The 113,971-nt window shown below is 51.7% G+C and carries 118 protein-coding genes, 1 tRNA gene and 1 riboswitch; of the genes, 47 read left to right on the top strand and 72 right to left on the bottom strand.

What is annotated here, in order from left to right:
• Positions 1-157: 157 nt before the first annotated feature.
• Complete coding sequence (locus BM231_RS23050; protein ID WP_063297843.1) at positions 158-427, bottom strand: hypothetical protein; 270 nt, start codon at positions 425-427, stop codon at positions 158-160.
• Between the two features lie 357 nt (positions 428-784).
• Between BM231_RS23050 and BM231_RS23055 the strand changes: the two genes are divergently transcribed.
• From BM231_RS23055 to BM231_RS23065, 3 genes are all read left to right on the top strand, one after another.
• The gene (locus BM231_RS23055) at positions 785-1,195 is read left to right on the top strand and encodes a DUF2147 domain-containing protein (protein ID WP_093523276.1); all 411 of its coding nucleotides are present in this window, start codon (positions 785-787) and stop codon (positions 1,193-1,195) included.
• A 100-nt stretch (positions 1,196-1,295) separates the two neighbouring features.
• Positions 1,296-1,727: a DUF2147 domain-containing protein gene (locus tag BM231_RS23060; RefSeq protein ID WP_093523278.1), complete on the top strand. Its 432-nt coding sequence runs from the start codon at positions 1,296-1,298 to the stop codon at positions 1,725-1,727.
• A 265-nt stretch (positions 1,728-1,992) separates the two neighbouring features.
• Positions 1,993-2,628, top strand: a complete 636-nt coding sequence (locus BM231_RS23065; RefSeq protein WP_208860597.1) for a TetR/AcrR family transcriptional regulator — start codon at positions 1,993-1,995, stop codon at positions 2,626-2,628.
• Between the two features lie 89 nt (positions 2,629-2,717).
• Here the strand turns inward: BM231_RS23065 and BM231_RS23070 are convergent, their stop codons facing one another.
• The 7 genes from BM231_RS23070 to BM231_RS23100 all read right to left on the bottom strand — a co-directional run bounded on the left by BM231_RS23070 (position 2,718) and on the right by BM231_RS23100 (position 10,040).
• On the bottom strand, positions 2,718-3,260 hold the full coding sequence (locus tag BM231_RS23070) for a TlpA family protein disulfide reductase (protein WP_208860598.1): 543 nt from the start codon (positions 3,258-3,260) through the stop codon (positions 2,718-2,720).
• 213 nt (positions 3,261-3,473) lie between these two features.
• Entirely contained in the window at positions 3,474-4,187 is a 714-nt protein-coding gene (locus BM231_RS23075; RefSeq protein ID WP_093523282.1) for a glutathione S-transferase N-terminal domain-containing protein, read from the bottom strand.
• 126 nt (positions 4,188-4,313) lie between these two features.
• Positions 4,314-4,766 carry a GNAT family N-acetyltransferase gene (locus BM231_RS23080; RefSeq protein ID WP_093523488.1) on the bottom strand — a complete coding sequence of 151 codons (453 nt, stop codon included), beginning with the start codon at positions 4,764-4,766 and terminating at the stop codon, positions 4,314-4,316.
• An 18-nt stretch (positions 4,767-4,784) separates the two neighbouring features.
• Positions 4,785-6,344 (bottom strand): ArnT family glycosyltransferase, encoded by a 1,560-nt coding sequence (locus BM231_RS23085; RefSeq protein ID WP_093523284.1) that lies wholly within the window; start codon positions 6,342-6,344, stop codon positions 4,785-4,787.
• A gap of 124 nt (positions 6,345-6,468) precedes the next feature.
• Positions 6,469-8,220, bottom strand: coding sequence for a glucans biosynthesis glucosyltransferase MdoH (gene mdoH / locus BM231_RS23090; protein ID WP_093523306.1), 1,752 nt, complete (start codon positions 8,218-8,220; stop codon positions 6,469-6,471).
• A 3-nt stretch (positions 8,221-8,223) separates the two neighbouring features.
• Positions 8,224-8,427, bottom strand: coding sequence for a hypothetical protein (locus BM231_RS23095; protein ID WP_093523307.1), 204 nt, complete (start codon positions 8,425-8,427; stop codon positions 8,224-8,226).
• Positions 8,428-8,432: 5 nt separating this feature from the next.
• Positions 8,433-10,040: an OpgD/OpgG family glucan biosynthesis protein gene (locus BM231_RS23100; protein WP_093523308.1), complete on the bottom strand. Its 1,608-nt coding sequence runs from the start codon at positions 10,038-10,040 to the stop codon at positions 8,433-8,435.
• A 533-nt stretch (positions 10,041-10,573) separates the two neighbouring features.
• Between BM231_RS23100 and BM231_RS23105 the strand changes: the two genes are divergently transcribed.
• Positions 10,574-11,689, top strand: coding sequence for a Gfo/Idh/MocA family protein (locus BM231_RS23105; protein WP_093523309.1), 1,116 nt, complete (start codon positions 10,574-10,576; stop codon positions 11,687-11,689).
• Between the two features lie 66 nt (positions 11,690-11,755).
• On the opposite strand, the gene gatB is transcribed toward BM231_RS23105, so the two are convergent.
• A complete protein-coding gene (gatB, locus tag BM231_RS23110) occupies positions 11,756-13,243 on the bottom strand; it encodes an Asp-tRNA(Asn)/Glu-tRNA(Gln) amidotransferase subunit GatB (RefSeq protein WP_093523324.1) in 1,488 nt (495 codons plus the stop codon).
• A 233-nt stretch (positions 13,244-13,476) separates the two neighbouring features.
• Complete coding sequence (locus tag BM231_RS23115) at positions 13,477-13,773, bottom strand: phosphatidylglycerophosphatase (protein WP_093523326.1); 297 nt, start codon at positions 13,771-13,773, stop codon at positions 13,477-13,479.
• Positions 13,774-14,158: 385 nt separating this feature from the next.
• Here BM231_RS23115 and BM231_RS23120 point away from each other — a divergent pair, with 385 nt between their 5' ends.
• The gene (locus BM231_RS23120) at positions 14,159-14,416 is read left to right on the top strand and encodes a YjhX family toxin (protein WP_093523328.1); all 258 of its coding nucleotides are present in this window, start codon (positions 14,159-14,161) and stop codon (positions 14,414-14,416) included.
• Between the two features lie 61 nt (positions 14,417-14,477).
• Here BM231_RS23120 and BM231_RS23125 read toward each other — a convergent pair whose 3' ends face one another.
• Entirely contained in the window at positions 14,478-15,296 is an 819-nt protein-coding gene (locus BM231_RS23125) for an alpha/beta fold hydrolase (RefSeq protein ID WP_093523330.1), read from the bottom strand.
• A 48-nt stretch (positions 15,297-15,344) separates the two neighbouring features.
• On the opposite strand from BM231_RS23125, the gene BM231_RS23130 reads away from it, so the two are divergent.
• On the top strand, positions 15,345-15,665 hold the full coding sequence (locus BM231_RS23130; protein WP_208860599.1) for an ArsR/SmtB family transcription factor: 321 nt from the start codon (positions 15,345-15,347) through the stop codon (positions 15,663-15,665).
• A 94-nt stretch (positions 15,666-15,759) separates the two neighbouring features.
• Here the strand turns inward: BM231_RS23130 and BM231_RS23135 are convergent, their stop codons facing one another.
• The 5 genes from BM231_RS23135 to BM231_RS23155 all read right to left on the bottom strand — a co-directional run bounded on the left by BM231_RS23135 (position 15,760) and on the right by BM231_RS23155 (position 20,580).
• Entirely contained in the window at positions 15,760-16,155 is a 396-nt protein-coding gene (locus BM231_RS23135; protein ID WP_093523334.1) for a hypothetical protein, read from the bottom strand.
• Positions 16,156-16,275: 120 nt separating this feature from the next.
• Entirely contained in the window at positions 16,276-17,796 is a 1,521-nt protein-coding gene (locus BM231_RS23140) for a multicopper oxidase family protein (RefSeq protein ID WP_093523336.1), read from the bottom strand.
• A gap of 92 nt (positions 17,797-17,888) precedes the next feature.
• Complete coding sequence (locus BM231_RS23145) at positions 17,889-19,103, bottom strand: NAD(P)/FAD-dependent oxidoreductase (RefSeq protein WP_093523338.1); 1,215 nt, start codon at positions 19,101-19,103, stop codon at positions 17,889-17,891.
• 327 nt (positions 19,104-19,430) lie between these two features.
• Positions 19,431-20,108 (bottom strand): cysteine hydrolase family protein, encoded by a 678-nt coding sequence (locus BM231_RS23150; protein WP_093523340.1) that lies wholly within the window; start codon positions 20,106-20,108, stop codon positions 19,431-19,433.
• A gap of 13 nt (positions 20,109-20,121) precedes the next feature.
• Positions 20,122-20,580: a MarR family winged helix-turn-helix transcriptional regulator gene (locus tag BM231_RS23155; protein ID WP_159437993.1), complete on the bottom strand. Its 459-nt coding sequence runs from the start codon at positions 20,578-20,580 to the stop codon at positions 20,122-20,124.
• A 143-nt stretch (positions 20,581-20,723) separates the two neighbouring features.
• Between BM231_RS23155 and BM231_RS23160 the strand changes: the two genes are divergently transcribed.
• Both BM231_RS23160 and BM231_RS23165 read left to right on the top strand, forming a co-directional pair.
• Positions 20,724-22,028, top strand: coding sequence for an SDR family oxidoreductase (locus BM231_RS23160; protein WP_093523344.1), 1,305 nt, complete (start codon positions 20,724-20,726; stop codon positions 22,026-22,028).
• A complete protein-coding gene (locus BM231_RS23165; protein ID WP_093523346.1) occupies positions 22,025-22,498 on the top strand; it encodes a DUF2269 family protein in 474 nt (157 codons plus the stop codon). The genes BM231_RS23160 and BM231_RS23165 overlap by 4 nt, the downstream gene beginning before the upstream one ends.
• 33 nt (positions 22,499-22,531) lie before the next feature.
• Here the strand turns inward: BM231_RS23165 and BM231_RS23170 are convergent, their stop codons facing one another.
• From BM231_RS23170 to BM231_RS23185, 4 genes are all read right to left on the bottom strand, one after another.
• Complete coding sequence (locus tag BM231_RS23170; RefSeq protein ID WP_093523348.1) at positions 22,532-23,377, bottom strand: DUF6492 family protein; 846 nt, start codon at positions 23,375-23,377, stop codon at positions 22,532-22,534.
• A gap of 155 nt (positions 23,378-23,532) precedes the next feature.
• Positions 23,533-25,014, bottom strand: a complete 1,482-nt coding sequence (gene gatA / locus BM231_RS23175) for an Asp-tRNA(Asn)/Glu-tRNA(Gln) amidotransferase subunit GatA (protein ID WP_093523490.1) — start codon at positions 25,012-25,014, stop codon at positions 23,533-23,535.
• A 27-nt stretch (positions 25,015-25,041) separates the two neighbouring features.
• On the bottom strand, positions 25,042-25,329 hold the full coding sequence (gatC, locus tag BM231_RS23180) for an Asp-tRNA(Asn)/Glu-tRNA(Gln) amidotransferase subunit GatC (RefSeq protein ID WP_063300663.1): 288 nt from the start codon (positions 25,327-25,329) through the stop codon (positions 25,042-25,044).
• 144 nt (positions 25,330-25,473) lie between these two features.
• Complete coding sequence (locus BM231_RS23185) at positions 25,474-26,694, bottom strand: MFS transporter (protein ID WP_093523350.1); 1,221 nt, start codon at positions 26,692-26,694, stop codon at positions 25,474-25,476.
• A gap of 81 nt (positions 26,695-26,775) precedes the next feature.
• Here BM231_RS23185 and BM231_RS23190 point away from each other — a divergent pair, with 81 nt between their 5' ends.
• The 4 genes from BM231_RS23190 to BM231_RS23205 all read left to right on the top strand — a co-directional run bounded on the left by BM231_RS23190 (position 26,776) and on the right by BM231_RS23205 (position 29,822).
• Complete coding sequence (locus BM231_RS23190; RefSeq protein WP_093523352.1) at positions 26,776-27,741, top strand: GlxA family transcriptional regulator; 966 nt, start codon at positions 26,776-26,778, stop codon at positions 27,739-27,741.
• On the top strand, positions 27,741-28,292 hold the full coding sequence (locus BM231_RS23195; RefSeq protein WP_093523354.1) for a TetR/AcrR family transcriptional regulator: 552 nt from the start codon (positions 27,741-27,743) through the stop codon (positions 28,290-28,292). The genes BM231_RS23190 and BM231_RS23195 overlap by 1 nt, the downstream gene beginning before the upstream one ends.
• 189 nt (positions 28,293-28,481) lie before the next feature.
• Positions 28,482-28,955: a YHS domain-containing (seleno)protein gene (locus BM231_RS23200; protein ID WP_093523356.1), complete on the top strand. Its 474-nt coding sequence runs from the start codon at positions 28,482-28,484 to the stop codon at positions 28,953-28,955.
• Between the two features lie 393 nt (positions 28,956-29,348).
• Positions 29,349-29,822, top strand: coding sequence for a YHS domain-containing (seleno)protein (locus BM231_RS23205; RefSeq protein ID WP_063291709.1), 474 nt, complete (start codon positions 29,349-29,351; stop codon positions 29,820-29,822).
• 171 nt (positions 29,823-29,993) lie between these two features.
• Here BM231_RS23205 and BM231_RS23210 read toward each other — a convergent pair whose 3' ends face one another.
• Both BM231_RS23210 and ung read right to left on the bottom strand, forming a co-directional pair.
• Complete coding sequence (locus BM231_RS23210) at positions 29,994-30,731, bottom strand: metal-dependent hydrolase (RefSeq protein WP_093523357.1); 738 nt, start codon at positions 30,729-30,731, stop codon at positions 29,994-29,996.
• Between the two features lie 132 nt (positions 30,732-30,863).
• On the bottom strand, positions 30,864-31,547 hold the full coding sequence (gene ung / locus BM231_RS23215) for a uracil-DNA glycosylase (protein WP_208860605.1): 684 nt from the start codon (positions 31,545-31,547) through the stop codon (positions 30,864-30,866).
• Between the two features lie 137 nt (positions 31,548-31,684).
• On the opposite strand from ung, the gene ruvX reads away from it, so the two are divergent.
• Together ruvX and BM231_RS23225 are read left to right on the top strand one after the other, a co-directional pair.
• Positions 31,685-32,182 (top strand): Holliday junction resolvase RuvX, encoded by a 498-nt coding sequence (gene ruvX, locus BM231_RS23220; RefSeq protein WP_093523359.1) that lies wholly within the window; start codon positions 31,685-31,687, stop codon positions 32,180-32,182.
• Positions 32,183-32,350: 168 nt separating this feature from the next.
• A complete protein-coding gene (locus BM231_RS23225; protein ID WP_093523360.1) occupies positions 32,351-33,289 on the top strand; it encodes an AEC family transporter in 939 nt (312 codons plus the stop codon).
• Here the strand turns inward: BM231_RS23225 and BM231_RS23230 are convergent.
• A complete protein-coding gene (locus tag BM231_RS23230; protein ID WP_093523361.1) occupies positions 33,274-34,929 on the bottom strand; it encodes an acyl-CoA dehydrogenase family protein in 1,656 nt (551 codons plus the stop codon). The two genes, BM231_RS23225 and BM231_RS23230, sit on opposite strands and share 16 nt — an antisense overlap.
• Before the next feature lie 134 nt (positions 34,930-35,063).
• Here BM231_RS23230 and BM231_RS23235 point away from each other — a divergent pair, with 134 nt between their 5' ends.
• From BM231_RS23235 to dprA, 4 genes are all read left to right on the top strand, one after another.
• Complete coding sequence (locus tag BM231_RS23235; RefSeq protein WP_082827010.1) at positions 35,064-36,023, top strand: aspartate carbamoyltransferase catalytic subunit; 960 nt, start codon at positions 35,064-35,066, stop codon at positions 36,021-36,023.
• A gap of 11 nt (positions 36,024-36,034) precedes the next feature.
• On the top strand, positions 36,035-37,339 hold the full coding sequence (locus tag BM231_RS23240; protein WP_093523362.1) for a dihydroorotase: 1,305 nt from the start codon (positions 36,035-36,037) through the stop codon (positions 37,337-37,339).
• Between the two features lie 126 nt (positions 37,340-37,465).
• Entirely contained in the window at positions 37,466-38,083 is a 618-nt protein-coding gene (gene plsY, locus BM231_RS23245; RefSeq protein WP_093523363.1) for a glycerol-3-phosphate 1-O-acyltransferase PlsY, read from the top strand.
• 5 nt (positions 38,084-38,088) lie between these two features.
• Positions 38,089-39,282: a DNA-processing protein DprA gene (dprA, locus tag BM231_RS23250; protein WP_093523365.1), complete on the top strand. Its 1,194-nt coding sequence runs from the start codon at positions 38,089-38,091 to the stop codon at positions 39,280-39,282.
• Positions 39,283-39,294: 12 nt separating this feature from the next.
• Here the strand turns inward: dprA and BM231_RS26995 are convergent, their stop codons facing one another.
• Complete coding sequence (locus BM231_RS26995) at positions 39,295-39,525, bottom strand: hypothetical protein (protein ID WP_159437994.1); 231 nt, start codon at positions 39,523-39,525, stop codon at positions 39,295-39,297.
• A gap of 292 nt (positions 39,526-39,817) precedes the next feature.
• Between BM231_RS26995 and topA the strand changes: the two genes are divergently transcribed.
• The 6 genes from topA to rpmG all read left to right on the top strand — a co-directional run bounded on the left by topA (position 39,818) and on the right by rpmG (position 47,990).
• Positions 39,818-42,613, top strand: coding sequence for a type I DNA topoisomerase (topA, locus tag BM231_RS23255; RefSeq protein ID WP_093523366.1), 2,796 nt, complete (start codon positions 39,818-39,820; stop codon positions 42,611-42,613).
• 141 nt (positions 42,614-42,754) lie between these two features.
• The gene (gene rnr, locus BM231_RS23260) at positions 42,755-45,022 is read left to right on the top strand and encodes a ribonuclease R (protein WP_093523367.1); all 2,268 of its coding nucleotides are present in this window, start codon (positions 42,755-42,757) and stop codon (positions 45,020-45,022) included.
• Positions 45,023-45,070: 48 nt separating this feature from the next.
• Positions 45,071-45,487, top strand: coding sequence for a DUF983 domain-containing protein (locus BM231_RS23265; protein ID WP_093523368.1), 417 nt, complete (start codon positions 45,071-45,073; stop codon positions 45,485-45,487).
• 3 nt (positions 45,488-45,490) lie between these two features.
• A complete protein-coding gene (locus BM231_RS23270; RefSeq protein WP_093523369.1) occupies positions 45,491-46,252 on the top strand; it encodes an NUDIX hydrolase in 762 nt (253 codons plus the stop codon).
• A 225-nt stretch (positions 46,253-46,477) separates the two neighbouring features.
• Positions 46,478-47,659 carry an MFS transporter gene (locus BM231_RS23275; protein ID WP_093523370.1) on the top strand — a complete coding sequence of 394 codons (1,182 nt, stop codon included), beginning with the start codon at positions 46,478-46,480 and terminating at the stop codon, positions 47,657-47,659.
• A 163-nt stretch (positions 47,660-47,822) separates the two neighbouring features.
• Positions 47,823-47,990, top strand: coding sequence for a 50S ribosomal protein L33 (gene rpmG / locus BM231_RS23280; RefSeq protein WP_008552972.1), 168 nt, complete (start codon positions 47,823-47,825; stop codon positions 47,988-47,990).
• Between the two features lie 986 nt (positions 47,991-48,976).
• Here the strand turns inward: rpmG and BM231_RS23285 are convergent.
• Positions 48,977-49,348, bottom strand: a complete 372-nt coding sequence (locus BM231_RS23285) for a response regulator (RefSeq protein WP_093523371.1) — start codon at positions 49,346-49,348, stop codon at positions 48,977-48,979.
• Between the two features lie 153 nt (positions 49,349-49,501).
• Between BM231_RS23285 and BM231_RS23290 the strand changes: the two genes are divergently transcribed.
• Genes BM231_RS23290 through BM231_RS23305 form a run of 4 tightly spaced genes read left to right on the top strand, consistent with a single transcriptional unit; the run spans position 49,502 to position 52,294 of the window.
• Entirely contained in the window at positions 49,502-49,807 is a 306-nt protein-coding gene (locus tag BM231_RS23290) for a DUF3572 domain-containing protein (protein WP_057463369.1), read from the top strand.
• Positions 49,794-50,474: an HAD family hydrolase gene (locus tag BM231_RS23295; protein ID WP_093523372.1), complete on the top strand. Its 681-nt coding sequence runs from the start codon at positions 49,794-49,796 to the stop codon at positions 50,472-50,474. Before BM231_RS23290 ends, BM231_RS23295 begins: the two co-directional genes overlap by 14 nt.
• 46 nt (positions 50,475-50,520) lie before the next feature.
• A complete protein-coding gene (locus tag BM231_RS23300) occupies positions 50,521-50,940 on the top strand; it encodes a hypothetical protein (protein WP_208860601.1) in 420 nt (139 codons plus the stop codon).
• A gap of 55 nt (positions 50,941-50,995) precedes the next feature.
• Complete coding sequence (locus BM231_RS23305; RefSeq protein ID WP_093523374.1) at positions 50,996-52,294, top strand: DNA polymerase IV; 1,299 nt, start codon at positions 50,996-50,998, stop codon at positions 52,292-52,294.
• 1 nt (position 52,295) lies between these two features.
• Here BM231_RS23305 and BM231_RS23310 read toward each other — a convergent pair whose 3' ends face one another.
• Complete coding sequence (locus tag BM231_RS23310; RefSeq protein ID WP_093523492.1) at positions 52,296-53,225, bottom strand: EipB family protein; 930 nt, start codon at positions 53,223-53,225, stop codon at positions 52,296-52,298.
• A gap of 306 nt (positions 53,226-53,531) precedes the next feature.
• On the opposite strand from BM231_RS23310, the gene BM231_RS23315 reads away from it, so the two are divergent.
• The 4 genes from BM231_RS23315 to BM231_RS23330 all read left to right on the top strand — a co-directional run bounded on the left by BM231_RS23315 (position 53,532) and on the right by BM231_RS23330 (position 56,728).
• Entirely contained in the window at positions 53,532-53,999 is a 468-nt protein-coding gene (locus BM231_RS23315) for a RidA family protein (protein WP_093523386.1), read from the top strand.
• 58 nt (positions 54,000-54,057) lie between these two features.
• Positions 54,058-54,825 (top strand): glycerophosphodiester phosphodiesterase family protein, encoded by a 768-nt coding sequence (locus BM231_RS23320; protein WP_093523388.1) that lies wholly within the window; start codon positions 54,058-54,060, stop codon positions 54,823-54,825.
• 11 nt (positions 54,826-54,836) lie between these two features.
• Positions 54,837-56,099, top strand: coding sequence for a GNAT family N-acetyltransferase (locus tag BM231_RS23325; protein WP_342029954.1), 1,263 nt, complete (start codon positions 54,837-54,839; stop codon positions 56,097-56,099).
• A 191-nt stretch (positions 56,100-56,290) separates the two neighbouring features.
• Positions 56,291-56,728 carry an HIT family protein gene (locus BM231_RS23330; protein ID WP_093523496.1) on the top strand — a complete coding sequence of 146 codons (438 nt, stop codon included), beginning with the start codon at positions 56,291-56,293 and terminating at the stop codon, positions 56,726-56,728.
• A gap of 173 nt (positions 56,729-56,901) precedes the next feature.
• Here the strand turns inward: BM231_RS23330 and BM231_RS23335 are convergent, their stop codons facing one another.
• The 6 genes from BM231_RS23335 to BM231_RS23360 all read right to left on the bottom strand — a co-directional run bounded on the left by BM231_RS23335 (position 56,902) and on the right by BM231_RS23360 (position 62,841).
• A complete protein-coding gene (locus BM231_RS23335; RefSeq protein WP_093523390.1) occupies positions 56,902-57,696 on the bottom strand; it encodes a GNAT family N-acetyltransferase in 795 nt (264 codons plus the stop codon).
• Between the two features lie 81 nt (positions 57,697-57,777).
• On the bottom strand, positions 57,778-58,125 hold the full coding sequence (locus BM231_RS23340) for an AzlD domain-containing protein (RefSeq protein ID WP_063300649.1): 348 nt from the start codon (positions 58,123-58,125) through the stop codon (positions 57,778-57,780).
• Positions 58,122-58,886: an AzlC family ABC transporter permease gene (locus BM231_RS23345; protein WP_093523392.1), complete on the bottom strand. Its 765-nt coding sequence runs from the start codon at positions 58,884-58,886 to the stop codon at positions 58,122-58,124. The genes BM231_RS23340 and BM231_RS23345 overlap by 4 nt, the downstream gene beginning before the upstream one ends.
• Positions 58,887-59,041: 155 nt before the next feature.
• Positions 59,042-61,492 carry an ATP-dependent Clp protease ATP-binding subunit ClpA gene (gene clpA / locus BM231_RS23350; RefSeq protein ID WP_063300647.1) on the bottom strand — a complete coding sequence of 817 codons (2,451 nt, stop codon included), beginning with the start codon at positions 61,490-61,492 and terminating at the stop codon, positions 59,042-59,044.
• Positions 61,493-61,504: 12 nt separating this feature from the next.
• Positions 61,505-61,834 carry an ATP-dependent Clp protease adapter ClpS gene (clpS, locus tag BM231_RS23355; RefSeq protein WP_057463448.1) on the bottom strand — a complete coding sequence of 110 codons (330 nt, stop codon included), beginning with the start codon at positions 61,832-61,834 and terminating at the stop codon, positions 61,505-61,507.
• Between the two features lie 674 nt (positions 61,835-62,508).
• Entirely contained in the window at positions 62,509-62,841 is a 333-nt protein-coding gene (locus tag BM231_RS23360) for a phasin family protein (RefSeq protein WP_093523394.1), read from the bottom strand.
• 393 nt (positions 62,842-63,234) lie between these two features.
• On the opposite strand from BM231_RS23360, the gene BM231_RS23365 reads away from it, so the two are divergent.
• Entirely contained in the window at positions 63,235-64,692 is a 1,458-nt protein-coding gene (locus tag BM231_RS23365; protein WP_093523396.1) for a D-alanyl-D-alanine carboxypeptidase, read from the top strand.
• Positions 64,693-64,713: 21 nt separating this feature from the next.
• On the opposite strand, the gene BM231_RS23370 is transcribed toward BM231_RS23365, so the two are convergent.
• Together BM231_RS23370 and BM231_RS23375 are read right to left on the bottom strand one after the other, a co-directional pair.
• A complete protein-coding gene (locus BM231_RS23370) occupies positions 64,714-65,445 on the bottom strand; it encodes a J domain-containing protein (RefSeq protein ID WP_093523398.1) in 732 nt (243 codons plus the stop codon).
• Positions 65,446-65,564: 119 nt separating this feature from the next.
• On the bottom strand, positions 65,565-66,287 hold the full coding sequence (locus BM231_RS23375; protein ID WP_093523400.1) for a vWA domain-containing protein: 723 nt from the start codon (positions 66,285-66,287) through the stop codon (positions 65,565-65,567).
• Positions 66,288-66,559: 272 nt separating this feature from the next.
• Here BM231_RS23375 and panC point away from each other — a divergent pair, with 272 nt between their 5' ends.
• Positions 66,560-67,402 carry a pantoate--beta-alanine ligase gene (gene panC / locus BM231_RS23380; protein ID WP_093523498.1) on the top strand — a complete coding sequence of 281 codons (843 nt, stop codon included), beginning with the start codon at positions 66,560-66,562 and terminating at the stop codon, positions 67,400-67,402.
• An 80-nt stretch (positions 67,403-67,482) separates the two neighbouring features.
• Here panC and BM231_RS23385 read toward each other — a convergent pair whose 3' ends face one another.
• Positions 67,483-67,854 carry a hypothetical protein gene (locus BM231_RS23385; protein ID WP_139226396.1) on the bottom strand — a complete coding sequence of 124 codons (372 nt, stop codon included), beginning with the start codon at positions 67,852-67,854 and terminating at the stop codon, positions 67,483-67,485.
• An 84-nt stretch (positions 67,855-67,938) separates the two neighbouring features.
• Positions 67,939-68,385, bottom strand: a complete 447-nt coding sequence (locus tag BM231_RS23390) for a DUF1489 family protein (protein ID WP_057463384.1) — start codon at positions 68,383-68,385, stop codon at positions 67,939-67,941.
• Between the two features lie 146 nt (positions 68,386-68,531).
• Between BM231_RS23390 and BM231_RS23395 the strand changes: the two genes are divergently transcribed.
• The 3 genes from BM231_RS23395 (at position 68,532) to BM231_RS23405 (ending at position 71,596) form a co-directional block, all read left to right on the top strand.
• A complete protein-coding gene (locus BM231_RS23395; RefSeq protein ID WP_093523404.1) occupies positions 68,532-69,056 on the top strand; it encodes a TetR/AcrR family transcriptional regulator in 525 nt (174 codons plus the stop codon).
• Entirely contained in the window at positions 69,056-70,144 is a 1,089-nt protein-coding gene (locus BM231_RS23400; RefSeq protein WP_093523500.1) for an alcohol dehydrogenase family protein, read from the top strand. The genes BM231_RS23395 and BM231_RS23400 overlap by 1 nt, the downstream gene beginning before the upstream one ends.
• Before the next feature lie 735 nt (positions 70,145-70,879).
• Positions 70,880-71,596 carry a DUF599 domain-containing protein gene (locus BM231_RS23405; RefSeq protein WP_093523406.1) on the top strand — a complete coding sequence of 239 codons (717 nt, stop codon included), beginning with the start codon at positions 70,880-70,882 and terminating at the stop codon, positions 71,594-71,596.
• Here BM231_RS23405 and BM231_RS23410 read toward each other — a convergent pair.
• A complete protein-coding gene (locus tag BM231_RS23410; RefSeq protein ID WP_093523408.1) occupies positions 71,521-72,762 on the bottom strand; it encodes an adenylate/guanylate cyclase domain-containing protein in 1,242 nt (413 codons plus the stop codon). The two genes, BM231_RS23405 and BM231_RS23410, sit on opposite strands and share 76 nt — an antisense overlap.
• A 316-nt stretch (positions 72,763-73,078) precedes the next feature.
• Here BM231_RS23410 and BM231_RS23415 point away from each other — a divergent pair, with 316 nt between their 5' ends.
• Positions 73,079-73,681 carry a thiamine phosphate synthase gene (locus BM231_RS23415; protein ID WP_093523410.1) on the top strand — a complete coding sequence of 201 codons (603 nt, stop codon included), beginning with the start codon at positions 73,079-73,081 and terminating at the stop codon, positions 73,679-73,681.
• 61 nt (positions 73,682-73,742) lie between these two features.
• Here the strand turns inward: BM231_RS23415 and BM231_RS23420 are convergent, their stop codons facing one another.
• Both BM231_RS23420 and BM231_RS23425 read right to left on the bottom strand, forming a co-directional pair.
• Entirely contained in the window at positions 73,743-74,747 is a 1,005-nt protein-coding gene (locus BM231_RS23420; RefSeq protein WP_093523412.1) for a hypothetical protein, read from the bottom strand.
• A gap of 196 nt (positions 74,748-74,943) precedes the next feature.
• Positions 74,944-75,558 (bottom strand): ATP-dependent Clp protease proteolytic subunit, encoded by a 615-nt coding sequence (locus tag BM231_RS23425; protein WP_167550327.1) that lies wholly within the window; start codon positions 75,556-75,558, stop codon positions 74,944-74,946.
• Positions 75,559-75,924: 366 nt separating this feature from the next.
• Here BM231_RS23425 and BM231_RS23430 point away from each other — a divergent pair, with 366 nt between their 5' ends.
• Complete coding sequence (locus BM231_RS23430; RefSeq protein WP_208860602.1) at positions 75,925-78,006, top strand: putative bifunctional diguanylate cyclase/phosphodiesterase; 2,082 nt, start codon at positions 75,925-75,927, stop codon at positions 78,004-78,006.
• Here BM231_RS23430 and BM231_RS23435 read toward each other — a convergent pair.
• The 6 genes from BM231_RS23435 to BM231_RS23460 all read right to left on the bottom strand — a co-directional run bounded on the left by BM231_RS23435 (position 77,998) and on the right by BM231_RS23460 (position 82,265).
• On the bottom strand, positions 77,998-78,423 hold the full coding sequence (locus BM231_RS23435; protein ID WP_093523416.1) for an ACT domain-containing protein: 426 nt from the start codon (positions 78,421-78,423) through the stop codon (positions 77,998-78,000). The genes BM231_RS23430 and BM231_RS23435 overlap by 9 nt on opposite strands.
• 207 nt (positions 78,424-78,630) lie before the next feature.
• Positions 78,631-79,128, bottom strand: a complete 498-nt coding sequence (locus BM231_RS23440; protein ID WP_208860603.1) for a hypothetical protein — start codon at positions 79,126-79,128, stop codon at positions 78,631-78,633.
• A gap of 336 nt (positions 79,129-79,464) precedes the next feature.
• Positions 79,465-79,890 (bottom strand): VOC family protein, encoded by a 426-nt coding sequence (locus BM231_RS23445; RefSeq protein ID WP_093523418.1) that lies wholly within the window; start codon positions 79,888-79,890, stop codon positions 79,465-79,467.
• An 18-nt stretch (positions 79,891-79,908) separates the two neighbouring features.
• Positions 79,909-81,324, bottom strand: a complete 1,416-nt coding sequence (mgtE, locus tag BM231_RS23450) for a magnesium transporter (protein ID WP_093523420.1) — start codon at positions 81,322-81,324, stop codon at positions 79,909-79,911.
• Positions 81,325-81,731: 407 nt separating this feature from the next.
• Positions 81,732-81,818: transfer RNA gene (locus BM231_RS23455), tRNA-Leu, on the bottom strand.
• Positions 81,819-81,998: 180 nt separating this feature from the next.
• Positions 81,999-82,265, bottom strand: a complete 267-nt coding sequence (locus BM231_RS23460; RefSeq protein WP_063289457.1) for a FliM/FliN family flagellar motor switch protein — start codon at positions 82,263-82,265, stop codon at positions 81,999-82,001.
• Positions 82,266-82,408: 143 nt separating this feature from the next.
• On the opposite strand from BM231_RS23460, the gene lipB reads away from it, so the two are divergent.
• A complete protein-coding gene (lipB, locus tag BM231_RS23465) occupies positions 82,409-83,146 on the top strand; it encodes a lipoyl(octanoyl) transferase LipB (protein ID WP_093523422.1) in 738 nt (245 codons plus the stop codon).
• Here lipB and BM231_RS23470 read toward each other — a convergent pair whose 3' ends face one another.
• Complete coding sequence (locus BM231_RS23470; RefSeq protein ID WP_063311844.1) at positions 83,147-83,416, bottom strand: acylphosphatase; 270 nt, start codon at positions 83,414-83,416, stop codon at positions 83,147-83,149.
• Positions 83,417-83,577: 161 nt separating this feature from the next.
• Between BM231_RS23470 and BM231_RS23475 the strand changes: the two genes are divergently transcribed.
• Positions 83,578-84,843, top strand: coding sequence for a hypothetical protein (locus tag BM231_RS23475; protein ID WP_093523424.1), 1,266 nt, complete (start codon positions 83,578-83,580; stop codon positions 84,841-84,843).
• Positions 84,844-84,889: 46 nt separating this feature from the next.
• On the opposite strand, the gene BM231_RS23480 is transcribed toward BM231_RS23475, so the two are convergent.
• The 4 genes from BM231_RS23480 to BM231_RS23495 form a co-directional block, all read right to left on the bottom strand.
• Positions 84,890-85,789, bottom strand: coding sequence for a DMT family transporter (locus BM231_RS23480; protein ID WP_063311846.1), 900 nt, complete (start codon positions 85,787-85,789; stop codon positions 84,890-84,892).
• 133 nt (positions 85,790-85,922) lie between these two features.
• A riboswitch (FMN riboswitch) is annotated at positions 85,923-86,072 on the bottom strand.
• Positions 86,073-86,205: 133 nt separating this feature from the next.
• Entirely contained in the window at positions 86,206-86,628 is a 423-nt protein-coding gene (locus tag BM231_RS23485; protein WP_093523426.1) for a gamma-glutamylcyclotransferase family protein, read from the bottom strand.
• A 24-nt stretch (positions 86,629-86,652) separates the two neighbouring features.
• A complete protein-coding gene (locus tag BM231_RS23490) occupies positions 86,653-87,309 on the bottom strand; it encodes an HAD hydrolase-like protein (RefSeq protein ID WP_063311848.1) in 657 nt (218 codons plus the stop codon).
• 41 nt (positions 87,310-87,350) lie between these two features.
• Positions 87,351-89,363 (bottom strand): acetyl-CoA carboxylase biotin carboxylase subunit, encoded by a 2,013-nt coding sequence (locus BM231_RS23495; protein WP_093523504.1) that lies wholly within the window; start codon positions 89,361-89,363, stop codon positions 87,351-87,353.
• Positions 89,364-89,611: 248 nt separating this feature from the next.
• On the opposite strand from BM231_RS23495, the gene folB reads away from it, so the two are divergent.
• From folB to BM231_RS23525, 6 genes are all read left to right on the top strand, one after another.
• Complete coding sequence (folB, locus tag BM231_RS23500; protein ID WP_093523428.1) at positions 89,612-89,992, top strand: dihydroneopterin aldolase; 381 nt, start codon at positions 89,612-89,614, stop codon at positions 89,990-89,992.
• Positions 89,993-90,129: 137 nt separating this feature from the next.
• On the top strand, positions 90,130-90,432 hold the full coding sequence (locus BM231_RS23505) for a hypothetical protein (protein ID WP_093523506.1): 303 nt from the start codon (positions 90,130-90,132) through the stop codon (positions 90,430-90,432).
• A gap of 14 nt (positions 90,433-90,446) precedes the next feature.
• The gene (locus tag BM231_RS23510) at positions 90,447-90,767 is read left to right on the top strand and encodes a hypothetical protein (RefSeq protein ID WP_093523430.1); all 321 of its coding nucleotides are present in this window, start codon (positions 90,447-90,449) and stop codon (positions 90,765-90,767) included.
• Positions 90,768-91,318: 551 nt separating this feature from the next.
• A complete protein-coding gene (locus BM231_RS23515; protein WP_093523432.1) occupies positions 91,319-91,609 on the top strand; it encodes a hypothetical protein in 291 nt (96 codons plus the stop codon).
• Positions 91,610-91,725: 116 nt separating this feature from the next.
• Positions 91,726-92,016, top strand: coding sequence for a hypothetical protein (locus BM231_RS23520; protein ID WP_063311850.1), 291 nt, complete (start codon positions 91,726-91,728; stop codon positions 92,014-92,016).
• Positions 92,017-92,134: 118 nt separating this feature from the next.
• Positions 92,135-92,434 (top strand): hypothetical protein, encoded by a 300-nt coding sequence (locus BM231_RS23525; RefSeq protein WP_063311851.1) that lies wholly within the window; start codon positions 92,135-92,137, stop codon positions 92,432-92,434.
• Positions 92,435-92,536: 102 nt separating this feature from the next.
• Here BM231_RS23525 and BM231_RS23530 read toward each other — a convergent pair whose 3' ends face one another.
• From BM231_RS23530 to rplF, 22 genes are all read right to left on the bottom strand, one after another.
• Positions 92,537-94,069, bottom strand: a complete 1,533-nt coding sequence (locus tag BM231_RS23530; protein ID WP_093523434.1) for an acyl-CoA carboxylase subunit beta — start codon at positions 94,067-94,069, stop codon at positions 92,537-92,539.
• A gap of 174 nt (positions 94,070-94,243) precedes the next feature.
• Positions 94,244-94,729, bottom strand: a complete 486-nt coding sequence (bfr, locus tag BM231_RS23535; protein ID WP_093523436.1) for a bacterioferritin — start codon at positions 94,727-94,729, stop codon at positions 94,244-94,246.
• 235 nt (positions 94,730-94,964) lie between these two features.
• Complete coding sequence (gene bfr / locus BM231_RS23540; protein ID WP_093523438.1) at positions 94,965-95,450, bottom strand: bacterioferritin; 486 nt, start codon at positions 95,448-95,450, stop codon at positions 94,965-94,967.
• 253 nt (positions 95,451-95,703) lie between these two features.
• Positions 95,704-96,498, bottom strand: coding sequence for an ATP12 family chaperone protein (locus tag BM231_RS23545; protein ID WP_093523440.1), 795 nt, complete (start codon positions 96,496-96,498; stop codon positions 95,704-95,706).
• Positions 96,498-97,178 (bottom strand): HAD-IA family hydrolase, encoded by a 681-nt coding sequence (locus BM231_RS23550; RefSeq protein WP_093523442.1) that lies wholly within the window; start codon positions 97,176-97,178, stop codon positions 96,498-96,500. The genes BM231_RS23545 and BM231_RS23550 overlap by 1 nt, the downstream gene beginning before the upstream one ends.
• Before the next feature lie 28 nt (positions 97,179-97,206).
• The gene (locus BM231_RS23555) at positions 97,207-98,256 is read right to left on the bottom strand and encodes an RluA family pseudouridine synthase (protein WP_093523444.1); all 1,050 of its coding nucleotides are present in this window, start codon (positions 98,254-98,256) and stop codon (positions 97,207-97,209) included.
• A gap of 180 nt (positions 98,257-98,436) precedes the next feature.
• The gene (gene crcB, locus BM231_RS23560) at positions 98,437-98,817 is read right to left on the bottom strand and encodes a fluoride efflux transporter CrcB (RefSeq protein WP_057463413.1); all 381 of its coding nucleotides are present in this window, start codon (positions 98,815-98,817) and stop codon (positions 98,437-98,439) included.
• Positions 98,818-98,870: 53 nt separating this feature from the next.
• Positions 98,871-101,267 carry a patatin-like protein gene (locus BM231_RS23565; RefSeq protein WP_093523446.1) on the bottom strand — a complete coding sequence of 799 codons (2,397 nt, stop codon included), beginning with the start codon at positions 101,265-101,267 and terminating at the stop codon, positions 98,871-98,873.
• A gap of 233 nt (positions 101,268-101,500) precedes the next feature.
• Positions 101,501-102,811, bottom strand: coding sequence for a replication-associated recombination protein A (locus BM231_RS23570; RefSeq protein WP_063311857.1), 1,311 nt, complete (start codon positions 102,809-102,811; stop codon positions 101,501-101,503).
• A gap of 54 nt (positions 102,812-102,865) precedes the next feature.
• A complete protein-coding gene (locus tag BM231_RS23575; RefSeq protein WP_063311858.1) occupies positions 102,866-104,311 on the bottom strand; it encodes a DegQ family serine endoprotease in 1,446 nt (481 codons plus the stop codon).
• Positions 104,312-104,575: 264 nt separating this feature from the next.
• Positions 104,576-106,774 carry a methyl-accepting chemotaxis protein gene (locus BM231_RS23580; protein WP_093523448.1) on the bottom strand — a complete coding sequence of 733 codons (2,199 nt, stop codon included), beginning with the start codon at positions 106,772-106,774 and terminating at the stop codon, positions 104,576-104,578.
• Between the two features lie 336 nt (positions 106,775-107,110).
• Entirely contained in the window at positions 107,111-107,545 is a 435-nt protein-coding gene (rplQ, locus tag BM231_RS23585) for a 50S ribosomal protein L17 (RefSeq protein WP_057463418.1), read from the bottom strand.
• An 82-nt stretch (positions 107,546-107,627) separates the two neighbouring features.
• On the bottom strand, positions 107,628-108,656 hold the full coding sequence (locus BM231_RS23590) for a DNA-directed RNA polymerase subunit alpha (protein ID WP_057463419.1): 1,029 nt from the start codon (positions 108,654-108,656) through the stop codon (positions 107,628-107,630).
• A 74-nt stretch (positions 108,657-108,730) separates the two neighbouring features.
• Positions 108,731-109,120 carry a 30S ribosomal protein S11 gene (gene rpsK / locus BM231_RS23595; RefSeq protein WP_054664941.1) on the bottom strand — a complete coding sequence of 130 codons (390 nt, stop codon included), beginning with the start codon at positions 109,118-109,120 and terminating at the stop codon, positions 108,731-108,733.
• 65 nt (positions 109,121-109,185) lie between these two features.
• Positions 109,186-109,554 (bottom strand): 30S ribosomal protein S13, encoded by a 369-nt coding sequence (gene rpsM / locus BM231_RS23600; RefSeq protein WP_093523508.1) that lies wholly within the window; start codon positions 109,552-109,554, stop codon positions 109,186-109,188.
• 221 nt (positions 109,555-109,775) lie between these two features.
• Positions 109,776-110,348 carry an adenylate kinase gene (locus BM231_RS23605; protein WP_093523450.1) on the bottom strand — a complete coding sequence of 191 codons (573 nt, stop codon included), beginning with the start codon at positions 110,346-110,348 and terminating at the stop codon, positions 109,776-109,778.
• A complete protein-coding gene (gene secY, locus BM231_RS23610) occupies positions 110,345-111,685 on the bottom strand; it encodes a preprotein translocase subunit SecY (protein WP_063292673.1) in 1,341 nt (446 codons plus the stop codon). Before secY ends, BM231_RS23605 begins: the two co-directional genes overlap by 4 nt.
• A gap of 48 nt (positions 111,686-111,733) precedes the next feature.
• Positions 111,734-112,201 carry a 50S ribosomal protein L15 gene (gene rplO / locus BM231_RS23615; RefSeq protein WP_093523452.1) on the bottom strand — a complete coding sequence of 156 codons (468 nt, stop codon included), beginning with the start codon at positions 112,199-112,201 and terminating at the stop codon, positions 111,734-111,736.
• A 19-nt stretch (positions 112,202-112,220) separates the two neighbouring features.
• Entirely contained in the window at positions 112,221-112,415 is a 195-nt protein-coding gene (gene rpmD / locus BM231_RS23620; RefSeq protein ID WP_057463423.1) for a 50S ribosomal protein L30, read from the bottom strand.
• Positions 112,416-112,452: 37 nt separating this feature from the next.
• Positions 112,453-113,016, bottom strand: coding sequence for a 30S ribosomal protein S5 (gene rpsE / locus BM231_RS23625; protein WP_008548041.1), 564 nt, complete (start codon positions 113,014-113,016; stop codon positions 112,453-112,455).
• Between the two features lie 41 nt (positions 113,017-113,057).
• Positions 113,058-113,411: a 50S ribosomal protein L18 gene (gene rplR / locus BM231_RS23630; protein WP_057463424.1), complete on the bottom strand. Its 354-nt coding sequence runs from the start codon at positions 113,409-113,411 to the stop codon at positions 113,058-113,060.
• 11 nt (positions 113,412-113,422) lie between these two features.
• Positions 113,423-113,956, bottom strand: coding sequence for a 50S ribosomal protein L6 (gene rplF / locus BM231_RS23635; RefSeq protein ID WP_093523454.1), 534 nt, complete (start codon positions 113,954-113,956; stop codon positions 113,423-113,425).
• Positions 113,957-113,971: the final 15 nt, after the last annotated feature.

Here is a 113,971-nt window from a genome sequence, read left to right on the forward strand (position 1 = left end):
CAGGCTCTTACCTGAGCTAGCGGAAGAGGCAGCACGCTGTCTTGAGAAACAGCGTTCCATCAAACGGGGAGCCCCGGCCCGATCTTGGGAGAGGTTTCCCAAAACCGCAGGTCATAAGCTTGTCGCATGTCGACCGCGACAAGCTGTAGAATTCGTATCAATGTACAGAAAGCCAATCTCTGGCTGCGCGTTGCGCCTCAGCAATCTCCATATTGGACATTTCCTGAGATACCTCACGTCTATATCGCACTGCCTGCGTACTGCCTCGCATAGCAGCAAGGTTAAACCACTTATGTGCTTCGATCAGATCGCAAGCGCCGGCCTTTCCCGATGCTGCATCCAGACCACGCCGTAACAGAGACTCTACTTCGCATATGTTTTGCTTCACATGCCGATGAATTACGCCATCAAACTGCAACACAGTCATTAAATCTCTCTCCTAAAACACAGTGAACTCGTGTGGATTTACTCGTAATTTTTCATGAGTTAAGAGGAAGCCAACGCCTCCCCGAAATCTAATTGACGTCGCGGACTATTAGATTTTGACACTCTAAAAAGGCGGTTAAAAACCATGATTGAAACGAAAAAAGCAGCTTTAAAATCAAAAATTACGCAGTTCTGACACACTGTAAACCAAGGGATATCGCACTGATTGAATTGATGGGTTGTGCGAATCGAAATCAGAGAGAGCTTGTCTAGTCCTCTGATTGATTGCCTTGCACATTCCCAACTTTACGATAAGGTAAAGACATTATTAGCAAGCTTCAGTGTTTTGGGAGGAACCATGAAAGCACCCTTTTTGAAGTCATCTCTGGCAGCGATACTTTCAATTGGCATGGCCACATCAGCGCTTGCAGCTGATGCAACCGGCACCTGGCTGCGGGCAAACGGAACCGCCAAGATTAAAATCTCCAAGTGCGGGGGCAATCTGTGTGGCAACATTGTTTGGTTAAAAAAACCACGTAAGGACACAGAGAACCCGGATCCAAAGCTGCGTGATCGCTCCCTAATTGGCTCAAGAACTATTCTTGGCATGAAGCCTAGCGGAACAAACAGTTGGAAGGGCAAGGTCTACAATGCAGAAGATGGCAAAACATACTCCGGCAAAATGGAGCTGGTCTCCAGCAACAAGTTGAAACTTGAAGGTTGCGTGCTGATCTTTTGTAAAGGCGACACTTGGACCCGTACAAAGTAAATTTACCTTAAACCCAGAGGTAACAAGCCCAAACTGGCCTGTTATGATAGCTAGTCACCTGCTCCTGAGATTGAGCAGGTGACCAAGCAAGCAGGTTGGAATGATCCGTTCTGGTTTCATCTTTGGCTTTATTTTTCTCTCAACTTCATTGGTAACAGTAGCCAAGGCCTCTGACCTGCAAGGTTTGTGGCAAACAACCAAAGGTGCAATTATCAGCATCTCCCAATGCGGTTCGACCATGTGTGGGCAGCTCCAATCCTTCAAGCCTCCCGACGGGAAGCGGCAACAAGATATTCTGGATACCCGTAATCTCGACAGGGCAAAGCGGGGTCGCCAAGTCCTCGGTTTAAGGGTTCTCTGGAATATAAAGGCAGCTGGAGAGAACAAATGGCACGCAGAAGGCTATGATCCCCGCCGTGGATACGAAATCACTATCAATATTGACCTCCTGCCCAGTGGTCTTCTGAAAATGACAGGCTGCAAAAAGATCGTCCTGAACTTTTGTGAAAACGTGATCTGGCAACGCCCTTAAAACTGCAATGATAAAATCACCCCTTCAGCTTGCTCCGTGACTGTCAAAATTTCCCGTGAGCTGCTCATAGAACAAACGCAATAAATTGAGACATATCTCATTGTTTCCTTTCCAGTTCCTTTTCCGCTTTATGTTAGAGACAACAATTCAGGCACTCTGGATATGCACTTCCAAGGCCGAACTAAACTCGAAGACACTCAGGAAGCCGCACAACAATCACTGCAATTTGCTAAGGTTGAAGTGCTAAGAATGAGTCTGCGGTTTTATGACCAGCAACAAAAATCCCGACGATTTGATTCCACCACACAAGTTGGAAGAAGTGTTCAAAATAGCTTTCCAGCTTCTTTTGGAAAAAGGTCGGCAAGCTGCGAGCATCAATGCAGTTGCGAAAGCAGCAAAGATACATCCTGATTTATTGCATCAAAGATTTGAGGGGGAACGGGATCTCATCGCACCGGCCATGCGTTGGTATTTCATGCGTTTTAGCCAGCAGGTTAGCTCAAGCTCTGCAATGTACGCTGATATTTACTCCTGCATGTACCTTATGCTGACTGATTTTGCAGAGCTATGCGAGGAACAGAACCGTACTGAAGGCAGCCTTTATTGGTCCACCATTGGAGAGATTGGTAGGCTTGATCCAGAGCTGGGCCAAGAATACCTCGCGTTGCGCCTCCAATGGGCAGCAGAAATCCGGAGACGATTGGTGAAGTTTGAAAATGACCTGCAAGCGCCAGAGGATATAGACCATCTGGTAGACTACTTCATGATGGCTTTTGAAGGGATCATCCAAATGGTCAAGTTCGAAACTCCACTGGACCAGATTTTCCCAGCAATCGACATCACCATGGAAGCTCTTTCAACTCGCATGAAAAAGAGCCCAAACCTGCCCGGACTTAAGTAATCCAGCAAGAGGGCTCTCATTTTCAAAGGATCAACTGCCGGCTTTCTCTGAGTTTTAGATTCTAAAGTGTAAAAATCCAGAACACAGGCTCAGTTGCCAGAGGCAATCGTACCTTTGCCTTGGAGGTGACCAATAAAGGTCTCCTGGATCTGCGGGGCATCCCATTCAAGAGATCCCGGAATTCCCCCAAGCACATCACCATTTTCATCGATAAAGAGCGTGTAAGGCATGGCTGCGACCTGAAACGCGGTTCCAACGGCTTGCATATCAACCGCTTGATAACTGGTGAAACGCTCCAACTCCAAACGATCCTGAAGGAAACTCTGGATACGGCCATAAGGAGCATCTTCAAGAGCGACGACAACAAATTGGCCATCTAGGCCTTGAGCCTTCAACTCATCCTCAAACCGCTCCATTGCAGGCAGTTCAACGCGGCAGTTTGGACACCACGTTGCCCAGAAATGCAAAATAGCAGGGCCTTTAGTAAAAGCATCACGCAGTGTTTTAGTACCTGCTTCGTCTTTCACTTCAAGGCTGTATTTAGGATCTTCAAAAGAAGCTGCTGAGACAGGCGAGACAAACACCCAAACAGCCAGAATAAGAGACGTCAGGAAGAATTTATGAGCCCGCATAGTTCCAAGATCCATTCGCAAGTGATTTCTATTTATCATTCTGCGTGAGCCTAGGTTTGCAAGGCCTCCGGTTCAAATCAACTTAAAGTGCCGCAGGCGTGATGAGTACTTAGCACGACAACAAACAGATATCGAAGGATATAATCACCGCCACATGCATCTGTCAGGACAAACATATGGAAGGCTGCCGGAAGTATCGACTATGTCGCTAAGTTATGACCCACGTTGATTAAACAGAACGGATTGCGCCTGCTTGTCCTCTGCAATGTTTGAGGTTTCAGCTTCTGCCGTACCCACTTTAAGCCCTCGCACAACTGCGGAGCGAGCCAACAATCGTTCTCGCCAGGCCTTTACATGCGGAAACTCTTCCAAATCTATTCCTTGCCGTTCCCAACGATGCGACCAGCCAAATATAGCCATATCCGCAATTGTGTACTCCCCAGCAGCAACGTAAGCCCGATCAGCAAGTCGTTTATTAAGCACCCCATACAACCGATGCGTTTCATTGAAGTAACGGGTCATGGCATATTCAATTTTTTCCGGCGCATAGACACGAAAATGGTGGTTCTGACCAAGCATGGGGCCAAACCCACCCATTTGCCACATCAACCATTCTTCCGTTTCAACACGAGCGCGTTCTTCTGATGGATAAAACTGCTCAAACTTCCGCCCCAGATACTGCATGATAGCACCTGACTCAAAAATAGAGATCGGCTCACTTCCCGGTCCTTCAGGATCGACGATTGCAGGCATCCGGTTGTTTGGCGCTATCTTGAGAAAGTCTGGCTCAAACTGCTCACCGCGTCCTATATTCACCAGCTTCAAGTCATAGGGAACGCCAAGTTCCTCCAACATGATGGAAATTTTCCAACCATTCGGTGTTGGCCAATAATAAAGTTCAATCGGCTTGGTCTGCGATACGGCCATTTGATCACCTGTGAGAAAACAATTGGATTGAGAGGATGGAGGAGCGTTTCATCCGCCCTGTTCGAGGGTACAAGTTATTCGAGAACCCTGCAGCGAGAAACTTCCGGCTTTTATGCCAGTTAACACTTAGAAAATCAGCTTGAAGCCTTCGTGCGTCGGCACAAATCCATTACTGGCATAGAAGCGATGTGCACCATCGCGTTCTTTGTTTGAGGTCAATTGCACCATACAGCAGCCTTCATCGCGTGCCAACTTGACCGCGTGTGCAAGCATCTCCTGCCCAAGCCCTTGGCCACGCATGTCAGCGCGAGTGTGCATGCTTTCAATTTGACCGCGTGGTTTGCCGTTGAAGGCAAGGCCCTTCACGTAGGTCAGCTGAAAAGTTGCAACCGCCTCGCCGGCTTCTGTCTCGCCCACATAAATATCAGTATTAGGGCATTTCTGGATTGCACAAAACGCTGGTTTGTATGTGTCAGTCGCACCGTCTTCCAAATGAATCCGCTGCGAGGATGCACCCCCATTCATCATCTGAACCACTGCTTCAAGGTCTTCGTCTCTGGCAACGCGTATCTTCAGCATCAAAACACCCAACATGAGTTAGCGGCAAATTTCAGAATCGCGGTCAATCTTCGCGACGCCGAATGTGGTTTTACGAAAGTTATCCTTCTTCCACAAATGAGGCCAACTCACATCTATCTGATTTGAACGTAAAGTATCTTCGCGAACAGGTGCTTTGCCGGGTCCAAAACCACCGCTGGTCAACGCTGCCTTCAGACCACGTTGCGCGCCGTTGTCTCCCATGTCCCAGACAACAAAGCAGTTTTGCCGTTGCTGAGTGCTGGGTTGGAAGCTTTGGATGATGTGTCGGGCATTGGGCAGAGTAACCCGCAGGTTTCCGCCAGTGTATTCATCCAGCGAAACGATCGTCGCTTGTTCTGCCTCAGGGAACTGAGCCTTGAGCTGCTTGCCCAGGTCCTCATAGGGCTTCATGTGCCGGCAATACCCACCGCACATCCTTTTGTCCGGGGCGAGAAAGCCGGAGATGCGGATACCCAGCACCACGAGAACCAGCAGGGCCAGCACACTGCTGTAGATCTTCACCGATCTCGGTGAATAGCGCCGCTGGGAAATGAGAGTGAACATCACGATAGGCAGCAAGAGCAGCACCGGATGCATATGCCGTTCCTTGATGTATTGTGCCCCGCTGGCCAACACGCCCACAAACGCCAGCATCAGAGAAATTAGCAAGGCCCGCTGCAACAAGTTCCCCACGTGCTGGACTTCAGGATCTGGTTCCTCCGCTTTTTTCCCGCGAAACAGCGCCGGAAAAAACAGCAGCGACACCAGCGGCAAGAACGGCACGGAGAACCCGAGCACACTCACCAGCAACCGCAACTCACCCGTCACAACGCGGGCAAGCCCGTTCCCCTGCTCTCCCTCGCGCATCACGGTCAGCGCGGAACCAACCAGCGCCTGCTCACCGTTCACAACCCAGTAAAGATAGGGCGCATACACCACAGCTGCGATCACTCCCGCCACAATCAGCAAGGACAACCGCACTTGCCTGCGCCAATGTCCATCGCTGAGCGTTGCCAGAAATACAGCAACCGGCACCAGCACATAAGAGTGTTTGGAAAGCATCCCGAACCCAACTGCGAGCCCCAAACACACTGCCGCAGTCACCGTTTTCTCCCTCAAAAGCCAGAGGAAGCAATAAACCGTTGCTGCAGACGCCGCCATCAGCACAGCAGTATGGGTCACGCCCTCATGCAGGTTGAAGCCAATCTGGTAGAGCGCCACGTACGAAAACACGGCAAGCGCCGCCAGCTTTGCATTGGGAATGGCCTGCCGCGCAACGCCATAAAGAAACAGCGCAAAACACAACACCAGCGCATACTTGAGAACCAGAAAACTCCAGATCGTCGGCCCAAAGACCTTCTGAACCCCATAAAGCATCCACTCATAAAGCGGAGGCTGACGCACTTGATAACCAAGCTTCAGCTCTTGCACAAACACGTTCTCAAACATGTCATCCGTGCCGAGTGTGGGGGAGAAATAGCCACGCAGAACCAGATGCAGCAGCAAATACCCTGCAATCAGAACAAAGACGCCAGCGGGACGCCACCAAAATCGGGTTGAAACTGTCTCTTCCGGCATCCGCACATCCCCATCAGAGGCTTGGAGCGAAAGTTTAAATCGGAGAGACCCCAGCAGATATAAGAAGGACCACATCCCAGCAGTTCAGCTGGTGGATGTGGCCCTCAAAGCACAAATTCGGCAGTTATACCCTAAGATCTGCGGAGTATTTTTCCACATGAGCGAGCAATTGCGCGGCTCCCTCCTGATCAGAAGAAAGGACAAAACCCAATCGTTCCGCGGCCCGGCTGCCTACATTGTAAGAGCTTGCCCAGATGATGAACGGCGCCAGCAACATCGGCAAAGCAACCGGCATCACCCAAAGCCAGAGAGAGGCTTCGCCAATCCAACTCAGTCCCATGGCCATCGCACCAATCACGCTCACCCACCAGACAGATTTAAGGCAGTCCAGCAAAGGCAAGCGACCCGCATCGCGGTGCGCATTGGTCCAGCCACTGTCTCGGCCCATCAAAACCTCAAAAACGGAGCGGCATTGGAACACCATCAGAACCGGCGCGAACACCGCAGAACTGATCAACTCCACAAGCCCGCCCAGTATGCCTTTGCGGGAGGTGTTCTCGACACCCAGAAATACTTCTTTCAAAACAACGAGTGTTTTCGGCAGCACCAGCAAGGCAACCACGCCAAAGAGCAAAGCTGCCCCCTCATAAGCCGCACTCATTGGAATGTGACCAAGAACCGGAAGGTGGTTCTGGAAGGTGTAGGCCTGCAGCACAGGAAGGTCCAAAGGCGCAAACAAACTTGCCAGAAGAAATGCAGCCCAAACCGGAGAGCTCAGATAAGACATTATGCCAAGTATCAGAGAGAACCGACCCCAAGGCTTCAGAGCACGAGCCCCAACCACGCGGGAATGCTGCAAGTTGCCCTGACACCAACGTCGGTCACGCGCGGCATACCCTAAAATATTCTCAGGCGCAGCCTCATAGGACCCGGTGATCCGTGGGTCACACTCAACCTGCCAGCCAGCACGCGCCAACAGCACAGATTCAACACTGTCATGGCTCAAAATGTGCCCGCCAAATGCTGCGGTGTCATCCAGTTCCGGCAAGCCACAGCTGGAGGCAAATGCACGTGTACGAATAATCGCATTGTGCCCCCAAAATGGCCCGCATTCACCCTGCATCGCTGCAAGGCCAAAAGCAAAGGACCGGCCAAACATGCCAGAGGCGAACATGATGCTGCGGCCAAAATAGCTTTTCAAACCAACAAGCATCGGCACGGTCTGCAACAGCCCAAGGTTGGGCTCGGCTTCCATACGTCCAACCATGTGCACCAGAGTATCGGCACGCATTAGACTGTCGGCATCCAGCACCACCATATAACGATAGGCACCACCACACCGCTGTACAAACTCGGCAACATTGCCCGCTTTGCGGCCATGGTTGTCGGTTCGGCGACGATAAAAGATCTTCTGTTCCGGATAGCGGGCAACCAACTGGCGCACCACTTGCTCTTCCACTGCCGCGATCTCTTCATCACGGCTGTCAGAAAGCACATGCCAGTGAAACAAGTGTGTTGCATTGTTGGCACGCAGATCATCCATCATCGCTGCAAGACGAGCAGCCACTTCCGGTGCATCTTCGTGGTAGATCGGCATGAGGATTGCGGTGCCAGCAGCAGGCAAAGATCGTGGATCAGTCTCAAGAGGTTGAACAGAGCGACCAAAAAGCAAACCCAGCAGAACAGTTGCTCCGCCCCAGGAAAGCCAGAGGGTGCTGACAAACAGCAGCACAATCCGAACAACCTCATAGATATTAAGATAGTCAGCACTCAAAGCTGCATAAAACAGCCCCGTAAAGCTGAGGGACAACGCCAGACAGAAGACAAAAGCCGCGGCCCGGCGGTGCCCTACCCCGTCGCGAAACGGCTTATCCATGGATTACCGCTCCGAAAAGGTAGAGATGGCTTTTTGCAAGCGCGTCCGTTTGGAAGGAAGCGCAGAGGTGCTGCGCCCAAACCGCAAGCGACGCCAGATCAGAACAAGCCAGCTATCATCTGCAGAAAGGTCCTGCACAGGCATGGCAAGCGGTGCAACTGGACCGCTGCTCAAGTCAACATTTGTCGAAAATAAATTAGATGTCATAGGCCTCATGAGCTCCACCCCCACTGGTAAAGCCATTCTTCGGAAACTGCTTTTTCGCCATCAGTCAGCTGAAGGCGCAACTCAACCGGGATTTCAAGGTCATCGCGCGAAACGTCAAGAAACACGCGATAAACACCCAGCTCTTCAATGTAGCGAACATCTGCAAAGTTAACTGTGCCGTTTAAAGCAGCGTTTTCAATAAATGGTTTTGCGCGTACAAGCTGCTCCCCATCCAATCCGCTCTCAGCAAACAACTCAGCATCAAAGTCCACGACAAACTTACGGGTTAGCGAGTTCTCTTCAGAAGCGGAATGCCCAGCCTTACCAGAACGCGTCTGGACAACAGGCATCAACATCTGCTCAGAACGACCAACTTCATCACCCCAATACATCTTGTAGTGGAATGAGAGTTCATCACCCGCTTTCACCGCTTCATTCGGAGACCAGAAGGCAACAACATTGTCGTTGATTTCTTGATCTGTTGGAATTTCTGCAAGCATGACAGCACCAGAACCCCAATCACCTAGAGGCTCAATCCAAAGGCTTGGACGCTTGTCATAGCGCGCTTCAAGGTCCTGATAATTCTCAAGATCTTTGTCACGCTGCATCAGACCAAACCCAGCCGGACTTCTGGCACCAATAAAGGAAAGCTGCAGATTATCCGGGTTGGAAAGTGGCCGCCACGCGGTCTTGCCATTAGCAAAGCGCAGCTTCAACCCATCACTGTCATGCACTTCTGGTCTGAAATCATCAAACCCGACACGGTCATTTTCACCGTAAAGATACATAGACGTCAGAGGTGCAATGCCAAGCCGCTCCACATCACTGCGGAAGAACAGATGTGCAGTCACATCAACTTCTGTTTGCTGGCCTGGCTTAAAGACAAACTGATACGCACCAGTCACACTCGGGCTATCAAGTTCAGCCCAAACCGTTACTTTATCAGAGCCATCTACTGGCTTGCCAAGATAAAACGCAGTGAAGTTCGGAAACTCCTCCGGCTTACCACTGGCCGTATCAATAGCAAGCGCACGTGCGGACAAGCCATAAACATTGCCTGCACCCAAAGCACGGAAATAGCTGGCACCCAAGAAGGCCACCAGTTCATCCATCCGCCCTTCCACATTGAGTGGATTTAGCAAACGGAACCCAGCCACACCGGGAAATGAAACATCGTTCAGCGACGCGGTCAGTTCCGCGTCCTGATAGTCAAAGTCAGCAGCCTCAAACACGAATGGTTGAGCTGCGCCCTCGCTTACCTCATGAATCTTCAGAGGATTTTTAAACAACCAGCCAGGATGGAACGCATGAACTCGAAAGTTCTCCGTGTCCTTCCACTTGCTACGGTCGCGCTTATAGCCAATTTTCCGATAGCCATCGTACTTCAAGTTAGCCAGCGCTTCCGGCAGTTCACCAGTTGGCTCAAGATAGGCGTCTTGCGCCTGTGCCTTCATCTTTGCCACGAGTGCACCAAAGGTGAATGGCATCTGAGATTGAGAGCTTTCGCCTGCAACAGCGACTGAAGAAGAAGCGACTGCCCCAAATCCAACACTGGAGCAAATGACGCCTAATACAGCGATATTGGAAAGAAAACTACTTCGTTGATTAAGCAACGAGACGCCCCCAAGGTTTCAAATACAACAAATTGCAGTGTTCGCATACACTGCGCAACTATAAGTTCTAGCAGAGCTTAGACCCCAGACCAGACAAGTCTCCATAACGCCCGATCACCTGAAGTTTATCGTAGCGTAATAAGGCGGAGATATGGTCGTGGCTAGGCAGAGCGGTGATGATTCACAGCGAAAATTAACCCTGTGAAACATCTCTAAGCTATTAGGATTACTGAGATATTAGGGGTAGCTCATTCAAGAGACACGTTTTCACCACGCTCTAACCCCAAACCCACCAAAAGCAATCACCTCTATTCGTCAACTTCTTTACACGCACCCTCAGGACTAATCTGAACCCCGCCGGTGGCGTGCACTCAAAATGAGATGATATCCAGTCAACTTTTCTTGGGGTCAGCGCCTCTCCCTAGTCCCTTTGAAGGGATCAAGCAACAGAACATTTCCAATTCTTATCGGTTTCCCTGATTAGTTTTTAAGTCCCCCGGACATACCCTCCCTCAACTATAGAAGGACACCCTATGGAAATTGGCATTGGCCTGATCGGCGCAGGGTGTATGGGAAAACTCCACGCCGTCGCGCTCAACGCGGCAGCCGCAGTGTTCAACACCAAACTCCGCGCCCGACTAGAGATGATCTGCACCACCACGGAAGACGGTGCTCAGGAGAAAGCCGAGCAGTTTGGCTTTGCCAGATCCACCAGTGACTGGAGCCTATTGGTCAATGACCCACGGGTTGAAGCCATAGTCATTGCCAGCCCACAAGCCACCCATCGAAAGATTGCCCTGGAAGCTTTCAAACTGAGAAAACCCGTGCTCTGCGAAAAACCGTTGGGCGCAAGCCTTTCAGATGCAAACGAAATGGCCCATGCTGCCGAAGCGTCCGGGCAAGTCAATCTGGTGGGATTCAACTACATCCGCACACCGGCAACACAACTGGCTCATCACCTCATCAAAGAAGGCGTCATCGGAGACATCACGTTCTTTCGCGGAGAACATACCGAGGACTTTTTCGCCACCCCCGAAACGCCTGCCACATGGCGCTCCAGTGGAGATGCCAACGGTACCATGGGAGACCTCGCCCCTCACATGATCAACTGCGCCCATGTTCTGGTTGGCCCAATCAGGAAAGTCAGTGCACAGATTGAGACCGTTTTCAAAACACGCCCGTCAGAATGCGCACCAAACATCGTCGAGCAAGTCACCAATGATGATGTGGCTCAGTTTATGTGCACTTTTGAAAACGGAGCGACAGGTCACCTCCTCTTCAGCCGGGTCGCACTGGGCAAGAAGATGGGCATTATCTACGAGATCACCGGCACCAAAGGCGCACTGCGGTTTGATCAGGAAGACCAGAACGCCCTCTGGCTTTACAAAATAGAGGATGGCCCGGAACAATCAGGCTTTAGAAAGATCCTCACCAATCCAACCCATCCTGATTATGCAGCCTTCTGCCACGGCCCCGGTCACGGAACCGGCTATCAGGACCAACTGATCATCGAAGCTCGTGACTTTCTGGAGGCCATCGCAACAGGAGCCACAAACTGGCCAACCTTCAAAGACGGTCTCGAAGTCGCAAAAGTCGTCGATGCCGCTCGCCGCTCTCACAAATCAGGAAGCTGGGTTGAGGTGAACTAACCTCTCCAACAAAAAAGGCCCACCAAACTGGCGGGCCTTCGAATTCTATAAAGCTGTAAGAACGCCTTATTCCAGACCGATCTTCGCTTTCAGCATGTCAGAAACTGCCTGCGGGTTTGCTTTACCCTTAGAAGCTTTCATCACCTGACCAACGAACCAGCCAAGCATGCCTGGCTTTTCTTTCGCCTGCTCTGCTTTGTCGGTGTTGTTTGCAAGGATCTCGTCCACGATGCCTTCAATCGCACCAAGGTCAGTCACCTGCTTCATGCCGCGATCTTCTACGATCTGAGCCGGATCACCACCTTCGCTCCAGACGATCTCGAAGAGGTCTTTCGCGATCTTACCGGAAATGGTGCCTGCTTTGATCAGGTCAATGATCTTGCCCAGCTGCTCAGAAGAAATCGGGCTGGAGGTCACATCCAGACCTTCTTTGTTCAAGCGGCCAAAGGTGTCGTTGATCACCCAGTTCGCAGCCAGCTTCGCATCACGGCCCTTGGCAACTTCCTCAAAGAAGTCACAGGAGACACGCTCAGCAACAAGAATGTCAGCGTCATATGGGGTCAGACCGAAGTCTTTAATGTAACGCGCCTTCTTCTCATCCGGCAGTTCCGGAAGGTCCGCAGCCATCTCATCAACCAGCGCCTGAGTGAACTCAAGCGGCAGCAGATCTGGATCCGGGAAGTAACGGTAATCATGCGCTTCTTCTTTGGAACGCATGGAACGGGTCTCACCCTTCACGCTGTCAAACAGGCGAGTTTCCTGATCGATCTCGCCGCCGTCTTCCAAGATACCGATCTGACGACGGGCTTCATATTCAATCGCCTGACCAACAAAACGGATGGAGTTCACGTTCTTGATCTCACAACGCGTACCAAACTCACCACCCGGCTTGCGAACAGAAACGTTCACGTCAGCACGCATGGAACCCTGGTCCATGTTGCCATCACAGGTGCCCAGGTAACGCAGGATAGTGCGCAGCTTGGTCAGGTAGGCTTTGGCTTCATCAGCACAGCGAATGTCTGGCTTGGAAACAATTTCCATCAGCGCCACGCCGGAACGGTTCAGGTCAACGAAAGACATGGTTGGGTGCTGGTCATGCAGGGATTTACCCGCGTCCTGCTCCAGATGCAGACGCTCAACGCCCACTTCAACCTGCTCGCCGCTCTTCATATCAAGGTGAATGATACCTTCACCAACAATCGGCTGCTTGAACTGCGAGATCTGATAGCCCTGCGGCAGATCAGGGTAGAAGTAGTTTTTGCGGTCAAAAACGGACTTCAGGTTGATTTCCGCTTTCAGGCCAAGACCCGTACGGATCGCCTGACGAACACATTCTTCGTTGATCACTGGCAGCATGCCCGGCATCGCCGCATCAACCAAGCTCACATTATTATTCGGATCGCTGCCAAAGCTGGTAGAAGCGCCCGAGAATAGCTTGGCTTCAGAGGTCACCTGAGCGTGAACCTCCATGCCGATTACGATTTCCCAGTCGCCAGTTGCGCCCTTGATGAATTTCTTCGGATCCGGAGTGCGCGTATCGACAAGCAGCGTCATGCGATCAATATCCTGTGTTCGTATAAGTCTTCACGGAAGTCCGGCCACGCGATGCATAGCCACGAAGACCACCTAATTTCTCAATGGTGTTGGGTAGGCCATCAACCCCACAATGGCAAGTGAATCTTCGGGAGTTTTTGAGCCAGAGTGCCTAAATTTCGGGGAGAAGCTTGTAGAAAGTCGCGCAGAAGCATCTGGAGCTTGACCCGCGCTGAACAACAATCCCTCAACACTCACTTTGCACGGCGGCGACTTGCCCCGATTTTCATAGCAATAGCACTTACAATCAGCCCCGTCGCAAAGCGGAACGGAAACAACGCCAACGGCCCAACTTCAGGGTTCCACGGCATAGGTATCCCAACAAGCTTGATAAGCCCTTCAAGAAACAGGCTAAGCGCAGCTGCAGCAAATCCTGCAATGAAGATCTTCCCCCGCTGATTGGCGTAGTAGCCCATATAGGCGGCGATCAATATGGCAAACGGATTCAAAAGCCCCGGCCACAGCAGGATTACAGAGATATCGTCGGTCATTAAAGTCTCATTCAGATCAATTAGGAAAGCACCTGCACAGCGCTACGTAGTTCCCCTAGCACATTATTGGAGTGACTGCGAAACAGACTTGGAGCACATCCCCGAAAAGTACGTTGCATAGAACAATAGGGAGAGACGCCCAACACTTCCAGCAAATCTGCAACACCTGCTTGTTTTCGCAATCCAGCAAGAAATCGCACGCTTGCAACACCCAGCTGCGTTGCCTATAAGGCAGCCATCAATCAATGGAGTTTTGATGCGAGCTCGACAAGAGTCCCGGTAAAGCCCTGTCGAAGATAGACAGGGCATGCACAAACCAAACAATCTCACTGACCGCATGAGCGGGCAGACGAGATACGTGCATCTTTAAAACTCAAAGACATCCATGGATATTTCGAAAGCTGAACAGCGCATTTTGCATGTGCTGGCACAAGGCGGCTGCATTGAATTGCGCCGTGACGACGACGGCACTCTGGAAGAAATGAACTGCGTCACCCGAGACGGTTGGTATTATGCCGGCCTGTCCGAATACATCTTCAGAAAACTGAAGTACCGACGCCTGATCTCTTCAAAAGGAGGCCGCCCATATCGCATCACCAAACTGGGCCTGACCCGCGTCCGTAGCCAGCTCGACAACCGCTGACCAACACCACCCTGCAGCACCATGCTGCGGGGTGGTTTTCAATCAAGCGAAGCTAAGGCAGTCACCTGCCCGCAATTTGCTTCAAAACCGCAGCCACAATGGCCTCCGGCCGGTCCTCTTGAACCAAATGACCTGCTAGAGGAATTGGAACGCAATCTTCCCCGGAAATCAAACCCGCCAACGCCTCCCCTCTTTCATAGGGGATCCACTCATCACACATGCCCCATAGCACTGAGACCGGGCAATCCATCGCCCCATAAAACCGCTGAACCTCATCAGTATATTTCTGATGCATCTGTGCGATCTGACGATAGAACGCAGGCTGCCCAACAGGCCCGATCCACGGAGCAGAATAAATCTCCAAAGCATCCTCTGAAAGCTCATGATGCGCAGCAGTCTGCAGATAAGCCCGCAACATCGCTTTATGCATATACTCCGGCATTCCGGCAAATGCCTCCGGGTGCTCTCGCACATGCTGCACCAACGGCGATCCCCATGGAGCCAAAGCGACCGCATCAAAAATCGTCAAAGACCCATAACGCAACCCATTCAGATAGTAAGCCCGCAGCGCTGTCGCCCCACCAAAGTCATGAGCCAGAACATCAGGGCGGTCCAACTCCCACTCCTGAAACAGCGCAGCCAGCACTTTGTTTTGAACCCCGAGGGAAACATCCTGCCCTTCTCGTTTCTCCGATTGGCCATAACCCACCAGATCAAAGTAATAGACCCTCCTGTGATCGAAGAGATGCGGCACAATCCTGCGCCAAACCTGCGAAGAAAAGGGGGTACCGTGAATGGCAACCAGTGGCGGTCCGTCTCCCATCACCCCCCAGCGAACTGCGTTTCCGTTAATGATCGAGGTGTTTGAAAGTTCAAGCATGGCACGACTCACATTGACATTTAGCTAAATGACTATATGAATATTTACATGGATAGAGCAATACAAATTAAAGCCATCTCCAGCGAGCCTCGCCTAAAGGTCCTTCGCCTTCTGAGAGAACCGAAAAAACACTTCAGCCATCAGCAATCGGCTGATCCGGTTGAGTTCGGTGTTTGTATGACATTGATTGCCGAAGCTTTAGGCGTTGCCCAACCTACCGCCAGCAGGCATCTGGATATATTGAAACAGGCTGGCTTCATCTCAGCACAGAAGCATTTGAAATGGTCCTACTGCAAACGCAATGAACCAGAGATCGAGAAGTTTCTGCACTGGCTCGGCACAGAAATCTCGCCAAATCAGATCACCTGATGCTCAAATCTCGCATTTACTCAATACTGGGAAACAGCTGCATAGCAATACGAGACCTCGCAGCAGCATTCTGCGAGGCCAATTAGCACGAGCATCAGTTACAGGTCGTATAAAAGAACCTTTGATCACGGTCCTCGCGATATGAATAGACATGACAGGTCGTTTGATATCGCCCTCGATCCCATAACTCGACAGTCACATGGGTAGCCGGAGGGCGCCCGCCACGATGCCAAACGCCACTCTCATCACGCAAAAGCAAGTACAGACCATCAGTCCCTGCCGGATTCCGGTAAGCCCGCTGGACATCGCGATCATATGATTCACTCAGTACCTGCCGAACAGTTGGCCCTGTAAAACTTGAACGCGTGTCCAAAGTTCGATCACCTACAAGAGTATCAGGCTCATCTGCCCAATAAACGTCAGCCTGAGCACTCGGCAGACCAACACTCAACGCCAGCAAACAGACACCCATAAACTTTCTGATTTTCATTTTTTTTCCTTTCCCCGAAACTTCGGGCAAAAGGAAGACGCAGCAGGCCTCTCTTTACGCAGCTAAATCAGGTAACAACGTAAACACATCAAAAGCAGCCTCCCAATAAAAATCGCGGAGCTACCGCAACATCTCACGCTCATTGACGACATAACGCACCGGCTGCATCATACCGACGGCAAGGTGCCAGATGTTGTGGCAGTGATAGGCCCACATGCCGGGATTATTGGCCAGAAACTCGATAGTCACCGTCTGCTTCTTAGGCACCCACACCGTATCCATTACCGGTGCATAATCATCATCAGGCCCACCGAGAACGCGAAATGTATGTCCGTGAAGATGCATGGGGTGAGACATGGGAGACCGATTGATCATCCGCAGCTGGACCACCTCCCCCTGCTTCACATCCAGATATGTTTTTTGCGGGTCAGGCCCTGCGTACGGCTCCGGCCAGTAGTGGTTGTTCATCATCCACTCATAGGCCTTCATATCTCCAGAGAGCAACACATCATAAACACGGTCAACTTTGCGGCCAAACCCTGATGCCTCAAGCGACTTCAAACTTCTAAAATCAACAGTCACCCCGTCAAAAGAAGGCCGTTTATCATTCACATTGGCCTTCGCATCATCGGTATGAATAACACCAAGACACTGCTTATTATCGCCAAGTGCTGCTGCATGGATCGTGTAGCTGCCACTGTCCGGCACATCCACCAGCACATCATAACGCGCAGATGTCGGGACAATGACATTCTGCCCCTCAACAGGCTGCATGCGGTTGCCATCAACTTCAATGACAGAGAACTTCAACCCATCAATGGAAATTCGGAAGAAAGTGCTGCCAGATGAATTAATCAGACGCAGTCGTAGACGCGCACCTTTTTTGACGGTCAGAGTCCATGGTTTAGAATTAGGCTGACCATTCAGGGTGTAACCCGCATTCACAACATCAATATCAAAATCTTTGGTGTTGGGAGGTTCATAGGCATCTTTGATCTCTGGCCGATGCCGACCACTTCGCAAGCCTTTGATAATCTCCCCACCTTCGGCTGGCGGGATATCGCTGAACATCAACACTTCATCATGATCGTAAGAATAAGGATTGTCCTTGGGATCAATAATGAGAGAGCCCAGAAGGCCATATTGCTCCTGCAAACCAAGGTGAGAGTGGTAGTAGTAACTGCCCTGCTGAACCAGCGGAAACTCGTAATATTGCGAGGTTCCCGCTTCAATCGGTAACTGTGCAATTTCAGGCACACCATCCTGCAGGGATGGCAACAACAGCCCGTGCCAGTGAATGCAGGTGGGATGCGTCATCCGGTTGTTGATGAGAACCCGGAACATATCCCCTTCCGTATATCGGATGGGAGTACCCGGCCATGTGCCACCAACAAGCATGCCTTTGAGATCTACACCATATTGGGAGTAGTTTTTTTCATCCACGTCCAACGTGAAATCCGGCTTAGCAACACCCGCACCAAGGAGCGACTGTGCGCAAGCTGTTTCCGGCGCCACAGAAGCAGGAGGCAAAACAGGCTGAGATTGCTGCGCGCCAGCACTGCCGGAAATGAATGTAGCTGCACCTGCTGCAAGCCCGCCGCTTGCGCTGGTTTTCACAAAGTCTCGACGGCTCAACTTCATAAGCGCACCTGCTCTTCCAGACGAAAAAGAGCAGTTTAGGCAGGGAAACGCTACATTTCCCTAGCATTATCGAGAGGATTATAAGGATTGAGTTACGCGCCGATCAAACGATCAGCGCCCATGGAGCCCAGCGCAAGTGAGCTGGTCAGGCCTGGGCTTTCAATACCCATGTAAGTCAACAGCCCCGGAATGCCGTGAGTTTCCTCACCCCAAATTGCAAAGTCGGCTGCTTCAGCGCCCGCAGGAACCAGCTTAGGACGAATACCAGAATAGTCGGCCTGCAAGCTTCCATCAGCCAGATCGGGATAGTATTTACGGATCTGCGAATAAAACCGTTCGCCGTGCGCTTCATTCACTTCGTAGTCGATCTCGTCGATCCACTCCACATCAGGACCAAAGCGTGCCTGATTGCCCATATCCAGCGTGAGGTGAACACCAAGCCCACCCGGCTCTGGCACAGGATAGATCAGATGTGAGAACGGCGCATCTCCGGCAAGGCTGAAATAGTTGCCCTTAGCGTAGTAAAGCTTCGGCACTTTACAAGACATATGCCCGGCCAGCTTGGAGAGCATCTTGTTGGAGTGAAGACCTGCAGCGATCACAAGCTCATGACAGGTAATCGCATAGCCATCCTTCATGACAACGGTAAAGCCGTCGCCTTTGAAGTTCTTGGCAGCAAACTCTTCATGCTCATCATTATCAAGATGATGGTCAGCCGCTTCCAGATCCTCTTCCACCAGAATGTCAGCACCCATCAACTCGCTTGGGCGCATACCGGTTTCAATCTCAGTGACTTCTGTCCCAACAACAACAAGCCCGCCATGCGCTTCCAGCCCACCTTGCAGCGCCATCATATACGCATGACTATCCACAATGCCTGTGGAAGGAGAAAACAGGGCGCCCTTACACGCCAGATGCGGTTCAAAGCCCCGCGCCTGCGCTTCATTGAGCATCAAAAGATCATCAACACCATTGGCTGCAGCACGTGCGCGGATGCCATCCAGCATGGAAACCTGGCTTTCATCGGTCGCAACAATCAGCTTACCAACGCGCTTGTACGGCACGCCAAATTCCTCGCAAAAGGAATACAGCATCTCCTTACCTTGCACGCAAGCCTTTGATTTCAATGAATCTTTTGCGTAGTAAATTCCGGCATGGACAACTTCGGAGTTACGAGCACTGATTTCAGAACCGATGATCTCGTGCTGTTCAAGCACAATAACTTCACGTCCCCTGCGCGCCAGTTCATAAGCCGCGCTCAAGCCCACAACTCCTGCACCGATTACGATGCACTCAACGTCTGCCATGCTATTCCTGTTTGCTCTTTTATTGTTGGGAGACAGACCCATAGCACATTACGCAGCAATCTAAACAATATACCCACAGCCTTTCCCGCATTAATCCCCAAGGCAAATGTGTAGATTTTGAGGCAGTATGTCTTGAAACGGCAAAACACCCAACATCTAGTAGGCAGCTTAATATACTAGGGTTCAACTCATTCAATTTGATCCACAGACAGATGCATCACACAGATACACAAGCAAAAAGCCTGCGCCAGACGCAGACTTTTCCCATGCCCATGTAAGGTGCATGTTGATAATGTGCAACCAGCACAACGCACGTGAGAACAGAACCTACTGAGCTTCAGCCAACTCTGCTGAATTCACCAGCTCCACGCCCTTGCTTATCAACTCTGTCCGGCACTCTGCCCAACCCTTCGGATCAATGGAAAGCACAGCATCCCCTGCCAGTTCCACTGCATATCCGCGCCCCAGCGCCCCAAGCGCCGTACTCTTCACGCAGTAACATCCATCAAGTCCGGCAATCCTGAGCCGACCAACACCGTGCGTCTTCAGGAAAGTCTCCAGCTCCTCACTGGCAAACGCATCCCCCACACTCTTCACAATATCCGCATCCGGCTGAAACCTGAGCCGCCTATCCAACTCAAGCCCATCAGAACCTTTCGTCCCAAGCCCCTCGCCAAGCAAACCAATCAGGAAGTTGGTGTACCCGCCTTCGTAAATCAGCCGTGTCGTAATCACAGGCTCTCCGCGCATCTGCGCCTTTGCTGCCAACGCATTAATCCGCGCAATCCGCTCTTCCACAAAGCCTGTTGGCCACTGCCGTCCTTTGGTATCCTTGGTAAAGTCCTCCTGCACATCCAGCACCAACAACGCAGTTTGCCCCCGGTTCGCCGTATCAATCACGGTTCCCTGCGTTGGCCCCTGCAACCGCATCAAACGCTGCGCCGTGTATCCAACGCCAATCAAAAGCACCAGAACCACAAAAACAACAACACTCCACATATTCATCAATGCCTCCAAGTTACGACTGTGCCAGTGAGGAAAAACAACCAAGCAACGCCCGCTGCACTTTCAGATGCGCCCGCACCTCATCCGCACTCAGGTTCTGCAAAAGCTCTTCAAGAATAGAAAGTTCCGCCTGCCGGACCGCGGTAATCGCATCCCGCCCTTTTGAGCTCAGCACATAATAATGCGAGCGCATATGAGCAGGGTTGTCCTTTATCTCCACAAACCCTGCAGCCTTGCACGCCGTTAGGACACGCGCCACAAACTGCCGTTTAAGGTCCAACCGCTCTGTCAGTGCTGGCGGCGTCATCGGAACACGACTGTTCAGCAAAGCCTCAAGAATGGCCCGCTCCCCAACACTCACCCCATGTTTTTGCGAGGCCACGTCCACCGCATTGGTAATGTGCCGCAACAAGGGCCGCGTGATCTGTATCCCCTCATAAAGCAAATCCGCCAGTTCAGAGTCTCTCTGCATTTCTCGCTCTTCCATACACCCACCAGACCACCCCACATCGATTCTGTCAACTAAGTTGACAAATAAGATACACTCAACGTAATGGCCCCATGCTAGGTTGAGGCATTAATGTGAGTCTGGTCTTCGTTTTAAAAGTTCATTTTATGAGTACCCGCAAATCAGCAATTGTCCTCGGCGCTTATGGCTTCATCGGAGCAGCTTGCGTCAAACATCTTCAACAAGCAGGATTTCATGTCACAGGCGTCGGACGCTCCCAGTCAGCTGCCCGACAATGTTTCCCTGATCTTCAATGGAACTTTCTGGATATTGCCGCCGCAACCACAACGGATTGGCGCAAGATCTTCGAAACGGCAGACATTATCATCAACGCCTCGGGCGCCTTGCAAGACACAGCCAAAGACAATCTCGATGCCATCCACGTACAGGCCATCGAACGCATGTGCGAGGCTTTGCAAAACACAGATAAGCTGTTCATCCAGATCTCAGCTGCTGGCGTAAAGCCTGATGCAGCCACGCACTTCCTCCGCACCAAGGCAAAAGGTGATGCAATCCTCCAGAAGCAGCTGGAGCATGCAATTATTCTGCGCCCTGCGCTCGTGATTGGCCCACAAGCCTATGGTGGAACAGCGCTCCTGCGAGCGGCCAGCGCCATGCCGTTCATCGGTTTCAAGGTGTTTCCCGAAAGCCAAATACAATCTATCGCACTTGATGATGTAGCCAAGGTGGTCACACATTGCGCACTGGGCAAAGTCCCCAAAGGAACAACGGCAGACCTTGCGGAAGCAACATCGCAAACACTCTGGCAACTCACAAATGCAGTGAGAGCATGGCAAGGCTTCCCGCAATGGCGCCATGCCATCACAACACCAAACTGGCTCCTGACGGCGACAAGTAAACTGGCAGATGCTCTTGGAACGCTTGGTTGGCGTTCCCCCCTGCGCTCCACATCCATCGAAACCCTGCAAAACGGTATCACCGCTGATACGACCACATGGCAAAAGGCGGGCGGATTTCCTTGCAAGTCACTTAATGAGACACTAAGCAGCCTGCCAGGTTCCACTCAGGAACGCTGGTTTGCAAGGCTGTATCTTTTATTGCCCCTCACGATTGCCTGCCTTTCTCTCTTCTGGCTCGCTTCCGGCACTATTGGAGCAATTCAGTTTAGTGAGGCACAGAACGTTCTGACCGAACGCGGCATGGATCAAACACTCAGCTTACTCTTTGTATTTGCAGGCAGTATCACCGATATCACGCTTGGTAGCCTCATCCTCTTTAGAAGAAGCACCCGCCTAGCCTGCCTTGGCATGATCGCGGTGACACTTGGCTACTTAGGTGCCGGCACGTTGTGGGCGACGGATCTCTGGGCAGATCCCCTTGGCCCATATGTCAAAACAATCCCGGCCGTGATCCTTGCCCTCTTTCCCATTCTGCTGCTGGAGGAGAGATGACCTACGAGTTTCTCAAGTTCCTGCACATCATCGGTGCCTGCGTTCTCATCGGCACAGGCGCAGGCATAGCTTTCTTCATGGTGATCGCTTCCAGAACTCTGGATGCAGCTGCAATCGCCCACACTGCTGGAACGGTTGTCATTGCAGACACCCTCTTCACTGCCACCGCAGTGATCATTCAACCCATCACCGGATATCTGCTGGCAAGAGAAGTAGGCTGGTCTTTGACCGAGGGTTGGATCCTACTCTCACTCGCACTTTACGTGCTTATTGGCGCATTCTGGCTCCCAGTGGTCTGGATACAAATCCAACTCAGAAACCTTGCCACAACAGCAGCCACGGCAGGCACGCCATTACCACCCCGCTATCACACCCTCTACCGCATCTGGTTCGCCTGCGGCTTCCCCGCTTTCATTGCGATACTAGGGATTGTTTGGCTGATGATTGTGAGGCCACCTCTCCAACTCTAAGTAAAAGACAGAACGAAAGCTAAGTAAACTCATTCACTTTGCATGCGACGAAATAAAGTTGAACCGCTTAAAATTTGAAGGTGCCGCTTGCTCCGACATAAACACGTCCAAATCAGCTTTACGATTATACCAGTATTTCAGAAGAATTTTATCACTATGAAACTGATGCATGAAATTCCCATAGAGCTCAAACTCAGAAAAACCCGTCAAGCAATCGTCATGAACACAATTCAGAATCCCTTTATGCCAAGGCAATCCTGTTCTCTTTTCAATTATTCTATGCAACTCCAGCATCCTCTCTCGTTCAAATCCCATACAATGGGATACAAACGAGTATGGATGCGTCTCATTTCCCCCTATGAGGGTCGGCACAGGCTTTAAAAAATTCGCATTGCGCTCATCAGAGGAATAGAAAATCGACCTTTCCTGGGCATCCCAAAACGTCACGGCTCGCACAGGACGGGTATCACTATCAAATGTGATTACACGCTCATCCTGAATGAAGTAAGGGAAACTTAGCTTAATAAACTGTTGGCGATACCAACCATTTAAACGCTTACGAGCAGCCTGAAACTTCAACACATCTTCCGATAAAATATCAGTTTCAACAATGTGCACAGCTCCAATTTTATGGCAGAACTGTGCAATATCTTCGCTTGGCGGAGTCACAACGTAAACTTGCTCAATCTCATGATTAACTAGTGCCATGGCAGAAGGGATTGCCCGTGCAGCGCGATCAAGATCTTTGGGTGCCAGCGGGAAGAGAAGGGATACAGGCTTACTGCTCGGAGCCACCGGCTCTCGGGGCAGCCAAGCGAGAATGTATCTGAATAAGTGACTTCTTAGTCTTCTGTTAATTTTATTGAAATCTAAAACCATTTTGAATTTACCATTTCAAAGAAATTCTCTTAATGGACATATAAAAAGAATAATTACAAAGGGGCAACGCAAACTGCACTGAATATTTTTAGAACAGTTCCAAAGGCCCCGGATCTCTCCGAGGCCTTCGTCATTTTTAGCAGCAGCGCTGAGGCTTACTTGCTCCACCAGTTGGCGGAAGGTTCAAAGCGGCCGGCAGCCTGTTCGATGACTTCACCAACCTGGAACAGAGTGCCTTCATCGAATGGTTTACCGATCAGCTGCAGGCCCAGTGGCAGGCCGTCTTTGTTGAGACCAGCTGGGATGGACATGCCCGGAACACCAGCCATGTTGGCTGTCACGGTGAACACGTCATTCATGTACATGGTCACTGGATCAGTGATCTCACCCGGAGCAAACGCAGCATCTGGAGTAGTTGGTGTCAGGATTGCATCCACACCGTCCGCCCATGCATTGTCAAAGTCCTGCTTGATCAGGGTACGAACCTTCTGCGCTTTCAGGTAGTACGCGTCGTAGTAACCTGCAGACAGAACGTAAGTGCCGATCATCACGCGGCGCTTCACTTCATCACCGAAGCCAGCTGCGCGGGTGTTCTCATACATCTCTACAATGTCGTTGCCCGGCACACGCAGACCATAGCGAACACCATCATAACGAGCCAGGTTGGAAGACGCTTCCGCTGGAGCCACGATGTAATAAGCAGGCAAAGCGTATTTGGTGTTTGGCAGAGAAATCTCGACGATCTCAGCGCCAGCTTCCTTCAGCCATGCAATGCCCTGCTGCCAGAGCGCTTCAATCTCCTCTGGAATACCATCCATGTGGTACTCTTTAGGAATACCGATCTTCATGCCCTTGATGGACTTGCCGATGAAATCTTCATAGTTCGGCACAGGCGCATCAACAGAAGTGGTGTCTTTCGCATCAACGGAAGCCATGGACTTCAGCAGGATCGCGTTATCACGCACGGTACGGCCAATTGGACCAGCCTGATCAAGAGAAGATGCAAACGCAACCATACCCCAGCGAGAACAACGGCCATAAGTTGGCTTGATGCCAACAGTACCGGTCAACGCTGCAGGCTGACGAATGGAACCACCGGTATCAGAAGCTGTTGCCGCAGCACAAAGATGTGCAGCAACAGCAGAAGCGGAACCACCAGAAGACCCGCCAGGAACCAGTGCAGTCTCAGTGCCATTGCGGCGCCAAGGGTTCACAACATTGCCGTAAAAGGAAGTCTCGTTGGAAGAGCCCATCGCGAACTCGTCCATGTTCAGCTTACCCAGCATCACAGCACCGTCGTCAAACAGGTTCTGCGTAACAGTGGACTCATACTCTGGCTTAAAGCCATCGAGGATGTGAGAACACGCCTGAGTGTGAACACCTTTGGTCGCGTAAAGGTCTTTAATGCCGAGAGGAATACCTTCCAGCGGACGCGCCTCGCCAGCAGCGATTTTTGCGTCAGACGCTTTGGCCTGCTCACGGGCAATATCACCAGTCACAGCAATATACGCATTAAGCGCTTCGTTGCCGGACTCGATAGCACCGAGGTAGCTCTCAGTCAGTTCAGTTGCGGTAAAGTCACGGGCAGCAAGCTTGTCGCGCGCCTCAGCGATCGTCAGTTTGGTAAGATCAGTCACAGTCATTATCCTTGTGAAATCGGGCGCTTATTCAACAACTTTAGGCACGGTGAAGAAGTTGTCTTCATGCACCGGCGCGTTGGAAACAACCTTGTCCGCATAACCGCCGTCTGTCTGGCCATCACTGCGCTTCTTCATGGTGGTTTCAACCACAGAGGTCATTGGCTCAACGCCGTCAACATTCACTTCGTTCAGCTGCTCAACAAAACCAAGGATCGTGTTCAGCTCACCAGTCATTTTCTCCGCCTGCGCGTCATCAACCTTGATGCGCGCCAGTCCGGCAACACGTTTTACGGTGTTCAGATCAACCGACATGTTTCACTCCGAAATTACGGGGGCAAAGAACTGCCCGCCTCGAATTCATCGCAAAGAGCTATAAACACAAAAAAACAGCAGAACAATCACTGCCCTGCTGTTCATCCCTCATATTCTCAATATTACGGAACTGATTAGTACCGATTATTGAGAAGCATATGCAGGTGATCTCCCGCGAATGCCCGATACCACCAGCCACAACGCCAGACCTAGCAACAGCGGAAGCGCAGAAAGTGAAAGCCCTGCCCAGCCAACAGTGCTGAACAAAACACCCGTTGAAAGCGCACAGATCGCAGACACCAAGGCCACGACTGAATCGTTGGCCCCCTGGGCAAGCGGCGCATCTTCAGGCGCAACAACCTCAACCAATCGAGACGTCGCGCCGATGAACCCAAAATTCCAGCCAACTCCCAGCAGGATCAAAGCCACGTAGAAGGCCCAGATCTCAACACTGAGCGCCCCAATCAGCCCTGCAGCCGCAAGTATCAACAAACCCAGCACCATGACTGAGGTCGTACCAATCCGGCGAATTATGTAACCGGTGACAAAGCTCGGGCCAAACATGGCAACCAGATGCCAACGGATCACATCACTGGATTGTCCAACTGAGAACCCACAATACTCCATGGCGAGCGGCGTAGGTGACATCTGCATGGTCATGAAACCAAAGGAGAGCCCGGCACAGGCCGTTGCACTCCAAACAGCTGGTCGGCGCAGCACTTTCAAGGAGGCAATAAGTCCTTTCACTTGTTGATCTTTCTTCAAGGCAGGCGGCAGGTCTAAACCCAGCACAGGCAGCGCACCCACAACAGCAACACCCGCCAAGGCAAGATAACTGCCCACAAAAGGAATAACACCGCCAAAATCCTTCACCACACCAACAAGACTTGGGCCGAGAAGAGCCGAGAGCAGCCCCATAGACATACTCAGCGATATGGCCATGGGCTTCCATCTTTCACTGGCGCTGTCAGACGCTGCAAACCGCATGAAGGCATAGGCCGCCGTGGCAATGCCCAAAAGAACATGCCCAATGAGCAACACGACAAACTGATTGGAATAAAGCGCATAAACGCAGAACAACGAACCAATGATACTCAGAACCACCCCCAGCAAGATGCCTTTCTGCCGACCATAGCGCCCCATAAACAGCGAGATAGGTGTAGCAAACAGAAAGTTGCCAAACATCTGCAGTGCCAGCGGCACAGTCGCCATAGTGGGATGGGGCGCAAGATACGACCCTGCCAAAGCGCTGATCGCAATCAGGATTGGCATCTGCATGGAAAGGATTGCTGTTGCAACTAAAATGAGCGGAAAGTTGCGTGCCCTGTAGGCTGCTCCCGGCTCCGCCACCTCTGAAAGTCCCATAGTAATTCCTCGAAGAAACTTTGACCTCCTTCAAATTACCGCTTACAACATTTGGCAGTTAGGACATTAGAGCTTCAAATCATGCCAAATACGCAAATTGAGCAATATCGTCATATCGATGCACTTGTGTATCACGGGATCAATCTTCTGGATCTGGCAGGCCCTATGCAGGCGTTCTGGACGGCTGACAGCTATCATCCCAAGTATAAACTCAGGATTCTCTCTGTTGATGGTCAACCCATAGAAACCCAGCCCGGGATCAAAATCGCCGTTGATGGGAAGATATCCGACTGGAACCCCAAAGCAGATCTTCTGATCCCCGGAGGGCGCGTCGATAAAGAGCTGCGCAGCAGTGCTCTTCACTCGCTTCTTCAAAAGGCCGCAGCAAGAACAAACGGCGAGCGTATCATCTCCATCTGCTCTGGTGCACTTATTCTCGCAGACGCTGGCATTTTAGATGGCAAACAAGCCAGCACCCATTGGAGCCGCGCTTCCACCGCTCAAACAGACTTCCCCGATGTGAACTGGCAGCTCAACCAGCTCTTCGTCAATTCAGGCAATATCTACACGTCCGCAGGTGTCACAGCAGGCATCGATCTGACGTTGCACCTCATAGAGCAAGACCTGGGCTCAGCCATCTCACTAAAGACGGCACAAGAGCTGGTGGTCTACTTACGCCGCAACGGCGGGCAAGCGCAGTTCTCATCTGCCCTTTCCCTGCAAGCAGCAGGTCAATCCAACATTGCAAAACTCTCCGAAATCATCCTGTCAGAGCCAGAAGCTGATTGGACCATCGAGAACATGGCAAAGTCCGCAGGCGTCTCCACTCGCACCCTGCACCGCCGCCTGAAAGAAGACATTGGCGCGACTCCAGCCCAGTTCGTAGAACGCTTGCGGCTGGATCTAGCCAGAACAGCTCTCCTCAAACGCAGTTCTATCAAGCAGGCAGCCAATCTCTCCGGCTTTGGCCATATCCAAAACCTGCGCCGCGCCTTCCAACGCAACTTCGGCATCACACCCTCTGAATATGTAGAGAGGTTTTCCTGATGCCCGAGACAACCACACCACGAGGCCGACCACAAAACAGTGAGCTTACCCGCCAGATCCTGACCACAACGCTCAATGCACTTGCTGCGGGCGGATATCATGGAACCTCAACGCAGCAAATTGCAGATGCGACAGGCACGTCCAAACAAGCGCTGTATCGCCGCTGGAAGAATAAAGCCGCCTTGGCACTCGAAGCCCTCCGCTACGGGTTCCGACAAGTGCCACCCACCTATCCCGGTATGTCCTCTTTTCACAATGATCTGCTGGAAGCCACCTCAGGCACCCTCAACGCCCTACACGAAACCCCGCTAGGCGCCGCATGGCTCGCCTTGCTCTCAGAGCCTTCGTTAGCGGAGGAACTTTCCCTCATTGAAGGCGAACAGCGCACGCACTTCAGACAGATTTTCGTTTACTGGAATACCACTGCAACCATGGAGACAAGCATCGACCAACTGCTCGGTTTTGTGTTTTTCACCAGCCTCGTTCGCAGGAGAAAATCGACACTAAGGGAAATTACCGAGTTAATTCAGAGCATTACAAGCCGATCATAAAAAATCAAAGCCGCTCTCCTCTTGGTGAAGACACTTGATTGGCACTTGTACACCCTCCTGGGGCAAGAAGATTGGGCCTCGCAAGAACGGGCAATTTCCGCAAGCCGAGGTTGTCGAACAAACAAAGCATTCTTCCTGACCTGGTTTTGTTTGTCCGGCGAAATTCATTGTTTCATTGAGGGTAATATAATGAAAATCAAATCTATCGCTGTTGCAGCGGCTATTGCAGGTGCTGCCCTGTCCGCAAGCACATTCGGCGCATTCGCTGATGAGATCTCCACATTCACCTCTGGTGGTTATGCGATTGGTGGTACCGATCCTGTTGCATACTTCACACAAAACAAGCCTGTTCAGGGTAAAGCTGAATTTACCGCACAGTACGACGGAGTAACCTGGAAATTCTCCAGCGCTGAAAACCGTGACAAGTTCGTTGCAGAACCAGCAAAGTTTGCTCCACAGTACGGCGGCTGGTGTGCAGTTGGTGCTTCCTTCGGCAGCAAGCTTGAAACCAAGCCTGAACTCTGGGACATCGTTGACGGTAAGCTCTACCTCAATGCCCACGATGGTGCAGTAAAGCGCATGCAGTCCCGCACAATCGAAACAATCACCAATGCAGACACAAACTGGGTTGATATCCGCGACGTGCCAGCAGACAAACTCTAAGTTTCCTTCAGTGCATATGCCGCAATAGGCGATGCCTAGCGCCTATTCCGACATCTCCCCAAATCTCATGGTGGCATATGCATTGAGCCCTAGAGAAAGCCGCAGAAATCTGCGGCTTTCTTTCGTTTCCGACGCACGTCCCCTCAAGGCCAATACCAAAAAGACTAACACTGCATCTACAACGAGTTACGCCTTCTCATGTGTCTTTTGCAGCGAGCAATCCACGCCCTCACAACCAGTTCTCAAAACGGTGATGAAGCGTTATTGGCCTTAAGATAAGTATTCACGCATAGTGTTTTCAGAACATAGATAAAAACCAGTGGTTCCCCATAATCAACTGGTAAACGAAACAAGCCAGACTTGGCTTCAACGATCAGTCCGAAGGAGTTGCCCATGCCGATCAAATCTTCAGTTCTTGCAGTTGGACTAGCACTGTCAGCACTTGTAACTGTTCCGATGACGGCAATGGCCGATGACGTAACCAACTTCGTTGAAGAAGGCTACGCAATCAAAGGAACTGATCCGGTCGCTTACTTCACTGAAGGCAAGCCAGTTCCAGGCAAAAAAGAGTATTCCACGCAGTATCAGGATGTAACGTGGCTTTTCTCTTCTGCTGAAAACCTCGACAAGTTCAAAAAGGATCCAACCAAGTACGCGCCTCAGTATGGCGGTTGGTGTGCAACTGGTGTGAGCTTCGGAGTAAAAATTCCGATCCAGCCAGAGCAATGGAAGATCGTTGATGGCAAACTTTACCTGAATGCCCATGCAGGTGCCCAGCGTCACTTCCTGAAAGACCCGAACGCTTCCATCGCCCGGGCAAATGAAAACTGGCCAACGATCATACACACGCCAGAAGCAGACCTTTAAGCGAACCCCACACCCAAGCTCCCTTGAAGGCCATTCCAGTCACGCGTGCCCCCAACATAAGCGTGACCCCGCGGTAAAAGCAATAAAACGCGGAATGTGTCCCTCTCAAACTCAAAAGGCCTCAGTTCATGCTGAGGCCTTTTCTTGTATCCGGTAATCCAAGATGTCTGATCAGGATGCCGTAACGCTGTGGTTGACTGTCACCGTCTCCCCCGGCTTCAGCTTTGCCACCCGAAATGCATCATCCTCCATACATTCGGTAAACTGATCAGCATTTTGGTCCAAAATCGGGAAGGTACCGTAGTGACACGGAATAATGGTCTGGAACTCAAAGAACCGCTGACACGCCATCGAAGCAGTGCGCGCGCCCATAGTGAACCGATCGCCAATCGGCACAATCCCAATCTGGGGCCGATAGATTTCGTTGATCAGCTCCATATCAGAGAAGATATCCGTATCACCCATATGTAACAGTGTTGGCTCATCCTCAGCCATCATCACCACACCTGCCGGATTACCCAGATACACATCTGCAATGCTGCCTTCACTATCAAACGAACAGGCAGAACTGTGCACCGCATTGGTCAAAGCAACACCAAATGCACCCATATTCACGCAGCCGCCATGGTTCATTGGATTGATCTTCTCAATACCTTTGTCCTGCGCCCACATGCAGATTTCCCAGTTCGCCGTCAGCGTTGCACCAGTCGCTTTCAAAATATCAATGGTATCGCCCACATGATCATCATGGCCGTGGGTCAAAAGAACATGGTCCACACCTTCGCTCACTTGCCCCACGCTCATCTCCGCCGGAAAACTCGGATTGCCGGATAAGAACGGATCAATCAGAAGCGTTGCCCCTGGAATATAAACCTTGAAAGCAGAATGGCCCAGAAACTGTAAATCCATACTACCAATCCCCCAATGCGGAGCGCCGAAACGCGGCACATCCGTGATATCTAAAATATTATCTAAACTAGTAGGAATTTGGTTACACAACCCTTAAATGTAACCGGACACTGGCAAAACTCCGATAATGCCCTAGGAGATCTTCCAGTCAATCTCTGCAATACCATGTTCTTTCAAATAGGCATTGGTTTTGGAAAATGGAGCCGACCCGATAAAACCGCGCCGTGCCGACAACGGCGATGGATGGGCACTCATCAAAACCAGATGCTTGCTCTCATCAATCAGTTCCAGTTTCTTCTGCGCATGAGCCCCCCACAGGATGAACACCAGATGCTCTCGTGCCTCAGATAGCCCCTTGATCGCAGCATCCGTAAACGGCGCCCACCCCTTCTTGGCATGAGAGCCAGCCTTGGCTTCTTCCACGCTCAAAGACGTATTGAGCAGCAAGACACCCTGCTCCGCCCAATGTGTCAGGCAGCCATGAGGCGCAGGCGCATAACCAAGGTCGCTCTCCAGCTCCTTGTAGATATTGCGAAGCGAAGGCGGCAGTTTCACGCCTTTGCGAACTGAGAAGGAAAGTCCATGTGCCTGTCCTGCCCCGTGGTAGGGATCCTGTCCAAGGATGACAACACGCACATCACTCAGTGCAGCAGCATTAAAGGCGGCGTAGCAATCAGTTGTTGGCGGATAAATGGCTTTCCCTTCCGCTTCTTCCGCCTCCAAAAAGGCCTGAAGTTTCTGAAAGTAGGGTTTATCCATTTCAGGAGCCAGAATGCCCTGCCATCCCTCTTCAAACTGCACTTGCGTCACGCCTATATCCACCTGCTCAATCTTCTTGCATCCTTACCTTTATCAGAACAGCCATCGCACGGTTCAGTAGGAAGTAGCATGTCCCCGAGAAAAATATAGATTACCGGCTTGGCGTCACCCTCAAGCCGTGCTAACCCGCCGCCATGGCAAATGATCCCTCTCTTTCTCTCGAAGATTTCTGCGACGCGCTTTATGACGATGATCGCCTGATCGGTATCGACCTTGGCACCAAAACCATTGGTCTGGCACTGACTGATTCTGGACGACAGATCGCTTCTCCATTGGAGACCATCAAGCGCAAGAAGTTTACACAGGATGTAGAACGTCTGCTGGATCTTTGTCAGGAACACAGTGTCTTTGGCCTCGTCATCGGCTTGCCGCTCAACATGGATGGCACCGAGGGCCCGCGCTGTCAGGCGACCCGAGCGTTCGTGCGCAACCTTGCCCAGAAAACGGAAATCCCGATCACCTATTGGGATGAACGTCTCTCCACCGCTGCCGTCACACGCACACTTATCGAAGCAGACCGCTCCCGCGCCCGCCGTGCCGAACTGGTCGACAAGATGGCCGCCTCCTACATTCTGCAAGGCTTTCTGGACCGCATCAACTATGGCGGCACTTCTCTCTTTGAAGACGCGTAGACCCAGTTCCCAAGCAACAACACTTGAGAAAATTTAAGGCGCTCTGCGCTTTACCACTCAGCTTTTTTCAGGCTACGTGAATAGACGGATACGCGCATCAATGCGCACTTTGTCCATCCACTTGCAAAGACACTTTCCTGTCTGTGCAACAGCCTGAAAAGCACACGCATGTTCTCTGCCCTGTCAGCCATCATCTCTGTCTTGCTCCTCACAGCCACAGGATGGTTCCTCCGTCATCGCAATCTCATCCCAAGAGAACGATGGAGCGGCATGGAAGATCTCGCCTATTGGGTTCTCTTCCCCGCGATCATCCTGATCAACGTGGGCACCTCAGATTTCTCGGCAATGCCCGTTATGGAAATTACCATATCGGTACTGGGGACATTCTCGCTTCTGGCCATTCTCTGCCTCACCTTACAGCCATTTCTAAAACAGAAGTTTGCGATCGAAGGTCCACGCTTCACGTCAATCTTTCAGGGCGTTGTACGCTGGAATGGCTTTGTTGCCATGGCGATTGCAGCCAATAGTTTTGGAGAGGAAGGTGTAGCGCTGGTGGCGGTCATCATGGCAATCATGATCCCGGCAGCAAACCTGCTCTGCGTGATTGTATTGTCGATCTATGCAGGAGGCTCTGTCCCCTCACCAAAGACGCTTGCAAAAGAGCTGATAAAGAACCCCTTCATCATCAGCGTTGCAGCAGGTGGCCTCATCAACGCGTCTGGTGGTTATATCCCGGAAGTTATTGCAAACTATCTGACATTTTTGGGAAGTGCCGCCCTGCCAATCGCAGTTCTGTGCGTCGGTGCAGCTTTGGATTTGGGAGCGTTACGTCGCCCGGGCCCAGCGCTCACATCAGCTCTGCTTTTACGCAACGTACTTGCACCGGGCATTGCCTTGAGTTTCGCACTTGCACTTGGGCTTGACGAAATCTCGGCAACCATCGTCACGCTGGTGTTCTCTGTTCCAGCAGCAGGTGCAAGCTTTGTTCTGGCAAGAAAAATGGGCGGCGACGCCAAATTGATGGCCGAAATTCTGACCCTTCAGACAGTCGCCGCCGCAATCACTATTCCGACGTGGTTAGTGGTCGTGGCTTACTTGATTGGGTAAAGCCACTCCAAAATGCCCTTGGCATCATAGCGAGCATCCAGCATGCCATAGCTTGAACGCCACTGGCCTGCCATACGGGTCTCAATAAACGCATTGGCAATCGCTGGAGGAGCAACTTCCTTCAGCGCCGCAGCCGCAGCTGTGATCGCCAGCTGTTCCGTCAGCAACCGCGCACCGCCCTCATCTTCCAGACACGTCCGCGCAGCAGCCTGCAACACTTCAACAGACACCTTGCCCGCAGGACCAAGATCAGCTTCCAGCATGCCAAGCACATTCATGAAGCTGTCTGGAGTGCGATGCATGGCACGCAGCAGGTCCAGCGCCATGATGTTGCCTGAGCCTTCCCAGATGCTGTTGACTGGGGCTTCGCGATAGATACGAGCCATGTCGTGGTCTTCCACATACCCGTTACCACCCAGACACTCCATCGCCTCAGCTGCAACGTTCTCTGCACTCTTACAGATCCAGTATTTCGCAGCAGGCGTGATGATCCGCAGGAAGTCAGCAGCTTGGCTGTCTTCACCTTCCAGATCCATACAGTGCGACAGTTTCAGCGCCAGTGCCTCACTTGCAGCCATGTCCAAAGACATATCCGCAAGAACCCGCTGCATCAGTGGCTTCTCGATAAGACGAGCACCAAATGCACTGCGGTTGGAGGTGTGGTGCACAGCTCTGGAAATCGCGGCCCGCATCAGGGCAGAAGACCCGATACAACAGTCCACACGGGTCGGCGTCACCATTTTCAAAATGGTCTTGATGCCCTTACCCACTTCCCCAACAAGGAAGCCAACAGCATTGTTAAACTCAACCTCGGAAGAAGCGTTGGACTTGTTACCCAGCTTGTTCTTCAGGCGCTGGAAATCCAGACCATTCACTTCACCGGTTTCCAAGATACGCGGCACGAGGAAACAGGTTGGGCCCTCTTCCAACTTGGCCAGCACGAGGAACGCATCACACATTGGCGCAGAGAAGAACCACTTATGACCATTGATCACATAAGTGTCGTCAGAAACTTTTTCAGCGCGAGTGATGATCTGACGCAAGTCGGACCCACCTTGCTTCTCCGTCATGCCCATGCCAAGGCTTGCACCCATCTTCTGGCTGGCAGGGCGGAAACGCTGATCATACTTGCGGCTCAGGATGCGCTCATTCCAAACCTTGGCAAGCTCAGGCGCCTGAGTAAGGGCCATGGCAGACGCGTTGGTCATGGTCACGGGGCAAAGGTGCCCACCTTCCACCTGGCTCATCACGAAATACTTGCGCGCACGATTATAAAACGCACGCTCACCACCCGGTTCCATGGACTCAACGGACGCGCTATGCAGGCCAGCTTCAAACGAGCGGCGCATCAGCGCGTGATAGGACGGGTGAAATTCAACAACATCCAGACGGCGACCATACGGATCGTGTGTTTTCAGCACCGGTTCATTAACATTTGCCAATCTACCCAGATCCAGTGCATCTGCGGCTCCACACTGCTCACCAAACTTGATAAGCTCCTCCCGTGCAGAATCGTTGGAGCCCGTGCCACCCAGATCAGCAAGGAGAATTGGATCACTCTCGGCAAGGTTATACCCACAATATGGCGGGGCCTGATTAATTACCCCTGTCGTCATAGTGGCTTGTGAAACTTTATCCATTTTTCCTCCCGCGAGTTGCCCCAGCGATTTTGATAGGTTAGCGCGCACGTTGCAACTGCGATTTGCACAATAAAAACTATACATCTGTTGAGCTCTTTACGAACTCGGTGTTTCTGCCTATAGAAGGGTCTTCGATGAGCAAGAAAACCACACATCGATCCTCAGCGTTCCCGCATCGCCATCTCCTCGGTATCGAGGGATTGCAGCCTCCCCACATTAATTACCTTTTGGACCTTGCCGACGAAGCCGTCGAAGTCTCCAGACAGGTAGAAAAGCAGAAAGCTGTTCTGCGTGGGCGAACGCAAATCAACCTCTTCTTTGAGGCTTCCACCCGCACCCAATCTTCTTTTGAGCTTGCAGGCAAGCGCCTGGGCGCGGATGTGATGAACATGTCGGTCTCCACCTCTTCGGTGAAAAAGGGTGAAACCCTGATCGACACAGCAGCAACCCTGAACGCCATGCGCCCTGATTTGCTGGTCGTTCGCCACCACGCCGCTGGTGCTGTCCACCTGCTGGCCCGCAAAGTCGGCTGCGCGGTCGTCAACGCCGGCGACGGCCCTCACGAACACCCAACACAGGCTCTGTTGGATGCCTTAACCATCCGCCGCCACAAAGGAACCCTCGGCGGCCTGACAGTAGCCATTTGCGGCGACATCCGCCATTCCCGCGTCGCACGCTCCAACATCATCCTTCTCTCCAATATGGGAGCCCGCGTGCGTGTCATAGCTCCCTCTACACTACTGCCCTCTGGTATTCATAGTATGGGCGTCGAAGTATTCACAGACATGCGCGAAGGACTAAAGGGCTGCGACATCGTCATGATGCTGCGTTTGCAACGCGAGCGTATGAGCGGTGCGTTTGTACCTTCTGTTCGTGAGTATTTCCGTTACCACGGTCTGGACTCGGAAAAACTCTCCTATGCCAAACCTGATGCTCTGGTCATGCACCCCGGCCCAATGAACCGCGGTGTTGAGATCTCAGCAGAAGTCGCGGATGGTCCACAAAGCCTGATCCGTGAGCAAGTAGAGATGGGCGTTGCCATTCGCATGGCAGTGCTTGAAGCACTTGCTCAAAACCTTCCCGACAACCACTAGAGGACACGCGCATGTACAAGAATGTAAACCCGCTGGTCCTGACAAACGCCCGCATCATCGACCCAGCAAACAATGTTGATGAAGCAGGTGCAGTGATTGTACAGGACGGCACCATCCTCGCCGCTGGTGCAGAGGCCCTCAATCAGGGTGCCCCAGATGGAGCAAAGACCGTTGACTGCCACGGCGCTGTCGTCGCACCCGGCCTTATAGACATGGGCGTCAGCGTAGGCGAACCCGGCGCAGAACACCGCGAAACGCTGGAAAGCGCCAGCCGCGCAGCAGCCGTTGGCGGTGTAACCACCATCCTCACCAGCCCTAACACGGACCCCGTGATTGATGACCCTGCACTGGTGGACTTCATGCTCCGCCGCGCCCGCGATACAGCCATTGTCAACGTCCACCCAATGGCTGCTCTCACCAAGGGCCTGGCTGGCAAGGACATGAGCGAAATTGGTCTGCTCAAAGAAGCAGGCGCCATCGCCTTTTCCAACGACAGACTGCCAATCACCAACTCTTCCGTTCTGGTACGCCTGTTGACCTACGCCCGTGACTTCGACGCACTGGTTGTTCATCAGGCACAAGACAAGGATCTGGCAGGCTCTGGCGTCATGAACGCAGGCCTACGGGCCTCATGGCTCGGTCTGGGCGGTATCCCGCGTGAAGCTGAGTTCGTCGCAATCGAACGTGATATGCGCCTCGTCGCTATGGCAAAAGGCAAGTACCACGCGCGTCTGATCTCCTGCCCGCAAAGCGCAGAAGCTATCCAGAAAGCGAAGAACGACGGGCTTAATGTCACCGCAGGCATCTCCATCAATCATCTCACGCTCAACGAAAACGACATCGGCCCGTACCGGACCTTCCATAAGATGTCGCCGCCGCTGCGCACAGAAGATGATCGTCAAGCAATGGTCAAAGCGCTGGCAGACGGCACAATCGACATCATTATGTCCGATCACAACCCACAAGATGTGGAAACTAAGCGTCACCCCTTTGCAGAAGCCGAAGATGGTGCTTTAGGGCTTGAAACAATGCTTGGAGCTGGAATGCGCCTCGTTCTGAATGAGGACATCTCACTTTCCAAACTGCTTGCAACAATGACCTGCAATCCAGCGGACCGTCTTGGTCTTCCTGCTGGCCGCCTCTCAAAAGGCGCTCCGGCAGACCTGATCGTGTTCGACCCGCAAAAACCATGGATCGTAGAAAAAGATAAAATCCGCTCCCGCTCAAAGAACACGCCTTTCGAGGACGAAACTTTGACAGGACGGGTTTTGACAACCATCGTTGCAGGCAGCATCCTAGATCACGACGCAATTTAACGTGTAGCTCTGAACAAGCCCACGAGGCTTTGGCACAATGCACGCGATACGATAAAGTTTTAAAGCAGTATGCTCATCCGCGAGGACAGGCATACTGCTTTAATATTCAACTACTGGAGAACACCCGTGCCTGATCCAATCAGCTGGTCCCTTGATTTACCCTATTATCTGGCTGCATTGGCCTTTGGCTATCTATTAGGCTCCATTCCGTTTGGCTTGCTCTTTACAAAAATGGCAGGCCACGGCGATATCCGGAACATCGGGTCCGGCAACATTGGCACCACCAATGTACTACGCACCGGAAGCAAGAAACTCGCTGCCCTCACTTTGCTGTGCGATGCGCTCAAAGGCACAGCAGCCGTTGTTCTTGTTGCTCTTTACATGGGCGGTGAAGCAGCATTGATCGCAGGTCTAGGTGCATTCCTTGGTCACCTTTTCCCGGTCTGGCTCAAGTTCAAGGGCGGCAAAGGTGTTGCCACCTACATCGGCATCCTGCTCGGCATCTTCTGGCCAGTAGGCATCATCTTCATCGCCATCTGGATTGCCACTGCCTACATCACCAAGTTCTCATCCCTGTCAGCACTGGTAGCAAGTCTTGTCACTCCCTTTATTCTGCTGGCTTTCGATCAGTGGCAAATTGCGCAAATGATGGGATTACTCAGCATATTGCTATGGGCAAAACATCACGAGAACATTGCCCGCCTGCTGAAAGGCAAGGAAAGCAAGATCGGTTCCAAGGGATGATTTAAATGGAGACAGCCACCAAAAGCCGGGCACCACACCTAAGTGACACCCAACGGCTTGCGTGGCTTCGTCTTATCCGCTCTGAGAATGTCGGCCCAAGAACATTCCGCGAGCTCTTCAATCATTTCGGCTCAGCACAAGCAGCACTTGATGCCCTGCCAGAGCTATCCCGAAGAGGCGGTAAGAAAACTTATCGCCTTTTTTCTATGGACAAAGCGGAAGCCGAGCTGGCTTCCCTTTATAAAATGGGCGCACGCCTCGTAGCCATGGGCGAGCCCGCCTATCCGCCCCTTCTCAGACACATTGATGCACCGCCACCCCTGCTCGCAGTCCGGGCCAGAGAGCCATTGCAGCAAGAGCTTACCGGCACGCAAAAGACGCTTGCGATCATCGGCGCCCGCAATTGCTCGGTCGCTGGAGCAAAGTTCGCAACAAAGCTAGCAGGAGACCTCTCAGCAGAAGGTTTCACAATCATCTCAGGTCTGGCACGGGGCATCGACAGCGCAGCGCATCAGGCCGCTCTCGCATCTGGAACCATTGCTGCCTTTGCCGGTGGCATAGACACCATCTACCCAAAAGAAAATATGGAGCTTTTTGCAAAGATGATCGCAGCCAACGGAGCCGCCATCAGCGAAATGCCCATGGGCTGGAACCCAAGAGCCCGTGATTTTCCCCGCCGCAATCGCTTAATCTCGGGAATGTCATTGGGTGTTATCTTAATTGAGGCTGCCGAAAAGTCAGGATCTCTGCACACCGCCCGATATGCGCTGGAGCAAAATCGAGAGATATTGGCTGTCCCGGGATCTCCTTTGGATCCCCGGTCAGTCGGCGCCAACAAACTTATCCAGCAAGGCGCTGCGCTCATTCAATCCACTGACGATATTCTGGAGATCATGGAACCTAAAATTTCCATGTCGCTACCACTTCATCAGGGGATTGATGAACCTGCCATAAGCTGGCCAGCACAGGATCAGGCAGATGTAGACGAGACCTCAAACCCACTCAATGCCAAAGAACAGGACAGACAGGCCGTCATCGATGCATTGAGTGAAACACCCATAGATCAGGATGAACTCCTGCGATTTACGGGGGTCACCTTACAAACGCTTCAGCTCATCCTTCTGGAGATCGAACTGGCCGGACGCCTGGAACGGCACAAACCCAACAAGCTGTCTTTGATACATTCTGGCAGAGCGTGACAATTTTGTGTCTTAGTCGGTTTCGCTCGTTTCTGTATTCAAGTCCTCAACCCTTTCAGGATCCGGTAATCCACCGGATTGAGCTTCCGCTTCCTTTTGAGCCAGAACCAGCAAATATCCCAGTAGGTCGAGCCTCTGCGATCGCGCCATGTCACTCAATTCACGACACATTTTGGCGCAGTACTCTGCTACATCACGTGTTTCGATTGTTCTGTCATTTTTCGGCAACGGGTAATTACGCAAGCTTTTTAACCTTCTTATGCAACCATGACACAAGCCTCAGATGGCAAAAAGCGCTTTGCAATCTGAGGGTTACAGCAGGTAAAGCCATTACCTTAGGTTGCATAAATTAGCAAGCGCAACCAAAATATGACCCAAGGAAAATTAAGGGAGTGGCTTTTCCGCTCTTGACCAATTGATCTGAAAAGGCCATTTGACAGCCGCGAAGTCATCCGAGATTGTGTCGGTTCGACTCATAAAACGGTTTTTGATTTATCAATTCCAAGACGAGATTTACGCGAAAGCCAGGAAATCAATGAACGTAGTCATTGTGGAATCACCGGCGAAAGCCAAGACCATCAACAAATATCTGGGCAAGGACTACATCGTTCTGGCGTCCTACGGCCATGTGCGCGATTTGCCTCCCAAGGATGGCTCCGTTCTGCCGGACGACGACTTTGCCATGTCCTGGTCTGTAGATTCCAAATCTCAAAAGCGCCTGTCGGATATCGCCAGCGCGGTGAAGGAGGCTGACCGCCTTATTCTCGCAACTGACCCTGACCGCGAAGGTGAGGCCATTTCTTGGCACGTCTTGGAAGTTCTGAAAAAGAAACGCGTCCTGAAGGATAAGAAGGTCGAGCGCGTGGTATTCAACGCGATCACCAAAAATTCCATTCTGGAAGCGATGAAAAATCCGCGCGAACTGGATGTGCCGCTTGTAGACGCTTATCTGGCGCGTCGTGCCCTCGATTACCTCGTAGGCTTTACACTCTCTCCGGTTCTGTGGCGCAAACTTCCAGGTGCCCGCTCCGCAGGCCGCGTGCAATCCGTTGCACTGCGTCTTGTGTGTCAGCGTGAAAATGAGATCGAGACATTCCTCTCTCAGGAATACTGGTCCATTCTGGCAAACCTCAACACACCGGAAAATGCACCAGTTCAGGCGCGCATCACCAATTTTGACGGCCAGAAGATTACTCGCCTCGACATAAAGAACGAGCAAGAAGCCACAGCAATCAAGCAAATGCTTGAGGGTGCGAGCTTCTCTGTAAGCAATGTTGAGAGCAAGCCACAACGGCGCAATCCATATGCGCCATTCACCACCTCTACCCTTCAGCAGGAAGCTTCTCGTAAGCTCGGCTTTGCAGCGGCACGCACCATGCAGGTTGCGCAAAAACTTTATGAAGGTGCCAATATCGGCGGTGAGACCACTGGTTTGATCACCTATATGCGTACCGATGGCGTGCAGATCGCTCCAGAAGCAATTCAAAGCGCGCGCAGTGTCATTGGCTCCCGCTATGGGGATGAATACGTCCCTGAAAAGCCGCGCGTATATACATCCAAAGCAAAAAACGCTCAGGAAGCGCACGAAGCGATCCGCCCGACTGACTTGTCCCGTCACCCACGCGACATGGCAAAGTTCCTCGACGAGGATGGCGCACGCCTTTATGAGCTGGTCTGGAAGCGAACCATCGCCTCCCAGATGGAATCTGCCGTTCTGGAACGCACCACTGTTGATATCGAGGCCGCAAACGGTGCCAAGAAAGCTGCCCTGCGCGCATCTGGCTCTGTTGTTCGTTTCGACGGCTTCCTCACCCTTTATCAGGAAGGTAAAGATGATGAGGAAGATGAGGAAAGCAAGCGCCTGCCAGCAATGACGAAGGGCGACAGCCTCGGTCGTAAAGGCATTGAAGCCAACCAACACTTCACAGAGCCTCCACCACGCTTCACCGAAGCAACACTGGTGAAGAAGATGGAAGAGCTGGGTATCGGTCGCCCATCCACCTACGCTGCAACGCTGCAAACTCTGCGCGATCGCGGTTATGTGGATCTGGACAAGAAACGCCTGATCCCACAGGACAAAGGTCGTCTGGTAATCGCGTTCCTTGAAGACTTCTTCAATCGCTATGTGGAGTATGACTTCACCGCAAGCCTTGAAGACCAGCTCGACAAGATCTCAGCTGGCGATCTGGAATGGAAAGCCGTCTTGCGTGACTTCTGGAATCCGTTCCACGAAATTTGTGATGAGGTAATTAAGCGCTCCAACACAGAAGTGCTGGATGCCCTGAACGAAACCCTCAAAGCACACGTTTTCCCAGACAAGGAAGACGGCTCCGATCCACGCAAATGCCCGAAATGTGAAACCGGTCGTTTATCGTTGAAAGTTTCCCGCTTTGGCGCATTTGTTGGGTGTTCCAACTACAACAAAGACAAAAAAGACGGCAAGGAACCAAACGAAAATCCTCCGCACTGCGATTACACGCGTCAACTCACCTCAGGCGGTGCATCTGATGCGGGCGCAGCGGCAGACGGACCACAGGTTCTGGGCATTGATCCGGAAACAGGATTGGAAGTCTCCTTGCGCTCAGGCCGTTTCGGCCCATATGTACAGCTAGGTGAAGAAGCCAAACCGAAGCGCTCGTCCCTGCCGCGAGGCTGGAGCACTGCCGATCTGGATCTGGAGAAAGCCCTTCAACTGCTTTCCCTGCCACGCGAAGTCGGCACCCACCCGGAAGATGGCAAGACCATTTCCGCAGGTCTGGGCCGTTTCGGACCATTCGTGCTGCATGATGGCACCTACGCCAATCTGGACAGCCCGGACGAAGTCTTCTCCGTCGGTATCAATCGCGCCGTAACCCTGCTTGCTGAAAAGCGCGCCAAGGGCGGAGGCCGCGGAGCCGCCGCAAAACCACTCAAAGAACTGGGTGACCACCCCGATGGCGGCGCCATCAACGTATACAGCGGTCGTTATGGCCCTTACGTGAAGTGGGAAAAGATCAATGCAACCCTTCCAAAGGACGTTGCACCAGAAGCTGTCACGCTGGAACAGGCAACAGAGCTTGTAAACGCCAAGGCAGCAACAAAAGGTAAGAAGAAAGCGCCTGCCAAAAAGGCAGCTGCAAAGAAAACAACCGCCAAGAAAGCAGCGCCCAAAGGGGCACTGAAAGAACTTGGCGATCATCCGGATGGTGGAGCGATGGAGCTGCGCGACAGTGGCCGCCTCGGCGTTCGGATCAAATGGGGCAAGGAGTTCACCTCCCTGCCAAAAGGAACAGACCCGGAGACGGTAACCCGCGAACAGGCAATCGAGCTGATCAACGCGAAGAAGGATTAAGATCCCCGTTACTCTCCGGACAACGAAACATAAGGGCTTCCGACCATCGGGAGCCCCTTTTCGCGGCATAAAAGCCGCACTGGATGAGATACATTGAGCCGAAAAAAGGCCACTGAAAAAAGACATAAGGGACCGGCAGAAATGCCATCCCGTGAAGACATTCTGAAGTTTATTGCCGACAATCCCGGCAAAGCTGGTAAACGCGAAATCGCCCGCCATTTTGGTATCGTCGGCGCAGCGCGCATCCCCCTCAAACGAATGCTAAGAGATTTGACCGAGGCCGGTCACCTCGAAAAACGCCGGAAACGCATGTTGCGTCCAGGCGATCTTCCTCCTGTCTTTGTTGTAAAAATCACGAGCAGAACTGCTGACGGTGAGCTCCTCGGCATCCCGATGAACTGGGATGAAGAGCATGGAGAACCACCAAACGTCCTCGTTTTGTCGCAAAAGAACAAAAACAAGTTCAACCCCGTTCCAGGCATCGGCGACCGCGCCCTTGTGAAACTTCTGGACGATCAGGATGGATCTCCCGAAGCCAAGCACGTCGTGCGCGTGATGAAGCGTCTGGAGAACCAGGACACCGATATCCTCGGCATCCTGCGCATCAACAAGGCAACCAAAGCAGCAACTCTGGAACCAGTTGACCGCAAACAGCGCGCTGTCGACCTGGATCCACGCGAGCTGATGGAATCTGAAGATGGTGATCTGGTAAAGATCGAAGTCCACAAAGTCGGGCGATACGGCACACCGCGTGGCCGCATCGTCAAACGCTTTGGGTCTACCACTTCGGAAATGGCTGTCTCCGAAATCGCATTGCACACACAGGGCATTCGCAACGAATTCCCTGGAGCCGTGATTGCTGAATCGGAAAACATCAAGCCTGTTGGCCACAAAGGCCGCGAAGATTGGCGCGACATCCCGCTCATCACCATCGATCCAGCAACTGCAAAAGACCACGACGATGCGGTCTATGCTCAGCTGGACAATAGCCCGGAGAATGAAGGCGGCTGCATCGTTTACGTCGCAATTGCAGACGTGGCAGCTTATATCACTCCCGGCTCTCCGATGGACAAGGAAGCACTGCTACGCGGCAACTCGGTCTACTTCCCGGACCGTGTAATCCCGATGCTGCCTGAGCGCATCTCCAACAATCTGTGTTCCTTGCGCGAGAACGAAGACCGCCCTTCCATGGCAACACGGATGGTCTTTGATAAGAACGGTAAGAAAACCTCTCACTCGTTCCACCGCGTCATCATGCGCAGCGCTGCCAAACTCTCCTATCAACAGGCCCAGAAAGCCATTGAAGGAGTAACAGACGACAAAACCGGTCCTTTGTTGGAACCGGTTCTTGAACCGCTGTGGGCAGCCTACGAGATTTTGAAACGGGGCCGCGACAAACGCCAACCGCTGGAACTCGACATCCCGGAACGCCGCATTCTGCTCAAAGAAGACGGCACGGTTGATCAGATCGTCGTCCCAGACCGATTGGATGCGCACAAACTCATCGAAGAGTGCATGATCCAGGCAAACGTCGCAGCCGCAGAAGAGCTTGAGAAGCGCAACTCTGCCCTGCTCTACCGTGTGCACGATGCCTCAACGCCGGAAAAGCTGGAGAATCTGAGAGATTTCCTCTCCACGCTGGACGTCAAGCTGCCTCACATTGGCGGCCTGCGTCCTTCTGTGTTCAACAACATTCTCGACAAATTCAAAGACACCGCAAGCGCAACCATGGTGTCAGAGGTCGTGCTGCGTTCACAGGCACAAGCAGAGTACAATGCCGAGAACATCGGACATTTCGGATTGAACCTCCGACGTTATGCACACTTCACATCCCCTATTCGCCGCTACGCAGATTTGATAGTGCATCGCGCGCTCATTCGGGCACTCGGCCTTGGGGATGATGGCCTGCCATACGGCATCGAAGAGAAGCTACCTGCCATCGCAGCTGACATTTCTGCGGCAGAACGACGGGCAATGCTGGCTGAACGCGAAACCATCGACCGTCTGATTGCCCTGTACCTTTGCGAGAGAATTGGTGCTGAATTTCCTGGGCGAATTGCCGGAGTGACCAAATCTGGCCTGTTCGTCAAACTGCTACAAAATGGCGCAGATGGCTTCATTCCTGCATCTACCATTGGTATGGATTACTACGAATATGTAGAATCGGCTCATGCCCTTGTGGGCAGAGCAACTGGTGAAACCTACCAACTTGGTGACGCAGTGCAGGTCAAACTGGTGGAAGCCGCCCCATTTGCGGGCTCTTTACGGTTTGAAATGCTCACAAAAGGCAAATCCAAGGGCGAGGCAGCGGGACGGGTTGCTAAGCACAAGGGTTGGCAAGCAAGAAACAACAGCAAGCCAAAAGGTTTACGCCGGTCAAAAAACGGAAATAAGCGGAAGCGCACATAAAAAAACGTGCGCTCCCCTGCATTTACGGGACGGAAAAGGCAGGTATAAATGAATACCCATCAAGATCGGAATACCGGAGAAGCGGTGCTGCGCGGCATGCGCTGCAAATGCCCTTCCTGTGGCATTGGCTCTGTCTTCGACGGTTACTTGAGCGTGAAACAATCCTGCGACAAATGTGGTGAAGAACTTCACCACCACCGCGCAGATGATGCTCCGCCCTATTTCACAATCTTTATCGTTGGTCACGTCGTCGTTGCGCTGGCCATGTGGGTAGAGATGGCCTACGTGCCGCCTATGTGGCTACACATGGCTGTCTGGCTGCCTTTGACCATCATCATGTCTCTGACTCTCCTGCGCCCAATCAAAGGCGCTTTGGTTGGTTTGCAATGGGCACTACGTATGGATGGCTTTGCAACTGCCGGCAAAGCACCTAGTTTTGGCCCAACACGCGCCAATCAGAGGTAAGGAATGTCCACGGAAGACCTGACAAAAGAAGTCAAAGTTGAGCGAGCGGAAGAAAACAACAACCCGGCCGCTCAGCCTTTGAGGCCAAAAGACGCCTCCACACTGCTTATTCTGGATCGCAAGGACGATGGCTCCCTGCATCTGTTGATGGGCAAGCGCCACATGGCGCATAAGTTCATGCCTGGCAAATTCGTGTTCCCAGGTGGCCGTGTCGATTCTGAAGACAGCCGTGTAAGATATGTGCGCGACTATCATCCGGATGTGCTCGCCAAGCTCAACTACGACAAAAAGCAGATCAAGACAGAAAGCCGCCTGCGTGCATTGGCAATTGCTGCCATTCGCGAAACCTACGAGGAAGCAGGCCTGTTTGTTGGCACCAAAACCGAAGGCCCAAGCGAACCAGCTGGCCCGGGTTTTGAAGCTTTTGACGAGCTGGGCATCCTGCCGGATCTGGAGCCACTTCGCTACGTGGCCCGCGCAATCACCCCTCCAGGCAGAACACGACGCTTTGATGCACGTTTCTTCGCCGTATGGGCGGACCAGATTGCACACAAGCTGGAAACCGGCATTGGACCAACAGAAGAGCTGGAAGAGCTCCAGTGGCTGCCAATTGAGCAGTGCAAAGAGCTGGACCTGCCACGCATCACACTGGCGGTCCTGACAGATCTTGAAAACCGTCTTGCCAAAGACCCGGATCTTTCTCCAGATGGCCCCGTGCCGTACTACTACTGGAAGAATGACGGCTTCGCGCGCGAAGAAATTTAGTTCTGATTACCCAAGGCGCAACAAACATATATCGCTACGATACTATGTGTTGCGCCTTGCACTTTTCCTGATAGAAGCATTTAGAGCGTATCCCCGAAACCAGATCTGGTTTTCGGACAAGAACGCGCATGAAAACACAGTTTTAGAACGTGATGCGTGAACGTATATGAGCGCAACACGGACAAAAACACTTGCTCATAACGAGCTTGAAACGCAGTTGTGTAAATGCTTCAGACATCGGGCGCCTTAGCCAACTCCCTCTCACCGAAACAGGTTCGCGGCATCATTGCGGCCATCGCAGCTATTACAGCTGTTGGCCTCTCCCTGTCAGCAAGCCTGCCACTGCTTGCACTCACGCTCGAGTATCGCGGTGTCAGCGACACCTGGATCGGCATCAACACCGCATTCTCCGGCGTTGCCTCCATTGTTGCCACTCCGGTCGGGCCCTATCTCGCACGCAGACTGGGCACGCCTCAGGCGCTTCTGATCAGCCTGTTGGTCGCAGGTTTCTCCCTACCCTTCTTCTTTGTCCTCGAAAACTTCTGGGCATGGTTCCCGCTCCGCCTATTGTTCCACGGCGCAACAACGTCGGCTTTCATTCTCTCCGAGTTCTGGATCAACGCACTGGCACCTTCAAAGCACAGAGGCTTCCTCATGGGCGTTTACGCCACTGTGCTGGCACTGGGCTTTGCTTCAGGGCCTCTGGTACTTGCATTTGCTGGCACAATAGGTGCGCTCCCATTCCTGCTGGCAGGCGCGGGCATCGTTATTGCAGCCTTACCAGTACTGATTGGCTTCAACGCTGCACCGAGAATCGAAAGCGAAGCAACCTCAAAGCTCTATGCATTTTTGTGGATAGCTCCAGCTGCCACATTCGCCGGATTTGTCTTCGGAGCTGTGGAACAATCCGGCATCTCCCTGCTTCCATTGTTTGGTCTCAAGATCGGCCTGACGGCGCAAACCGGAACCCTGCTCGTCTCTGCAATGGCTGCCGGCAACATGGTGCTGCAGATCCCACTGGGTATGCTCTCTGATCGCATGAACCGCCGTCATCTCCTAATCTATTGCGGAGCCTTTGGCGTCATCGGCGCACTGCTTATGATCCCACTCTCCGGCAGTTTTTATGGCATCTGCGCTCTTCTCTTTGTCTGGGGCGGCGTCGTGGCCGGGCTCTATACAGTTGGCCTCACACACCTTGGCGCACGCTTTGATGGGGCCAATCTGGCCTCCGCCAATGCGGCCTTCGTTCTCATGTATTCCATTGGCCAGTTGGTGGGTCCTGCCAGCACCGGACTTGCTCTTTCCGCGTGGGGTGCGGACGGACTACCACTGGTATTTGCAGGATTCTTGGGCGCATATGTAATTATATGCCTGATAAGGGGGACAAGACTCGGCTCAGCGCCCTAATGCATCTTGACTTTAGCCCTGTGATTAGTAATGTGCGCGCTGAATTCCCAAAGTTTCCCCGGAAGCGCACCCTACCCGAAGCGAAGGTGTGAGGGTGCCACCGGGACAAACTAAACAACCGGCCACTTCTTAAAAAGGCCGAAAACAGACAGGATCCTTAGCGATGGCCAAGGCGACCACCATTAAGATCAAGCTGCAGTCCACTGCGGACACCGGCTACTTCTACGTGACTAAAAAGAACTCCCGCACCATGACCGAAAAAATGGTGAAGCGTAAATACGACCCAGTCGTAAAGAAGCACGTTGAGTTCAAGGAAACCAAGATCAAGTAAGTCTTGGCTTCATCTGAATTTTCAAAAAAAGGCGTTTGCAGTCTGCAAGCGCCTTTTTTGTATGCATACTCATGAGCGCACCCTCACAGCACTCGCCTTCAGCACTCAAACGCAAGTAAGAATCGCTAACTAACCCTCCGATGACAACTCGTCTGCGAGCCTGAACCACTCAATTGTCAGGGGTAGACAACATTTCCTCACACAAGAGGAAATGGACTGAGTATAGTCCCCTCAACACGGTCAATTCCGTTTCAAATTCAATGAGAACTGACCATCACGATCACTTTGACACATAAGAAAACTGCCCAGACTGAATGACTCATCACACCAATTACACGCCTCAGGCAACCTCTCCACACACCAACTCTGGCATAGACGCACAGAATCCAGCGCAAACAGCGCCAGCACATGCTTGCGAGCGTCAACCCTTAGAGATTTGGAAGAAGTGGTGGCCGGCGAGAACCGGATGACACGAGGAGGCCACTCAGAACCCGCTTACTCGCCGGCCAACCCCACGGACCCAGGAGATGCGGCGGACCTGAGCGCTCCGTAGGGAAACTATGAAGCAGTATTGCCGGGACTTTTTCAATCAACCAAAGGCCAATACTGCAATTTCGCAGTCAATAATTTCATGAAGCAGATGATATCGTATATCACCATCGCAACATTTACGACTTTAGTAAAGCTTTAAGGTAATTGCGCTCCTGAAAATGGAGGGGATTCTTCACCTATACACAACAAAAGGAAAGAAACCGCCGATTATCAAGAGGCATACGCACAGAAACCCAACAGTCCCCGCAAGACTCACTCGGTGATTTCATCTAGTTTCAAAGACCTACGACTTTTGATGAGAGTCTTTCACTCAATGAAAACTGGTAAGATCAAACAGATTACTAAAGCTTTGCTTTCTGAGGTTTGGCAAACCCACAACTTCTAGCTGAACACAATTTACCAATTAACCACAATCACAACTAATCACGGTTGTATTATGTGTCCTTCAGGAACCCTGAGACCGTCTCCAGGAAGTTGCCAACAGAGATCGGCTTGGAAATGTAGGCCTCACATCCGCCCTGACGAATGCGCTCCTCATCTCCCTTCATGGCAAAAGCTGTCACCGCAATCACAGGAATGACCTTTAAGTCATCATCCTCTTTGATCCATTTGGTCACTTCAAGCCCTGAAACTTCAGGCAGCTGGATATCCATCAGGATCAGATCCGGTTTATGTGCACGAGCGAGCTCAAGCGCTTCCATGCCATTGCGAGATTGCAAGGTCGCGTATCCATGAGCTTCAAGCAGATCGTTAAACAGCTTCATGTTGAGTTCGTTGTCTTCAACAATCAGCACGGTCTTTTGCATCAGTTCAGTCCTGCACAGAATGCCGCCCCAAAAATGGTTTAGCCATAAATAAAGGTGTGGTGCAGCCGCGTTGCGACTGGCATTGGGACAAGTCCCACACTAAATTTCCTGCTACATAGTTAATTCGGATTCGTTTCAGAAAGGCAAACACCAATGAATTTAGGCAAAACCGGCAGTTTGACCGAAGATACTGCACAGGAAATTGCAATTGGTGCCCTTACATTTCTTGGCAGCGAGCCTGAACAGCTCGGTCGCTTCCTGTCTTTAGCCGGGATCGGACCTCAAGAGATTCGCGATGCAGCAGCCGAGCCGGGCTTCCTGGCAGGTGTCCTTGAATTCCTGATGCAGGACGAGCAACTGCTGCTGGCCTACACTGAGAGTGTCGGCGTCCGCCCGACCATGATTGCTGCTGCCCATCTTAAACTTGCTGGAGGCGTAGATTTCCTTGCCCAACATTGAGACCGCAAACGCAAGCGCATTGCAGCAAATCAAAGAGATCGAGAAACGCGCACATCCGCTTCTCATCTGCGACGTGGACGAAGTCCTACTGCAGTTCATCCCGCACCTTGAGCGTTTCATGAAAGATCATGGCATTTCCTTCAAGGAAACCGCCTACCGCCTCAAGGCAAACATGATCTACACGCAAACAGGTGAAAACCTGACAGACGATGTCTGCATGGCAGTCATTCACAACTTCTTCGAAAGCGAAGTCGGCAAGCAGGAAGCCGTCCCGCACGCAGCTGAACAGCTCGAGCGCCTGTCAAAGCTCTGCGATATCGTCATCCTGACCAATCTGCCCGGTAGCCACAACAAGTCCGCCCGAGAGAATCTTCTCACACGCCTTGGTATGGACTATCCACTTGTCACCAACGAGGGCCCAAAAGGCGGAGCTGTCGCCGCTCTGTGCGCCGAACGGGGGCATCACCCGGTCATTTTCATTGACGACAGTCCGACCAACATCATCTCTGTAGGCAAAAGCACCCCTCACGTTCAGCTCGTACACTTCATTGCCGATTCACGTTTCTTCGCAATCGCAGGAAATCTGCCCAACGTTGCCCTGAAGAGCAATTGCTGGAAAGAAACAGGCGATTTTATTGAAAATCTGCTGGTCACTGCGGTAAGGTAAGATCACGGCTGCACGTGAACCTTTCACAAAACCAGAGAACCCAAGCGTGGAACAACTTTCAAGCACGACCCTCCAGTATTTTCTGGAACGTTTCGGACATTTAAGCGGAGCGATATTGCAAAGTGCCCTGTTCACCTCCGGGGTATCCGGTGGCCCTGGCTCCATGCTTCTGGAGTTTGCCGCAAGAGACTCCCAACGCCCAACAACCTCTCCGCAAGGTGCCATCAGCAAGCTGAGGATCAGAATCGAAGAGAGTCTGGAGTTCAATCTCCATGAACCGGGCGGCGGGGCTTACACCACGATCAAACACCCTATTGTCGGCATGTTTTTGCAAGACAAGTTTTTCCTGAACTTTGATCCCGTCAATTCAAAAGACTGGACCATCGAGGAATGGGACAAAGACCAGATGCGCAATTCAGTGTTTTATGTGGCTGGTGCGCGAATTTCCTGGGAGATTGAGGACTAGGTCATGCTACAGACCCAGCATCTGACATCCGAAAACAACCCAAGGCCTGGTTTCCATGGCAACTGAGGCCACCGCACCTCTAAAAGCACTCTGCAGAGACTGTACACACAGGTTCCGGGCAGACCTGACGCGCTGCCCTAAATGCGGCAGTCCGCGCATCCTTGCCCATGCAGAACTGGATACACTCGAAATCGCTCACATCGACTGCGATGCCTTTTATGCGTCCGTCGAAAAGCGCGAGAACCCTGAACTTGCGGATCGCCCTGTCATTGTCGGCGGAGGTCAGCGCGGTGTTGTCTCCGCAGCGTGCTACATCGCCCGCATTTACGGCGTGCGCTCTGCCATGCCCATGTTCAAAGCTCTTGATGCCTGCCCGGATGCCGTTGTTATCAAGCCGCGCATGGATCTGTACTCTCAGGTTGGCCGCCAAATTCGTGAAGAGATGGAAAAACTCACACCACTCGTTGAGCCCCTGTCCATTGATGAAGCCTTCCTGGACCTCTCCGGCACGCAGAAACTGCACGGCGCTACACCAGCTGAACTGCTCGTCCGGTTTGTGAGTAAGATCCAGACAGAACTCAGGCTCTCAGTCTCCGTCGGCCTTGCTCCCAACAAGTTCCTCGCCAAAATCGCCTCAGACTTGGACAAGCCCCGCGGCTTTTCTGTCATTGGCGATGCAGAGAAGAAAGAATTCCTCGCAAAGCAACCAACCAGTGTCATCTGGGGTGTAGGCAAAGTGTTTCAGGGTAAGCTGGAGCGGGACGGCATCAAAACCATCGGCCAACTACAACTCAAAGACCCGATAGACCTTGCCCGCAAATACGGCGCCATGGGCCTGCGCCTCGCAAAGTTGTGTCAGGGAGAGGATGACCGGCACGTCTCCTCAAACAGAGGCGCGAAAAGCATCAGTGGCGAGACCACATTCAACACGGACGTTTCTGACGTCACCCAGCTTTCAAAGAGCCTTTGGGCGCTGACCGAGAAGGTCTCCTATCGCACCAAGAAAGCGGAAAAATCCGGCAGGTCTGTCACTTTGAAGCTCAAGACCGCAGACTTCAAAACCATCACCCGCTCTCGCATGCTGCACGATCCCACCCAGTTGGCCGACAAGATCTTCCGCACAGCAGACGATCTGCTGCACAACGTGGCTGACGGCAAAATGCGGTTCCGTCTCATTGGCGTAGGGATTGGAGATTTAGGTCCGGCAGATCAGGCCGACCCGGAAGACCTGCTGGACGAGCAGGCCGAAAAACGTGCCAAAGCAGAACGGGCAATGGATGCCCTGCGCGGAAAATTCAAAGACAGTTCAGTCGTCTCTCTTGGCCGGTCCATAAAAGCACCCGGCAAGCGCTGAACTAACGCAGCTGCTCTTTTTTGATCGCCCCTGCAAACGGTGCGCTCACTTCCTCTTCAAGCACCACTGAGCTTCCGCAAGTACTGACATGCACCATAGGCTTCAGGTCCAGCTCAACCAAAGCACCTTCCAGTTCAAAAACCCCATAATTCAGGTTCATGCTTCTGGAGACCCCATTTTCATGAAGTACTGTCCGCAACTGGTAATCCGGCGTCCGTTCACCGCGCGCACCATCGCTTAAGTTGAAGTAGGCAATAGAAACCGGCCAGGCATCTGCATCTCCAAGTGCGTTCGGTAAGGAAAGCTGATCTGAGCGCTGTGACAATGGATCAGCCAGTTTGCGGCCAACAACAGTGGTTGCCTCAAACAACTGCTCACCGGTAACACTGCCATCATACAACTTGGAAACCATAAAGTGCTGCCCACCCGCAGCGCCATCAATCACGCTGTGCAGATGCTGCAGCGGGAACATGATGGAGCCATCAAAGCTCAACTTCTTCTCATCCGGCCCGCTCAAGTCCACATCCACCTTGGAACTTTGATGCTCCGCAGTGCCTTGTGCCTGTTCCGCCAAAAAATCATCAATGAAGGTTTTGTAGGCAAACGAAAGTTGAGAATTGTCCGGCGCTTCAAAATAGGTGCTGCGCAGGTCCGTGATCGTCTCCTGCCCCTCGTCATCAACACTCATCACCACAAAGCGCAGGTCCACAGTAAATCCATCACAAACAGAACCGGAGAGCTCATAGACCATACGCCCGTTCACATCAGAGATGTCCGCTCCATTTTGGGCGCTCGACAATCTCATGTCATAAACGGCTTTGTGAGGCTGAAGATCGGCGGCACTGCTCAACGAGGGAAGCAGAAGAGAACTCAAAGTGAGGGAAGAACCTGCAATCCCGCAAAGACAATGTCCCAAGCGTAGTTTCAGCATAAAACCTCCGATCATGTCGGAACAAAAGACACGTGGGCATGCCTCTCTTCCATCGTTGAAGAGTGCATAAACGCCACCGCCAACGCAAACATTCCGCCAAGGAAATCAGTGCTAGGGTAAATCTTTCAAATTAGATACACGTTTCCCACGTAGACAACGCCCCATGCACTCTTGCAACCATAGTGATTCTAATGTGAGTCTGCGCCTCACCTTGCAGACCACGGCTTCGTGAAGAGATAAACTCTTGAGTTTTCGTGGATTTGCATCACTTATTGCAAAAGAACATTCCGACCGGAGGGAAAACGAATGTCTGATACAATCCAGCAGAATCTTGAAAAGCTTGGTGTCACATTGCCGGAAGCCGCTGCTCCTGCTGCCAATTATGTGCCTTTCGTAAAAATCGGAAACCAGCTTTTCATCTCCGGCCAGCTACCAATGCAAGATGGCAAAATCGCAAAAACCGGCAAGGTTGGCGCTGACCTGAGCATTGAAGATGGTGTGGAAGCAGCTCGTCTTTGCGCAATCAATCTGCTGGCACAGGCAAAAGCTGCCACTGGCGATCTGTCTAAAGTGGTGCGTCTTGTGAAAATTGTTGGCTTCGTCAATTCCAATGGTGACTTCGGCGACCAGCCAAAAGTTATCAACGGTGCATCAGACTTCATGGTTGCCGCCCTGGGTGATGCTGGCCGTCACGCACGCTCTGCCGTCAGCGCTGGAGCTCTGCCATTCAATGCAACTGTTGAGATCGAAGCAATTTTCGAAGTTGCCGACTAATTCTGCTCTGATCCTCAGAACATCTCCCATTTATTGAAGAAGCAAGTTCGAATAATCCATGCAAGATCTCTCCTGGCTCACCGCCCGCCCGATCGCTCACCGTGGCTTCCATAACAAAGAAGCAGGCATTCTTGAAAACACCCCATCTGCGGTCAAAGCTGCTGTCGAAAACAACTTCGCCATTGAAGTCGACCTCCAGCAAACCAAAGACGGTCAGGTCATCGTATTCCACGATCCAAACCTTGAGCGCCTGACACACGGCGAAGGCAAAGTCATCGACTTCGACCTGGCTGACCTGCGCAACCTCTCCATGCGAGGCTCCACTGATCCAATGTGGACCCTGCAAGAGCTGCTCGATCTGGTCGACGGCAAGGTGCCGCTGGTTATTGAAATCAAAACCCTGAACCTCGCAGAAGGTCAGGATGAGTTCATTAAAACCATCGCCAACATCCTCAGTGATTATAAAGGTCCGGCAGCAATAAAATCCTTTGACCCGAAGATGCTTCGGACCATGAAGGACGTCGCACCGCAAATCCCGCGCGGCTGCATCTCCATGACCACGCTGAGCGAGAACGATCACCTGCACCTGACAGAACACGAGATCGAGAAAATCTCCTGGATGGTGCACATGGCAGGCACAGACCCGCACTTCGTCTCCTTCTTCGTAAAAGATCTGCCTGCAGATGGCCCAAGCTTCCTGCGTGAGTTCTATGGCCTGCCTGTCATGACATGGACCGTTAGAACCAAAGAAGATCGCCTTAATGCGGCCAAGCACGCTGACCAGATCGTCTTTGAAGGCTTCAATCCAGACGAAGATCCACTCTAGGACCTATTGATTTGCCAGTACCACCATCACCAATTCTGAAAGTCCTCTCATCACTCGATGAGATCCCCAGCACAGACTGGGATGCACTGGCAAACCCCGGCACACCGCCGATCCTCTATGATCAGCAGGATTGGATCGATTCACCTGAAATGATCCAATCCACACCAAGCCTGAAAACTGAATCAACTTCTCAAGTTTCCGAATTTAACCCAATGCTTTCACACGCTTTTTTACAAGCGCTGGAAGAAAGCGGATGTGTAGGATGGGATGCAGGCTGGATCCCACAACACATTTGGTGGGAACAAGACGGCAAGCCCATCGCAGCGATCCCGACCTATGCCAAAAGCCACAGTCAGGGAGAGTACGTTTTCGACTACGCATGGGCTGAAGCATTTCAACGTGCAGGCGGAAACTACTACCCCAAACTGCAATGTTCCATTCCGTTCACGCCTGTGCCGGGACGCCGCCTCTTAATCTCACCAGAGGCCAACCGGTCAGAAACGATCAAGATCCTCACCACAGGCCTGAAAGAGCTGGCAACACGCATCGAAGGCTCATCAGCTCATCTCACCTTCCTCACTGAGCAGGAGTGGAAGGAACTGGGCGACGAAGGCTTCCTGTTACGCACAGACCAGCAGTTCCATTGGGAGAACAACGGCTACAGCGACTTCTCCGAGTTTCTGGAGGTCCTGTCCTCCCGCAAGCGCAAAAGCATCCGTAAGGAGCGTAAGACTGCGCTGGAGAACGATATCGAAGTCGAATGGATCACTGGCCCCGATTTACAGGAAAGCCACTGGGACGCGTTCTTTGAGTTTTACGTGGACACAGGCAATCGCAAATGGGGCTCGCCTTATCTCAACCGGGAGTTCTTCTCGCTCCTCAGCGAAAGACTGGCGGATCATACTTTGCTCATCATGGCAAAGCGCAATGGCCGCTATATTGCTGGCGCGCTCAACATGATCGGCGGCAACACCCTGTATGGTCGCAACTGGGGCTGCATAGAGAACCACCCCTGCCTGCATTTCGAGATTTGCTATTACCAAGCCATTGAGTTTGCCTTGTCGCGCGGCCTTCAACGTGTTGAGGCAGGTGCCCAAGGAAGCCACAAGCTCGCACGTGGCTACATGCCCAACCTCACCTATTCCGCCCATTGGATTGCACACCCTTCGTTAAGGAATGCAGTCGCACACTATCTGGATCAGGAGCGCCAAGCCGTTCTGCATGAACAGAAAATCCTGTCGGAACACGGACCGTTTCGCCAGCAGGGCTCCTAGAACCTACATTAAGACACCACCTCAAGACTCTGAAGAGACTCACAAATCCCACCAAACTTGAATCAGTTTCTTAAGTCCATTCAGGTTCTCAACACCTACCAGATCGCAACACATATTTCTTATTGGGAATTCCGCCGTGAATCGCGATATGTATGGGCTCAAACATTTTTGAGACCACTGAGGATCCTGTAATGACCAGCTCCGCATATGATGAACACAACATCTTCGCCAAAATTTTACGCGGCGAACTGCCTTCCGAGAAGGTCTTTGAGGACGAAAATACGATTGTAATCATGGACATCATGCCACGCGCTGATGGCCATGTGCTGGTTCTGCCGAAAAACGGCTCCCGCAACATCCTTGACATTGAAGAAGCAGACCTTGCCGCCGTCGCAAAGACGGCCCAGAAGATGGCCCGCATCCTCAAGCAAGCCTTTGCTGCGGACGGCATCACCATCCACCAGTTCAACGAAGGCGCTGGCGGACAAATGGTGTTTCATACCCACTTCCACGTCATCCCACGCACCGAGGGCATCTCTCTACGCCCACACACTGGCGAGATGGAAGACGGTGAAAAGCTCAAAGCAAACGCAGAGAAAATTCGCGCGGCTGTTGCGGCTCACTCCTGATCATTTCAGACGAAACAACCTCGCGCACTCCACCAGACTGCGCGAGGAAAAGTCGATTCACCTGAAACGACCGACCTTCCTGACCTGCAATTTTGAATCTAATTACAACGCACTAGCCTGCACGCTTGAATCAGATTTTCAAGGCATCCAGAATTTCGATTCATCTGAAATGATCAGACAGCTTCGATAGACACTTTCTCATTCAGTGCTTTTTGCATGATCTTATCGAAGCGGGAATCCATGCAAACGCTCACGTCCGTCGTCACAAACTTCCCGCTCCAATACAGCGAGAAAATCGTGGCAGGTGTCGGCGCCCTCTGCGCTTTTTCCAGTGTATCCAGATGAACGATCTTGAGCGGCAACCCACGCTTCTGCGCAGTCTCTTTCAGGTTCTGCATCACATGATGATCCGTGAACGGACAGCGATTGGAGTAGTAAGCAACCAGCCCCTCCTCTTTAGGTCCAGCACCTTTTTGAGCAGCTTCAGAAAACGATGCAGAACCAGTCTGTCCGTCAACACCAAACCGCAACAGCTCAATACCATCCGGCGAGGTATCGCAGACCTCAAAGCCTTGCCGCTTGAACCATTTACCATCTGAGAGGAAGGGCATCTTCTTAGCGCCAGCAATCGTAACCAGACCCGTTGCGCCAGCCTCACGCGCAGCCTCTATGGCCTTGGCCAGCAACGCCTTGCCATGACCCTGCCCTTTGTATTTGCCGGAAACCCAGAAACAGTTCACCAGCAGGTGTTCAGGCGCAACCACAGGCGCCCAGCCAGCTTCCGCCGGACCAAATTCAATGAACACCTTTGCGCGCTCATCCAACCGAATAAATTGATAGCCTGAAGAGAATTGCTGGCTCAGCCAGTCCTTCTTCAACTGGTAGCCCTGCGCACATTTCTTGTCCGAGATTGCACAGCAGATATGCTCGTCACAAATCGTCTGCTCATTCAATGCAATATAAGTCATCGTCAGCTCCCCAGTCGCTAACTTACGTTAGAGCGAGAAACAATGATCAGCAATGCGTGCGATCAAGCTTAGCAAGATCCGTTAAATCAAAAAGGCCCAGCCACCAATCAGCACAAACTCAGCTGAGATAATCCCGGCCATCAGCCGGTCGTTAAGAAGCTTGTATCCAACAACGCCACTAGCCACCGCAGCAAGACGCAACCATACAGGTACGTCGCCCAGCACGCCTTCGGGAAACAAAACCAATCGCGCGATGATGCCAGCAATCAACGCCGTCGCAACAGCCCGCACCCATGCGAACAAAAGACTGTCCTCGCGCAGCTTGCCGGAGGCAAACACACCAATCCAGCGCCAGCACTCTGTCGCCAGAAAGCCAGCAACAAGGATCATCACATAAGGCCACCACCAGCTGCCATAAACCTCACTCACAGCTCGGCCCTCCGTGTTGCAAACAACCAGCCCACAAAGGCAACTGTGCCACCCACAAATCCGGTCAGCAGCAAATCAGCACCCGGAAAGAAGTGATAGAAGACAGGCCCGAGAATGAGACCCAAAATGAGCGCGGCCTTATCACCACTCGTACGAGAAGCCTGATACATGGAAAACATGAAGTAGATCGGAGTCAGCAAAACCAGACCAGCCGCAATCGGACCTTCTACCGCTGGAAGCACCATGTAAGACAACGCGGTCGAACACAGCACCACAAAGTGCACTGTGGACCCAAACCCGGCAAAGAAGGGCAAACGCGCCGCCCTTGGCATGCTTGGCAGGTTGCGCATGGCAAACACCCACGCCGTCACAGCCACAAAGTGGGACACAATCAGCATGTGCCACGTCTTAGTTCGCTTCCCATCGCGCAGAACAGGCATCAACGCCACGGTCATTGGCATCAAGCGCACAGCGGAAAGAGCAACCGCAATCGCAGCGGAGATCAATCCAGCCCCGGCACTCATAGCACCCGTCAAAACAACAATGCTTGGCAACGCCCACATAAACAGGCTCATCAAGAGCACTTCAGTGAGCGTGAGCCCAACTTCGCGGGCTAGCGAAGTAAACCCCACAAAAGCCATCATCAAAATAAGTGTCGGGAGGCAAAACGCGCCCTTAGCTCCTTGGCGGAACCAATAGGCACCTCCCTCAAATTCCGAAGGATCCTCTCCTTCGTCAATATCCATGTCTGAACTGGTCATTTAAGAACTCGGAGGCTCACGAGAAAGAAGAGCCTTTGGGGAAGAAGAAACGCAATCTATTGAAGCTGCATAAACAAACCTACACAAGACTACGTAGCTCCACCATACAAAAAAGCCGGAGCAGATGCTCCGGCTTTTTCTCAACTATCAGTGCTTTAATCCGCAATCGGAATACCTGGAACATCACCACGCTTGGTGGCATCAGCACCCCGGCCCGTTTTTGGAACAACGGACTTACCCTTGCCTTTGGCAACCGGCTTTTTCTTGGCAGCCTTCGCCTTAGGTGTCGGACGATCCTCAACGCTTTCAAGAAGCAGACCTTCAAGGTCCTCAGAAACGGAGACCTTAACAGTCCCGCCCTTCTGAAGTTTGCCAAACAGAACCTCATCAGCCAGCGGCTTTTTGATGTGCTCCTGAATGACGCGGCCCAGCGGTCGGGCTCCCATCAATCGGTCGTAGCCTTTCTCAGATAGCCAGGCCACAGCTTCAGGTGTCAGTTCAAAGGTCACGTTACGCTCTGCAAGCTGAGCTTCCAGCTGCATAACGAACTTCTCAACCACACGATGAATAACGTCACTATCCAGATTTGCGAACGGAATGATCGCATCAAGACGGTTCCGGAACTCCGGAGTGAACATCTTGTTGATCGCATCCATATCATCGCCATCACGGTCAATGCGATTGAAGCCCATAGGAGCTTTCGCCAGATCAGCCGCACCAGCGTTGGTGGTCATGATCAGTATCACATTGCGGAAATCGACAGACTTACCATTGTGGTCCGTCAGCTTACCATGATCCATAACCTGCAACAGAATGTTGAACAGATCAGGATGAGCCTTCTCGATTTCATCCAGAAGCAACACACAGTGCGGATGCTGATCAACAGCGTCCGTCAGCAAGCCACCCTGATCAAAGCCTACGTAACCTGGAGGGGCACCAATCAGGCGAGAAACCGTATGGCGTTCCATGTACTCAGACATATCAAATCGGGTCAGCTCAACACCCAGCGTCGATGCCAGCTGGCGCGCAACTTCCGTTTTACCAACACCGGTTGGACCGGAGAACAGATAAGAACCAATTGGCTTATCCGGTTCACGCAGGCCTGCACGGGCCAGTTTGATGGACGCAGACAACGCTTCAATCGCCGGGTCCTGACCATAAACAACGCGCTTCAGACTATCCTTAAGGTTGGACAGAACTGCTGCATCATCTTTGGAAACAGACTTCGGCGGAATCCGCGCCATGGTCGCAATCGTTGCTTCAATTTCCTTCAGGCCGATTGTCTTGCGACGTTTACCCTCAGGCAGCAACATTTGCGAAGCACCAGACTCATCAATCACATCAATCGCTTTATCCGGAAGCTTCCGGTCAGCAAGGTAGCGAGAGGACAACTCAACAGCCGCCTTGATCGCATCATTGGTGTATTTGATGTTATGGAAGTCCTCAAAGTAAGGCTTCAGCCCTTTCAGGATTTCAATTGCATCTGGAATGGTTGGCTCGTTCACATCCACTTTCTGGAAGCGACGCACCAGTGCGCGGTCTTTTTCAAAGAACTGGCGATACTCTTTATATGTGGTGGAACCGATACAACGGATCGTACCGGATGCCAGCGCAGGCTTCAGCAGATTAGATGCATCCATCGCACCGCCTGACGTCGCACCCGCACCAATCACGGTGTGGATCTCGTCAATAAACATGATCGCGCCCGGATAATCTTCGATTTCCTTGACGACCTGCTTCAGACGTTCCTCAAAATCACCGCGATAACGAGTACCTGCAAGCAGAGATCCCATATCCAGCGCAAAAATCGTCGCGTTTTTCAGCACCTCAGGCACATCACCAACAACGATACGGCGCGCAAGCCCTTCAGCGATCGCTGTTTTACCAACACCCGGATCACCCACATAAAGCGGATTGTTCTTGGCACGGCGACACAGGATCTGAATGGTGCGCGAAATTTCTTTCTCACGCCCGATTAGCGGATCAATTTTACCGGAAAACGCTTTGTCATTGAGATTCTGACAATAAGCCTCAAGAGCTTCTGTTTTCCGCTTTGTTTGGTCAGAAGAACCACCAGATGGAGGTTGCGGCATGCTCACATTAGGGTCAGCGCCACTATCGGATTCTTCTTCAGCACCACGTACCCGACGTGGTTCAGACAAGCCAGCCCGTTTTGCAATACCATGGGAGATATAATTGACAGCGTCGTACCGTGTCATTTCCTGCTCTTGCAGGAAGTAAGCAGCATGGCTTTCACGCTCAGCAAAAATGGCGACAAGAACGTTGGCACCAGTCACTTCTTCACGCCCGGATGATTGAACATGAATGACAGCGCGTTGAATGACACGCTGGAAACCGGCGGTTGGTTTTGAATCATCATCCCCGTCAACGACGAGGTTCTCTAGTTCAGTATCAATATATTCGACAATGCTTTTTCGCAGTTGATCGAGGTCCACATTGCATGCACGCATCACCGCAGCAGCATCCTGATCATCAATCAATGAAAGCAGCAGATGCTCCAGGGTCGCATATTCCTGATGGCGCTCATTAGCAAACGCCAAAGCTTGATGGAGAGCTTTCTCCAGACTGCGAGAAAATGACGGCACAGGCGCCCCCTATTACTTTTTCTCCATTACACATTGCAATGGATGTTGGTGTTTTCGGGCGAAATCCATAACTTGTGTGACCTTTGTCTCGGCCACTTCATAGGTGAAGACTCCACACTCCCCTACGCCATGATGATGGACATGGAGCATAATCTGCGTCGCATCTTCACGATCCTTATGAAAGAACCGCTCCACAACGTGGATCACGAACTCCATCGGCGTAAAATCATCATTGAGCAACAACACGCGATACAAACTGGGCCTTTTTGTTTTTGGCTTAGGTTTGGTAACGGTTATCGTCCCGCCATCATCGTCATTATCCAGGTCGAAATCGCTGCTCATTTGTTCTCTTTGTCCCTCCATGTATAACGCAGAGGACTTTATAGTATTTAAACGTACCCCCTGCGAATTCAAGGGATATGCATTTTCATAGGGCACACCAACAACTCCAGAAAAATCAAACAGCGTTTCATTTTCTGTTTCATTATACACCGTAAGCATAAGATTATCTCCCCTGAGAACACTCATTGCCTGTCGCTGGTCTCTCATTCACACTCTCGCTACAGCATCTGCGCTGTCTTTTCACTCTGGTTTACAGACTTGCCGGCGCCAACACCCCGCATCCGGTGGCATCAGCGGCCTCCTAAATGTACCTGCCAGATCAACCAATTGCAGACATTCAGGACACGCCAAGCCTTCTCATTCATTGTTAGTACTGATTATTCTCCGAGCAAACTGGAAAATGCAAACCAATAAGAAGAGAAAACGCACAGACTATCCGAAGGGTTAAACCGTGCTCCCAACGTAAGATGAGTAGATCCGGGTCATTCTGCGAGCCCAAACACGCTCGTCAGAATTCAGGATACTGAATCACAATGTTTTGAGAGGGCCTTGAAGAAGAGAGATAGGTTGTCTGAAAATGGAAACAACCAGGGCAATCTATTTAAAACATGCAAAACCAAAAAGCCCGAAGCGCTGACGCACCTCGGGCTTTCAAACTCAATTATGCCAGTAAATTACTTGGCAGCTTTAGACAGCATGCTCTCATAGGGCTTATAGGCGTCCTTAGCGATTTCAGCATACATCTCGCCGATTTTAGTTGCCTGACCGACCATGCTTTCATAGCTCACCTTGGCAAAATCTGCCTGAGCTTCCATAGCCTTATCAAGAGACTTGGCGCCAACAACTTTCTCCATTGCTGCGCTGCTCTCTTCCATAGACTTCTTAGAGTAGTCCGCAACCTCAGCAGAGATCGCCTGCATTCCCTTGGAAAAAGCGCCGAAGCTTTGCATAGCTACGTCCATGTTATCTTTTCCAAGCTTCTGAATATTCTCAAATCCTGTGACCATGAAAATTACCTCATCAATTGGGCGGCGCCGGTATTTCGATGATTAGGTTTTTGTCTCTTGGGGAGCAAACGCCACATTTCTAAACTTACGCAACGATATTATGCGCTGCACAAATTTTGTCAACTTTTATTTTGCGCTGCAATATCATGAAAAGACAGGGGCGTAGCCACAAACAAAAAACGGATAAAAACAATATTTTTGCAATCTGCCTTATCGCATTTACAGAATTGTAACCGTAATCGCATCATTCTGGGTATGACGCGAACGGGGGGAGTCACCTGCGCCGCATTTTTTGCGGTTGAGGCTTTCTGAACACACCTCCGCTAGCAATGAGAGAATTTATTTAGTACAGAGCGCGTAAACCGCCATTATTGCTCACGGGGCGAAAAGAACATGGGTCTGCGTAATTTTGGGCCATTTGGGCGCCTAAAAAAGGCATTGGGACAAGCTGTCGGCATTCTTGCCGTATCCTTAGCAATCGCTACAGCTCCGACTATTGCCCAGGCAAATTCCAAATATGCTGGTATTGTCGTTGATGCAAAAACCGGGAAGGTTTTGTACGCCAACAACGCCAATGCACGACGCTACCCTGCGTCCACCACAAAGATCATGACACTTTATGTGCTCTTTGAGGAACTGGAAGCTGGCCGCGCCACACTAAATACTAAAATGAAGGTCTCCCGCTACGCAGCAGGTCGCCCACCAACAAAGCTTGGCTTGAAAGTTGGCGGCTCTTTGCGCGTTAAGGATGCCATCTATGCACTCGTTACCAAGTCCGCAAATGATGCGTCGACTGTAATCGCAGAGCATATCTCCGGTTCTGAAACAGCATTTGCGCGCCGCATGACGCAGACGGCCCGTGCGATTGGCATGCGCAACACCACCTTCAGAAACCCACATGGCCTACCAAATTCCAAGCAGGTGACCACCGCAGCAGACCTCGCTCTGCTGGGCCGCGCGATTCAGGATCGGTTCCCGAAGTATTATAAGTACTTCAATACCCGCTCTTACACTTACGCCGGCCGCCGCATGGGCAACCACAACAAGTTGCTTGGTCGTGTCCGTGGTGTCGATGGAATCAAAACTGGTTACACCAACGCCTCCGGCTTCAACCTCGTGACCAACGTTAAACGTGACAATCGCCAGATTGTTGCCGTGGTTCTGGGTGGCCGCACCGGTAAAAGCCGTGATGCGCAGATGGTCAAGCTGATCAGCCAGTACCTGCCAAAAGCATCCCGTGGTCGTCGCACCACGCCGATGCTCTACGCAGGAACAACAAAACGCTACCAGTTCCCAAAAGTTGCTCCGGCTATTCCAGTTGCCAAAGCAGGCACTCCAGCTGGAAAACAGCCGACGCTGCTGGCCTATGCCAACGCGACTGGCACAAAACCAAATTCGAAACCATCTGATCCAATCGCAAAAATGCTGGAACATCAGGCCACGGCCCCTGCTCCGGCACCGCGTAAGGACCTTGTTGCCAATTCACTGGCCGCCCCTGCTGTTTCTGCTTCGGCAAAACTGCAGCAGCCAGCGAAAGCAGCTGCACCATCTTCCGCTCCAATTCAGCAGAAGATTGCAAGCCTGAAGCCAGAGGACATCGACACCTCCGGCTGGCACATTCAGATTTCCGCGACCGACAGCCAGGATAAAGCAATCAAGATCCTGGAAAATGCGCGCGCTGCGACAGGGTCCACCCTGCGTAACAAACGCATTTACACAGAGCCGGTCAAATCTAAGAAACAAACCCTGTACCGCGCACGGTTCATCGGGTTTGAAACCAAAACAGCAGCCTGGGATGCTTGTGCCAAACTCAAGAAGGCCAAGTACTCCTGCTATGCCGTCTATCAGTAACTCGTATCAGTCACGGTGAGTCTAATGTCTGTTGAGAAGCCGATCCTTCGCCTCGTTGAGTTTGGAAGCCAGGAAAGCAGAACCCCCACTATCGGGGTGCAATCGTTTAATCAGTCTGCGGTGAGCAGCACGGATGTCGTCCACGGAGGCTCCCGGCGCAAGTCCAAGAACCTCGTAGGCCTCCTTCTCAGTCAGAGCGCTCGAGCTCGACGTGTCTCTCTGCCCCGCTGTGGAATCCGCGTGGAAGTCTACACGCCAGTTGGAGAGCCTGCTATCGAGGTAAGCTTCGAGTAGGGCAACGCTGTCGCCGTCCGGCTGCACGTCGCGCCAAAGCTGTTTGAGCTCTGCAACTTGTAAAGAACTCAACGCGCGACCAGCAAAGGAACCGGCAAGCACTTTACCCTCCAGCTTCTTGCTATCATGATCCAGCTCCATATGGAGAAATCTGGAGGAGATGTTAGAAGTCTGACCGGCACTCTTGGAGGCACCACCCAGCCCTCCAAAGGGAAATCCACCGGGAAACTTGAAACTCTGCGCAGAGCCCCAACCCAAAAGGGACAGCGCAAAGGCCGCAAGTGGCAGCGCGATAACGTATCTGCCAGTGACGGCAAGAAAAGCGCAGAAGGCCAGCAGCAGTCCGCCAATCAGCATTTTCAAAACTTCTTTAAGTTTTGCCGGATTTGACTGCGTCAGCCACTTTGCGAAGAAATAGAGGATGGCAAGCACCAACCCTCCCATGACCAAATAGCCCATTTAGTACCTGACATGTATTAGGCGCATTCCCAAAAAGTGGTTCCGGTTTCCGGATCAGAATACGCACAAAATTAGAGAGCTCGAGCGTGATGCGAGAATGTAAATAAACGCGGCGTGCTCTAGCTAAGGTGTTCTATCAAGAATTGAGCACCTTTATGCCCCGATTGCTCAAGGCGCTCAAGGGCCTGTCTGCCCCCGGCGGAAAATGTTGCAATCGCAGCCAGCAATCCACGCAAGCTCGCAGCAGATCCGTCATCAAAGTTCAGATAGACCCCGTTGCTCAAACGAGCAATCTCGCGATACGCCCGCTCCGCCAAGATGTCCTTGCCTTCCTGAAACACAAAAACCGGCACGCCCAACAATCCGAGCTCACCTGCCTTATCGCAGACCAGATCAGGGTTCTCCTCCATGCAATCGCCAATATAGACAACTGCCTGCACCCGCTTCTTCCGCGTCTCAGCCAGGGCGTGATCCAGCACCTTACGAATCTGTGTGCGCCCGGCCTGCACGCGAATCTTACGCATCATCCCACCCAGCTCTTTGGAATTGCTGACCCAGCGCGAAGATTTACACTCACCATACCCGCGAAAGAACACCAACTGCACATCAAGCGACCCGACCCGGCCCGCTTCGATGAACATCTCTTCCTGTAGGTGACAGGCCTGATCCCACGTGGGTTGCCGACTCATTGTGGCATCCAGCGCAAAGATCAAACGGCCTCGCTCATCCCCGGCAGGCGCAGCAACCGCACCTTTGGCAGCCTCCAGAAAATTGGAAAGATCGCTCTTGCTTTCTGCAGGATTGTTCAAAAATCCAGTTCTTTTGGAGAGCTTGTCTGACATGGGCACACCTGTGTTTGCTTCACATAAGGTTATGAAGGCATTTTATTCCAACAACTTAACAATTCTTGGGACAGATCGTTTAATTCGCTCGCTAAAAACCAATACCCACTATTGGTGCAATGAGAATAATCACAAAATCTGCTAAAATCAGTTATATCAGTTTCTGCTTGCAATTGGGTTCAACAGTTTCTGGGCAAACCCATTACCAACAACAGATAAGAACAGCTGCAAAGCCAAGAAATTAAGGGATGAGGTCCCACATGGAGACGCCTATGAGAAATCTCCCAGACGTATACCGTGGTGTAGACGACCTGCGGGCTGCACTATTACCTCTGAGACGAGAAGGCAAAACAATCGCTCTGGTTCCAACCATGGGGGCACTGCACGCAGGCCACCTGTCTCTGGTCGAAAAGGCCCGGGAACAAGCGGACATCGTGATTGTTTCAATCTTTGTGAATCCAAAACAATTCGCGCCGGGCGAAGATTTCGAGAGCTACCCAAGAACGGAAGAGTCTGACCTGCAAAAGCTGGCAGACTACGACGTGTTTGGCGTCTTTGCTCCAAATGCACGGGAAATGTACCCGAACGGCTTTGCCACATCGATTCAGATCGAAGGCCCGGCCCTTGGCCTGGAAACAGATCACAGACCACACTTCTTCAACGGCGTCGCCACAGTGGTGGCAAAACTGTTGCTGGCTGTTCTGCCAGATCTCGCAGTGTTTGGTGAAAAAGATTATCAGCAGCTGCGCGTGATCAAGCAACTGGCCAGAGACCTGCACTTGCCAACCAAAGTCATCGGCGCTCCAACAGTGCGCGAAGAGGATGGCCTCGCCATGTCTTCTCGCAATGAGTATCTGGATGAAAAGGAACGCACGACAGCCAGAACAATTTCTGAAACGCTGCAGACAGCACGCAACGCACTCCATAACGGTGAAAACTGGATGGAAGTCCGCAAAAAAGCGCTTGCTGTCCTGAAACTCTCAGGATTTGCGACAGACTACTTCGAGCTGCGCCACGGCAAACACTTGGGCACCCCCATCGACGCCAAAGGCGCCCGCATTCTGGTCGCCGCCAAAGTCGGCGAAACCCGTTTGATCGACAATATCGAAGTATAAAACGACCCTCCGGGCGAATGAATGCATTTGCCCGGAACCCTGCTGCGCCTCAGGATCTCACACAGCTCAGCACATGCCCCCTAAAAATATCCGACATAGCTCAGATAAGTCCCAACTGCGATAAAAGCGATGCCTGTGGCGAGAACGCCCCTCTTCCCCATTTGCTGTGATTTTGTCATGTAATCTGGAATGACAATAAGGCTTGCCCCCTTCAACACAGCAGCTGCCCCAACCAGTGTTACGAGAGCGCCCGCCATGCTGGACACTTTGAAATGGTTGGCAAGCACAACCATACCAACCACAAAATGCACAGCACCAGACAGATTGAGCAGGATTGGGTCTGCATCTGATTGGGCAGCAATCATCCGCTGGTAAAAATTGCTGGAAATAAAGAAACCAAGACCTGTCACGAAAAGATATGGCCCGGCAATCGACGCAATAAGCTCAGTCACAGCATGGATCTCCCGAACAGACAGCCACATGCCGCGTTTATCTCATCCAGCTTATACAGATGCAATCCGCAAAAAAGGGATCTCTTAGATCAGGCAGAGCTCCTGCAACTCGCGGCGCATGCCCTCTGGCATTTCGGCAAGTTGATCACCATCCAGCATTGGACCACTTACATCCGGCGGTGCATCTGACACTTTCAGGTACCGCCAGCCCTGAAAGGCACGGCGCGGCTGCAGCTGTGTCTGGTGGAGGAAAGGCTCCATCACAAGGTCACAGCGCTTCTTGCCAGAATCATCCTTGTGCACGCGGATATCAATCAGTTTCTGGCGAACCTGAACATTACCCTTGATCACCCAGTACAGCGAACCACCATCCAGCAGCTCGTCAATGCGAGTCGGCACCATACGAGTCGTATGGATCTGCTCATCACTCAAGCCGTGTGACAGCGCCAGAATCTGTCGCTGTTCAATGTAATTCCGCAGCTGGTCAACGCTTTCCACGCCAACACAGAGTTTTACCAGATGTAACGTCATAGCGCTCAAATAGCAGGAAGCTCTGGCTTTTTCCAGTCATAGCAGCCCCCATAGCTAACGCATTGCACAAACATATCGGTGATCGCGCAGCCACGCTCTCCATTTTCTAATTTGACTCGGTAGAATGATCGCTCTACCAATTAATCATGACTGATCTTGAACATTCCATCTGCACTGGCCTGGAAGGTGTCTTCGCAGCACGCGGCTTCACCGCCCCCGGCGTGGCAGAGCTCAAGCGCGGCTCTAATGTGAGCCTGCGCACACTCTACAAATACTTCCCCTCCAAAGAGCATATGATCATCGGCGCACTGGAAGTCCGTAATCAGCGCTACTTGTCCTTCCTGAGTGAGGCAGCAACACAGTCCCCTGATGATCCACTGGAAGGCATTCTCCGCACCATCGAACATTGGATGGCAAACAACGCACCACACGGCTGCATGGATCAGGCGGCCCTTGCTGCCTATCCAGACAGCGCACTCGTCAGAGAATGCGTCACACGCCACAAGCAGCAAACCAAAGACCAGCTGGCAGCTCTTCTCGGCCTTGAGACCAATGCTGGAGAGCTCTTCATGATCCATGAAGGCATCGTCTCAACCTACCCCCTTCACGGATCCACTGTCTTCACCTGGGCTAAATCAGCAATTCAATCACTCACTCAGAAAGCAACATGATGAGCACCCTCCCCACCACAATGACTGCAGTAACGCTCACTGGGCACGGCGGACCGGACATGTTGGAGCTGCGTACAGACCTGCCCTTGCCTGCCATCGGCTCTGAGGATGTGCTGATCGAGGTTCTGGCAGCAGGCGTCAACAACACCGACATCAACACACGAAAAGCATGGTACTCCCGCTACGACAATCAGGCAGAAGATGCCACATGGTCCGGCCAGCCACTCCAGTTCCCCCGCATTCAGGGCATAGACGTGTGCGGACGGGTCGTCGCGACAGGCACGAAGGTCGATCAGACGCTTCTAGGCAAGCGCGTACTGGTAGAACCTTGCCTGCAATATGCCAATGGCAAAAAGCTAGAGTCTCCATGGTTCATGGGATCAGAGTGTGATGGCGGCTTTGCTGAATTTGTTTCAATCGACCACCGTCACGTCTACCCAATCCAAAGCCAGTTGAACGATCTGGAGCTGGCATCCTTCCCCTGCTCGTATTCAACCGCTGAGAACATGCTGACACGCGCCAACCTGAAAGCCGGAGAAACGGTTCTGGTGACGGGAGCCTCAGGAGGTGTTGGCTCAGCCGCCCTCCAGCTGGCACGTGCACGCGGCGCACATGTCATCGCCATCTCTTCCGCATCCAAAGCACAGATGCTTGAGGAGCTGGGCGCAAGCCGCGTTCTGGATCGCAGTGATGACCTGTTAGAATGCCTCGGCCCAAACAGTATTGATGTGGTGGTTGATCTGGTCGCCGGTCCGCAATGGCCAGCCCTTCTTGCCATTCTCAAGCCCAAGGGGCGCTATGCAGTCGCCGGGGCGATGGCTGGCCCCATCGTAGAACTGGATGTCCGCACACTCTATCTGAAAGACCTGAGCTTCTTCGGCTGCACCGTGCTGGAACCCGAAGTTTTCGGCAACCTTGTAACCCACATTGAATCAGGCAACATAAAACCACTGGTCGCACAAACCTTCCCGCTCTCGAAAATTGGCGAGGCACAAGAGGTTTTTGAGCAAAAGAACCATTTGGGAAAGATTGTACTGGCAGTCGCAGGCAATTGCTCTGGCGAGAAAACCGCTCGCAAACTGCCCTAGCGTCCATTGCGTGACAAAAAGCACATTATCGATTTTGAAGTTACGCTAGAACCAGCTCAAAGAAAAAGGGATGCAGACGTCACATCTGCATCCCTAGCAAAATCCGCGTTCAAGCAGTTATCTTGGGATTAACTGCCGGCACCTGCAAATACGTAAAGCAGCGCCATAACGCCGCCGAGGGTTGCGACAGTCCACACAGTGAACCCCCAGCAGGACTTCTGAATTTCGTGATCCATAAAACACCGTTTAATGGTTGATACACGTGCGCCGAGGAAACCCCGTCAGCACAGGGCGCACGGAATATCCCTTCCGTGATCAAAGCGCAACAGCAAAACGGCAAAATTTGGCTTGCTAGACCGCCGCACCTCACTACGTACAAATCACTACTCATTCATCAGTCAGATATACCTACCCCATAAAAACTCATAGCTCCAAAGAGTTAGGGCTCTTTAGAATTGATAAAATTATCGATAACCATAAAAAAATTCACTCAAAATATTTATGCAAAAATTCGTTCAAAACTCGACTTTATTGAGAACTGAGTACCCTATAGGACAACTCAAACTCCATTTTTTGATCATTCCGAGTCTGTTTTCACGCAATTTAGCCGGGCTCACACAGCCGCATATCATCCGCGCCCTCTAGCCCCTCTCCGTAAATCATGCCAAACATAAGACTGCCCCTTTCAATCTAAACGGGCAGATGTTCGGACTCAGGCTAAAAACAGAAAGACCAATGCTTCAGATCCAGTTTTCCAACTTCATTGCCATCCTCATCTTCGTCTCCTCATGGGGCTTGTACAGCTGGCTGGCCTATCGAAGTCCCTGGTCCAAAAACACGCTCTCTCATGCCATGGACGCGCATCGCTATCGCTGGATGAATGCCATGCTCAAACGAGAGGTGCGCATCGCTGACACCAATATCGCTTCCGGCCTGCAGCAAGGCACCGCATTCTTCGCCTCGGCCTCTCTTCTGGCCATCGGTGGCACGGTCACTCTGCTCAGCGCAATGGATGAGGTCACAGCCCTTGCCCGCACGCTCGATCTGCCATTTTTGGATGATCCAATTCAGAACGAAGCCAAGACCTTCGGTTTGATGATCATTCTGGCCTACGCGTTCTTTAAATTCGGCTGGGCTTATCGCTTATTCAATTACACCACCATCGTCATGGGCTCGATTCCTGACGACTGTCATGAAGACAATGCAGAAGCGGTTGACGCCTCCCTACGCGCAGCACGGCTGGCAACCCTTGCAGGTCGCCACTTCAGCAGCGGCCAGCAAGCGCTCTTCTTCGCAGTAGGTTATTTAGGGTGGTATGCAGGGCCGTTCGTGTTCATCGGAACGACCCTTATGGTGACATTGGTGCTGTTGCGCCGTCAGTTTTTCTCAAAAGCAAGAAAAGCTGTGTTGCCGGGTCCAAATACACAAGATCGCGTTAATTCCGGCGCCTGATAAACCTTCACCGGTGTGGGGAAGCCCTTGAGCGGGTATGTCCCCACATAGGTATCCTCACAACAGCTGAGAACTTCCGCGACTGACTGCGAAATCAACATTTCCTGGTTGAGGCGCTTTGAAAGATCGGCAATCCGTGCAGCCTCATTCACCACTGGTCCAACAACCGTAAAGTCCAGTCGCCGCTGCCCGCCAACATTGCCAAAGAACACCCGCCCTGAATGCACACCCATACCAACATGGATGGCAGGCAGATCAGGAAATCCGCGCGCATTCGCAATCGCCAGATCCGCCATGCTTTCTCGCAGTGCCGACATGGCTTCAAACGCCGCTATTCTGGCGCTTTGCTCATCGGTATAGGGAAACACCGCCAGAACTTCGTCGCCGATAAACTTCAGGATCTCGCCGCCGTGCTGTTCAACCCGCGACGTAACGATGCCAAAATACTCATTAAGCAGTTGCAACAGGGCTGTATCTGGCAGGTAATTAGAAAAGCCAGTGAAGTTGCGGATGTCACAAAACGCTACAATCGCGTTGATATGCTCTCCATCTCCCCGCCGGATCTCACCATTCATCACCCGCCGCCCGGCACGTGTTCCAAGATAGGTATTGAGAATGTTCTCGGAGGCCTGCCGGGAGTTAAACAGCTCACAAATCAACGAAAGAGGAGCGCAGATCTGCTCAAACAAGCTGATGTCTTCATCCTTGAAGCCCTCAACAGCGCGCGAAGCAAAGGCCAGCCCATGCACCTCGCCATCCGAGAAGAACATAGGGAGGGCCACATAATCCGTATACCCTTGCTCTTTAAGTTCCTGAATGACTTTGAGCCGGTCATACTCATCATGATGGCCAAACTTGTGCCGGATCATATGCCCGGCTTCAATAGACCGCTTCCATAAGCTTTGATTGTAGGACTCACTCATCTCAGGTGTGTGCTGGAAATATCGCACACGCGGCCCAACGCCCCGCTCCCAGATAAGCCCCTCACCATGATAGTTCGGATCCAGAATAGAAATACCGGTCGAGATCCGGTCCACAACAACGCCAAGGTCCTGCAAATGCTCGCCCAATGCCGCAAAGATACGACAGGGACGCCCCAACATTTTTGCGTCCTTGGACAGCCATTCCATTAAATCGCAAAGGGAAAAAGACTCACTATTAGACATTTACACCCCAGAGACGAGCGGAAAAGAAGACCACGTAAAATCACCACACTCGCAAGCAAACACGGCGAAAATTTCAATATTTCTTATCATTTACTTTTCAACTCAGACATTTACAGGAATCCCATCAAGAAACTCTCGCCTTTTTTGCTAGACTTTCTCCACAATTCAACACACGCGCAACGTGTAAATGCTTCAAATTTTAAAAATTTGTAGCCAACAACCTGCACAACTCCTATTTTCGCTCAAAAATATGAACACAGCACGCATCTGGTGATTGTCCATCCAATCACTGCGCTTTTAACCGAGAAACCCTGCAATGTTAGATCGCTTTTATCTGATTATCGATGGCACCCAATGGCTGCCACGTATCCTTCCTCTTGGCGTCAAATGTCTCCAACTCCGCATCAAAGACAAGTCAGAGGATGAAATCCGATCTCAGGTCCGGGAAGCAAAACAGCTTTGCGACAAAGCCGGCACAGTGCTTATCGTCAACGATCACTGGCAAGCTGCCTACGACGCAAACGTGGGCTATGTGCATTTAGGACAGGAAGATCTGAAAACCGCCGATTTCCGCGCACTCCGTTCCGCAGGAATCTACTACGGTGTTTCCACCCATGATGAAGCCGAGCTGGACACAGCTCTGGCGCTAGATCCTGAATATGTGGCCCTTGGTCCAATTTACAATAGCGCAACAAAAGAAATGCGCTGGCAGCCACAAGGTCTCGAAACACTAAAAAGATGGCGCGCCCGCACAAGTAAACATCTGGTCGCTATCGGCGGCATCAGCCTGGACCGCGCCGCCGAAGTATTCGAAAGCGGCGCCGATTCCATCGCCACCATCTCCGACGTTACCAGCGCCCCCAACCCAGAACACCGCACCACCCAATGGCTCAAAGCCTCCAAAGACTGGCAGCGGTAAAAACAAAAAAAGCCGCCTCAGCAGTCCTTGCGCGGCGGCTTTCTCATTTCAGGCATATGTCTTAAAAGCGGATCGATGCACCTGCGCTAAATCCATAAAACAGCAAGGTGTCATCCCCCTCCAGCACATCATAGTCAGGCAAGCCGACACGATGATACTCTTCTGTTCCATCAGAAACACCATTCAACAACATCGCATAACCGCCTAGGTTAAAGGCAAGCCGCTCTGAGTACTGATAGGTCAGCTTCGGCGCAATCTCCGCATAAGCAGCAAAGTGATTCAGGCTTTCTTTCTTGCGAATATCAACAGAGCTATCGCTGTCACTCGTCAGACGGCTGCTGAAATCAATCCGGTTTACCCCAACGCCTACGGTTGCCCGACCACCCAAATAAACCTTCTCAAAAAGCTCATACCTGCCTTCAACACCGAACTGCGCACCAAAGATATGATTATTCGTTGCCAGTTTGACACGATCAGTTTGATCATCTGTTCCCTGATACTCTTCAATCTCATCAAAGGTCGCAGCATTGAGTTTGTTACGCTGCCCAATGTAGCGAAGCCCCCCAAGAACAGTCAGGCCATAGAAGTTCGTTTGCCGCTGTACATTAACTTCACCACCCCACAGCTCACGTTGGTAGTCAAAAGAAGAGGCATAGGCAGCATCGGAGTTGCGAAAATCTGGATTACTTGGACCTGACACGTGGTCATAATCACTATCATAAGCAGCTGAGAGGTTTTCTCCTGCGTTGATAACGTCGCGCTCAGCTTTAATTCGTCCAGAATACAGACCCGAGAATTGCAGGCTGTAGTCTGCCCATTCGCCCTGCCCCGGCACTACAACACTCAACCGTCCACCCGGCGCCAACCGAAAACGATCCAAAATATCAGCGTGGAACACTTCCTCTGTGCTGTAATTGACAACAAGCGCACCTTTGCCAGTTCCCGCACTGGAAAGGAACAGGCCTTCCAGATCCACCTGCACACGCGCATCCTCTGCGAGAGAAGCTCTTGCTGAACAAACCATAAGTGATGAAAGCAGCATCAGGCCACAGAGTTTCTTATTCATTTTTAGCCGCCCCTTTTGGCTTTATCGATAACATCGTATTACCTAGGGGAACACTCGAATACAAAAAGAATACGGCTATTTACATAATATGTATTCTCTCTGCGTCATTTAAGAAACAGTGACGCAAACGGCACCTCCAGCCCATAAAAAAGGCGCCCCCAAAGAGCGCCTTCTTCAATCAGTATAGTGAGCTTGCTTAGCCAAGCTCGGAGACGTTGCTGATGACTTTACCAACAAGACCGTACTCGATGCCCTCTTCCGGGCTCATCCAGTAATCACGGTCGGTGTCTTTTTCAATGCGCTCAATCGGCTGACCAGTTGCATCTGCAAAGATCTGGTTCAAACGATCACGCATCTTCAAAATTTCTTTGGCCTGAATTTCAATATCAGTTGCCATACCGCCAGCACCACCAGATGGTTGGTGAAGCAGGAAGCGTGTGTTCTTGGTGCAGAAACGACGCTCTTTAGGCACGGACACATAAATCAGAGCGCCCGCACTTGCGACCCAGCCCATACCGAGAATGCGAACTTCCGGCTGAATGAACTTGATCATGTCATGGATCATGTCACCGGACTCAACGTGTCCACCCGGAGAAGAAACAATAACGGTAATCGGGTCGCTGCTAACCTGGGAAAGCGCAAGCAGACGGGAACAGACTTCCTGAGCCATCTCTTGAGTCACAGGTCCTGTAATCAGCACTGTACGCGCATCAAAAAGATGCTTGTCCACCGGGATGGACTTGTCAGGATTCTTTGGCGCGTCTTCATCACCTTCGAGGCGAACTGACGTCGAAGCACAAATGTCCGTCATGCGAATGACATGCTCCCTTATATTAGCTACCGCCCCACGCGGCAGACTGTGATCAAACATAACTAAAAGATACTGCGGCAGACCGCAAACACGCAAAGTCATAGCCTAACAGAAATTCCCTAGGAAAAAGAGGGTGTTCTCCCCTCACTTTTGATAGGCCTTTCGGAAAACCGCCGTTTCTCCACTTCTAATCAATGCAATTTGCACATTTTCAGTTCCTTTGTTCCAACTTAAAGGCAAAGGAATAACGTTTTAATAACCTTGCAACTCACATAATCGGTAAAAATAACGATCTACCTATAGCTGATATAGACATGCAGGGGACGGTGTCTAGTCCTTGGACACGGCACAAAGGGATTTTCGGGTTTGACTGGTTTTACTGAAGCGCTGGATGCCAACGTCCAATATCATTCGCCTGTCCCGGCGGAAGACCAGCGGGCTTTTGCGCGCGTGGACGTTCCAATGTACATTGTTGACGTCAGCCAGACCAAGCTCGTCTGGGCAAATTCCGCAGGTCTTTCCTTCCTGGGCCTGAGCCTGCGCGAATGCATCGACGCCTCCGGAACTTTCAGAATGGACCTGCCAGCGCCATTCGATGACCTCTCCTATCAGCGCCAGCTTCATTCTTATCTGAGCCGGGTCACCGAAGAAGGCCGCATTACAGAGTGCATCACCGTTATCCCAAACTCCCAGCCGGTCTCTGTGTATTGCTCCATCTCCCCACAGCCATTGACCACCGGAAACCCCGCGCTATTGGTGCAGGTGATTTCGGAAGTTGGCAACGAGCCTGAACAAGTACGCAGCGCGCAGGTGTTGCTCTACACCACGTCCATGATCAGCATGTTCGATGAGAACGGCAAACTCATCTTTGAAAACCCGGCAAGCCGCCTCAACCGGCCAGATGGTTGCGAAGACCTGATCAACCGCATGTGCAACCGCAGAGATTTCGACGCCCTGCTGGATGAACTGCGCAAAACAGGCAGAGCGAATCTCGTCGCACTCATGCATTCCTCACAGGGAGAACGCTGGTTCGACCTCAACGCCCGCAGTGGGTACGATCCATTTTCCGGCTCCCGGGCCATTCTGCTCAGCGCCACAGATGTCACCAAACGCCTGAAAGCAGAGCACGAAGTCCGCTATCTGGCCCACCATGACACCCTGACAGGCCTTGCCAACAGAACATTTCTTGAGATTGAAGCCGAACGCTATCTGGATGAAACGCGTATTACCGGAAATCCCGGCGCACTTATCTTCATTGATCTCGACCGCTTTAAAACAATCAACGACACCCTCGGCCATCTGGTCGGCGACGACCTGCTCGTCGTCATCGCCAAGCGCCTCAAAGAGGTTGTCGAAGGGATAGGCTTTGTGGCGCGCCTCGGTGGGGATGAGTTCGTTGTGCTCATTGCCAACTTCGCAGATTACGACCTGCTTGACGACATCAGCCGCGAAATCAGAACCGCCCTGTCCAAACCCTGCAAAGTGCGCGGACATATGCTGCAGGTGACACCATCCATTGGCGTGTGCACCTATCCCGAACACGGCATTGATCTGGACACGCTCATGCGTAAAGCCGATCTTGCCATGTATAAGGCAAAGGATCTGGGCCGCGACCGCATCTGCTTCTTTGATGTGTCCATGTCACGCGAAGCTGAAGAGCGTGTCAGTCTGGAAACAGCACTGCGTCAGGCTCTGCGCAATCAGGAGCTGGCCGTCCACTATCAGCCGCGTGTGTGTCTCACAACCAATCGCATTGTGGGAGCAGAAGGCCTGCTGCGCTGGCACCATCCAACGCGAGGCCTTGTATCAGCCGCCAGCTTCATCGAGATCGCTGAAGAAGCGGGCATGATTGATGAAATCGGAGACTGGGTGGCGCGCGAAGCCATGCTCCAGCAAAAGCAGTGGGCATTATCTGGCCACGACATCGCAATCTCAATCAATCTGTCTCCGGCACAGTTCCGGCGCGGACGCATATCCCAGCGCCTCCACCGCATACTGATTGAGACCGGCGCCTCTGCCAGATCAATCCGCCTTGAGATCACCGAAAGCGCTCTTCTCAGTGATGCCAATGAAACACTGAAAGAACTCACCGCCCTCCGCGACTTGGGCTTTACGCTGGAAATTGATGATTTTGGAACCGGATACTCAAACCTGGGCTATCTCCAGCGTTATCCGGTGACAGCCCTCAAGATCGACCGATCCTTCATCGCCGATACCAAACGCTGGCCAATCGTACAAATGATTGTGCAGATGGGTCGCCTGCTGAACCTGACACTGGTGGCAGAAGGCATCGAGACACGAGAGCAGCTCCGCCAGATCCAAAAACTGCAGTGCCATGAGTATCAGGGATACTTGTATTCCCCTGCCGTCTCCCCGCACACCTTCGAGTGCCTGCTCAAAGGGCAGCAAACCGTCACGTCTCCCCCCACGGTCGGTGCCTTAGCTTAACCCAGCTTTCGCGGAGCGGCTCAGTTCTTCCAGAGCAGACAACGCATCCTCGGCCCTTTCTTCCGGCACAAAGATGTGGTCGTGATAATACGCAGCCACAACATTGGCAGAGATCCCCACATCTGCCAGTGCCTTGGAAAGCGCTGCTGTCAGCCCCACAGCCTCCAGCGAACTGTGAACAGCAAGCGAAATACGCCGGAAGCACGGCTCCGTTTCAACGCCAGCCTTACCGGCATTCGCAATGGAAAGAATGACCGTCAGGCCTTCATTTTCCCAGAACAACCCGAGCGGTGAATACTCGGCCAAGGCTTCAACACTGCCATTGGGAAAGCAGCAAAACACAAAGCTCTCCTCAGAAAGAGAGGCTTCCATGGAAGCGAGAAGTTCTTGTAAATCCAGTCCGCCGCGCGTTGTCATACCCAATGGCTCCCTCTCTCAGCACTCAAAACATCTCGTAGTAAGTCCTACAGCGTATCTCCGAAAAGTGGCAACCGGTTTTCGGATAAAGATACGCAAAACAAAGGCTAAAGCAGTTCATGTGTTTCAACATAAATGCGGACTGCTTTAGCATATCCCAATGAACAATCAGGGGAACAAGAAAGCGTATTCCCGGACAATAGCGCCCTACTCTCCTGGAGAGAACGTGCCATCAGCATTGTAGTCAACAACAACGATTTGCGGCCCATCAATAGCAAACTCAATCAGCACTGGTGCGGAACCAGCGAGATTGTAAGGCACAACCTCACCCTCATCGTAGGATCCGATACTCAGCCAAAAAGCAAACAGCGGCGCACAATCAATCTGAGTTCCAGCAACAGGCCGCACAAAGCTGGAAAGCACCACACGCCCATCTGAATGTTGAATGGCATTCCCGCAGCAAATGCCAAGCAAACCTTCATCAGAAACAGATGGGATCGTTATCCTGAAACTGCGAAGCGTCACACCAGATGCATTGGCAGAAGGAGACAAGCCCAGCGGCTTCGCGTTTAAATGAGTGCAGTTAACGGAGACGCGGTCAGCAGAACTTTGCGTCCCAACCATGCGCTGCGAGACGAACTCCAACGCATCAACCTCATCCTGCTCCACCGCTGAAATATAGCGGCAACCTCCAGCATCGGCCATTTTCTCACGCACAGCACAAGCCAAAACTTGTTCACGAAACGCGAACTCAAGCTGAGGTCCAGAAGCGCTATAAGGCGCGACATGTCCTGAGCAAACACAGCAGGACTGCACAATGGCAGGCACATCGCCCAGCACCACATAGGATGGCTGCAACTGAAAGAGGTAGAAACCACAGGCCTGATCTGACCGGTTTGCTGATTATAATCTTGCACTCCTGAACCATAACTCCCGCCTTACGACAAAAAGTCATCTGCCAATCCTAAGACTGGAACCACAAAAGGAGGTTACATCGCAAGCAAGCGCATCCGGGAACGTCGCAAAAACGCGAGACGCACTCTAATCCTGATAGTTAGGCCACAGTCCCGGTGTCGCCAGTTCAACCACATTGCCAAATGGATCATGGAAAAACAGACTCACGCCGCCTTGAGGCCAACGCACCTCACTGCTGAGTGTAACTTTTTTCTCTTCAAGATATTCACGCCACTCGATCAACGCACTTCTGGAGATAGCAAATGCAAAATGAGAAGGACCATCCGTGCTGTGTCCCGGTACCATGCCATAAGGGCTTTCAACATCCTCGCGGCACACATCGCGCCTGAATACCAGCAGCATCTGATTGGGGCCAACGTCATAGCCATGCATGCGCTCGCCTTCAACAACCCGCCTTAGCCCCAAAAGCTCGCCATAAAAGTCATGCGCACTGGCAAAATCATCAACGTAAACGGCAGTTTCGACAATTCCATTAATACCTGGGGCGTCCATTCCTAACCTCCTGATTGGCTAGTATGGCAGACCAAACCACCACGCAGCCAGGAACAAAAATGTAAAGAAGCCAACAACGTCCGTTATGGTGGTCACAAAAACTGAAGAAGCAATGGCAGGATCCACTCCAATTTTCTCTAAGCCCATTGGAACCAGCAATCCAAACAAACCAGCGCAGATAGAGTTAATCAGAACTGCACTGCCAATAACCACTCCAAGTTCTGGGTTGAGGAACCAGCCCCCTGCAATAGCACCAATCAGTACTCCAAGGCCCACACCGTTGATGATGCCCACCAACAGCTCACGCCGTAAAACCCTGAGGATGTTACGCCTGTTCAGCTCCTGAGTGGCAATCGCACGCACGGTAACAGCCATGGTCTGCGTGCCGGAGTTCCCTCCCATGGACGCCACAATCGGCATCAACACAGCCAGAGCCACCATCTGTTCAATAGTGGCCGAGAAAATGGAGATAACAAACGCAGCAAAAATGGCGGTGAACACATTCACAGAAAGCCAGGAAATACGAGACTTGGCGATCTCAAGCACGCTGTCTGAGATTTCCTCATCACCCACACCAGCCATCGCCAGCATGTCTTCCTCAGCTTCTTCCTGAATGACGTCAACAATATCATCAACGGTCACAATACCGACCAACCGCTCAGCTGTGTCAGTCACCGCGACAGAAACGAGGTTATAACGCTCAAACAAACGCGCCACATCTTCCTGATCATCCGTGACCAGAACAGAATGACGGGTCTCCTCCATGATCTTGGAGATCTTTTTGGATCGTTTCGTGCGCAACAGCCGGTCCAGCGCAACAGCACCTAAAAGGCGGAAGCCCGGATCGACCACATAAAGCTCATAGAAGCTGTCCGGCAGATCTTTGGAACTGCGCAGATGGTCAATCACCTGTCCCACAGTCCAAAACGGCGGCACGGCAATAAAATCGGTCTGAACAATACGTCCAGCAGAATCCTCAGGAAACTCCAGCGCACGTTTAATCTGGACCTGATCCACATTGGGCAGCTGAGCAAGGATCTTGTCCTGCTCTTCCTGCTCCATGTCCTCAAGCAGATAAACAGCATCATCGGATTCAAGCTCACCGATCCCCTCAACAACATCCCCATCCGGCAATGCATCCAAAACCTGCGCACGCACAGGCTCTTCGGTCTCAGTCAGGGCAGCAAAGTCGAACTCTTCACCAAGCAGCTGAATCAGGTGAACGCGATCATCCTCGCGCAGCATTTCCAGCAGGTCACCCATATCCGCGTCATGCAGATTACCCGCCAGCTCGCGCACAACAGCTGCATCCCGCGTATCAAGGGCTGCTTCGACGTGCGCAACAAAGTCGGTATCAAGGTGTCCGCTTGCATCTCTAACATGTGGTGGAGGGGGCGCGGCATGAAGCGCACCGGGATTTTCCGATTGGGTCATGTGACCTCCACACGTTTTCAGTCAAATGCTTGGCGTGAGCATCGTCCTTCGAGATTGCTGAAAATTGAAATGCACGTGGTACCATCGTCCCTATGCACAGTTTTGTGTTTATAGCGACCTTCGCAGACCGTGCAATCCTTTTACGAAGAATTCACGATTTACATCAAAACACGTTCTATTTGAGGAGCCCCGCTCAAAATGAGAATGCGCACTCAACCAACGAACGCATCAAAAACGTAAAAAACGCAAATTCGCGCAAAAAATCACAAAGCAACGCAAAAAATCACAAAGCAACGCAAAACAGCAGCACTCGCCTTTTCAGGGAAAGGCATATGTACTTTTTATACTGAGAAAAAACAGAGGCTTAGATAGCAAAAAACCCCGGCTCATAAAGAGCTCGGGGCTTTTGGTGCGGCCGAGAAGACTCGAACTTCCACGGGTGTTACCCCACAGCGACCTCAACGCTGCGCGTCTACCAATTCCGCCACGGCCGCAAAACCTTGGCTTGCCTCCGGTTTGTTTGGCTCGTTGGCCTCGCCCCGTCGGCTGGTGAGCGGTGATATAGCCAACCCCTCGAACCTGCGCAAGTACCCTTTTTCAAAAATTCACAGCGCAGAGGAAAAAAATCGAAAAAACCTCTTTTAGACGGGCACTTATCCACTGCACGAGATATTTCAGATCCGATCTTCCATGTTTACAGGCCGCATATCCACAGCACGCTGCAATACCTTTGTGATGACAATGCCAACTTTATCGCCAACCACAGTCACCTGCCCTTCAGCAACAGGTGTACTGTTTGCCAAAATCGTAACATCATCAGCTTCATGGGTGTCCAGCTCAATCACCGCACCACGCCCCATGCGCAACAACTGGTGCACTGGCATTTCAGATTTGCCCAGCACCACTGATATGTCGACGGAGATATCATCGAACCTGTTCATCTCTGTCTGCCTCCATCTGAGGGAATAAAATGCACCCGTCTCATCTCTGTGAGTTGGTGCCCTGTTATTTTTAGTGTAGACGCTTACATCTCATTAGGGCAAACCAACTAACCGAAATCCGCAGATCATTTTGGGATAACAACATGGCCGATCGTCAAACCCTTAAAACAGACTTCTTCCCCCTAGAGGGATCTCCCCCTGTTGAGTGGGTGATCGACGACGATCTCGTGCCTTACGAAGTTGCCCAGAAGGAAATGGAAGAGCGCGTTGCCGCAATTGCAGCTGGCGAAGCGAACGAACGCGTCTGGCTTTTGGAACACCCGCCCCTTTACACAGCAGGCACAAGCGCCGATCCAGTCGACCTGATCGCCAAAGATCGCTTCCCCGTTTATGAAACGGGCCGCGGAGGGCAGTATACTTATCACGGTCCCGGACAACGTGTTGCTTATGTTATGCTCGATTTGAAGCGCCGCCAGCAAGACGTCCGCGCCTTCGTCGCAGCATTGGAAAAATGGCTCATCGACACCCTGTGGCAGCATCACGTCCGCGGAGAACGACGGGAAGATCGCGTTGGTGTCTGGGTTCAGCGCCCTGAAAAAGGCAAAGACGTAGAAGACAAGATTGCCGCCATCGGCATTCGCCTGCGCAAGTGGGTAACCTTCCACGGCATCTCACTGAATGTAGACCCAGACCTTGAGCACTTCACAGGCATTGTCCCCTGCGGCGTGCAAAAGCATGGCGTCACCAGCTTTGTAGATCTTGGCCTTCCGCTCACGATGCCAGAAGTGGATATCATCCTGCGCGAACAGTTCGAAGAGATCTTTGGCGCAACGGAATCCTTTGGCCCGTCCGGCCTCGTCCAAAAACCAGAGAGCGAATAACTAGTACTCGATGCGGAAAGACCCCTTCTCGTCAGGGGCATCCGCCAGCAGTGTCACCGCTTCAACTTGTGCCCCGACTGGCCCTTGCTGAACAGCCATCAACAGGGCATCCACTTTCTCCGGATCACCGGTGACAACTGCCTCCACCGACCCATCTTCATTGTTCTTGCACCAACCGGAAACACCGAGCATTCCGGCCTTTTTATAAAGCCACGCACGATATCCAACACCCTGCACCAATCCCGTGATGGAAAAGTGTTTGGTTTTCATTGGTATCTCCCGGTGCTCTTAAAGCTTTCACAAATAAAGCTTTTCTCGATTCAGAGGGCGAAATTGGCAACACTGCCCAGTCTCACCACAGCCCTAGATTGCAAGCCATAAAAAAAACATCAACTCCTATATCTAATAGGCAGACCTTTAGGAGAGACTTTATGAATTTTCTCAAATCCCGCCTGACAGCACTTTCTTTATCTGCAGTCACGGTATTTCTACCAGTGCACGCCTTTGCACAGAGCGATTTCAGCAATTATTTCAACGAGATCATCGAAACCGCTGATTATGAAACTGGTATCGCATCCTTTGTTAGCACCTCAGAGCAAAACCCGGAAAACAACCAGGCAAAGCTCGCATTGGGCGCGCTCCAGTTTCTCAATGCCCTCCAAGGCATCCAGCAGGACCTATATAAATACGGCGCCGGAAACACATCCCCAAACAGAAGCCTAAGGTCGATCCTCCCAGTCTTCAGAATTCCTGTTGCCCCCAATCCAACGCCAGAACCCGTTTCCTACGACAAAACACGGGAGACACTGGAGAAATTCGTTACCCAGTTGGAACAGGCAAATGAAACACTCAGTGGCATCTCCGAGCAGCCTGTGAAGCTTACAGTAGACCTGCTGAAGATCGGCCTAGATGCAGACAACAGCGGAACCGTGGAACCCCACGAAAACCTCGCCACAGTTCTCTCAGGCCTTTCCAGAAGAAGCCCGTTTCAACTTGAGGATGATACAACAACGTTTCCTATTACCTTCGACCGGGCGGACGCAAAGTGGTTACAGGGATATTCTAACCTACTAATGTCAATGGGTAATTTCCTACTCGCCTTTGACTATGAGAACACCTACGATCTGACCTTTCATAGCGTCTTCGGCCCATCAGCAACCACTTACGGCCAGCAGCTGGAGGAGAAGGGCAAAGCAGACAACGGGCGCGGCTTTGGTTCCTTTGCGACCCCAATCAACTTTCTGCATTCCATTAACTGGACTGTAGAGAACCCCGATCGTCTCAAGGCAACACGCCATGACCTCTTGAAGGTAATGCAACTGAACTACGAGACATGGGATCTCATTCAGCAAGAAACCGATGACGACAATGAATGGCTGCCAAACCCCAATCAGACCAGTCCGTTTCAAGCGCTCCCCGTCACCCAAGAGACCATCGACAGCTGGCTGGAAGCCGTCAAAGCCTCCGAACAGGTACTGAACGGAGAGCTTTTGATTCCGTCCATGGTGTTTGACGGCGGGATCAATATGAAGACCTTCTTCGAAACCGCAAAGATCTTCGATCTTGTGCTCTTCATCACCGGACCAAACTCCGTTGACTATGTGCAACAAGGCCCTGTTTGGGAAGGCAATTTCATGCGCACAATCACCCGCCCAATGGGCCGAAACTTCGGTTCATTTGCGCTCTGGTTCAACTAGCCACTCACACAAAGAAAAAGCCCGGCGACTTGGCCGGGCTTTTCAACTAATTCTGTTTGCGTTCCACATGAACCGTATAAAGCGATGCACCAATGATCAGCGCAGCCCCAAGCCACAAGTTGCCCGGTGGCACCCAGCCAAAGATGAGGAAACCGCAAAGCACATTAAGCGGCAACTTGAGATGATCAAACGGTTGCAAATAAGCTGCATCCACCTTTTCATAGGCCATAGCCAGCGAGCCTTGTGCAATCGCCCCTAAAAGCCCTGCCAGGATAATCAACCACCACATGTTCATGCCAACCGGCATTGCAAGGCCACCTGGGGCCAGAAAAGCCAGGACAAGATTAACTGGTGTCAGCAGCAGAAGAAGATATAGCGTTACAGACTGCGGGCTCTCACGCTCTTCCAGCTTCTTCATACAAAGAATAGAAGAACCCCACAGCAGAGCGGCAATAATCGGCAGGAAAGCAACCAACTGAAAGGCATCATCCCATGGGCTCAAGATGATCATGCCGCCCACAAAGCCAACTGCTGTCGCCGCCCAGCGCTGCCTGCTTGCGGTCTCTCGCAAGAACAACGCCGCTCCAATAGTCACGAAGAACGGGGAAGTCATCAAAAGCGCAATCGCCTGCCAGATTGGCACACCATTCGCCAAACCGGCGACCCAGAACTGAACGCCCAGCGCTGCTAGAAAGACGCGGAAGATATGCAGCGCTAATTGTTCTGTGTGCAATCCGTCAACACCAATGCGCCAGATCACCGGCAGCATCGCAACAAGCGAGATCAGGTATTGCCAGAAGGTTGCACTGGTAGAACTCAATCCCTGCACCATCGTCAGATACTGCATAGCTGAGTTGGTGATAGCAAAAGCAGCACCGGCAAAAACCATCCAGCTTGCGCCCACAACGGCTGCAGACGCACGAGTAGAACTGCGTGTTGAACTCATGCACGCACCTCAAATTCACGAGATAAAAACGGATTAAACATAAGAAATCTTTCTGATCCAAAGGGCCAACAACAGCCACGTTTCATTGAATCAGGACGCGCAAGCCAACAGTGCTCTTCAAAGCACCCCTCACCTACATTCTCTTTCATCCGGACTATAACCGTCGGTTCCGGGTTCTCACCGGATCTGCTGACCCTTCCTGAACATGGAAGGCGCTCGCGGACTTATGGCTCGAAGGCCCATCACCACCGGTAGGGAATTACACCCCGCCCTGAGAATTATCTCCCATCATAGGGAGACCTGATTTCTAACAGATTCTCAGGAAATTGCGAGTTGTCTTTCAGTCTAACTGAAAACACATCTGTGAACGGACTGTCACCCGAAGACAGCCTCGCAACCTGCTGGCAGAAGAGCTGTTATCGCAGGTCCCATTGGCGCAGTTCCTCACGGTATGTCTCGGGGAAATCCCAGTGTTCTGCAGCTTCCAAAACACCTTCCCACGCTTTCACATGAGGCTTCCCCGTCCGCACAGTGCGGCTCATATACATGATGGCAGATTTATTCTGCCCGTCGCTGCGAACTGGAAGAAAGACCTTGTCCAGCCCCTTGCGGAAAAGCGCCTCTGCGCCATCCACAATCGCAACTTCCCCGATGCGGCAATCCCAAAGAACACCGTGAACACGCTTCCCCGGCGCTTTCACCATGGAAGGAACACCCTCAGAAGTCACGATAAAGCGGTAACCATCCATGGAAGCTGGCCCCAGCGCTTTGGCGTGAGGACAGCGGCTTGCCATGGTCTTCGGGTTCATCAGGCGGCCATAAGCAAAATAAATCGGCATCAATTCAACTCATTACAAAGAAGGTCAAGCGACAAGACTGTCAGCAAGGTGAGCAGCAAGCTCTTCACGCGAAGCAACCACTGTATCAGCTCCGCAATCTGCAAGCTCCCCTTCAGAGCCATAGCCCCAGAGCACACCAACGGAGCGGACGCCATTTTCCTTCGCTGCGATAATGTCGTGCTTGCGATCACCAATCATAAGACACTGAGACGCGTCCAGATTTTCTTGTTCCAACAGGTAAGCCAGAAGGTCCACCTTGTTGCCACGGGTCATATCAAGCTCGCAGCCGTAGGTTTTCTCAAAAAAACCATCCATCTCAAAGTGCGCGACAATCTTTTCCGCATAAACCCAAGGTTTGGATGTGCAAACAAACAAGCGATCTCCGCGATCCTTAGCAGCCTGCAGCAGCTCAATGATCCCATCGTAACGCACGTTTTCATAAAGCCCAACAGTGGTGAAGCGCTCACGATAAAGGCGAATACCCTCAAGGATCAGCTCTTCATCTTCCGTATTCAGAAGCTGGCGATATGTTTCTGTGAGAGGTGGCCCGATAACAAAGGCAAGATCTTCAGCGGGAGGAACGTCGCGGCCAAGCTTTTCAAGCGCGTATTGAACGCTCGTTACAATGCCGACAAAAGGGTCTGTCAGCGTTCCATCCAGATCAAAAAGCAGAGTGCGCAAAGCCAAATCCTCAACATAGGAATTGGCTTTACGCCAAATCCTTATTCAAATTCCATGATAACAGCATCAACTGCCAGACTGTCACCCGGAGCAGCCTTGATAGCGCTTACCACACAATCACGTTCGGCCCGAAGTACATTTTCCATTTTCATGGCTTCAACAATGGCCAATTGCTCACCTGCTTTCACTTCCTGTCCCTCTTCCACATGAAGAGAAACAACAAGCCCTGGCATTGGGCAAAGCAGCAGGTTGGATGTATCTGGCGCAACCTTCTCTGGCATCAATGCAGCGAGCTCAGCGTTGCGAGGCGTCATTACCTTGGCAACAACAGAATAGCCCTGCCAATCCAGCTGATAGCCATTCTCAACAGTCCGCACTTGTGCACTCACAGCGCGATCACCTACGTGACCTTTCCAAAGCATATCGCCCGGAACCCAGGAGGACGCAACACGTTCGCGAGCACCACCCTCAACACACACATCAATATCAAGTGGTGTCGCCGCCATACCTTCAATCAACTCAGCACCCAGCTTCTCACCGTTGATCAGAACACCCCATTCACGGCGTACACCTCCATGATGCGGCCGCAGGCGACCCGGTAAATGGTCCAGACGCTCACGCTCAATCAGGTGCATGGAAAGCGCAACAGACGCCAGCACATTACGTGCCTCAGCATCAGGAGTAGCTGGTTCGAACCCATCTGGATACTCATCAGCAATAAAGCCTGTTGCCAGCTGACCAGAACGCCAGCGCGGGTGCTTCATCAGCGATGCAAGAAACGGCACGTTATGCTGAATGCCATCCACTTGAAACTCATCAAGCGCAGTGCTCATACCTTCAATCGCTTCAGCTCGTGTCGGTGCATAAGTCACCAGCTTTGCGATCATCGGATCGTAGAACATGGAAATCTCAGAGCCTTCCACCACGCCGGTATCATTACGCACCAAATAAGCACCGTGGTCACCTTCTATAGGTGGGCGATAGCGTGTCAGACGACCAATGGACGGCAGGAAGTTGCGATAAGGATCTTCAGCGTAAATGCGGCTCTCAACAGACCAACCATTCAGCTTGACCTCATCCTGTTTCAAAGAGAGCTCTTCACCAGCGGCAACGCGGATCATCTGCTCAACCAGATCAACCCCAGTGATCAGCTCTGTCACCGGATGCTCCACCTGAAGGCGGGTATTCATTTCAAGAAAGAAGAAGCTCTTGTCCTGTCCAGCTACAAACTCCACAGTCCCGGCACTGTCATAGTCAACAGCCTTGGCAAGTGCGACCGCCTGCTCACCCATCTTGCGACGGGTTTCTTCGTCCAGCAATGGAGACGGTGCTTCTTCGATCACCTTCTGGTTACGACGCTGAATGGAACATTCGCGCTCGCCCAGATAAACCGCGTTACCGTGTTTATCGCCCAGAACCTGAATTTCGATATGACGCGGGTTTTCAATAAACTTCTCGATGAAGATACGATCATCACCAAAGGAGCTGATAGCTTCAGACTTTGCGCGATCGAAGCCATCCATAGCCTCTTCATCGTTCCAGGCAATCCGCATGCCTTTACCACCACCGCCAGCGGAGGCTTTGATCATCACCGGATAGCCAATTTCAGTTGCAATCCGTTTGGCATCTTCTGGGCTTTCGATCAGTCCCATGTAACCAGGGACAGTCGAAACATCAGCTTCAGCAGCAAACCGCTTGGAGGTGATTTTGTCTCCCATCACCTCAATCGCTTTTGGATTAGGGCCGATAAAGACAATGCCTTCCTGCTTCAAACGCTCACAGAACTCTGCACGTTCGGAAAGGAAACCATAACCTGGGTGAACAGCCTCAGCGCCGGTCTGCTTGCATGCTTCAATAATCTTGTCGATCACGAGGTACGATTTCGCTGCAGCCGGTTCACCGATGTGAACGGCCTCATCAGCCATCTCCACATGAAGCGCATCCCGGTCAGCATCGGAGTAAACAGCAACCGTTTTGATCCCCATCGTTTTCGCCGTTTTGATAACACGGCAAGCGATTTCCCCACGGTTTGCGATCAGAATCTTTGAAAACATGCCCATCCCACATACACACCTTCTTTATTTACAGTGCAGGGTTGTAGGCATCTCTATGCACTTCCGCAACCTCACAATAGGGCGAAGAACCATCGCACTTTCGTAGGGGCAATGAATGCACAGAGCATCCAAATTTAAGCGTACTTTGATCTGCATCCAGAGCATTTTCTCAGGAAATGCATTGTGTTTCACGCTCACCTCTGGCAACACAGTTTTCCAGCAATCGAGAAGTCCTCAGGAGCCAAACAATGAATGAAAACAAGATTTTTCTGGAAGGCCTGTCATTCTACGCGTTCCATGGCCTCCATGATGAAGAAGCCAAATTGGGTCAACGCTTTATCATTGACCTGACTTGTTGGGCTGATTTTGAAAAGGCAACTGTTTCAGACAACTACGAAGATACCATCTGCTATGGCACCCTTGCGAAAACTGTAGAAGACGTTGTGATCAATTCACGCTTCAACCTGCTGGAGCGTCTTGCCGGAGCCATCTGTGAAGCCGTTTTCGCTATGGATCCGCGAATCTTAAAAAGCACTGTGAAGGTCAACAAGCCATCTGCTCCGGTTCCTGTTCATACCGGCGGGTTTGGCGTGGAAGTCACACGTAAACGGCCTGCTTCAAAGAGTTAAATCGCCTGCATCTTATTTAGACCCGGCTAACCACGGCTCGCCTTGATACTCGCACTTTTGAGCTATTGCCTTCAAAACATATGGAACTGCGGCTTTCACGCCCGCATCTTCATCTGCTTTGTAAGGCAACAGATCCTATGCGAAACGCCTCCACCACCATTATTGCCAGTAGTCTCATAACTCTGTTGTGGGTAGCCTCAGCCAATGCTCAGGCACGCCCGGATGCAAGGAGCCTGACTTGTGAACAGGCCAAGCAGCTGGTCACCAGCCGTGGAGGCGTCGTCCTGACCACGGGCCCGCGAACCTATGAGCGCTTTGTGAGCGACATCAGGTATTGCCTGCACAACGAAGTGCTTCGCAGAGAGTGGACCCAGACCAAAGACAACAATGCCTGCCAGATCGGTTATCGCTGCTCACCACGCACACGGCAGAATCAGTAACAAAGGAGGAGACTATGCGGATATCAACATTACTCGTTCTTTCGAGCACTCTGGCCCTCATAGTTTCCACCGCTGCACAGGCACGGCCTGATACCCGGCAAATGTCCTGTCTGGAAGCCCGCTCTGTCGTGCAACGCGCAGGCGGCATTGTATTAAGCACTGGCGTTCGTACTTATGACCGTTTCGTCGCAGGCCTCCAGTTTTGCCAGCCTTACGAACGTTTGATGAGCCGTTGGGTTCCCACGAAAGATCAAAAGCGCTGTTTCATCGGCTATTCATGTGAACCGGGTTACAACAGCGGCGAAGGTCCATTCGGCTCAGATATCTTCGACTGAGTCCTCTGAAGATCCACGTTTCGAGCAAATACACTGCAGTTGCACCACAAAACGCAGCTGCAGTTACCCACATGCGAATCCTTCATCCACATCCTGCGAAACTCACCTTTCCCGTTCAGCATGACCAACAAGCGGTTGAGAACTCCTTTCTGTACCACCATCAAGCAAAAATGTGCGCTTGATCACAGACAGGCAAGTAATCCCCAAGAACACGAAGACACGAATTCGTTACCGGCCAAAATTCAGAGTTGTGAAAAGAAAATTTTGTGTTCCAAAACACATCTTACTCAAAAATTTCCAGTAAACATACAATCATCAACGAACAACAACAAACCACAAACATCAAAACACAAAGCATACAACAAAAATAAGCTTGAACAAAAATAAGATAACTACAAGTTACAAGATATAAGGCGGCACGGAGTTGCCTTGTATCAGTCTAAATTGAAAAGACACGCCGAAATAACAACCAACATCGGCAAAATCCCATCAGGAAGACTGCTCCTCCCGGTCTTTCGCTCTGAAAATGACTAGAACTGAAAGTAAAAGAAATGAAAAAGATCGCTCTGACACTATCCGTACTCGGCCTCGTATCTGCTGCTTCTATCGCTCAGGCTGCTCTGGTAAACACCGGTGACCTGACTGCCTCCCAGGCAAAGTTACTCGTACAGGACAAAGGCGCAATCGTCCTCGCAACTGGCCCAGGTCTCTATGACCGCTTCGTTGCAAACGCTTCTTACTGTGCCTCACACGAAGAAACACAGCGCGCTTACGTCGTAACCAAGGACTCCAACAGCTCGCTCATCGGTTACACCTGCGTCGTCGAAAACAGAAACAACTAAGCTTCTAACCTGCCTCAAGTTAGAGAGCTTCCCCCATCACCCTCTTAGGGAAAGACTGTTCCTCCCCAGTCTTTCCCTCCCCAAATGACCTGAATTATAAATTGAAAGTAAGACCAATGAAAAAGATCGCTCTGACCCTATCCGTACTCGGCCTTGTATCTGCTGCTTCCATCGCTCAGGCTGCTCTGGTGAACACTGGTGACCTGACCGCCTCCCAGGCAAAGTCACTCGTACAGGATAAAGGCGCAATCGTTCTCTCAACCGGCCCAGGTCTTTATGACCGCTATGTCGCAAACGCCTCCTACTGCGCAACACACGAAGAAACAGAACGCGCCTACGTTGTAACCAAAGACTCCAACCACTCCCTTATTGGTTACACCTGCGTGGTTGACAACAAAAACAGCTAATTTTCTAACTCGCCCCAAGTTAGAAGCACTCCCCCATCAACTCGCCTCAGGGAAAGGCTATGCCTCTAGCCTTTCCCTCTCCCATCCCCATAAGAATTAAGAACCGAAAGCTAAACCAATGAAAAAGATCGCCCTAACCCTTTCCGTCCTCAGCCTCGTATCTGTTGCTTCCGTTGCTCAGGCTATGAACGTTCCACTCACCAGCACAACTGACCTCACAGGTTCTCAGGTTAAGTCTCTGGTGCAAGACAAAGGCGCGATCGTTCTCTCAACCGGTCCTGGCCTTTATGACCGTTACGTTGCAAATGGCTCTTACTGTAGCCCAAGCGAAGAAACACAGCGCGCCTACGTTGTAACCAAAGATTCCAATCGTTCCCTCATTGGTTACACCTGCGTCGTCGAAAATGACGAAAGATAAGACCTAACTCGCCCCAAGTTAGTCCCCCTTCCCATCAAAAAACCCCGGCCTTCTCAAGAAGGCCGGGGTTTTTCGTTATTCAGCTCGATCAGACAACAATCCTCAGAGCGGAATGTTGTCGTGCTTGCGCCAAGGCATCTGCTGGTTCTTGGTCCGTAGCATTGCAAGCGCTCTGGAAATGCGCATGCGTGTGGACTGCGGCATGATCACCTCATCAATGTAGCCACGCTCTGCAGCAACAAACGGGTTTGCAAACCGGTCTTCATAGTCCTTGGTACGCTCCCCAATCTTTTCAGCATCACCCAGTTCGTTGCGATAGAGGATCTCAACGGCACCCTTGGCACCCATCACAGCAATCTCAGCAGATGGCCATGCATAATTCATATCCCCGCGAATATGCTTGGAGCTCATCACGTCATACGCACCGCCATAGGCTTTACGCGTGATCACAGTAATTTTCGGAACAGTCGCTTCGCCATAAGCAAACAACAGCTTTGCACCATGCTTGATCAGCCCACCATACTCCTGAGCAGTTCCTGGCAAGAAACCCGGAACATCAACAAAGGTCACCAGTGGAATGTTGAAGCAGTCACAAAAACGAACAAAACGCGCAGCCTTACGGCTTGCATCACTGTCCAGAACACCCGCAAGAACCATCGGCTGGTTGGCAACAATACCAACTGTGCGTCCTTCGACACGGCCAAAGCCAGTGATGATGTTTCCTGCAAAACTCTCCTGAATTTCGAAGAAATCCTGTTCATCGACGGTCTTCAGGATCAGTTCCCGCATGTCATACGGCTTATTCGGATTATCTGGAACCAGCGTATTGAGGCTCTCATCCAAACGAGATGGATCATCATAAACGGAGAGTTCAGGCAGCGGCGCCTGATTATTCATCGGCAGATAATCCACCAAACGACGAATCTGCAGCAGTGCTTCCACATCATTATCAAACGCGCCATCAGCGATGGAGGATTTGGTCGTATGAATACTCGCGCCGCCCAGTTCCTCAGCCGTCACAGTCTCATTGGTCACTGTTTTCACAACATCAGGACCAGTGACGAACATGTAGGAGGTATCGCGCACCATGAAGATGAAATCGGTCATGGCTGGCGAGTAAACATCACCACCAGCACAAGGTCCCATAATCACGGAGATCTGCGGAATAACGCCAGATGCCTGAATGTTGCGCCAGAACACTTCACCGTATCCGCCAAGTGCAGCAACGCCTTCTTGAATACGAGCACCACCTGCATCAAAGATCCCAATAATCGGCGCGCGGTTCTGCAGCGCCATATCCTGGATCTTCATGATCTTTTCGGCGTGTGTCTCAGAGAGAGAGCCGCCGAACACAGTGAAATCTTTCGAGAAGAGGTAAACGGTACGACCGTTGATTGTTCCCCAACCAGCAACAACACCATCCCCTGGGAAGTGCGTTTCCTCCATACCAAACTCGGTACAGCGGTGCTGCTTGAACATATCGAATTCTTCGAAGGAACCTTCATCTAGCAGAATTTCAATGCGCTCTCGTGCGGTGAGTTTTCCGCGTTTGTGCTGCGCATCAATTCGGCGCTGTCCCCCACCAAGCCGCGCTTCATCACGTCTTTTTTCTAATTCAGCTAGAACTTCCTTCATAAGATATCTCAGCTCCCAATCTAACTGAGTTATCTCCTAGCACGCCCCTACGCAAAAAAACTAGTAAGCCGTTGGATTGAGAAGCCCATCTCATTGCAACCAAATCTAGTCTCAACCCAACAACCTATAACCCTTGGGAAACCAAGCATTCTTTGATGTTTCGACAGCTAAAACTTACTCAGCTTCGTCAGCACTGCCAGCATTGAGCAATCCATACTTTTCTTCGCCTATTTGCTCAAGAAGCTCCAACTGAGTCTCAAGAAAATCACAATGACCTTCCTCATCTGCCAGCAAAGTGTCAAAGAGAGCCATCGTCACGAAGTCCCCTTGCTGTTCACAGAACACACGGGATTCGCTGTAATACACAATCGCTTCACGCTCCCCTGCCAGATCAGCTTCCAAAACTTCTTTCACTGACGACCCAATGCGTAATGGCGCGATATGCTGCAGGTTTGGATGCCCTTCCAGAAAGACAACTCTTTCAACCAGCCGGTCCGCGTGGTGCATTTCTTCAATTGATTCAGCCCGCTCTTTCTTCGCTAGTTTGGTATAGCCCCAATCTTCAAGCAGTCTGAAATGCACCCAGTATTGATTTACAGCTCCCAGTTCCATGGAAATGGCTTTGTTCAAACGTTCAATGACACCGTCTTTTGCTTTCATGAGATCTCAGTGCAAGCACTGCTCCTTGGGGAATGCAGGTGAAAGACAACTCGTTTTGAACCGACCCTCAAACGAGCAATGATCCCTTAAACATAGATCAGCCCAACTTGCCGCCAACCCAAATCCCCAATCGTTCCTAACGAAGCGCTAGCCTGAAGCAAACAACTTTAGTCCAACAAAAAAGAGCTGCCCAAAAGGACAGCTCTTTCTAATCAAAACAAGCAGTTAGGCGATCTTACTCGCCAGTATCAGCCGGGTTCGCATTCAATGCGCCGTAGTGCTGCTCACCAATTTTCGCAAGGAGATCCAGCTGAGTTTCGAGGAAGTCGATGTGACCTTCTTCATCAGCCAGCAAATCATCAAACAGCTTCATGGTGACATAATCACCTTCAGCATCACAAATCTCACGGCTCTTCTTATAAGAGGTGCGAGCTTCATGTTCACCAGCAAGATCCGCTTCCAGAACTTCCTTCAGGTTGGTGCCGATTTGCAAGGCTCCAACGGTTTGCAAATTTGGATGACCACCAAGGAAGAGAATACGCTCAATCAGCTTATCTGCATGCTGCATCTCTTCAACGGATTCTTCACGCTCTTTCTGCGCCAGCTTTCCAAAACCCCAATCATCCAGCAGGCGGTAATGCAGCCAATACTGGTTGACGGCACCAAGCTCCAGCTTCAGAGCCTCGTTAAGCCGCTCAATAACTTTCTCATTATGTTTCATCGGCGGAATTCCTCAATATTCTTGATTAGGGCAGTATTTGGCGATGTTCTCGTTATTACGAGAGCCCTGAACCCATATGTGCAACAGGAGTGCATAGTTCAACAGATTCGATGGTAATACGGCAAACAAATTCCACTTGCCCACACACTACAAACTATTGATTTCTTTCTACGATATCAGGAGAAACCACAACTCCAGCAAAAAAGCGCAGCCAAGAGCCGCGCTTTAAAACAACTTAGCAAAGAAAACGTGTTTAGCTTTCTTCTGGTGCCCCAACGAGAATAAGCACTGCTGCGTTGAACTCGTCGTTTTTGAAACGACGAATACGAGCAGCCTCTTCATCCTGTCCCCATTGCTCAATGTTCCAGTCTTCATCAACATGAGCAGCAGACCAGACAACATCCGCTTCAAGGGCTTTTTCAGCCAACGCCAGCGCCAGCAAAGCAGAGCCGCTGATGGACGTCACAGTATGGATCGCAGTCAACTGAAGCGCATCATATTTATCCAGCTGCACGCGATAGGCAGCTGTGACCGCCTCATCTTGCGCAACATGCATAATCCCTTCAACGAGCTTGAAGCGACCAGCAAACAACTTTTCTGCCCAATCCAAGACTGGGTCCCACTGATCTTTCTGACGTGTGACCAGTTCTGCAGGGGAATCTGCGCGGTAACACAAATGATCATTTCCGGCATACCGTGTGATCTCATCTGCAACTTCCGCAAATTTATCTTCAACGGCATCAATCGCAGAATGGGCAATACGCGTCAGCGGCATCGTAGCCGGGTCGATCTCTTCGTCCTGCAGCTCCCATTCGGCAGCCACGCCTTCAGCAATCACTTCATCCTTAAACACCAGCGCATTGCGACCAGGTGTTTTAATGGAGCGTCCATCCAGCAGAACAGCGAAGACGTCATCTTTCAGCTCGACACTCACACGCTCGTAAAAGCGTTTTGGCAAGTTCCGTTTGGTGTGTTCACGCGCAGCCTGAACAGCATCAACAGGCCCTTTTGCAATGTCATCTGCAATCTGCTCAAAAATGTCACGCATTATGCAACTTCCTTATTCCATTTGAAGTGCTCACTGAGCACCGGAATGAGTTCCTTAAACTGATTGATAACATAGGTGGCTCCAGCGCTCTTCACATCTTCAGCGCTGTGATAACCCCATGTAACTCCGACAGATTTCACACCCGCATTACGCGCCATGTGCATATCGAAAGTCGTATCACCAATCATAATCGTGTTTTCCAGATCAACGCCGGTTTCGCTCATCGCCTGAAAAATCATACCGGGATTTGGCTTTGACGGCGCAACGTCTGCTGTCTGCATGGTGGTAAAAAGCCCTTCCAGCTCATGTAAGCTGATCAGGTGTTTCATACCGCGGGAATGCTTGCCTGTTGCGATACCAAGAAGCACATCCTCTCGGCTATCCAACTCTCGCAAAGCGTCAATCGCCCCCTCATAAAGAGGATCATAATCACGCCCCTTGGAACGCATTTCCCAGATGATTTGCTGGTATCCCTTGACCATTTGTTCAATCAAATCTGGGTCGTTCCGCCCCAACAATTGTTCAAACGCCACATCCAGTGTTAGGCCAACCGTTGCAAGAATTTCATCTCGCGATGGCATAGGCAAATCGACAAACCGATACGCCGCAGTAAAACCAATCATGATATTGTCTTGGCTATCCGCGAGTGTGCCGTCGCAATCAAACACAATGAGGTACATGAAGATCAGCCCGTAACTTTGCTATTACTTATTCTGGTTCATTGATGTCCGGATCATAGTCCTTCACATCCATACCAAGCAAGTTCCAGGTTTGCTGCATATGCGATGGCAGCGGAGCAGAAACATCAATCACACCATTACCAGACGGATGGGGGATCATAATCCGCCGAGCCAGCAGGTGCAGCTTGTTCTGGATGCCGCCGGGCAGCTCCCAGTTTTTGATATTGAAGTACTTTGGATCACCGATGATAGGACAACCAATATGAGCTGCATGTGCACGCAGCTGGTGCGTACGCCCTGTTACAGGCTTCAGTGATACCCAGGAAAGCTTCTGACCGGACTGTTCAACCACATTATATAGGCTGACTGCATGCTGTGCTTCATCATCACCATGACGGGCAACACGCATGCGCTCTTCGCCCTCATCACGCGCCAGATAGGTTGAGATACGACCCTGACGTGGCTTAGGAACACCAGCAACCATCGCCCAGTAGATCTTACGTGTGTTGCGATGACGGAATGCCTTTGTCAGCTCCTGAGCTGCACGGCGGGTCTTCGCAACCAGCAAAATACCGGAGGTCTCACGGTCAAGACGGTGCACCAGACGCGGCTTATCACCCTTCTGGTTGGTGAACGCATCAAGCATACCATCCACGTGACGCGTCAGACCTGAGCCACCCTGCACAGCAAGGCCAGCTGGCTTATTCAGTACCATCACATGTGCATCTTCAAAGAGCATCATCTGCTCAATGGCTTCACGGTCACTGTCAACCAACTTGCGCGGACGAGGTCTGGCATTTTTGCGATCATCAGCAGCAAGCTCAACACCGAGCGGTGGAATGCGGACTTCTTGCCCCTTTTCCAATCGGGTAGAGCTTTCGGCGCGTTTGCCATCAACACGAACCTGCTTGGTGCGCAGCAGTTTCTGCAAACGACCAAAGCCAAGTTCGGGGAAGTTTTCTTTAAACCAGCGATCAAGACGCATGCCTGCTTCATCGGCATCAACGCGGCGCATCTCAATTTTAACTGGGCTGCCACCGTTGTTTTGCGGCGCTGCTTTGTTCTGGGAGCCACTCATGGGTGAAGGTCCTGACTTCTAACGCGGCGGCAGCACGAAGGGTGCGCCAGCCGTTCCTATTAAATCCGTTGGCGCTCATTTGGCAGCTGAAGGCACAACATGCAAGTCTTTCACGCAGATTCAGCCGCTAAAAACGAAAAACCATCAAGTTTCTATGAGTTTTTGCCGGCAACTTGCAAATTAGGCGAGAACCTGCCGCGTGAGATAAAGACCTGCAAACAAGGCTGAGACAGAAAGAATAAGTGAGACCAGCACATAAGCAGCGGTCGCAATCGGTTCTCCGCGTTCCCACAACACAGCGACATCCAGCGAGAAGGTTGAGAAGGTGGTGAAGCCGCCAAGGAAACCTGTCGCGATCAGATAACGTAGTTCAGAAGAAGCGTTCAGCCGCTGAGCAAGAACCTCAACAAAGATCCCCATCAGCAATGAACCAAGAATGTTTACGGTGACAGTGCCCCACGGAAAAGAAGGACCAAGAAGGCGAAGTCCGGCCATTGAAACCAGATGCCGGCAAACCGCTCCTGCCCCGCCACCAAGTGCAATCAGGATGAGATTTTTCATGCATTCTCCCTATCGGATTTTGAATGGCATGTCTTGCATAAATTGTGGTGTAACTAACATCCCTTAGAGAAGACTTCATCAACCTTCTCCCGACAAGCTTCCACCAACTCTTCATGATCTTCCAAATGTGCTTCTTCCTCATCCAAAATATCAAGGAATATCGCGCGCAGGTTCATATCATCACCAGGAGCAATCCGCTGAGCAGAACCATGGCACTGATGATAAACATCCCGCAGTAACCGCACCAGCCGCTCAGCAGCGTTGAGCCGTCCCCATAGATAATCATGCTCACGCCATCCCCGATTGAAGAATGCGCCAAACATTTGCAATTGCGCGCCTTTCAAATCAACGCCGCCGGGACAAAGCAATTGCGCATCCTTTGGGCTGATGCGCCCCACCTCAATCTTACGAAGCTCAAAAGCATCCAGGGCTTGCTGAACCGGAAACATGCTGGTGTCGAAGAACGGAAAGCCGATATAGCCTTCTAAAATACCTTGCGCCGCCTTCAGATCGCCCAGTTTACCAACTCCCTCAAACACGATGGAATCTGTCAGTTTATCAAGATCAGAAAGCCCCATACGCAAGCTGAGGACCCCAAGCACTTTGCGCACCGTCTCCAACTGCGGTGATGCTTCTTTCAGCAGTGTCGCAAGATAGATGGTTTCTGTGCCATAAAACTCCTCAGACCAACGGCTCCTCAAGTTTGCAATCTGCCCATAAAGTTCACGCTTAAACACGTCCAGATGACGTGCAAACTCAACAGAACCAGCAATCTCTTCATGGTGATAGAACTTGTTGATCTGCTCGATCAAGAACCGTAACTGACGAATGCGATAGTCAACATCAAGGCTCTTCAGTTCACGAAGAATCTTAGCCTGATCCCGCTGCGCTTCCCCCTCCTCTTCTTTGGAGAAGGTCAACGCATTCACCACCACTTCTTCCACGCTTTCCCAGGACCAGAGAGCAACCTCTTCGCCCTTCTCAACGCATCCCTCTTGCTGCGTGCCGGAGAGCTCGGAAATCAACAAGACAACACGGTGGGCCAGATGCCCTAAACGAAGCTGAAGATAACCCGCATTGGCGAAACCAGATTGCTCCATCGCCGCCAGCTCAGCCCCTTGCCGCACAACCGAGAAGTCACCCTCAGTCTCCGGCAGGCTGCCATGTTTCTCAAGCAACAGCCGCACTTCATGGCGCACCATTGGCAATGCGGCTTCAGCAACTTCCTGTATTCGCCGCACCTTCATGTTGATCTGCTCAATCTCTTGCAGTTCATCACCAATCGGTTCATTGCGCGGAATATGAGCAAGCGACGCGAAGATACTCTTAAAGAAACCGGGAGATTCTGGCTCTGATGGCACATCTCGGTGCGAAAAGGGCAACGGATCCAGATAAAGCAACCGACGCACAACTTCTCGGGCAGCTGGTCGCTGCGCAATGGAGCTAATGAGCGGCTCGAAGGGCTTGTTCATCACCAACGACCCATCAATGAAGATCCGCTCCCCTTCTGCATCACAATTGGCATGGAGCACGTTGGTCAGGAATGCCTCACGCCCGCTCCACTCAAGGCCCTGACGCTCAAGAACCCCATCCATCTCCTCAGCACTCATGGGAGGAAAGGCTCCGGGGAAACTTGAGGTCGCTCTGGCCGCAAAAACCAGATCAGGAATACACTCCGCACTCATCTGGCTATGCAAACCGCTGGACACCCGATGAATGGCATTGAACTTCACAATACGGCGATGATCCAACTCTTCAATAAACTCCGGATCATGCAATGCAATACGCCGCAGCACACCGTGAAAATCAGTGAGTGTCACGAACAACTCCAACCGCTGTCCATAAGGGATCAGCGTTTCTCCGCGATCCTCTTCATTCATCGCGCGGCATGCATCCACTAACCACCCTGAGTATCGCTCACCTGAGAACGGCGGCGTAAACCATCGTGAACTGATAAAATCTCGCAGTTTGGTGCGCGTTTCCTTGTTCTGGGGAACATCAGTCCCGAGGAAAACCAGCAACTTATCCAGAATGGGTGCGAGCACCCGCTTGGCATGTTTGCTGACCCCGGAGGTCTCATTGGCCAGCTTGTCGACATCAGCAAGCGACAACCACAAATCACTGTGATGCTTGAGCGGTAAATCATGAGCGAGCGCCCGCGCTAGCATGATCGCGTTCACACCACCGGCAGACGCACCAGAGATCGCATCAATCACAACCCGCAGGTCGAGCTGCGGCCCAAAGCTTTCCAGAAGATCAAAGTAAGATTTTGCCGAGCCTTCGAGAGCAACATCGCTCTCAACACCGCGCTCACGGTCCCGCCGCAATTGATGCAAAGCATGGGAGGCTCGCTGAAGATTTAGGAGTTCACGGGTGACACCATGCATATAGATGGCAAGTGAAACCCCGCCATACAGCACCAGTCCCAATCTCAGCTCAAGTTGCCTCATGCATGCACCAAAATTCGCTTATAAAAAGAAGTCAGAGCATGATGCGCAGACGTAAATAAACGCAACAAGCTCATATGTCAGTGTGCGAACTAAGATGCCCGATTGCAATCGGGAAACCCAAACAAAGTTACGTGTAGTTTATGTGTAGTCTTGAAAAATGACCGTCAGTTTTCGAAAAAGGCGAAACAACAAGTTCCGCGACAACGTCCCAAAGAGAAACCGGACAGACGGCACTAGGAAGTGCCCCGCTCTTTTCTCAATCGATCCCAATAGCTCAAACGTTTTTGAACATCACGCTCAAACCCACGGGCATTCGGCTCATAATATTTTTGACGGCCCATTTTCTCAGGGAAATAATCCTGACCAGAAAACGCATCCGGCTCATCGTGGTCATAGCGATAGCTGTCACCATAGCCCATCTTCTTCATGAGCGTGGTCGGTGCGTTCAGGATGTGCTTTGGCGGCACAAGAGATCCATATTCCCGCGCATCCATGCGAGCGGCCTTATAAGCCAGATAGGACGCATTGGATTTGGGTGCCGTGGCTAAATAGACGGCAGCTTGGGCCAGCGCATACTCCCCTTCTGGCGAGCCAACCAGCTGAAACGCATGACGTGCAGCATTCACCTGAACCAGCGCATTAGGATCAGCCATGCCAATATCTTCAGAAGCCATCACTGTCAGGCGGCGAATGATATAAAGTGGATCTTCCCCGCCTTCCAACATCCGGCACATCCAGTAGAGCGCAGCATCCGGGTCTGACCCGCGAATGGACTTATGAAGCGCAGAAATGAGATTGTAATGCCCGTCCTTGGTCTTGTCATAGATCGGCGCACGTCGCTGCACCACTTCCGCCAGGCGTTCTGTATCGAAGATCTCGTCATCGCCAGCCGTACGCCAAACGTCTTCCGCCAAAGTCAAAGCAGACCGGCCATCACCATCTGCCATACGTACAAGAGATAAACGCGCATCCTCATCCAAAGGCAAGTCACGCCCCATCACCTCTTCTGCGCGCTTAAGCAAATCAATCAGCGCATCTTCATCAAGAGAATGGAACGTCAGAACATGCGAACGGGACAGCAACGCAGCGTTCAGCTCAAAGCTTGGGTTCTCAGTAGTCGCGCCTACGAGCGTGATGGTGCCATCTTCCATCACAGGTAAAAAACTATCCAGCTGAGCACGGTTGAAGCGATGGATCTCATCAACAAACAGCAAGGTCCGCTTACCAGAAATCTGACGTCCTCTTGCGCGCTCAAAACACTTTTTGAGATCAGCAACACCGGAGAAAATGGCAGAGATCTGCTCAAACTCCAACTCCGTTGCATCTGCAAGCAAGCGGGCAACTGTGGTCTTACCAGTACCCGGAGGCCCCCAGAAGATGAGAGACCCCAGAGAGCCGGACCGCAGCATACGGCTTAAAATACCAGCCTCACCCAAAAGGTGGCCTTGTCCGACAACATCCTCCAGAACACGAGGCCGCATGCGGTCTGCAAGCGGCCTGTCTTCCAGCTGATCCATCCCATTGGCGGAAAACAGATCACTCATGGTCTCTCAACATTCCTTTAAGCTGTCTTGGAGAGTGAGCCTCTCAAAACAGCATTATCGCAAACTTACCTGTCGTAGCTGACCATCACGCTTGAAGGTGATGTTCCAGGTGCGCTGCTTCTTGCCAGTCAGCTTGGAAAGGTCTTTGGTGCTTTGAACTTCAGCGCCATTGATCTCAACCACGATATCACCGGGTTTAAAGCCGACATAGGCCGCAGTACTACGAGCTTTAATATCAGCAATTACAACGCCTGAAAACTCGTTGTACATGCGCAACTCTTCTGCCACAGCAGGAGAAAGATTCATAACCCGTACACCAGTAAATGGCGAGTTCCCTTTGATCTCTCTTTCATCTCTAGCCACAGTTTCCGGTGCACGCTCAAGACTGATCTCAACAGCAAAAGCTTCGCCACCACGCAACATCTCAAAGTTCGTTACACCGCCAACTTTCTTCGTGGCAAGACGATAGCCATAAGCATCCGGGTCATCCACCTGAGTACCGCCAACAGACAGGATCAGGTCGCCCACACGAATACCAGCACGGTCAGCAGGGCTTCCTTCCTGAATACGCGTCACCAAAACCCCGCTGGGACGCTCCAGACCAAGGCTGGCAGCAATATCAGAGCTAACTGGCTGCACACTAGTGCCAACCCATGGACGGCGCACGATACCACCGTCATCAGCAGCCGAAGCGACCACTTCCACCATATTGGCAGGGATTGCAAATCCAATGCCGTTGGAACCCCCGGAGCGCGAGAAGATCGCAGTATTCACGCCAACAAGATGCCCGTTTAGATCAACCAGCGCTCCACCCGAGTTGCCCGGATTAATGGCGGCATCTGTCTGAATGAAGAACTGATAATCCGAGACGCCTACCTGGTTTCGGGCGACAGCGGATACAATCCCTTGCGTCACAGTCTGCCCGACACCAAACGGGTTACCAATCGCCAGTACCAGATCACCCACCTCAAGTTCATCTGAGTTGGCGAACGGCACAACAGGGAACGCCCCTTCTGCGTTGCGCACCTTCAAAACGGCAAGATCTGTGCGCTCATCCATCAAGATGATGTCGGCATCAAACTCGCGCCGATCAGAAAGTGCTACGCGCACCTCATCAGCGCCGGCGATAACATGATGGTTGGTAATAATCGTCCCATCAGCAGACACAATCACACCAGAGCCCAGAGAGCTTTGAACACGACTGCGCGAACGAGGTGCAAACCGATCAGATTGCTCACCAAAGAAACGACGGAAGAAAGGATCATCAAAGAATGGAGAAACTCTTCGGCGCTCTTGAACGGTACGACTTGCGTACACATTCACCACCGCTGGGGCGACCTTCTTCACAATGGGAGCGAAGGAAAGTGAAATCTCAGCTTGAGATGTTGGAACAGTCTTCTCACTGGCCAGCGCACCAGTGCTTTGCGTTGCAACAACGCCAGTAGTCCCAAGAACTGCACAAAAAAGCAGGTGAGCAGCAGACTTCCTGATTTGACCCATTCTTAAATCCCTTCGGCAAGAGCCCCCAGTTCAAAATGATTTTCTTTCAAAAAATTCGGGAGCAGCAGGTTACAGATAAGTCTGCAATATGGAAATGAAAAGGCCAATCTGTCGGTTTTAAGCAGCAGGCTCGCATCCCCGAAAACTGCATGTGGATTTCAAACCAATAACAGTTTGAGTGCACTAAACAGAACACATCTGCTCAAAACGCAAAACGCCGGGTCTCCCCGGCGCCTCACTCATCTCAACTAAACCTGACAGAACTTAGGCTGCCCGGATATTCTCAAGGTATTGCTCAACCATGTTCTTTAGCTCTTCGGACTGATGCGTCAGCTGGTTTGCAGCGCCAAGAACATTTTCAGCTTCATGCCCGGCGTCACTTGCGATCATGCTCACGCGAGTAATAGCCTGAGCAACCTCAGAGCTACCAGAAGTCACCTGCTGAATGTTGCTGGAGATATCTGTTGCGGTTACAGCCTGTTCCTGAACAGCACCTGCAATCGCAGTCGCCGCTTCATTCACGTCACCAATAACCGTGCTGATTTCCTTGATAGCCGCAACGGCTTTCTCGGTCTCAGCCTGAACAGATTGGATCTGAACACTGATCTCGCCAGTTGCCTGACCAGTCTGGTTTGCAAGGCCCTTAACTTCGGATGCAACAACCGCAAAGCCCTTACCAGCTTCGCCAGCACGTGCAGCTTCAATCGTCGCATTCAGCGCCAACAGGTTGGTCTGATCAGCAATATCATTGATGAGAGAGACAACTTCACCAATGCGCTGCGCAGCTTCCATAAGACCGTTCACAGACACCTCAGCCGCAGCAGCTTTCTCAGCCGCTTGCTTGGAGACGTCAGCAGAACGACGAACCTCACGGTCAATCTCACCAACAGTAGCAGAAAGCTCTTCAGCGGCACCAGCAACAGCCTGAAGGTTCATCAGGGACTGCTCAGAAGCAGAAGACACCGTCTGAGCTTCAGTGTTGGTCTGCTCAGAGATGCTTGCCATACTCTTCGCGGTGGTTTCCAGATTACCGCCAGCATCAGTCACAGTGGTCAGGATGTCACGAACGCCCACATCAAAGTTCTCGTTCAAGGCATCCACGCGTTTCACGCGCTCTTCCTGTTCATGTTGCTCACGCACCTGTTTCTCGTCCAACTCTCTTGCACGGACAAGACCAGCTTGGAAGGACTGAACAGCACGGCCAATATCGCCGATCTCATCCTTACGCTGAGCAGAGATAATCTCCACATCCAGATTGCCGTTCGCAATCTTATTAAGATTGGCTGACAGGCGATTAAGCGGAGTAGACAGGCTACGTGCCATGAAGATGCCAATTGCAGCAACAACTGCCAACACGATTAATCCGCTAATGATGATCTCTTTAGCGAGGGCGTGAACCACAGCCAGCGCTTCGCTTACATCAGTCTTTGCAACAATAACGGTCGGCAGCTTTTCAAAGCCAAGCGGCAGTGCCAGAACAAACTGTTCCTTCACTTCAGCAAAACCAACATTGCTTTCCAGGTTCGCCTGCAGGTCTTCGACGACTTTCGCAACAACCTCTGGATCATCTTTTTTCACCAGCGCTGTCGGCACGTCGGAAAGCACCTGATTGGAAAGGATCGTACCGTCAATGCGTGCCAGGTAGGTCTGACCAGTCTCACCCATGTTCTCACGATTTTGCAAAACACTATCGAAGAACTCAGAGCCAAGGCGAACAGTGATCACCCCTTTAAAGGTTACCTGATTAAAGTCTTCAACAAACACAGGAGCCGAGATCAACAGGGACGCAGAGTTTCCATCAGGCGCGTATTGCGCAATCTCAGAATAGACGACATCACCTTCAGTGGCTTTTGCCGCCTTGTTGAATTCCTGACTGAGCAATGTACCGGATAGCTTACCATCCTTTACGCTCTCAAGAAACTCAGAGGACTTGGTCGCAGAATAGATAACCAGACCATTTGCATCCATGATCAGAATGTCCGCATAACCTCCACCGGTTACACTCGCTACAAAATCTGGATGAACAACAGCATGACGCCAGGAATAAAGCGTCTTGTTGCCATTCCCAGTCAGCTGCAGACGGTCTGCCACAGACGACCCGCTCTTTTGGAAGTAGCTAAGGATATCATCCTTATCTGCACTTAGAGAGTCCATAGAGGCCAGTAGGTCGGTCATGGTAACGCGCATTGCGCTACTCTTGACCAGGCGTTTGATATCACTATCAACGCGCTCCAGCTTTTCATCGAGAGTATCCCGACGAGCCTGTGCCACGAGCACGAGCTGTGTCTTGCTCGCTTCAGTCAGCGCACTTTCAGCACGCGTATACCCAAGGAATGCCACAACGGCACTCGCAATAATTGCAAGCCCAACCATAATGAATGGAAGACGAACAGCAATACGATTAAAATAATTTTTGACTCTAGGTGAGGATACAGAGCCGCTCTCATCAGATTTAGAACGCATATTTGCCCCCGAGTAATACGTTGGGAGCATAGTCGGGCTATAGTGTTAATCTCCGCTTAAAACAAATATTTAAAATGCTTTTCAAATCGAAGAAAAATTGAAATACCGATATGATTTAGCAGTGTTTTCTCACAAAACTGGAAGCACGCTGTACTATCATAAGTTGCAGTACCAACCTGACACGAGCAATCCAGTTCCACCTGCCAAAACTCACGTAACGCGAACTATTTCATCAGATTCGTTCACCCATAGGCGAGTGCATCTGAGTGAATTTCATTCAGGCAACAAAAAAGGGCACCCGAAGGCACCCTTTTTCAAATCGCTTATGCGAAAAGCTTATGCAGCAGCTTCAGCTGTCTCAGCAGCTTCTTCAGCAGCAGCGCGTGCGCGATCTGCAGCGCCTTTAGCTTCTACATCGCGCTCAACCAGCTCGATAACAGCCATTGGTGCATTATCACCATGACGGAAACCAGCTTTCAGCACGCGAGAATAACCACCCTGACGGTCCGCATAACGCTCTGCGAGGGTATCAAACAGTTTTGCTACCATTGCAGTGTCACGGATCTGGGAAATTGCTTGACGACGTGCATGCAGGTCGCCGCGCTTGCCCAGAGTGATGAGCTTCTCGATGATTGGACGCATCTCTTTTGCTTTCGGAAGCGTCGTAACAATTTGCTCATGCTGGATGAGCGAAGCTGCCATGTTAGCGAACATCGCTTTACGGTGGCTTGACGTCCGATTGAGCTTGCGGCCGGAATTACCGTGGCGCATGGCCCTCTCCTTTGTTAAGTCAATTACGATCTAGTACATCAGATCGTCGGAACCTCACGCAGCGCGCTCGGTTCCTGTTCCTTTAATATTGGTGGTCTTCGTAGCGCTTAGCGAGCTCATCGATATTTTCAGGCGGCCAGTTTGCCACTTCCATACCGAGATGCAGGCCCATTTGCGCCAGAACTTCTTTGATCTCGTTGAGAGACTTACGACCGAAGTTCGGTGTACGAAGCATTTCTGCTTCTGTCTTCTGAATGAGATCGCCAATATATACGATATTGTCGTTCTTCAGGCAGTTTGCCGAACGTACAGACAACTCAAGCTCATCAACCTTCTTCAGCAGTGCTGGGTTGAACGCAAGTTCCGCGACTGTGTCTTCCTGAACTTCACGCTGTGGCTCTTCGAAGTTCACGAAGATAGACAGCTGATCCTGCAGGATACGAGCAGCAAACGCTACGGCATCTTCAGGGATCACAGATCCGTCAGTTTCAACAGTCAAAGTCAACTTATCATAATCAAGAACCTGACCTTCACGGGTGTTCTCAACCTTATAAGAAACCTTCTTAACCGGAGAATACAGGCTGTCAACCGGAATCAGACCGATTGGAGCGTCTTCTGGGCGGTTAGCGGCAGCTGGAACATAACCCTTGCCGGTGTTTACAGTGAATTCGATGCGAACTTCCGCGCCTTCATCAAGGTTACACAGCAGCAGACCTGGGTTAAGAACCTCAACGTCACCTACAGTTTCAATATCGCCAGCGTAGACCGCACCAGGACCCTGCTTACGCAGAACCATACGCTTTGGTCCCTCGCCTTCCATGCGAAGCGCGATTTCCTTGATGTTCAGGATGATGTCAGTCACATCTTCACGAACGCCAGGAATAGACGAGAACTCATGGAGAACGCCATCAATCTGAACCGCAGTCACTGCAGCACCCTGAAGGGAGCTCAGCAGAACGCGGCGCAGGGCGTTACCAAGAGTCAGGCCGTAGCCACGCTCAAGAGGTTCTGCAATCACAGAAGCCTTAAAGCGCGCATCATCGCCAGCACGAATGTCGAGTTTGGTTGGCTTGATAAGCTCTTGCCAATTTTTTTGAATAGTCACGTTCATAAACCCTCTGGCTATCCCGTTGGCCTAAAGACCAACTATTCTTTGCCTGGGTGGAAAACTTGCCTAACGAACTGTTAGACGCGGCGACGCTTGCGTGGGCGGCAACCATTGTGCGGGATCGGAGTTACATCACGGATAGATGTAATAACGAAACCTGCAGCCTGAAGCGCACGCAGAGCGGATTCACGTCCAGAACCTGGACCACGTACTTCTACTTCGAGAGTACGCATGCCGTGTTCAGCAGCCTTACGACCAGCGTCTTCGGCAGCGACCTGTGCAGCATAAGGGGTAGACTTACGAGAACCCTTAAAGCCAAGCGCGCCGGCAGACGACCAAGAGATCGCGTTGCCCTGAGCATCGGTGATGGTGATCATGGTGTTGTTGAACGTAGAGTTCACATGCGCGACACCTGAAGAAATGTTCTTCCGTTCGCGACGACGCACGCGCGTCGATTCTTTAGCCATTATATTTCCTAACTTCGATATCTACACCGCCGTATAGCCGGCGGCTCCACCGGATAACCGGCTAGTTATTTCTTCTTACCAGCGATCGCTTTAGCAGGGCCCTTACGGGTGCGAGCGTTGGTATGAGTGCGCTGACCACGAACAGGCAGACCACGACGGTGGCGCAGGCCACGGTAACAGCCAAGGTCCATGAGACGCTTAATGTTCATTGCAGTTTCACGACGAAGATCACCTTCAACGGTGTAGTCAGCGTCGATTGCTTCACGGATTTTCAGAACTTCTGCATCAGAAAGTTCGTTAATACGACGTTCTGCAGCAATACCGACTTTATCGGTGATTTCCTGCGCGAACTTCGCACCAATGCCATGAATGTACTGCAGCGCGATAACTACGCGCTTATTCGTCGGAAGGTTGACGCCAGCAATACGTGCCACGTTTGTTTTCTCCAATTACGAGGGTACGTTTGTTCCCTCTCCCATTTTTTTGCCGATAACACACCTACAACCATACCGGTTGAGGGCGCACCATCACACAGCAAAAAGATCAGCCTCGGTTTCCCAAGGAAAACCGGCGCCAATCGATTATGGTGTCGATGTGCGCCGGCTATACTTTATTATAAAGGCAAGCGCAAGCGCCTGCCTTCAAAAAGCACGGATTAAACCGTGCTCAAAATCGTATCGATCTCTGAAGCAACCTCGTCAACGGACTTCATGCCATCAACGCTCATCAGCATGTTCCGCTCACCATAGTACTTGATAAGAGGTGCTGTCTGCTCGTTGTAAACTGCAAGACGCTTCTTCAAAGACTCTGCATTGTCATCGGACCGAACTTCAGCGCTTTCACGAGCACGTGTTTCGATACGCTCAAGAAGGATACCTTCGTCAACTTTCAGCTGCACAACAGCATCAAGTCTCTGGTCCTTCTTCTCAAGCAGCTCACCAAGAGCGTCTGCCTGAGCAATGGTGCGTGGGAAACCGTCCAAAATGAAACCCTTTGCACAATCAGCCTGATCAATACGATCAGAAATGATGGAGCAAATCAGGTCATCAGAAACCAGATCGCCACGTGTCAGAACATCTTTGACCTTCAAGCCGACTTCGGTTTCAGCTGCAACAGCTGCACGAAGCATGTCACCAGTCGAAAGCTGGACAATACCATGCACCGCAACAAGTCGACCTGCCTGAGTGCCTTTACCAGCACCAGGAGGGCCAAGAAGAATCAATCTCATCTACGTTTCCCCCTCAACTTCGTTTTCTTCACCAAGCCCTCGTACTGATGAGCAAGAAGGTGTCCCTGGATCTGAGAAACGGTATCCATGGTGACGCTAACAACAATGAGCAGAGACGTACCACCGAAGTAGAACGGAACACCCGTTGCTGAGATCAGGAACTCTGGCAACAAACAAATGAGAGTAATGTATATTGCACCGACAACCGTAATGCGAGTTAGCACATGGTCAATGTACTGCGCAGTACGTTCGCCTGGACGAATTCCTGGAATGAAGCCACCATGCTTCTTGAGGTTGTCTGCTGTCTCCGACGGATTGAAAACAATCGCGGTGTAGAAGAAGCAGAAAAAGATGATTAATGCTGCATAAAGAGCCATGTAGGCTGGTTGACCGTGTCCCAGCAGCGCAGTGATTGTTGTCAACCACGCCATCGAACCAGTGGAATCACCGGTTTGGAAACTGGCAACAGTCGCTGGTACCAGCAACAAGGAGCTCGCAAAAATCGGTGGAATAACACCAGCCGTATTGAGTTTGAGTGGCAGGAACGATGTGTTCCCCTCAAACATCTTATTGCCCTGTTGGCGACGTGGGTACTGAATCAGCAAACGTCGCTGTGCACGTTCCATGAAGACGATAACGCCGATAACCACCACAGACAGTATGATGACTGCCAGAATGATTGGAGTCGCGAGCGCACCCTGACGACCAAGTTCCAAAGTGGAAGCAATCGCGGAAGGAAGCCCGGCAACAATACCGGAGAAAATGATCAAAGAAATGCCGTTACCGATGCCGCGAGAGGTGATTTGCTCACCCAGCCACATCAGGAACATAGTACCACCAACAAGGGTAAGAACTGTCGCAATACGGAAGAACCAGCCCGGATCGATAACAATGTTCGCGCCAGCCTCAAGACCAACGGAAATACCGTAGGCCTGGAAGGTTGCCAGAATCACTGTACCAAAACGTGTGTACTGGTTGATTTTTTTCCGGCCTTGCTCACCCTCTTTCTTCAGCTGTTCCAAAGCAGGAACAACAGAAGTCATAAGCTGGATGATAATCGACGCAGAAATGTAAGGCATAATGCCGAGGGCAAAAATAGCCATACGCTCGACAGCACCACCGGAGAACATGTTAAACAGGCCAACAATGCCAGTTTGTACGTTTCCGAAGGCCTGTGCGAGCGCGTCAGGATTAATTCCAGGCAGAGGGATATAGGTTCCGAATCGATAAACCAAAAGCGCGCCTAGCGTGAACCAGATCCGCTTCTTCAGTTCCTCGGCTTTAGCAAAGGCAGAAAAGTTAAGGTTTGAAGCAAGTTGCTCGGCAGCAGAAGCCATTCCGCGCTCCGGTCAGTTTGGATACACCCCGAAAAAAAGACAAGGCTGTTAAGCCTTGCCTTCCTTGATTACGACCTTGCCGCCAGCTTTCTCAACTGCTGCAACAGCAGTTTTGGAAGCACCAGCAATTTCGAAAGTTACAGCGGTTTTCAGTTCACCGTCGGACAGAAGGCGTACGCCATCCAGAACGCGGCGAACAACGCCAGCTGCAACAAGTGTTTCAACAGTCACCGTCGCGGAAGCGTCAAGCTTACCAGCGTCGATTGCTGTCTGAACACGACCCAAGGACACAATGTTCAGGTCCTTAGCAAAGATATTGGTGAAGCCGCGCTTTGGAAGACGACGATGCAATGGCATCTGCCCGCCTTCAAAGCCCTTGATAGCAACACCCGAACGGGACTTCTGACCTTTGACACCACGGCCGCCAGTCTTGCCCTTACCGGAACCGATACCGCGTCCTACGCGGGTTCGGTCCGAAACAGCACCCGGGTTATCCCGGAGTTCGTTGAGCTTCATGATAGTTCTCCCGGTCCGCTTATGCTTCGTCTAAAACGCGAACCAGATGCTGAACCTTACGGATCATGCCGCGTACTTCTGGAGTATCCTTCAGAGTACGACGACGGTGCATCTTGTTCAGGCCCAGACCAATCAACGTAGCACGCTGACTAGCAGGACGGCGAAGCGGGCTACCGATCTGTTCGACTGTTACAGTCTTTTCAGTATTAGCCATGACACTAACCCTTGTTCTCAGTCAGCAAAAGCGAGGCTTATGCCTCAGCCTTTACTGGCGCCGCATCATCGTTGTCACGACGACGAGCCTGCAAGGAAGATACCTTGAGACCACGACGTGCTGCAACAGAACGCGGGCTGTCTTCTTTTTTCAGTGCATCGAAAGTCGCACGAACCATGTTGTACGGGTTGGAAGTACCAAGGGACTTCGCAACAACGTCCTGGACACCAAGTGTCTCAAACACAGCACGCATTGGACCACCAGCGATGATACCGGTACCGGCAGGTGCTGCACGAAGTACAACTTTACCTGCGCCGTGACGGCCTTCAACATCGTGGTGAAGAGTACGACCTTCACGAAGTGGCACACGAACCATAGTACGCTTAGCAGCTTCAGTTGCTTTGCGGATGGCCTCTGGCACTTCACGAGCCTTACCGTGACCAAAGCCAACGCGGCCTTTCTGATCACCAACTACTACAAGAGCGGCGAAGCCGAAACGACGACCACCCTTTACAACTTTAGCGACGCGGTTGATGTGAACGAGCTTATCGACAAATTCGCTGTCGCGCTCTTCACGATCCCGGTTATCCTGTCTCGCCATAATAATGTTTCCCGTTCTCTAGGAGCACCAAAAGGCGCTGATCAGAAGCTCAGACCGCTATCACGTGCTGCATCTGCCAAGGCCTGAACACGGCCATGATAGATATAACCACCACGATCAAACACGACTTCTTTGATACCAGCAGCAATAGCGCGTTCAGCAATAAGCTTGCCTACAGCAGCAGCAGCATCTTTATTGCCGCCGTTTTCTACTTTTACGTCTTTCTCAATGGTAGACGCGGACGCAAGGGTTACACCCTTGGTATCGTCGATGATCTGAGCGTAAATCTGCTTGGATGAGCGGAAAACGGACAGCCGAGGACGACCATTCGCTACCTTTTTGATCGAACGGCGCACACGGGCGCGACGACGTTCGAAAGAATTTCCATTCGCCATGGTCCGTACCGTTACTTCTTCTTGCCTTCTTTACGAACGATGAACTCGTCCGCATAACGAATACCCTTGCCTTTGTATGGCTCAGGTGGGCGATATTCACGAATGTTCGCGGCAACCTGCCCGATCTGCTGCTTGTTAATGCCGTTGATGACAATTTCTGTCGGCTTCGGACATTTGATTTCTACACCCTCAGGAATGTCAAACTTGACATCATGAGAGAAACCAAGAGCAAGATTAAGGGTTTTACCTTGAACCTGTGCACGGTAACCAACACCGGTAATCGCCAGCTGCTTTTCGAAGCCGGAGGTCACACCTGTGATAAGGTTAGCGACCATGGTGCGGGACATACCCCACAAAGAACGCGCAGTCTTTGACTGGTTGCGCGGATCAAGACGGATACCATCATCCGTCATCTCGACCGAAACGAGATCGTTGACCACGAAGGAGAGTTCCCCCTTCGGGCCTTTAACGATAACATTCTGGCCGTTGATCGTTGCCGTTACCCCGCTTGGCACGGGGACTGGCTTCTTGCCAATTCGAGACATAAGATCAACCTGTCT

The organism is Pseudovibrio ascidiaceicola (assembly GCF_900114245.1).
Taxonomy (GTDB): domain Bacteria; phylum Pseudomonadota; class Alphaproteobacteria; order Rhizobiales; family Stappiaceae; genus Pseudovibrio; species Pseudovibrio ascidiaceicola.

Excerpts from the sequence above, each read along its gene's own strand:
- BM231_RS23265 (WP_093523368.1), top strand. The coding sequence starts at position 45,071 with ATGAATACCCATCAAGATCGGAATACCGGAGAAGCGGTGCTGCGCGGC.
- BM231_RS23275 (WP_093523370.1), top strand. The coding sequence starts at position 46,478 with ATGCTTCAGACATCGGGCGCCTTAGCCAACTCCCTCTCACCGAAACAG.
- panC (WP_093523498.1), top strand. The coding sequence starts at position 66,560 with ATGAGAAATCTCCCAGACGTATACCGTGGTGTAGACGACCTGCGGGCT.
- BM231_RS23420 (WP_093523412.1), bottom strand. The coding sequence starts at position 74,747 with ATGAATAAGAAACTCTGTGGCCTGATGCTGCTTTCATCACTTATGGTT.
- rplO (WP_093523452.1), bottom strand. The coding sequence starts at position 112,201 with ATGAAGCTCAACGAACTCCGGGATAACCCGGGTGCTGTTTCGGACCGA.
- BM231_RS23070 (WP_208860598.1), bottom strand. The coding sequence starts at position 3,260 with ATGCGGGCTCATAAATTCTTCCTGACGTCTCTTATTCTGGCTGTTTGG.
- clpS (WP_057463448.1), bottom strand. The coding sequence starts at position 61,834 with ATGAGCAGCGATTTCGACCTGGATAATGACGATGATGGCGGGACGATA.
- BM231_RS23480 (WP_063311846.1), bottom strand. The coding sequence starts at position 85,789 with ATGAGTTCAACACGCAGTTCTACTCGTGCGTCTGCAGCCGTTGTGGGC.
- BM231_RS23095 (WP_093523307.1), bottom strand. The coding sequence starts at position 8,427 with ATGACATCTAATTTATTTTCGACAAATGTTGACTTGAGCAGCGGTCCA.
- BM231_RS23365 (WP_093523396.1), top strand. The coding sequence starts at position 63,235 with ATGGGTCTGCGTAATTTTGGGCCATTTGGGCGCCTAAAAAAGGCATTG.
- BM231_RS23225 (WP_093523360.1), top strand. The coding sequence starts at position 32,351 with ATGTTCTCTGCCCTGTCAGCCATCATCTCTGTCTTGCTCCTCACAGCC.
- topA (WP_093523366.1), top strand. The coding sequence starts at position 39,818 with ATGAACGTAGTCATTGTGGAATCACCGGCGAAAGCCAAGACCATCAAC.
- BM231_RS23435 (WP_093523416.1), bottom strand. The coding sequence starts at position 78,423 with ATGACAACGCGCGGCGGACTGGATTTACAAGAACTTCTCGCTTCCATG.
- rpmG (WP_008552972.1), top strand. The coding sequence starts at position 47,823 with ATGGCCAAGGCGACCACCATTAAGATCAAGCTGCAGTCCACTGCGGAC.
- BM231_RS23460 (WP_063289457.1), bottom strand. The coding sequence starts at position 82,265 with ATGAACAGGTTCGATGATATCTCCGTCGACATATCAGTGGTGCTGGGC.
- BM231_RS23550 (WP_093523442.1), bottom strand. The coding sequence starts at position 97,178 with ATGTACCTCATTGTGTTTGATTGCGACGGCACACTCGCGGATAGCCAA.
- rpsK (WP_054664941.1), bottom strand. The coding sequence starts at position 109,120 with ATGGCTAAAGAATCGACGCGCGTGCGTCGTCGCGAACGGAAGAACATT.
- BM231_RS23515 (WP_093523432.1), top strand. The coding sequence starts at position 91,319 with ATGAAAAAGATCGCTCTGACACTATCCGTACTCGGCCTCGTATCTGCT.
- BM231_RS23160 (WP_093523344.1), top strand. The coding sequence starts at position 20,724 with ATGAGTACCCGCAAATCAGCAATTGTCCTCGGCGCTTATGGCTTCATC.
- rpmD (WP_057463423.1), bottom strand. The coding sequence starts at position 112,415 with ATGGCTAATACTGAAAAGACTGTAACAGTCGAACAGATCGGTAGCCCG.
- bfr (WP_093523438.1), bottom strand. The coding sequence starts at position 95,450 with ATGAAACATAATGAGAAAGTTATTGAGCGGCTTAACGAGGCTCTGAAG.
- BM231_RS23390 (WP_057463384.1), bottom strand. The coding sequence starts at position 68,385 with ATGACGTTACATCTGGTAAAACTCTGTGTTGGCGTGGAAAGCGTTGAC.
- gatB (WP_093523324.1), bottom strand. The coding sequence starts at position 13,243 with ATGACGCTGCTTGTCGATACGCGCACTCCGGATCCGAAGAAATTCATC.
- BM231_RS23190 (WP_093523352.1), top strand. The coding sequence starts at position 26,776 with ATGCCAAATACGCAAATTGAGCAATATCGTCATATCGATGCACTTGTG.
- BM231_RS23140 (WP_093523336.1), bottom strand. The coding sequence starts at position 17,796 with ATGAAGTTGAGCCGTCGAGACTTTGTGAAAACCAGCGCAAGCGGCGGG.
- BM231_RS23530 (WP_093523434.1), bottom strand. The coding sequence starts at position 94,069 with ATGAAGGAAGTTCTAGCTGAATTAGAAAAAAGACGTGATGAAGCGCGG.
- BM231_RS23130 (WP_208860599.1), top strand. The coding sequence starts at position 15,345 with ATGGATAGAGCAATACAAATTAAAGCCATCTCCAGCGAGCCTCGCCTA.
- BM231_RS23475 (WP_093523424.1), top strand. The coding sequence starts at position 83,578 with ATGAATTTTCTCAAATCCCGCCTGACAGCACTTTCTTTATCTGCAGTC.
- BM231_RS23310 (WP_093523492.1), bottom strand. The coding sequence starts at position 53,225 with ATGCTGAAACTACGCTTGGGACATTGTCTTTGCGGGATTGCAGGTTCT.
- BM231_RS23370 (WP_093523398.1), bottom strand. The coding sequence starts at position 65,445 with ATGGGCTATTTGGTCATGGGAGGGTTGGTGCTTGCCATCCTCTATTTC.
- BM231_RS23555 (WP_093523444.1), bottom strand. The coding sequence starts at position 98,256 with ATGAGTGGCTCCCAGAACAAAGCAGCGCCGCAAAACAACGGTGGCAGC.
- BM231_RS23330 (WP_093523496.1), top strand. The coding sequence starts at position 56,291 with ATGACCAGCTCCGCATATGATGAACACAACATCTTCGCCAAAATTTTA.
- BM231_RS23400 (WP_093523500.1), top strand. The coding sequence starts at position 69,056 with ATGAGCACCCTCCCCACCACAATGACTGCAGTAACGCTCACTGGGCAC.
- BM231_RS23425 (WP_167550327.1), bottom strand. The coding sequence starts at position 75,558 with ATGACGGACATTTGTGCTTCGACGTCAGTTCGCCTCGAAGGTGATGAA.
- BM231_RS23170 (WP_093523348.1), bottom strand. The coding sequence starts at position 23,377 with ATGGTTTTAGATTTCAATAAAATTAACAGAAGACTAAGAAGTCACTTA.
- lipB (WP_093523422.1), top strand. The coding sequence starts at position 82,409 with ATGGCCGATCGTCAAACCCTTAAAACAGACTTCTTCCCCCTAGAGGGA.
- dprA (WP_093523365.1), top strand. The coding sequence starts at position 38,089 with ATGGAGACAGCCACCAAAAGCCGGGCACCACACCTAAGTGACACCCAA.
- BM231_RS23185 (WP_093523350.1), bottom strand. The coding sequence starts at position 26,694 with ATGGGACTTTCAGAGGTGGCGGAGCCGGGAGCAGCCTACAGGGCACGC.
- BM231_RS23335 (WP_093523390.1), bottom strand. The coding sequence starts at position 57,696 with ATGACTTATATTGCATTGAATGAGCAGACGATTTGTGACGAGCATATC.
- BM231_RS23445 (WP_093523418.1), bottom strand. The coding sequence starts at position 79,890 with ATGGACGCCCCAGGTATTAATGGAATTGTCGAAACTGCCGTTTACGTT.
- BM231_RS23105 (WP_093523309.1), top strand. The coding sequence starts at position 10,574 with ATGGAAATTGGCATTGGCCTGATCGGCGCAGGGTGTATGGGAAAACTC.
- crcB (WP_057463413.1), bottom strand. The coding sequence starts at position 98,817 with ATGAAAAATCTCATCCTGATTGCACTTGGTGGCGGGGCAGGAGCGGTT.
- bfr (WP_093523436.1), bottom strand. The coding sequence starts at position 94,729 with ATGAAAGCAAAAGACGGTGTCATTGAACGTTTGAACAAAGCCATTTCC.
- BM231_RS23270 (WP_093523369.1), top strand. The coding sequence starts at position 45,491 with ATGTCCACGGAAGACCTGACAAAAGAAGTCAAAGTTGAGCGAGCGGAA.
- BM231_RS23125 (WP_093523330.1), bottom strand. The coding sequence starts at position 15,296 with ATGCTTGAACTTTCAAACACCTCGATCATTAACGGAAACGCAGTTCGC.
- BM231_RS23510 (WP_093523430.1), top strand. The coding sequence starts at position 90,447 with ATGCGGATATCAACATTACTCGTTCTTTCGAGCACTCTGGCCCTCATA.
- ruvX (WP_093523359.1), top strand. The coding sequence starts at position 31,685 with ATGGCAAATGATCCCTCTCTTTCTCTCGAAGATTTCTGCGACGCGCTT.
- mgtE (WP_093523420.1), bottom strand. The coding sequence starts at position 81,324 with ATGACCCAATCGGAAAATCCCGGTGCGCTTCATGCCGCGCCCCCTCCA.
- BM231_RS23285 (WP_093523371.1), bottom strand. The coding sequence starts at position 49,348 with ATGCAAAAGACCGTGCTGATTGTTGAAGACAACGAACTCAACATGAAG.
- BM231_RS23570 (WP_063311857.1), bottom strand. The coding sequence starts at position 102,811 with ATGAGTGATCTGTTTTCCGCCAATGGGATGGATCAGCTGGAAGACAGG.
- BM231_RS23230 (WP_093523361.1), bottom strand. The coding sequence starts at position 34,929 with ATGGATAAAGTTTCACAAGCCACTATGACGACAGGGGTAATTAATCAG.
- BM231_RS23410 (WP_093523408.1), bottom strand. The coding sequence starts at position 72,762 with ATGTCTAATAGTGAGTCTTTTTCCCTTTGCGATTTAATGGAATGGCTG.
- BM231_RS23240 (WP_093523362.1), top strand. The coding sequence starts at position 36,035 with ATGTACAAGAATGTAAACCCGCTGGTCCTGACAAACGCCCGCATCATC.
- BM231_RS23470 (WP_063311844.1), bottom strand. The coding sequence starts at position 83,416 with ATGAAAACCAAACACTTTTCCATCACGGGATTGGTGCAGGGTGTTGGA.
- BM231_RS23440 (WP_208860603.1), bottom strand. The coding sequence starts at position 79,128 with ATGGCCGATGCTGGAGGTTGCCGCTATATTTCAGCGGTGGAGCAGGAT.
- BM231_RS23485 (WP_093523426.1), bottom strand. The coding sequence starts at position 86,628 with ATGCCGATTTATTTTGCTTATGGCCGCCTGATGAACCCGAAGACCATG.
- BM231_RS23050 (WP_063297843.1), bottom strand. The coding sequence starts at position 427 with ATGACTGTGTTGCAGTTTGATGGCGTAATTCATCGGCATGTGAAGCAA.
- rpsE (WP_008548041.1), bottom strand. The coding sequence starts at position 113,016 with ATGGCGAGACAGGATAACCGGGATCGTGAAGAGCGCGACAGCGAATTT.
- BM231_RS23145 (WP_093523338.1), bottom strand. The coding sequence starts at position 19,103 with ATGGCAGACGTTGAGTGCATCGTAATCGGTGCAGGAGTTGTGGGCTTG.
- BM231_RS23520 (WP_063311850.1), top strand. The coding sequence starts at position 91,726 with ATGAAAAAGATCGCTCTGACCCTATCCGTACTCGGCCTTGTATCTGCT.
- rnr (WP_093523367.1), top strand. The coding sequence starts at position 42,755 with ATGCCATCCCGTGAAGACATTCTGAAGTTTATTGCCGACAATCCCGGC.
- BM231_RS23060 (WP_093523278.1), top strand. The coding sequence starts at position 1,296 with ATGATCCGTTCTGGTTTCATCTTTGGCTTTATTTTTCTCTCAACTTCA.
- BM231_RS23360 (WP_093523394.1), bottom strand. The coding sequence starts at position 62,841 with ATGGTCACAGGATTTGAGAATATTCAGAAGCTTGGAAAAGATAACATG.
- BM231_RS23115 (WP_093523326.1), bottom strand. The coding sequence starts at position 13,773 with ATGACCGACGATATCTCTGTAATCCTGCTGTGGCCGGGGCTTTTGAAT.
- BM231_RS23065 (WP_208860597.1), top strand. The coding sequence starts at position 1,993 with ATGACCAGCAACAAAAATCCCGACGATTTGATTCCACCACACAAGTTG.
- BM231_RS23305 (WP_093523374.1), top strand. The coding sequence starts at position 50,996 with ATGGCAACTGAGGCCACCGCACCTCTAAAAGCACTCTGCAGAGACTGT.
- BM231_RS23290 (WP_057463369.1), top strand. The coding sequence starts at position 49,502 with ATGAATTTAGGCAAAACCGGCAGTTTGACCGAAGATACTGCACAGGAA.
- BM231_RS23085 (WP_093523284.1), bottom strand. The coding sequence starts at position 6,344 with ATGCCGGAAGAGACAGTTTCAACCCGATTTTGGTGGCGTCCCGCTGGC.
- BM231_RS23055 (WP_093523276.1), top strand. The coding sequence starts at position 785 with ATGAAAGCACCCTTTTTGAAGTCATCTCTGGCAGCGATACTTTCAATT.
- BM231_RS23575 (WP_063311858.1), bottom strand. The coding sequence starts at position 104,311 with ATGGGTCAAATCAGGAAGTCTGCTGCTCACCTGCTTTTTTGTGCAGTT.
- BM231_RS23075 (WP_093523282.1), bottom strand. The coding sequence starts at position 4,187 with ATGGCCGTATCGCAGACCAAGCCGATTGAACTTTATTATTGGCCAACA.
- folB (WP_093523428.1), top strand. The coding sequence starts at position 89,612 with ATGAATGAAAACAAGATTTTTCTGGAAGGCCTGTCATTCTACGCGTTC.
- BM231_RS23205 (WP_063291709.1), top strand. The coding sequence starts at position 29,349 with ATGCCGATCAAATCTTCAGTTCTTGCAGTTGGACTAGCACTGTCAGCA.
- mdoH (WP_093523306.1), bottom strand. The coding sequence starts at position 8,220 with ATGGATAAGCCGTTTCGCGACGGGGTAGGGCACCGCCGGGCCGCGGCT.
- BM231_RS23405 (WP_093523406.1), top strand. The coding sequence starts at position 70,880 with ATGCTTCAGATCCAGTTTTCCAACTTCATTGCCATCCTCATCTTCGTC.
- rplF (WP_093523454.1), bottom strand. The coding sequence starts at position 113,956 with ATGTCTCGAATTGGCAAGAAGCCAGTCCCCGTGCCAAGCGGGGTAACG.
- BM231_RS23580 (WP_093523448.1), bottom strand. The coding sequence starts at position 106,774 with ATGCGTTCTAAATCTGATGAGAGCGGCTCTGTATCCTCACCTAGAGTC.
- BM231_RS23135 (WP_093523334.1), bottom strand. The coding sequence starts at position 16,155 with ATGAAAATCAGAAAGTTTATGGGTGTCTGTTTGCTGGCGTTGAGTGTT.
- BM231_RS23505 (WP_093523506.1), top strand. The coding sequence starts at position 90,130 with ATGCGAAACGCCTCCACCACCATTATTGCCAGTAGTCTCATAACTCTG.
- BM231_RS23605 (WP_093523450.1), bottom strand. The coding sequence starts at position 110,348 with ATGAGATTGATTCTTCTTGGCCCTCCTGGTGCTGGTAAAGGCACTCAG.
- BM231_RS23565 (WP_093523446.1), bottom strand. The coding sequence starts at position 101,267 with ATGAGGCAACTTGAGCTGAGATTGGGACTGGTGCTGTATGGCGGGGTT.
- BM231_RS23590 (WP_057463419.1), bottom strand. The coding sequence starts at position 108,656 with ATGAACGTGACTATTCAAAAAAATTGGCAAGAGCTTATCAAGCCAACC.
- BM231_RS23345 (WP_093523392.1), bottom strand. The coding sequence starts at position 58,886 with ATGACCAGTTCAGACATGGATATTGACGAAGGAGAGGATCCTTCGGAA.
- BM231_RS23120 (WP_093523328.1), top strand. The coding sequence starts at position 14,159 with ATGGATATTTCGAAAGCTGAACAGCGCATTTTGCATGTGCTGGCACAA.
- BM231_RS23315 (WP_093523386.1), top strand. The coding sequence starts at position 53,532 with ATGTCTGATACAATCCAGCAGAATCTTGAAAAGCTTGGTGTCACATTG.
- BM231_RS23320 (WP_093523388.1), top strand. The coding sequence starts at position 54,058 with ATGCAAGATCTCTCCTGGCTCACCGCCCGCCCGATCGCTCACCGTGGC.
- BM231_RS23545 (WP_093523440.1), bottom strand. The coding sequence starts at position 96,498 with ATGCGTGACATTTTTGAGCAGATTGCAGATGACATTGCAAAAGGGCCT.
- BM231_RS23525 (WP_063311851.1), top strand. The coding sequence starts at position 92,135 with ATGAAAAAGATCGCCCTAACCCTTTCCGTCCTCAGCCTCGTATCTGTT.
- BM231_RS23150 (WP_093523340.1), bottom strand. The coding sequence starts at position 20,108 with ATGAATATGTGGAGTGTTGTTGTTTTTGTGGTTCTGGTGCTTTTGATT.
- BM231_RS23375 (WP_093523400.1), bottom strand. The coding sequence starts at position 66,287 with ATGTCAGACAAGCTCTCCAAAAGAACTGGATTTTTGAACAATCCTGCA.
- rplR (WP_057463424.1), bottom strand. The coding sequence starts at position 113,411 with ATGGCGAATGGAAATTCTTTCGAACGTCGTCGCGCCCGTGTGCGCCGT.
- BM231_RS23165 (WP_093523346.1), top strand. The coding sequence starts at position 22,025 with ATGACCTACGAGTTTCTCAAGTTCCTGCACATCATCGGTGCCTGCGTT.
- gatC (WP_063300663.1), bottom strand. The coding sequence starts at position 25,329 with ATGTCGGTTGATCTGAACACCGTAAAACGTGTTGCCGGACTGGCGCGC.
- BM231_RS23155 (WP_159437993.1), bottom strand. The coding sequence starts at position 20,580 with ATGCAGAGAGACTCTGAACTGGCGGATTTGCTTTATGAGGGGATACAG.
- BM231_RS23495 (WP_093523504.1), bottom strand. The coding sequence starts at position 89,363 with ATGTTTTCAAAGATTCTGATCGCAAACCGTGGGGAAATCGCTTGCCGT.
- BM231_RS23395 (WP_093523404.1), top strand. The coding sequence starts at position 68,532 with ATGACTGATCTTGAACATTCCATCTGCACTGGCCTGGAAGGTGTCTTC.
- rplQ (WP_057463418.1), bottom strand. The coding sequence starts at position 107,545 with ATGCGCCACGGTAATTCCGGCCGCAAGCTCAATCGGACGTCAAGCCAC.
- BM231_RS23415 (WP_093523410.1), top strand. The coding sequence starts at position 73,079 with ATGTTAGATCGCTTTTATCTGATTATCGATGGCACCCAATGGCTGCCA.
- BM231_RS23235 (WP_082827010.1), top strand. The coding sequence starts at position 35,064 with ATGAGCAAGAAAACCACACATCGATCCTCAGCGTTCCCGCATCGCCAT.
- BM231_RS23195 (WP_093523354.1), top strand. The coding sequence starts at position 27,741 with ATGCCCGAGACAACCACACCACGAGGCCGACCACAAAACAGTGAGCTT.
- BM231_RS23210 (WP_093523357.1), bottom strand. The coding sequence starts at position 30,731 with ATGGATTTACAGTTTCTGGGCCATTCTGCTTTCAAGGTTTATATTCCA.
- BM231_RS23080 (WP_093523488.1), bottom strand. The coding sequence starts at position 4,766 with ATGCTGAAGATACGCGTTGCCAGAGACGAAGACCTTGAAGCAGTGGTT.
- BM231_RS23200 (WP_093523356.1), top strand. The coding sequence starts at position 28,482 with ATGAAAATCAAATCTATCGCTGTTGCAGCGGCTATTGCAGGTGCTGCC.
- secY (WP_063292673.1), bottom strand. The coding sequence starts at position 111,685 with ATGGCTTCTGCTGCCGAGCAACTTGCTTCAAACCTTAACTTTTCTGCC.